At 43.8% G+C, this 115,343-nt stretch carries 96 protein-coding genes, 6 tRNA genes, 3 rRNA genes, 12 pseudogenes and 1 riboswitch (2 of these 118 only partly in view); of the genes and pseudogenes, 54 read left to right on the top strand and 63 right to left on the bottom strand.

The window, feature by feature from the left end; all coding sequences use genetic code 11:
- Positions 1 to 732, top strand: a pseudogene (locus ITG09_23840) (IS5 family transposase); it begins 88 nt to the left of the window's first position.
- A gap of 123 nt (positions 733 to 855) precedes the next feature.
- Here the strand turns inward: ITG09_23840 and ITG09_23835 are convergent.
- The gene (locus ITG09_23835; protein UPR54379.1) at positions 856 to 2,340 is read right to left on the bottom strand and encodes a hypothetical protein; all 1,485 of its coding nucleotides are present in this window, start codon (positions 2,338 to 2,340) and stop codon (positions 856 to 858) included.
- Between the two features lie 677 nt (positions 2,341 to 3,017).
- Between ITG09_23835 and ITG09_23830 the strand changes: the two genes are divergently transcribed.
- Positions 3,018 to 3,926, top strand: a complete 909-nt coding sequence (locus ITG09_23830) for an IS5 family transposase (protein UPR54378.1) — start codon at positions 3,018 to 3,020, stop codon at positions 3,924 to 3,926.
- Between the two features lie 43 nt (positions 3,927 to 3,969).
- Here ITG09_23830 and ITG09_23825 read toward each other — a convergent pair.
- Positions 3,970 to 4,897: pseudogene (locus ITG09_23825) on the bottom strand (IS5 family transposase).
- A 241-nt stretch (positions 4,898 to 5,138) separates the two neighbouring features.
- Complete coding sequence (locus tag ITG09_23820; GenBank protein UPR54377.1) at positions 5,139 to 5,549, bottom strand: hypothetical protein; 411 nt, start codon at positions 5,547 to 5,549, stop codon at positions 5,139 to 5,141.
- 302 nt (positions 5,550 to 5,851) lie between these two features.
- Between ITG09_23820 and ITG09_23815 the strand changes: the two genes are divergently transcribed.
- Positions 5,852 to 6,739, top strand: a complete 888-nt coding sequence (locus ITG09_23815) for an IS5 family transposase (protein ID UPR55251.1) — start codon at positions 5,852 to 5,854, stop codon at positions 6,737 to 6,739.
- 98 nt (positions 6,740 to 6,837) lie between these two features.
- Positions 6,838 to 6,963: pseudogene (locus ITG09_23810) on the top strand (IS110 family transposase).
- Positions 6,964 to 7,045: 82 nt separating this feature from the next.
- Here ITG09_23810 and ITG09_23805 read toward each other — a convergent pair.
- Positions 7,046 to 7,399 (bottom strand): annotated as a pseudogene (locus ITG09_23805) (IS5/IS1182 family transposase).
- Positions 7,400 to 7,450: 51 nt separating this feature from the next.
- Between ITG09_23805 and ITG09_23800 the strand changes: the two are divergent.
- From ITG09_23800 to ITG09_23780, 5 genes and pseudogenes are all read left to right on the top strand, one after another.
- Positions 7,451 to 7,837, top strand: a complete 387-nt coding sequence (locus tag ITG09_23800; GenBank protein UPR54376.1) for a helix-turn-helix domain-containing protein — start codon at positions 7,451 to 7,453, stop codon at positions 7,835 to 7,837.
- A 750-nt stretch (positions 7,838 to 8,587) separates the two neighbouring features.
- Entirely contained in the window at positions 8,588 to 9,994 is a 1,407-nt protein-coding gene (locus tag ITG09_23795) for a hypothetical protein (GenBank protein UPR54375.1), read from the top strand.
- 280 nt (positions 9,995 to 10,274) lie between these two features.
- Positions 10,275 to 10,775: a hypothetical protein gene (locus ITG09_23790; GenBank protein ID UPR54374.1), complete on the top strand. Its 501-nt coding sequence runs from the start codon at positions 10,275 to 10,277 to the stop codon at positions 10,773 to 10,775.
- Between the two features lie 433 nt (positions 10,776 to 11,208).
- The gene (locus tag ITG09_23785) at positions 11,209 to 11,526 is read left to right on the top strand and encodes an IS66 family insertion sequence element accessory protein TnpB (protein UPR54373.1); all 318 of its coding nucleotides are present in this window, start codon (positions 11,209 to 11,211) and stop codon (positions 11,524 to 11,526) included.
- A 156-nt stretch (positions 11,527 to 11,682) separates the two neighbouring features.
- Positions 11,683 to 12,786, top strand: a pseudogene (locus ITG09_23780) (IS66 family transposase).
- 400 nt (positions 12,787 to 13,186) lie between these two features.
- Here the strand turns inward: ITG09_23780 and ITG09_23775 are convergent.
- Both ITG09_23775 and ITG09_23770 read right to left on the bottom strand, forming a co-directional pair.
- The gene (locus ITG09_23775) at positions 13,187 to 13,765 is read right to left on the bottom strand and encodes a porin family protein (GenBank protein UPR54372.1); all 579 of its coding nucleotides are present in this window, start codon (positions 13,763 to 13,765) and stop codon (positions 13,187 to 13,189) included.
- A 90-nt stretch (positions 13,766 to 13,855) separates the two neighbouring features.
- A pseudogene (locus ITG09_23770) lies at positions 13,856 to 14,179 on the bottom strand (alpha/beta hydrolase).
- Positions 14,180 to 14,479: 300 nt separating this feature from the next.
- Between ITG09_23770 and ITG09_23765 the strand changes: the two are divergent.
- The 3 genes and pseudogenes from ITG09_23765 to ITG09_23755 all read left to right on the top strand — a co-directional run bounded on the left by ITG09_23765 (position 14,480) and on the right by ITG09_23755 (position 17,008).
- Positions 14,480 to 15,142, top strand: a pseudogene (locus ITG09_23765) (DNA-binding response regulator).
- A 50-nt stretch (positions 15,143 to 15,192) separates the two neighbouring features.
- Positions 15,193 to 16,512, top strand: coding sequence for a HAMP domain-containing protein (locus tag ITG09_23760; GenBank protein UPR54371.1), 1,320 nt, complete (start codon positions 15,193 to 15,195; stop codon positions 16,510 to 16,512).
- 220 nt (positions 16,513 to 16,732) lie between these two features.
- Positions 16,733 to 17,008 (top strand): hypothetical protein, encoded by a 276-nt coding sequence (locus tag ITG09_23755; protein UPR54370.1) that lies wholly within the window; start codon positions 16,733 to 16,735, stop codon positions 17,006 to 17,008.
- Positions 17,009 to 17,513: 505 nt separating this feature from the next.
- Here the strand turns inward: ITG09_23755 and ITG09_23750 are convergent.
- Together ITG09_23750 and ITG09_23745 are read right to left on the bottom strand one after the other, a co-directional pair.
- A complete protein-coding gene (locus tag ITG09_23750) occupies positions 17,514 to 18,554 on the bottom strand; it encodes an IS481 family transposase (GenBank protein ID UPR54369.1) in 1,041 nt (346 codons plus the stop codon).
- 108 nt (positions 18,555 to 18,662) lie between these two features.
- Positions 18,663 to 18,851: pseudogene (locus ITG09_23745) on the bottom strand (IS5/IS1182 family transposase).
- Positions 18,852 to 19,127: 276 nt separating this feature from the next.
- On the opposite strand from ITG09_23745, the gene nrtS reads away from it, so the two are divergent.
- From nrtS to ITG09_23730, 3 genes are read left to right on the top strand one after another with little or no spacing between them, the layout of a single operon-like run.
- Positions 19,128 to 19,367 (top strand): nitrate/nitrite transporter NrtS, encoded by a 240-nt coding sequence (nrtS, locus tag ITG09_23740; GenBank protein ID UPR54368.1) that lies wholly within the window; start codon positions 19,128 to 19,130, stop codon positions 19,365 to 19,367.
- A 2-nt stretch (positions 19,368 to 19,369) separates the two neighbouring features.
- On the top strand, positions 19,370 to 20,299 hold the full coding sequence (locus tag ITG09_23735) for a chemotaxis protein (GenBank protein UPR54367.1): 930 nt from the start codon (positions 19,370 to 19,372) through the stop codon (positions 20,297 to 20,299).
- Between the two features lie 37 nt (positions 20,300 to 20,336).
- The gene (locus ITG09_23730; GenBank protein UPR54366.1) at positions 20,337 to 21,068 is read left to right on the top strand and encodes an EAL domain-containing protein; all 732 of its coding nucleotides are present in this window, start codon (positions 20,337 to 20,339) and stop codon (positions 21,066 to 21,068) included.
- Positions 21,069 to 21,745: 677 nt separating this feature from the next.
- On the opposite strand, the pseudogene ITG09_23725 reads toward ITG09_23730, so the two are convergent.
- The 3 genes and pseudogenes from ITG09_23725 to ITG09_23715 all read right to left on the bottom strand — a co-directional run bounded on the left by ITG09_23725 (position 21,746) and on the right by ITG09_23715 (position 24,948).
- Positions 21,746 to 22,636 (bottom strand): annotated as a pseudogene (locus tag ITG09_23725) (IS5 family transposase).
- Positions 22,637 to 22,928: 292 nt separating this feature from the next.
- The gene (locus ITG09_23720; GenBank protein UPR54365.1) at positions 22,929 to 23,159 is read right to left on the bottom strand and encodes a hexameric tyrosine-coordinated heme protein; all 231 of its coding nucleotides are present in this window, start codon (positions 23,157 to 23,159) and stop codon (positions 22,929 to 22,931) included.
- A gap of 1,192 nt (positions 23,160 to 24,351) precedes the next feature.
- Positions 24,352 to 24,948, bottom strand: coding sequence for a type IV toxin-antitoxin system AbiEi family antitoxin domain-containing protein (locus ITG09_23715; GenBank protein UPR54364.1), 597 nt, complete (start codon positions 24,946 to 24,948; stop codon positions 24,352 to 24,354).
- A gap of 472 nt (positions 24,949 to 25,420) precedes the next feature.
- Here ITG09_23715 and ITG09_23710 point away from each other — a divergent pair.
- Positions 25,421 to 26,413 (top strand): annotated as a pseudogene (locus tag ITG09_23710) (tyrosine-type recombinase/integrase).
- Between the two features lie 166 nt (positions 26,414 to 26,579).
- Positions 26,580 to 28,208, top strand: a complete 1,629-nt coding sequence (locus tag ITG09_23705; GenBank protein ID UPR54363.1) for a hypothetical protein — start codon at positions 26,580 to 26,582, stop codon at positions 28,206 to 28,208.
- A gap of 85 nt (positions 28,209 to 28,293) precedes the next feature.
- Here ITG09_23705 and ITG09_23700 read toward each other — a convergent pair whose 3' ends face one another.
- The 12 genes from ITG09_23700 to ITG09_23645 all read right to left on the bottom strand — a co-directional run bounded on the left by ITG09_23700 (position 28,294) and on the right by ITG09_23645 (position 37,054).
- On the bottom strand, positions 28,294 to 28,725 hold the full coding sequence (locus tag ITG09_23700; protein ID UPR54362.1) for a hypothetical protein: 432 nt from the start codon (positions 28,723 to 28,725) through the stop codon (positions 28,294 to 28,296).
- Entirely contained in the window at positions 28,718 to 29,986 is a 1,269-nt protein-coding gene (locus ITG09_23695; protein UPR54361.1) for a site-specific integrase, read from the bottom strand. The genes ITG09_23700 and ITG09_23695 overlap by 8 nt, the downstream gene beginning before the upstream one ends.
- A gap of 87 nt (positions 29,987 to 30,073) precedes the next feature.
- Positions 30,074 to 30,164, bottom strand: a tRNA-Ser gene (locus ITG09_23690).
- 85 nt (positions 30,165 to 30,249) lie between these two features.
- A 5S ribosomal RNA gene (gene rrf / locus ITG09_23685) occupies positions 30,250 to 30,365 on the bottom strand.
- Positions 30,366 to 30,549: 184 nt separating this feature from the next.
- A 23S ribosomal RNA gene (locus ITG09_23680) occupies positions 30,550 to 33,439 on the bottom strand.
- A 364-nt stretch (positions 33,440 to 33,803) separates the two neighbouring features.
- A tRNA-Val gene (locus tag ITG09_23675) sits at positions 33,804 to 33,879 on the bottom strand.
- A gap of 32 nt (positions 33,880 to 33,911) precedes the next feature.
- Positions 33,912 to 33,987, bottom strand: a tRNA-Ala gene (locus ITG09_23670).
- Positions 33,988 to 34,012: 25 nt separating this feature from the next.
- Positions 34,013 to 34,088 (bottom strand) — tRNA-Val (locus ITG09_23665).
- A 32-nt stretch (positions 34,089 to 34,120) separates the two neighbouring features.
- Positions 34,121 to 34,196 (bottom strand) — tRNA-Lys (locus ITG09_23660).
- Between the two features lie 2 nt (positions 34,197 to 34,198).
- A tRNA-Glu gene (locus ITG09_23655) sits at positions 34,199 to 34,274 on the bottom strand.
- Between the two features lie 124 nt (positions 34,275 to 34,398).
- Positions 34,399 to 35,952, bottom strand: a 16S ribosomal RNA gene (locus ITG09_23650).
- Together the 16S, 23S and 5S rRNA genes with 6 tRNA genes alongside form the textbook arrangement of a ribosomal RNA operon.
- A 577-nt stretch (positions 35,953 to 36,529) precedes the next feature.
- Entirely contained in the window at positions 36,530 to 37,054 is a 525-nt protein-coding gene (locus ITG09_23645; protein UPR54360.1) for a DUF3087 family protein, read from the bottom strand.
- Between the two features lie 256 nt (positions 37,055 to 37,310).
- On the opposite strand from ITG09_23645, the gene trmY reads away from it, so the two are divergent.
- Positions 37,311 to 37,910, top strand: coding sequence for a tRNA (pseudouridine(54)-N(1))-methyltransferase TrmY (gene trmY / locus ITG09_23640; GenBank protein UPR54359.1), 600 nt, complete (start codon positions 37,311 to 37,313; stop codon positions 37,908 to 37,910).
- 115 nt (positions 37,911 to 38,025) lie between these two features.
- Here the strand turns inward: trmY and ITG09_23635 are convergent, their stop codons facing one another.
- On the bottom strand, positions 38,026 to 38,328 hold the full coding sequence (locus ITG09_23635) for a hypothetical protein (protein UPR54358.1): 303 nt from the start codon (positions 38,326 to 38,328) through the stop codon (positions 38,026 to 38,028).
- A 382-nt stretch (positions 38,329 to 38,710) separates the two neighbouring features.
- On the opposite strand from ITG09_23635, the gene ITG09_23630 reads away from it, so the two are divergent.
- Together ITG09_23630 and ITG09_23625 are read left to right on the top strand one after the other, a co-directional pair.
- Complete coding sequence (locus ITG09_23630) at positions 38,711 to 39,913, top strand: hypothetical protein (GenBank protein ID UPR54357.1); 1,203 nt, start codon at positions 38,711 to 38,713, stop codon at positions 39,911 to 39,913.
- Positions 39,914 to 40,031: 118 nt separating this feature from the next.
- Positions 40,032 to 41,236 (top strand): IS3 family transposase gene (locus tag ITG09_23625; protein UPR54356.1). Its coding sequence is split into 2 segments (ribosomal slippage): positions 40,032 to 40,419 and positions 40,419 to 41,236, totalling 1,206 coding nucleotides; the frame shifts between segments, so codons are not numbered across the junction.
- A 77-nt stretch (positions 41,237 to 41,313) separates the two neighbouring features.
- On the opposite strand, the gene ITG09_23620 is transcribed toward ITG09_23625, so the two are convergent.
- Positions 41,314 to 42,402 (bottom strand): permease, encoded by a 1,089-nt coding sequence (locus tag ITG09_23620; GenBank protein ID UPR54355.1) that lies wholly within the window; start codon positions 42,400 to 42,402, stop codon positions 41,314 to 41,316.
- 233 nt (positions 42,403 to 42,635) lie between these two features.
- Here ITG09_23620 and ITG09_23615 point away from each other — a divergent pair, with 233 nt between their 5' ends.
- Positions 42,636 to 42,932 (top strand): helix-turn-helix transcriptional regulator, encoded by a 297-nt coding sequence (locus ITG09_23615; protein UPR54354.1) that lies wholly within the window; start codon positions 42,636 to 42,638, stop codon positions 42,930 to 42,932.
- Complete coding sequence (sigZ, locus tag ITG09_23610) at positions 42,916 to 43,515, top strand: RNA polymerase sigma factor SigZ (GenBank protein ID UPR54353.1); 600 nt, start codon at positions 42,916 to 42,918, stop codon at positions 43,513 to 43,515. Before ITG09_23615 ends, sigZ begins: the two co-directional genes overlap by 17 nt.
- Before the next feature lie 200 nt (positions 43,516 to 43,715).
- Here sigZ and ITG09_23605 read toward each other — a convergent pair whose 3' ends face one another.
- Together ITG09_23605 and ITG09_23600 are read right to left on the bottom strand one after the other, a co-directional pair.
- Positions 43,716 to 44,330 (bottom strand): YitT family protein, encoded by a 615-nt coding sequence (locus ITG09_23605; protein ID UPR54352.1) that lies wholly within the window; start codon positions 44,328 to 44,330, stop codon positions 43,716 to 43,718.
- A gap of 243 nt (positions 44,331 to 44,573) precedes the next feature.
- A complete protein-coding gene (locus tag ITG09_23600; protein ID UPR54351.1) occupies positions 44,574 to 44,930 on the bottom strand; it encodes a hypothetical protein in 357 nt (118 codons plus the stop codon).
- Positions 44,931 to 45,164: 234 nt separating this feature from the next.
- On the opposite strand from ITG09_23600, the gene ITG09_23595 reads away from it, so the two are divergent.
- The 5 genes from ITG09_23595 (at position 45,165) to ITG09_23575 (ending at position 48,521) form a co-directional block, all read left to right on the top strand.
- Positions 45,165 to 45,467 carry a hypothetical protein gene (locus ITG09_23595; GenBank protein UPR54350.1) on the top strand — a complete coding sequence of 101 codons (303 nt, stop codon included), beginning with the start codon at positions 45,165 to 45,167 and terminating at the stop codon, positions 45,465 to 45,467.
- Between the two features lie 201 nt (positions 45,468 to 45,668).
- A complete protein-coding gene (locus ITG09_23590) occupies positions 45,669 to 45,896 on the top strand; it encodes a hypothetical protein (protein ID UPR54349.1) in 228 nt (75 codons plus the stop codon).
- A gap of 15 nt (positions 45,897 to 45,911) precedes the next feature.
- A complete protein-coding gene (locus ITG09_23585) occupies positions 45,912 to 47,123 on the top strand; it encodes an MFS transporter (protein UPR54348.1) in 1,212 nt (403 codons plus the stop codon).
- A 224-nt stretch (positions 47,124 to 47,347) separates the two neighbouring features.
- Positions 47,348 to 48,073 (top strand): sulfite exporter TauE/SafE family protein, encoded by a 726-nt coding sequence (locus ITG09_23580; protein ID UPR54347.1) that lies wholly within the window; start codon positions 47,348 to 47,350, stop codon positions 48,071 to 48,073.
- Between the two features lie 85 nt (positions 48,074 to 48,158).
- A complete protein-coding gene (locus tag ITG09_23575) occupies positions 48,159 to 48,521 on the top strand; it encodes an MmcQ/YjbR family DNA-binding protein (protein UPR54346.1) in 363 nt (120 codons plus the stop codon).
- 91 nt (positions 48,522 to 48,612) lie between these two features.
- Here the strand turns inward: ITG09_23575 and ITG09_23570 are convergent, their stop codons facing one another.
- Positions 48,613 to 49,356 carry a phosphatase PAP2 family protein gene (locus ITG09_23570; GenBank protein UPR54345.1) on the bottom strand — a complete coding sequence of 248 codons (744 nt, stop codon included), beginning with the start codon at positions 49,354 to 49,356 and terminating at the stop codon, positions 48,613 to 48,615.
- Between the two features lie 374 nt (positions 49,357 to 49,730).
- Positions 49,731 to 49,881: riboswitch (FMN riboswitch) on the top strand.
- A 210-nt stretch (positions 49,882 to 50,091) separates the two neighbouring features.
- Here ITG09_23570 and ITG09_23565 point away from each other — a divergent pair.
- The 3 genes and pseudogenes from ITG09_23565 (at position 50,092) to ITG09_23555 (ending at position 52,303) form a co-directional block, all read left to right on the top strand.
- Complete coding sequence (locus ITG09_23565) at positions 50,092 to 50,748, top strand: 3,4-dihydroxy-2-butanone-4-phosphate synthase (protein UPR54344.1); 657 nt, start codon at positions 50,092 to 50,094, stop codon at positions 50,746 to 50,748.
- A 388-nt stretch (positions 50,749 to 51,136) separates the two neighbouring features.
- Positions 51,137 to 51,985 (top strand): hypothetical protein, encoded by an 849-nt coding sequence (locus ITG09_23560; protein ID UPR54343.1) that lies wholly within the window; start codon positions 51,137 to 51,139, stop codon positions 51,983 to 51,985.
- Positions 51,986 to 52,144: 159 nt separating this feature from the next.
- Positions 52,145 to 52,303: pseudogene (locus ITG09_23555) on the top strand (AraC family transcriptional regulator).
- A 55-nt stretch (positions 52,304 to 52,358) separates the two neighbouring features.
- Here ITG09_23555 and ITG09_23550 read toward each other — a convergent pair.
- Positions 52,359 to 53,012: a cupin domain-containing protein gene (locus ITG09_23550; protein UPR54342.1), complete on the bottom strand. Its 654-nt coding sequence runs from the start codon at positions 53,010 to 53,012 to the stop codon at positions 52,359 to 52,361.
- A gap of 134 nt (positions 53,013 to 53,146) precedes the next feature.
- Complete coding sequence (locus ITG09_23545; GenBank protein ID UPR54341.1) at positions 53,147 to 53,914, bottom strand: SDR family oxidoreductase; 768 nt, start codon at positions 53,912 to 53,914, stop codon at positions 53,147 to 53,149.
- A 105-nt stretch (positions 53,915 to 54,019) separates the two neighbouring features.
- Here ITG09_23545 and ITG09_23540 point away from each other — a divergent pair, with 105 nt between their 5' ends.
- Positions 54,020 to 54,358, top strand: a complete 339-nt coding sequence (locus ITG09_23540) for a helix-turn-helix transcriptional regulator (protein UPR54340.1) — start codon at positions 54,020 to 54,022, stop codon at positions 54,356 to 54,358.
- Between the two features lie 40 nt (positions 54,359 to 54,398).
- Here the strand turns inward: ITG09_23540 and ITG09_23535 are convergent, their stop codons facing one another.
- Positions 54,399 to 55,304, bottom strand: coding sequence for a LysR family transcriptional regulator (locus ITG09_23535; GenBank protein UPR54339.1), 906 nt, complete (start codon positions 55,302 to 55,304; stop codon positions 54,399 to 54,401).
- Between the two features lie 226 nt (positions 55,305 to 55,530).
- Here ITG09_23535 and ITG09_23530 point away from each other — a divergent pair, with 226 nt between their 5' ends.
- The gene (locus tag ITG09_23530) at positions 55,531 to 56,250 is read left to right on the top strand and encodes an SDR family oxidoreductase (GenBank protein ID UPR54338.1); all 720 of its coding nucleotides are present in this window, start codon (positions 55,531 to 55,533) and stop codon (positions 56,248 to 56,250) included.
- A 107-nt stretch (positions 56,251 to 56,357) separates the two neighbouring features.
- Here the strand turns inward: ITG09_23530 and ITG09_23525 are convergent, their stop codons facing one another.
- Both ITG09_23525 and ompW read right to left on the bottom strand, forming a co-directional pair.
- Positions 56,358 to 58,166: a choice-of-anchor I family protein gene (locus ITG09_23525; protein UPR54337.1), complete on the bottom strand. Its 1,809-nt coding sequence runs from the start codon at positions 58,164 to 58,166 to the stop codon at positions 56,358 to 56,360.
- A gap of 181 nt (positions 58,167 to 58,347) precedes the next feature.
- Positions 58,348 to 58,989: an outer membrane protein OmpW gene (ompW, locus tag ITG09_23520; GenBank protein ID UPR54336.1), complete on the bottom strand. Its 642-nt coding sequence runs from the start codon at positions 58,987 to 58,989 to the stop codon at positions 58,348 to 58,350.
- Positions 58,990 to 59,388: 399 nt separating this feature from the next.
- Between ompW and glgC the strand changes: the two genes are divergently transcribed.
- The gene (gene glgC, locus ITG09_23515) at positions 59,389 to 60,612 is read left to right on the top strand and encodes a glucose-1-phosphate adenylyltransferase (protein UPR54335.1); all 1,224 of its coding nucleotides are present in this window, start codon (positions 59,389 to 59,391) and stop codon (positions 60,610 to 60,612) included.
- Between the two features lie 95 nt (positions 60,613 to 60,707).
- Here glgC and ITG09_23510 read toward each other — a convergent pair whose 3' ends face one another.
- A complete protein-coding gene (locus ITG09_23510; GenBank protein UPR54334.1) occupies positions 60,708 to 61,292 on the bottom strand; it encodes a hypothetical protein in 585 nt (194 codons plus the stop codon).
- A 291-nt stretch (positions 61,293 to 61,583) separates the two neighbouring features.
- On the opposite strand from ITG09_23510, the gene ITG09_23505 reads away from it, so the two are divergent.
- The 7 genes from ITG09_23505 to ITG09_23475 all read left to right on the top strand — a co-directional run bounded on the left by ITG09_23505 (position 61,584) and on the right by ITG09_23475 (position 64,943).
- On the top strand, positions 61,584 to 61,931 hold the full coding sequence (locus ITG09_23505; protein UPR54333.1) for a hypothetical protein: 348 nt from the start codon (positions 61,584 to 61,586) through the stop codon (positions 61,929 to 61,931).
- 22 nt (positions 61,932 to 61,953) lie between these two features.
- Complete coding sequence (locus tag ITG09_23500) at positions 61,954 to 62,424, top strand: hypothetical protein (protein UPR54332.1); 471 nt, start codon at positions 61,954 to 61,956, stop codon at positions 62,422 to 62,424.
- A 3-nt stretch (positions 62,425 to 62,427) separates the two neighbouring features.
- Positions 62,428 to 62,922 (top strand): hypothetical protein, encoded by a 495-nt coding sequence (locus ITG09_23495; GenBank protein UPR54331.1) that lies wholly within the window; start codon positions 62,428 to 62,430, stop codon positions 62,920 to 62,922.
- 60 nt (positions 62,923 to 62,982) lie between these two features.
- Positions 62,983 to 63,390 (top strand): hypothetical protein, encoded by a 408-nt coding sequence (locus ITG09_23490; GenBank protein UPR54330.1) that lies wholly within the window; start codon positions 62,983 to 62,985, stop codon positions 63,388 to 63,390.
- A 214-nt stretch (positions 63,391 to 63,604) separates the two neighbouring features.
- A complete protein-coding gene (locus ITG09_23485) occupies positions 63,605 to 63,859 on the top strand; it encodes a hypothetical protein (GenBank protein ID UPR55250.1) in 255 nt (84 codons plus the stop codon).
- A gap of 338 nt (positions 63,860 to 64,197) precedes the next feature.
- A complete protein-coding gene (gene raiA, locus ITG09_23480) occupies positions 64,198 to 64,554 on the top strand; it encodes a ribosome-associated translation inhibitor RaiA (GenBank protein ID UPR54329.1) in 357 nt (118 codons plus the stop codon).
- 233 nt (positions 64,555 to 64,787) lie between these two features.
- Positions 64,788 to 64,943: a DUF3012 domain-containing protein gene (locus ITG09_23475; GenBank protein UPR54328.1), complete on the top strand. Its 156-nt coding sequence runs from the start codon at positions 64,788 to 64,790 to the stop codon at positions 64,941 to 64,943.
- Between the two features lie 116 nt (positions 64,944 to 65,059).
- Here the strand turns inward: ITG09_23475 and phnE (ITG09_23470) are convergent, their stop codons facing one another.
- The 12 genes from phnE (ITG09_23470) to ITG09_23415 all read right to left on the bottom strand — a co-directional run bounded on the left by phnE (ITG09_23470) (position 65,060) and on the right by ITG09_23415 (position 78,595).
- Positions 65,060 to 65,863 carry a phosphonate ABC transporter, permease protein PhnE gene (phnE, locus tag ITG09_23470; GenBank protein UPR54327.1) on the bottom strand — a complete coding sequence of 268 codons (804 nt, stop codon included), beginning with the start codon at positions 65,861 to 65,863 and terminating at the stop codon, positions 65,060 to 65,062.
- Entirely contained in the window at positions 65,863 to 66,705 is an 843-nt protein-coding gene (gene phnE, locus ITG09_23465; protein UPR54326.1) for a phosphonate ABC transporter, permease protein PhnE, read from the bottom strand. Before phnE (ITG09_23465) ends, phnE (ITG09_23470) begins: the two co-directional genes overlap by 1 nt.
- Positions 66,693 to 67,463, bottom strand: a complete 771-nt coding sequence (phnC, locus tag ITG09_23460) for a phosphonate ABC transporter ATP-binding protein (protein UPR54325.1) — start codon at positions 67,461 to 67,463, stop codon at positions 66,693 to 66,695. The genes phnE (ITG09_23465) and phnC overlap by 13 nt, the downstream gene beginning before the upstream one ends.
- A gap of 115 nt (positions 67,464 to 67,578) precedes the next feature.
- Positions 67,579 to 68,619 (bottom strand): phosphate/phosphite/phosphonate ABC transporter substrate-binding protein, encoded by a 1,041-nt coding sequence (gene phnD, locus ITG09_23455; protein UPR54324.1) that lies wholly within the window; start codon positions 68,617 to 68,619, stop codon positions 67,579 to 67,581.
- A gap of 255 nt (positions 68,620 to 68,874) precedes the next feature.
- Positions 68,875 to 70,095 (bottom strand): glycerophosphodiester phosphodiesterase, encoded by a 1,221-nt coding sequence (locus tag ITG09_23450; protein UPR54323.1) that lies wholly within the window; start codon positions 70,093 to 70,095, stop codon positions 68,875 to 68,877.
- A 295-nt stretch (positions 70,096 to 70,390) separates the two neighbouring features.
- A complete protein-coding gene (locus tag ITG09_23445) occupies positions 70,391 to 71,743 on the bottom strand; it encodes a sigma-54-dependent Fis family transcriptional regulator (protein ID UPR54322.1) in 1,353 nt (450 codons plus the stop codon).
- The gene (locus ITG09_23440) at positions 71,740 to 73,713 is read right to left on the bottom strand and encodes a GHKL domain-containing protein (GenBank protein UPR55249.1); all 1,974 of its coding nucleotides are present in this window, start codon (positions 73,711 to 73,713) and stop codon (positions 71,740 to 71,742) included. Before ITG09_23440 ends, ITG09_23445 begins: the two co-directional genes overlap by 4 nt.
- A gap of 299 nt (positions 73,714 to 74,012) precedes the next feature.
- Positions 74,013 to 74,999, bottom strand: a complete 987-nt coding sequence (gene ycjG, locus ITG09_23435; GenBank protein ID UPR54321.1) for an L-Ala-D/L-Glu epimerase — start codon at positions 74,997 to 74,999, stop codon at positions 74,013 to 74,015.
- 57 nt (positions 75,000 to 75,056) lie between these two features.
- Positions 75,057 to 76,064, bottom strand: a complete 1,008-nt coding sequence (locus ITG09_23430; GenBank protein ID UPR54320.1) for a DUF1611 domain-containing protein — start codon at positions 76,062 to 76,064, stop codon at positions 75,057 to 75,059.
- A 91-nt stretch (positions 76,065 to 76,155) separates the two neighbouring features.
- Positions 76,156 to 77,061, bottom strand: a complete 906-nt coding sequence (locus tag ITG09_23425; GenBank protein ID UPR54319.1) for a LysR family transcriptional regulator — start codon at positions 77,059 to 77,061, stop codon at positions 76,156 to 76,158.
- 97 nt (positions 77,062 to 77,158) lie between these two features.
- On the bottom strand, positions 77,159 to 77,995 hold the full coding sequence (locus ITG09_23420) for a lysophospholipase (protein UPR54318.1): 837 nt from the start codon (positions 77,993 to 77,995) through the stop codon (positions 77,159 to 77,161).
- 87 nt (positions 77,996 to 78,082) lie between these two features.
- On the bottom strand, positions 78,083 to 78,595 hold the full coding sequence (locus ITG09_23415) for an RNA methyltransferase (GenBank protein UPR54317.1): 513 nt from the start codon (positions 78,593 to 78,595) through the stop codon (positions 78,083 to 78,085).
- 275 nt (positions 78,596 to 78,870) lie between these two features.
- Between ITG09_23415 and ITG09_23410 the strand changes: the two genes are divergently transcribed.
- Entirely contained in the window at positions 78,871 to 80,532 is a 1,662-nt protein-coding gene (locus ITG09_23410) for a cache domain-containing protein (protein UPR54316.1), read from the top strand.
- Between the two features lie 144 nt (positions 80,533 to 80,676).
- Here the strand turns inward: ITG09_23410 and ITG09_23405 are convergent, their stop codons facing one another.
- Together ITG09_23405 and ITG09_23400 are read right to left on the bottom strand one after the other, a co-directional pair.
- Entirely contained in the window at positions 80,677 to 81,354 is a 678-nt protein-coding gene (locus tag ITG09_23405; protein ID UPR54315.1) for an endonuclease, read from the bottom strand.
- Positions 81,355 to 81,357: 3 nt separating this feature from the next.
- A complete protein-coding gene (locus ITG09_23400; protein ID UPR54314.1) occupies positions 81,358 to 82,227 on the bottom strand; it encodes a LysR family transcriptional regulator in 870 nt (289 codons plus the stop codon).
- Positions 82,228 to 82,449: 222 nt separating this feature from the next.
- Here ITG09_23400 and ITG09_23395 point away from each other — a divergent pair, with 222 nt between their 5' ends.
- The gene (locus ITG09_23395) at positions 82,450 to 82,797 is read left to right on the top strand and encodes a DUF3316 domain-containing protein (GenBank protein UPR54313.1); all 348 of its coding nucleotides are present in this window, start codon (positions 82,450 to 82,452) and stop codon (positions 82,795 to 82,797) included.
- Between the two features lie 153 nt (positions 82,798 to 82,950).
- On the opposite strand, the gene ITG09_23390 is transcribed toward ITG09_23395, so the two are convergent.
- The gene (locus ITG09_23390; protein UPR54312.1) at positions 82,951 to 84,588 is read right to left on the bottom strand and encodes a methyl-accepting chemotaxis protein; all 1,638 of its coding nucleotides are present in this window, start codon (positions 84,586 to 84,588) and stop codon (positions 82,951 to 82,953) included.
- 261 nt (positions 84,589 to 84,849) lie between these two features.
- Here ITG09_23390 and ITG09_23385 point away from each other — a divergent pair, with 261 nt between their 5' ends.
- A complete protein-coding gene (locus tag ITG09_23385; GenBank protein ID UPR55248.1) occupies positions 84,850 to 85,275 on the top strand; it encodes a DUF3010 family protein in 426 nt (141 codons plus the stop codon).
- A gap of 111 nt (positions 85,276 to 85,386) precedes the next feature.
- Here the strand turns inward: ITG09_23385 and ITG09_23380 are convergent, their stop codons facing one another.
- A complete protein-coding gene (locus ITG09_23380) occupies positions 85,387 to 86,286 on the bottom strand; it encodes a DMT family transporter (protein UPR54311.1) in 900 nt (299 codons plus the stop codon).
- Between the two features lie 124 nt (positions 86,287 to 86,410).
- On the opposite strand from ITG09_23380, the gene ITG09_23375 reads away from it, so the two are divergent.
- The gene (locus ITG09_23375; protein ID UPR54310.1) at positions 86,411 to 87,838 is read left to right on the top strand and encodes a PLP-dependent aminotransferase family protein; all 1,428 of its coding nucleotides are present in this window, start codon (positions 86,411 to 86,413) and stop codon (positions 87,836 to 87,838) included.
- A 98-nt stretch (positions 87,839 to 87,936) separates the two neighbouring features.
- Here ITG09_23375 and ITG09_23370 read toward each other — a convergent pair whose 3' ends face one another.
- The 3 genes from ITG09_23370 to ITG09_23360 all read right to left on the bottom strand — a co-directional run bounded on the left by ITG09_23370 (position 87,937) and on the right by ITG09_23360 (position 90,973).
- Positions 87,937 to 88,485 carry a carboxymuconolactone decarboxylase family protein gene (locus ITG09_23370; GenBank protein UPR54309.1) on the bottom strand — a complete coding sequence of 183 codons (549 nt, stop codon included), beginning with the start codon at positions 88,483 to 88,485 and terminating at the stop codon, positions 87,937 to 87,939.
- Positions 88,486 to 88,827: 342 nt separating this feature from the next.
- The gene (gene yidZ, locus ITG09_23365) at positions 88,828 to 89,796 is read right to left on the bottom strand and encodes an HTH-type transcriptional regulator YidZ (GenBank protein UPR54308.1); all 969 of its coding nucleotides are present in this window, start codon (positions 89,794 to 89,796) and stop codon (positions 88,828 to 88,830) included.
- The gene (locus ITG09_23360; protein UPR54307.1) at positions 89,771 to 90,973 is read right to left on the bottom strand and encodes an MFS transporter; all 1,203 of its coding nucleotides are present in this window, start codon (positions 90,971 to 90,973) and stop codon (positions 89,771 to 89,773) included. The genes yidZ and ITG09_23360 overlap by 26 nt, the downstream gene beginning before the upstream one ends.
- A 481-nt stretch (positions 90,974 to 91,454) precedes the next feature.
- On the opposite strand from ITG09_23360, the gene ITG09_23355 reads away from it, so the two are divergent.
- The gene (locus tag ITG09_23355) at positions 91,455 to 92,618 is read left to right on the top strand and encodes a tyrosine transporter (GenBank protein UPR55247.1); all 1,164 of its coding nucleotides are present in this window, start codon (positions 91,455 to 91,457) and stop codon (positions 92,616 to 92,618) included.
- A 152-nt stretch (positions 92,619 to 92,770) separates the two neighbouring features.
- On the opposite strand, the pseudogene ITG09_23350 reads toward ITG09_23355, so the two are convergent.
- A pseudogene (locus tag ITG09_23350) lies at positions 92,771 to 94,749 on the bottom strand (methyl-accepting chemotaxis protein).
- Positions 94,750 to 95,149: 400 nt separating this feature from the next.
- Here ITG09_23350 and ITG09_23345 point away from each other — a divergent pair.
- Positions 95,150 to 95,323: a hypothetical protein gene (locus ITG09_23345; protein ID UPR54306.1), complete on the top strand. Its 174-nt coding sequence runs from the start codon at positions 95,150 to 95,152 to the stop codon at positions 95,321 to 95,323.
- 153 nt (positions 95,324 to 95,476) lie between these two features.
- Positions 95,477 to 96,061 carry a TetR/AcrR family transcriptional regulator gene (locus ITG09_23340; GenBank protein UPR54305.1) on the top strand — a complete coding sequence of 195 codons (585 nt, stop codon included), beginning with the start codon at positions 95,477 to 95,479 and terminating at the stop codon, positions 96,059 to 96,061.
- A 125-nt stretch (positions 96,062 to 96,186) separates the two neighbouring features.
- Here the strand turns inward: ITG09_23340 and ITG09_23335 are convergent, their stop codons facing one another.
- Positions 96,187 to 98,052, bottom strand: a complete 1,866-nt coding sequence (locus ITG09_23335; GenBank protein UPR54304.1) for a PTS sugar transporter subunit IIA — start codon at positions 98,050 to 98,052, stop codon at positions 96,187 to 96,189.
- A gap of 317 nt (positions 98,053 to 98,369) precedes the next feature.
- Between ITG09_23335 and ITG09_23330 the strand changes: the two genes are divergently transcribed.
- On the top strand, positions 98,370 to 98,672 hold the full coding sequence (locus ITG09_23330; GenBank protein UPR54303.1) for a PTS fructose transporter subunit IIB: 303 nt from the start codon (positions 98,370 to 98,372) through the stop codon (positions 98,670 to 98,672).
- A gap of 7 nt (positions 98,673 to 98,679) precedes the next feature.
- Positions 98,680 to 99,453, top strand: coding sequence for a PTS sugar transporter subunit IIA (locus tag ITG09_23325; protein ID UPR55246.1), 774 nt, complete (start codon positions 98,680 to 98,682; stop codon positions 99,451 to 99,453).
- A 205-nt stretch (positions 99,454 to 99,658) separates the two neighbouring features.
- On the opposite strand, the gene ITG09_23320 is transcribed toward ITG09_23325, so the two are convergent.
- Complete coding sequence (locus tag ITG09_23320; protein ID UPR54302.1) at positions 99,659 to 101,437, bottom strand: Na+:solute symporter; 1,779 nt, start codon at positions 101,435 to 101,437, stop codon at positions 99,659 to 99,661.
- 554 nt (positions 101,438 to 101,991) lie between these two features.
- A complete protein-coding gene (locus ITG09_23315; GenBank protein ID UPR54301.1) occupies positions 101,992 to 102,831 on the bottom strand; it encodes a helix-turn-helix transcriptional regulator in 840 nt (279 codons plus the stop codon).
- 379 nt (positions 102,832 to 103,210) lie between these two features.
- Between ITG09_23315 and ITG09_23310 the strand changes: the two genes are divergently transcribed.
- The 4 genes from ITG09_23310 (at position 103,211) to ITG09_23295 (ending at position 108,577) form a co-directional block, all read left to right on the top strand.
- Positions 103,211 to 105,115, top strand: coding sequence for a PTS sugar transporter subunit IIA (locus ITG09_23310; protein ID UPR54300.1), 1,905 nt, complete (start codon positions 103,211 to 103,213; stop codon positions 105,113 to 105,115).
- A gap of 115 nt (positions 105,116 to 105,230) precedes the next feature.
- Positions 105,231 to 106,448 carry a mannose-6-phosphate isomerase, class I gene (gene manA / locus ITG09_23305; GenBank protein UPR54299.1) on the top strand — a complete coding sequence of 406 codons (1,218 nt, stop codon included), beginning with the start codon at positions 105,231 to 105,233 and terminating at the stop codon, positions 106,446 to 106,448.
- Positions 106,449 to 106,707: 259 nt separating this feature from the next.
- Positions 106,708 to 107,148, top strand: a complete 441-nt coding sequence (locus ITG09_23300) for a PTS sugar transporter subunit IIA (GenBank protein ID UPR54298.1) — start codon at positions 106,708 to 106,710, stop codon at positions 107,146 to 107,148.
- A 13-nt stretch (positions 107,149 to 107,161) separates the two neighbouring features.
- Positions 107,162 to 108,577 (top strand): PTS fructose transporter subunit IIC, encoded by a 1,416-nt coding sequence (locus ITG09_23295; protein UPR54297.1) that lies wholly within the window; start codon positions 107,162 to 107,164, stop codon positions 108,575 to 108,577.
- Positions 108,578 to 108,652: 75 nt separating this feature from the next.
- Here ITG09_23295 and ITG09_23290 read toward each other — a convergent pair whose 3' ends face one another.
- Positions 108,653 to 109,429, bottom strand: coding sequence for a transporter substrate-binding domain-containing protein (locus ITG09_23290; protein UPR54296.1), 777 nt, complete (start codon positions 109,427 to 109,429; stop codon positions 108,653 to 108,655).
- Positions 109,430 to 109,553: 124 nt separating this feature from the next.
- Here ITG09_23290 and ITG09_23285 point away from each other — a divergent pair, with 124 nt between their 5' ends.
- Positions 109,554 to 110,294, top strand: a complete 741-nt coding sequence (locus ITG09_23285) for an amino acid ABC transporter permease (protein ID UPR54295.1) — start codon at positions 109,554 to 109,556, stop codon at positions 110,292 to 110,294.
- Positions 110,295 to 110,440: 146 nt separating this feature from the next.
- Here ITG09_23285 and ugpC read toward each other — a convergent pair whose 3' ends face one another.
- From ugpC to ITG09_23260, 5 genes are all read right to left on the bottom strand, one after another.
- Positions 110,441 to 111,571, bottom strand: a complete 1,131-nt coding sequence (gene ugpC / locus ITG09_23280) for a sn-glycerol-3-phosphate ABC transporter ATP-binding protein UgpC (GenBank protein UPR54294.1) — start codon at positions 111,569 to 111,571, stop codon at positions 110,441 to 110,443.
- A 105-nt stretch (positions 111,572 to 111,676) separates the two neighbouring features.
- Positions 111,677 to 112,402 carry an HAD family hydrolase gene (locus tag ITG09_23275; protein UPR55245.1) on the bottom strand — a complete coding sequence of 242 codons (726 nt, stop codon included), beginning with the start codon at positions 112,400 to 112,402 and terminating at the stop codon, positions 111,677 to 111,679.
- Positions 112,392 to 113,888 carry a PHP domain-containing protein gene (locus ITG09_23270; GenBank protein UPR54293.1) on the bottom strand — a complete coding sequence of 499 codons (1,497 nt, stop codon included), beginning with the start codon at positions 113,886 to 113,888 and terminating at the stop codon, positions 112,392 to 112,394. The genes ITG09_23275 and ITG09_23270 overlap by 11 nt, the downstream gene beginning before the upstream one ends.
- 103 nt (positions 113,889 to 113,991) lie before the next feature.
- Positions 113,992 to 115,272, bottom strand: coding sequence for an extracellular solute-binding protein (locus ITG09_23265; protein ID UPR54292.1), 1,281 nt, complete (start codon positions 115,270 to 115,272; stop codon positions 113,992 to 113,994).
- Between the two features lie 7 nt (positions 115,273 to 115,279).
- Positions 115,280 to 115,343, bottom strand: partial view of a carbohydrate ABC transporter permease gene (locus ITG09_23260; protein UPR54291.1) — the 3' end only. Its footprint extends 884 nt past the window's final position; the window shows 64 of its 948 coding nt (coding positions 885-948); its start codon lies beyond the right edge, outside the window; it ends in the stop codon at positions 115,280 to 115,282.

Genomic DNA, 115,343 nt, shown 5'->3' with positions numbered 1-115,343 from the left:
GCGCAAAGCAAACAGAATAAGCGCGGGAGGCCGCGTCGGTTCAGTGATTTAGCTATCACGACAGCACTCATGGTGAAACGGATTTCTCTATGCCACTGAGAGCGCTGCAAGGATTTATCGACTCGATATTTAGGTTAGTCCATGTACCGTTAAGTTGACCGCATTACACCTGCGTTAGTCGTAGAGCCAAGCAAGTTGAGGTCTCATTTAAGGCTAAAACGAGAGGGGCGATACAGTACCTAGCCATTGATTCTACTGGCCTTAAAGTTTATGGCGAAGGTGAATGGAAAGTCAAAAAACACGGGACAGATGTCAAGCGTAGAGTCTGGCGAAAACTTCATATTGCCGTCGATACAAGCACTTATGAGATCATTGCCGCCGAGCTTAGTTTATCAACGGTTACAACAGATAGAGAAGTCTTCCCGAACTTACTGAAACAAACACGCCGAAGTATCTTTGAGGTGTCTGGTGATGGCGCTTACTACACGGGAGCGTGGTCACCCTCGAAATCTCGCCGTGGGTTGCCAGAAATTATACGGCTCAAAGAAGTATTGGAAAGAGCGGTATGGATACCACAGACGTTCACTCTCAGAACCGGCGATGTATCAAGTTAAACAGTTGCTAGGAGGAATATTGAGCTTAAGAAATTACAATGCAAAGGTGGGTGAAACTTACGCGATGATAAAAGCGTTGGACAAGCTTACTGGGTTAGGCGCACCATTAACTTTATAGGATGAGTCTATTCTGATTAACTACGCTCTATCTGGGCTAGCAGAAATCTAGCCCAGATTTAAGCTGACAAGTACCAAATTTAAAAGCGTAGCTATCAATTCAGAACAGGATTAGCACAAATTATCATTTAAAATCTTGAGCCCAAAATGACTGAATACCTGCTTTAGCAGAGGGCTTAGCGTCTCTAGAGGCAATACCCACTATAGTATGACCTGCTCCCATAACGTTTTGACAATGCCCTTCGTGTCCAGCCCAACTGCTATGGCCTGCATTATTTTTGTTGCCGTCAGTTCTAGGCTCGGTGTAACCAATAATTGGAATAATTGCTGATTTAGATTCTAATACGAATGCGTTTTGCGCATTACGGTATCCCCAATGACCTTGAGCATTTCGGTTATATTGTTCATCTGAGGTGATTTGCGCATCAGTTTTCAAACTATCATCCCAAGCGACTGGTGAAACGGCTGGGTAGACACCAGCTGGATCTTTCCCGTGCGCATCGCAATAACGTGGTGTAGAGCGCGCGCAGTTTGTTGCTATCACCGTTTGATACTTAAGAGCACTACTTGTTACACCCTTAGGAATATTAACGATCTTACACCAGTTTACACTAGCCACATTACCACCTGGATTGCCCCCAAACACTGTACCATCAAGTATTTGACTGCCTGTCAGTGCCTTAAAATCATAAACGTCAGTATTCACACTACTGCCTACGGATAATGTAACCAATCCATGATTATCCACATTAAACAACGCATCGCCGGTGTTCTTCGCAGCCGCTAAGATATGTGGCCCTTGAATAGATAACCATGCAGGTCCAAAACTATCTTCAAGTTGATCACCATAAGCTTTTGCTAAGAATTCATATGTATATAGTGCGTTCTTAGATCCAGATGAATCAATAGAAAAGGTTGTTCCAGCTTGTGTCAGCTTTAACTTTGCGTCCATTTTTGCATTTTTGAATTCATATGAAGCAACCAAGTGTGTACCACATTGTTGAGCAATATAATCATACGCATACTCTGCAATATCCCCATCAACGGTAAGAACATTAGCATCACGTTGAGCAGATAATTGCGTCGATTTATAACAATGCCAATCTTTACCATTTTGAATGATGATGGTCGCTTTTGCGGGACCTCCTTTAGCAGGAAACGGTGATGTCGACAATTGTATGTGTGTGTTAACGATATCTGCCCCCCCAAACAAAGGCACATTATTTGACACTGTTATATTGTCATAATGTTTGACAATACTGTTCTGCGAAACATCCGCCTTTTCGAGCAAACCATTAATTACAGTAAAGATATTACCTTTAGGCGCAGGTTGTACCGCATTGTTGATCCCACCAACCTTACTTGTAACCGGCCCTAACCCGCCGATTTGATTTTTTAACTGTGTTATTTGTTGACTGGTTAATGCACCTTTCGGCTGATTTAATAACGTCTGTATCTGTTGATTTGTCAATGTACTTACAGGTTGTTGCATTAAATTTGAAATCTGCTTAGGTGTTAAGTTTTGTGTATGAGTATTTGTTCCATCAGAAGATGAATTACAAGCGGCAAGTAATACTGGAGCTAATAAAATAAAAAAACGTGAATACATAGAACAAGTCCTCAGGATGATTATACGAAATACGAACGATGAAGTAATAATTGCACGCGATGTTCAATTAAAACAATTACATAAAAATCAATTGGATAGCAATACAGCCCCATATTGACGCTCAAAAAACAGAGGAGATAATGCCCTAAATTATATTTATTTATAATAGTTAAAATCAATATAACCTTGAAGTTCTCAAATATGAGACAAAGTTTTTCTATGTATAAATCAAGAGTAAGCATTTAAATTTAAATTTAAATAATGTAATCAATAAATTAGACCACAAAAGCAGAATAAAATAAAAAACAGTGTACATAATTGATTTATTTTGATACGTGACAGGTGAGAAATCGCTAAGTAATGTTAGGGATTATATAATTTTAGATGAACATTGAGTGTAAACCCTACTCAATATGAAGGATTTATCATAAATGAAATACAAAGAACCTTGTAGATTTACATTTAAATAATAACAAAATATTCCTTTTTAAATATAAAAATGAATATATGTGAAGAGTTGTGTAAATTCGTAATGGCTTTGCTGCGTAATTAAATTTAGAGATAGAGCCACCCCGTTTCGCGTATTTCTTAGTCAATACGGCGTTGTTGCCTAAATCAGTTGAACCTTTTTCGAGTCCTGCGATCTGATCCTTTATGATGGTTAGAGCGGTGACAACATGGGTAAGGCGAAAAAGAAGATAACTAACTGGGCGGAGTACAATAAGGCTTTGTGCAAACGGGGCTCGGTTACGTTCTGGATAGATGATACAGCCGTAGATGCATGGCGATGCAAAACCCATCATGGTAAGCGTGGTAGAGGCTTTCAGTACTCTGATACAGCGATTGAAACTGCCTTGATGATAAAAGGAGTATTCTCATTACCATTGCGTGCTCTTCAAGGTTTTATCGACTCTATCTTTGAGTTATTGGATGTTCCACTGACGTCCCCAGACTACACCTGTATCAGTAAACGCTCGAAGACAGTCCAGGTGAAATACCGTAATAAATCTAAAGGGGCTATTCGTCATATAGCCATTGACTCGACTGGTCTCAAAGTCTTTGGCGAGGGGGAATGGAAGGTGAAGAAGCACGGTGCCGAAAAACGTAGAACATGGCGCAAGCTGCACTTAGCCGTTGATGTAGATACCCATGAAGCCATTAGTGCCGAGGTCAGCCTGGTAAATGTTGGTGATAGCGAAGTGCTGCCAACGTTACTCAACCCTTTACGTAGAAAGATCGATGCTGTATCTGCCGATGGAGCATATGACACAAAAAGTTGCCACAATACTCTGAAGAATAAAGGTTGTACTCCGTTGATACCACCTCGAAAGAATGCAGCGTTTTGGGAAGATGGGCATCCCAGAAATGAAGCTGTAGAGGCTCTGAAAAACGGAACAATAGCGGAGTGGAAATCCGAGTCTGGTTATCACTATCGCTCAATATCTGAGACCGCAATGTCTCGATATAAAGAACTAACCAGCGGTAAATTGAGCTTGAGGTGTTACAACGCTCAAGTGGGTGAAATCATGGCGAATGTCAAAGCCATAAACAAAGTCATAGGACTAGGCATGCCTGTTCGAAGCTAACGGTGAGTCACATATGGCGTCGTTGACCTTCAAGCTGATTTGATCAACAACGCCAGTCAATACGACAAGTTTCAGGCATACCTAACCCAGTAAGCTTGTCCAACGCTTTTATCATCGCGTAAGTTTCACCCACCTGTGCATTGTAATTTCTTAAGCTCAATCGTCCTCCTAGCAACTGTTTAACTCGATACATCGCCGTTTCTGAGAGTGAACGTCTGTGGTATCCATACCGCTCTTTCCAGTACTTATTTGAGCCGTATAATTTCTGGCAACCCACGGTGAGATTTCGAGGGTGAGCACGCTCCCAGAAGGCTGCCCCTTCTCTTGGGGGAACAAGCGCAGTGGCTCCCTTAATCTGAATCGCAGCGTGACACGCTCCCGTGTCGTAAGCGCCATCACCAGACACCTCAAAGATACTTCGGCGTGTTTGTTTCAGTAAGTTCGGGAAGACTTCTCCATCTGTAACCGTTGATAAACTAAGCTCGGCGGCAATGATCTCATAATTGCTTGTATCGACGGCAATATGAAGTTTTCGCCAGACTCTACGCTTGCTGTCTGTTCCGTACTTTTTGACTTTCCATTCACCTTCTCCATAAACCTTAAGGCCAGTAGAATCAATGGCTAGGTGCTGTATTGACCTTCTCGTTTTAGCCTTAAATGAGACCTCAACTTGCTTGGCTCTACGGCTGATGCAGGTGTAATGCGGTCAACTTAACGGTACATGGACCAACCTAAATATCGAGTCGATAAATCCTTGCAGCGCTCTCAGTGGCATAGAGAAATCCGTTTCACCATGAGTGCTGTCGTGATAGTTAAATCACTGAACCGACGCGGCCTCCCGCGCTTATTCTGTTTGCTTTGCGCCCACCCGCTTATTGCCTCTTCATCAATCAAAAAGTCAGAGAGCCACGGTTAATGAGTGATTGGTTGTATTGCTTCCAGTTGGTTGTTTTGTAACGAGGTTTAGGCATAGGGCTAAGAGAGAGTGGACGTAGCTCATCAGATCGTAGGTTCTTGCTTTAGTTCCATTGAATTACGCGACAAAGCCCGTGTTTTGCTCAGCTTAAGGCTGATATTGTAATATTTAACAAATCGAGCTTATCTCTGGTATTAACATATTCTAATACGTATTACTTTTTTCTTAATTTGATTCAGTAACATATAGTTAATATATTAATCACAATACTAGGTAGCGCCTTTAAAATAACAATCTTAATTTATGGTGAGGCTGTGCGAATTGTCGTAACGTAAGACGTTGTAATAAAATGCGGCAACCAATGAGGTTCCCAAGCAACTTATCGCCGTAAAATCCGACGCAAAAAAACGAAGAATTAATGCCATTGGAAAACTAAAAACGATGCACCAACCCACCGTATACAACACGTTAGAGAATACGCCACTGGCTTTATAAGGTCTATTGTAACGATCAATGATAAAACAGAGCGCCGCTAAAGTTAAAAATATCGCCATGACAAAATTAATGCTAGAAAGCTCTCCATACCCAGGTAATCCCCCGTCCCACCTCGGCTCCATAGCTCCAAGTTGATTAGAATAGTTAATCACCGAGGAAAGTAGTGAATAGATTAATGTGAACGCTTTCGTTGTTAATTCTTGTAATATCATGATGCTCTCCATTATAAGTCCTTATACTAAAATAAAGATTAGTGGAAATAAGTACAGGCAATAAAACAGTGTATTTTATTATTCTCATTATTGAGAATAATTTAGAGATAAAGTGGAAATTAATGCTCTGTTTATAATAATCTTGTTTCTTATGAAACAATAAATCAGCGTCAGTCGCTGATTTTTAACGTTGTTGTACCAAACGGCGTTATTTACTAAATCAGTTGAACTTTTCCTCAGTCCTGCGATCTGATCCCATGTAGTAGATGCATGGTGGTGTCATGGGTAAGTAGAAGAAGAAGATAACGAACTGGAACAAGTATAATGAAGCCTTATGTAAAAGAGGCTCAGTCACATTTTGGATTGATGACTCAGCCGTTGAAGCGTGGCAATGCAAGAGTCACCATGGCAAACGTGGTAGAGGCTTTCAATTTTCTGATACCGCTATTGAAACTGCTTTGATGATAAAAAGCATATTCTCTCTCCCGTTACGTGCGCTCCAAGGTTTTATCGACTCTATATTTGCATTGATGAGTGTCCCTTTACGTTCCTCTGACTACACCAGTATCAGTAAGCGTTCAAAGACGGTTCAGGAAAAATACAAGAATAAATCCAAAGGCCCAGTTCGCCACATTGCGATTGATTCAACAGGTTTGAAAGTCTTTGGGGAAGGTGAATGGAAAGTTAAAAAGCATGGAGCAGAAAAACGTAGGACTTGGCGTAAATTGCACCTCGCTGTTGATTTCGTTACTCACGATATGATTAGCGCAGAAGTCAGTCTCGTCAATGTTGGTGATAGTGAAGGGCTCCCAACACTATTGAACCCGCTTCGTAGAAAGGTTCATTCTGTCTCTGCTGATGGTGCTTACGACACCAAAAGGTGTCATGAAGTATTACAGAGTAAGGGCTGCAAGCCTCTCATACCTCCCAGAACAAATGCGGGTTACTGGCAGGAGGGGCATCCTCGGAATGATGCGGTCGATGCACTTAAAAACGATATGTTAGCTCAGTGGAAAACTGACTCTGGCTATCACAACCGTTCAATCTCTGAGACCGCAATGTCTCGATATAAAGGACTGACTAGCGGTACATTGAGCTTGAGATGTTATAACGCTCAAGTTGGTGAGGCATTGGCCAATGTGAAAGCAATGAACAAAGTCCTAGGGCTAGGTATCCCTGTTAGAAACTAACAGGTAAACACCGTAGGATAACTGCGTCCTCTACCTGATTTGATCAACAACGCCGTACCAAACTAATAGTACAATCAGTGAGAACAGGAGTAACAAGTATGTCTATTAAAGCTATCGGTATCGATATAGCAAAAAATCTCTTCCAAGTATATGTGTTGAGTACTGATGGACAAATTTTGATAAGCAGAAAGGTAAAGCGAGATAAGTTTCTTGATACTATCCGCGGCTTTGTTGCGTAATTAGATTAAAGATAGAGCAACTCCGTTTCGGGTATTCCTTAGTCAACACGACAAGTTTCAGGCATACCTACCCTGTAAGCTTGTTCAATGCTTTTATCATCACGAAAGCTTCACCCACCTTTGCATTGTCGTTTCTTAAGCTCAGTTACCCTCCTAGCAACTGTTTAATTCGATATATCGCTATTTCTGAGATTGAACGTTTGTGGTATCCATTCCGCTCTTTCCAATACTTATTTAAGCCCTATAAATTCTGGCAACCCACGGCGAGATTTTGCGGGCGACCACGCTCCTAGAAGGCGACCCCTTCTCTTGGGGGAATAAGGGCAATGGCTCTCTTAATCTTAGTAGCAGCGTGGCAAACTCTCGTGTCGTAAGCGCCATCACCAGACACCTCAATGATACTTCGGCGTGTTTGTTTTATACCAATTCCGTTAATTTTATGATCTATTGAGGACTCTTAAAAGGAGTCCTTATGAAGCATGATTTTCCGAGTTTGATTAATTCCACATCCAACGCTCGACTTAAAACACGTTATTTGGCTGTTTCTCATTTTGTTGACAGTAAAAATCACCTTGAAATAGCTAAGTACCTTAAAGTTAGCAGAGTAAGCGTTAATCAATGGGTTAAAGCATATCTCGATAATGGTCTTGAAGGGCTTCAGGAGAAAACATACTCAGGTAGACCTCACCGCCTAACTGACGAACAGAAATCGCAATTCAAAGAATATGTTGTCGAACATGCCATTAATAAGAATGGTGGTCGTCTCCAAGCGAAAGACATTGGGCTTTATATAGAAAGTAATTTCGATACATCATATAAGAGTCAGCCCTCTATCAGTTATTACATGATACCGCTCTGAGTTGGATTACTACTCGCTCTAAATATTCTAAGCAGTCAGTTATGAGTGATACCTTTAAACCAAGCCCTAAAAAGACTCGTCCCCAATAATGTGATAATGCACATGACTCTATAGCCAGCAGGGTATTATCTGGAAGTTGACCGATTGTATGGAGTAATCTGTCTCGATGAACCTTACGGTTTGGCGAGATAGTTCCGTCAATATTCAATACGCATACTTGAAAGAAATCCTTGGCTAAATCGATACCGACAACTTTAATGGACATGGTTGTTACTCCTACTTTTTAATAGCTGTACCTTTAGTGCGGTACAACAACGCTAGAAGGGAAGTGCGCCCATCACATCGAAGCCGCCGCAGGCCGCTAAGACGACAACTTCGTCGGTTCTTAAGACTTTTTTTTTAATCCAACTGCATTTAATAGTGTTTTTTGTTTTAAATCAAAATCTTAAGTTAGGTTAATAATGAGAGCTCCGCATTTCATAAAATAAAATATTGGACTTTATATTTATTTTTTATCTAACCACTCCGTCTCATAATTGAGATTAATTGAATTATGTTCGCCTTTCTCTTTACAGAAAATTAATTTTGTCAGATTATTTCCACCAATTGAACAGTGTTTTATTTTAATTTAGGAAATTTACATCTAAAGCCTACGTTCAAAATTTTGTCCAAAGGACCCGTATTTTTCAAAGTAAATACAACCATCACTTTTGTCATGGTTCGATTTTTCATGAATAAGGATTAGCAAATATGAAATTCACACAGATTACTTCATTAATAATCATGGGATTATCTGTTACCGCTTGCGGTGGTGGAGGTGGGTCATCGAGCCCAAGCTCTTCTGGTTCTACTAAGTTGACAGTGGCAAGCACGCCAACACCTAAAACATCAATGACATCGGTCACGAATACGGCATCGAATGTGACAGTTCCTGCGTTAGTCGGGCAAAGTGCTGATATTATTCCAATGAACAACAATATAATTCATGTTGTTCGTGGTCTTATGTTTGCTCAGGAAGCTCAAAGAGGACAAGTGTTAGCAGACAATACGTGGCTTAATCTCTACTTATCAACCGATCTTGATTTAGCGTATGGCGGTGATATTCCAACGGTAAACATAATGATGTCGCTACCGACTGTTATCCAACAAGGGGCTATTGCACGTTGCTATAGTTCAAATAATCTAACGGTAAAACAGGAAGGTCGGAAGTTATATATTGACGGTGCTATTTCGGAATATGAAACAGTCACAAATCGTCTACCAGGAAACAAATTAGTTAGTCATTGTTTAACCAAAAAAAAGTTGTCAGAATTTACGTTTAATAACTCTGTAGTAAATGAAGCATTATTTGTCGAAGCAATTGATACTGTATCTTATAAAGATTCAAGTACAATAGGGCAAGCGTTTTTACCCACGTACCAATTTACCGCTTTGGTTTATGAACATAATTTAAAAAAATTGCACGGTGATGCCTGGGCTATAATGCAGAACGAATATATTAACGATGCTGCCAAAGAGCTGGGGAATCACCTTTTTAAACAAAGTTTGAATTCAATCGATATTGATATTACCCCCTTAACTAACGAAGCGTTAATTGATTTTGATAGTTTAGATAAATCTCAATTGCTAATCGGTAGTATTTGGGGATCGCCAGGTGCCGGCACTGCGGACAAACGTTGGTGCAAGATTGTCAATTTCCCTGAAAATTCACATGCAGATACGATAAAATATCAAACAGTGATTGCGGTCAACTGTGCTCGTTCGACAAAGCGTTGGTGTGGTACCAAATATTACAATAAAGCTTTAGACGCCGTAGCACCAATCGCTTGGAGTGATTCGGCAGCTCGAACAGCTAAGCTAACAGCGTACGCAGAGAAACTGAGAGCGACCATTACAAAATCTCAATCTAACCTGCCTAACGTATCACCGGTAAGATCACATTCTGCTATAAAACCTTTGTTTGGTGACGGTTATCCACAAACCAATACCATACTGAATCAAAGTAATAACGCAGGTTCTGCCTCTCAAACTGGGCGTACAATTTCATGCCAAGACATCATGAATCCAAGTCATACTGAAATCGGAATCGGATATAGCAACTCCCCTGCTAGTACAACCAATACTATGCATGATTTCTGGACTCATCAGTTAAATTAGTCGAGCAAAGATATTACAATTGAAACAGTATCAAGCTCAGAATAAGACGATAGCTCATAATGGTTTGCCGAGAAAGTCGTCATTGATGGTAGTAAAATTAGCTACGCAATATGGAATAAGCTGAATTTGTAACTTTGATTAACGAGTTATTCATCTTAGTACTAGTTAAATTTTTGGGTATTAAATACTTGGACTACATCGCCGATCAGAGTTAACACAGGGTCAAAAAAAACGGTAAGCTTCGGGATTAAGGTCAATTAAAGAGTCTCTGTAAGTCGTCATGGTAGGGAAGTGTGGCTGTGTTCAAGCGCAGCTAAAAAAGTTAGGAGGTAAGGCCATTGATTGCTTCTATGCAGCTTTCAAAGAAATAGTGCCTAAAGGCCATACCTGTTACGACACAACAACTATTTTTGGCCATGGCCGTTTTAAGGCTATATACAAGATATTTAGTTATAGGGGAAACAACATGAAAAAGGTAGCATTCTGGCTGATGTTAGTCACGGCTTCACTCGTTATTATGGGGTGTTCTGCTAAACAAGCCTCACGACTGGGTTTTCGCCAAAGCACTGTCACTCGGAATGCACAACAGATGTCCAACATAGAAGTTTGCGAAGTACAACTCTATAGAAGAAGCACAACCCAATCACGGGCAGCTGTAGCTAGTGAGTGGTCTCGCCGTAAACTTTCTCGCTCGTATTGTGATGATGCTTTAAATGAACTGTATATTGCTACATTCACAAAATGGCTAATGAAAGAAAATAAAAGTCCCCCAAATAATTAAATTCTGGCAGGCTTGCTGAGAATTTCTTCGGCTTTGAGCCTGTTGAGTAATTAAGTTTAGAGCGATCCCGTTTCGTATATTTCTTAGTCAGTACGACAGGTTTCACGTATACCTAACCCAGCAAGCTTATTCAACACTTTTATTCTGTGGATACAGAAAACTACAAGTGTACCTGTGGATGAATACCTTTGGAGATGGCACGATGACTAAATGCAATATTACACCTCGTACCACAATGTTTATTACATGAAATGTCACGTAGTTTGGGTAATTAAGTACCGTCGGAAAATCCTGAGTCCTGGTATGTGCAGCTACCTACGGAAAGTTATACCAAAGTTACTGCGAAGTTTACCGTAAGCGCACCATGAAGCCCGCATTCTAATCTTTCAGCACGAAGAATAAGATCAACTCTCCAACCCAAAGGAGAGTTGAAATGGCAAAACGACGCACCAATCTAGAATGGCAAACACTGTTTGAACAATATGAAAGCAGCAATATTACACAGCGTGCTTTTTGCGAACAACATAGACTGAGTTTATCCACGCTCTTCGCCAAGCGGCGTCAACTCCAAACAGCAAACCAATCGGAATCTGTCGGATTTGTTAGAGCCGAAATCGTCGAAAAGACAACGAAGTATCAGGCGCAGATAGCTACGGCTAACATGACACTGCTCGTCAATGATGTGGAGTTGAGCATTCCTCAAGGCACGCCAGCGACCTATCTTGCTGAACTCATTGGAGCGTTGTCATGAAAGGTATGCTTAGCGCTCCAGACATTTATCTTTATCGTGAAAGTGTCGATTTTAGAAAGTCCATCAACGGCCTGGCGGCGATTATCGGAAATGATACGGACTTGCCTCTTGGTAACGGGGGCGCTGTTCCTGTTTACCAACAAACAGCTCGATAAGATTAAGGTGCTGGAATATGTTCGCCCTAAGTACGCTTGCCGCCAGTGCGAAAAAGCAGGCGACAGTAGCCGTATCGTTCAGAAGCCATCCCCTCAGAGCCTCATACCTAAAAGCTTCGCCACAGAAAGCTTGCTGGCCAACATCATTCTTGGCAAATACCAATACGCAATGCCACTTTACCGCCAAGAATCGCTGTTTACCCAGTCAGATATCGAGTTATCACGTACCACGATGGCAAGGTGGGTCATCCAAGTCAGCGAGAAGTTCGCTCCGCTGTATGCGGCCTTGAAAGAGCACCTACTCCAACAAGTGGTGGTGCAGGTGGATGAAACGCCACTCAATGTGCTCAAGGAAGAGAAGATGCGTTATATGTGGCTCTACTGCTCAGGCGCTGACTCGCCCGAAGCGGCATTACCGAATGTGAAAAATATCGTCTTGTACGACTATCAAAACAGTCGCGCGAGGGCGTGCCCTGTTGCCTTTTTAGGCGACTACAACGGTTATCTACAAACCGATAGCTACGCGGCTTATGATGGTCTACATCAGGTCACTAATGTGGGGTGCTTAGCGCATGCTCGTCGTAAGTTCATGGATGCTAAGAAGCTTCAAGGGAAAGGTAAGTCGGGAAAGGTTGATAAGGCGCTGGCTAAAATCCAAAAACTCTACGGAATAGAATCACGCTTAAAAGGTGCGCCTGTCGAAAAGCGGAAAGCAGAGCGTCAAGCGTATTCCAAGCCGGTACTGGATGAACTTTACCAATGGATGACAACCCAGAAGGTGATAGGCTCAAGCCCATTAGGTAAAGCGATAAAATACACGCTCGGCCAATGGCCGAAGCTCATCCGCTACGTCGATGACGGTCACTTATCGATAGAAAATAACCGCGCTGAACGTGCAATTAAACCTCTGGTCATTGGCAGGAAGAACTGGTTGTTCTCGAACACAACAAATGGTGCTGATGCGAGTGCGATGATTTACAGTATCGTCGAGACAGAGGAAGCCAACGGCCTAATCCTCTACGGCTACATGGTCAAGTGCATGAAGGACCAGGCGAAAGCTGAGCCTGATATCAACGCACTCTTACCTTGGAACTTCAAACATTAACAGCATCGCCCCGTGGGTTCATAGGGTGTTTACATCCAAGTTTGCATGGACGAGAAGTGTGGACGATGTTGAAACAAGAGCAGATAGATGTAGAAGGTCAGACGGCCTTTGAACGATTCTATGCACTCACAGCGTAATTGTACCTGTAGGGGGATCTGTCACACCTCTAACTAAATTTGTGACAAAACCGTCTTGTCTTAGAGTGCATAAGAGTTCCATCACCTTCAATTACAGCAATTATAAATAAAGATGGCTTCAGAATTTCAGCTCGTTGTTTGCCGTTTTTATAGATATAGTCTGTCACTTTCGATGTATTGCTGAGAACGAACTGAACAGCAATACATCGCCAAGCCTTAATGACTAGAGTTTAGGGAATCTCTATAATTCAAATATAAAGCCTCTAGAAGTCGTACGAAGCACCTATCATAACGGTACTAAACGCTGTGTCTCTGCTTTTAAGTCTTTTACCGTTATTATCAGTGAATTCGATATTTACGGCATCTGCCTGTGAAATCAGACGTAACGTAAGCCTGTCAATTGGAGTATATTCAACGCCAATTCCGAAATGGAAACCGGCACCAGAATCGTCATCAATTTTGTAATTACTACCCTTACCAGAATTCAGGTCAACATAGCTAAGTCCAGCAACAAAGAAAGGTCGTATTGAATTATCAAATGTGTAACCGACATTAGCCGAAACAGACAATGCTGTTGGAGAGAACACTTTGTCACCAACTTTCGAATCGTAGTCACCATAATCGGTGTAGCCAAGTTCAACACCGATAATGCGGTTAAATTGATAACCACCATAAACGCTATATCCCATGCTTTCAGCATCTAGATTGCCACCACCATCGGTATCTGAATCTTGATGGACACCAAAGCCGGCACCAATGTATGAGCCTCCTTCGATATTCGCAGCAAATGTAGGAAATGAAACCAAACCAACTAGGCCTAATAGAAATGTAGATTTAAGCATGTAAATATCCTTTTAACTTGATGTGTCGTAATGAATTTATATTATAGACCGCTTACTCAAGATGAGTAATGAATTTATATTATAGACCGCTTACTCAAGATGAGTAATGAAATTGTATTTTTCCGAGTCTGCTTTCGTTATCCAGTATTCGCCAACTGCCGGGACAGAATCCAAGATAAAGATATAGAAACCAATCCCTTTTTCTCCCAACATAGTTTTAAAGTAGGTCGCTTGCCTACGATGACTCTCGTCAGTGTATGGGAATTATTTGACCGTTTTATCGTCCTCAGCCCAGCTGTGTACACCTATTTACTTATTCAATTCAATTGCTTTGGTGGCGTCTGCACGTTGTAAAATCCGTGGACTACCGGCTGCGAACAGATCTGTGCCGCCAGAAAACACCGAACCCGTGGGGTTACTATTGTAGTCCATGTCTTTTGCTCTAATGAAATCGTTTTCGATAGGGAGACTTTATTGTTTATCTGCCAAATTATCTGTCATGAGTATGTATGGATATGTATACTTTTTTAGGACGTTATTTTTTGTTTCTTATTCATCCACACCACATAAAATTAGCGTAGAACATATTTAACCAATCAGTTTAGGTATTTTTTGCGAAGTAATTAAACTCAATATGCAATATTTATTAAGCTAAAGATGAAGGTAATTCACGACATTTCATTTAAGTTAACACTCGATTAGGTTTGCGGTTGAATGGCAAACTCTAAAATGGTAACCGTGGAAGGCGATCTGTAACTTCAGAAATATTTCAAGATTACTTTGTCGTTCAACATTATGTGTCCTGCCTATGGCTGTAATGTTGCGCAGACCATCCTCATCGAACAACTTGACATCGTATTGCTGGATTTAATGCTTCCTGTAACCGCTAGACTGACAATGTTCCGACAGACGCATACACTCTATAAAGGTAAAGTATTGATACTCACCACTGGTGATGACGACTTTGATCGTATTGCGGGTAAGAAAGGACTGATGACTCTGCCATCAAGCCAATGAAACCAAGATTTCTGCTGGCCTGAGTTCGTTCACTATTACGCTGCCAAAACTGCTTCAGACGGTGGTTCAAATAACCTTCAATTTGATTAACTCGCTCTGAAAAAACATATAATAAATATGAACTTTCAGGTGCAGTTTATCACTCACAGTTCGCGAGTTTGATCGACTTTATTAGCAAGCAATTCAGATACGCCGTAATCACTTGACTATTTGACGAAGATACTGGTTAGCATTGAGTATGACAGGATCGACCGGACGATTAATAACAAGGTTGTGCGCCTAAGACAAATGCTCGGTGACGACCATGCTCGAGCAAAAATAATTCAGATCATTCACGATAAAGACTACTTATTTTTTTAACCGCTAGGTATTAACTTCGCTCACTACGAGCGTAATAAACGAGAACGATTATGCGACGTATTTATTTGGAGTCTTTATTGGGGCTGTTAGTTTGCTTTTTTATTGGTATTGTCGCCTACGAAGTTTCTGTCTATCAACTCAATACCGACTACGACTATGTGCTGCAAGATTACGAAGCGACAGCCCACCAGCAACTCATAGCAAACATCGCAAAAAATCAAGGCCTTAAAGCGGCTCATCAAGCGATAGATCAATTTGTGGAGGCCTCTCAAAATATACTCGTCACGTTCAGTTCAAATGATGAAATACCGGGGCCAGTTTCGGAGTTTTTTAGTACTCACCCGAATAGCTTTATCTTTCACGATGATGAACGAAATCTTTGGTTTCGTTTAGTAGGCAGTGATAACACCTATCATTACCTACCCGATAATCAAGCATTTGTTCGAGAAAAAATAGAATTGGAAGATAACCTCATTTGGGTATTCTTTTTGGCTAGTTGTATCGTTTACGGCGTAAGTCATCTGTTAATTATTTTCCGCCGTGTTAGAAAGCTTGAGGTTGCCACTTTGCGTTTTTCTGAAGGCGAACTCTCGACACGAGCCGAGACTTCAAGTGGTATTGCGATTGGTTCACTGAACAAATCCTTTAACCTAATGGCCGACCGAATTCATCACTTAATTGAAAGTAACCGCTCACTCACCAAAGCCGTTGCTCATGAATTACGCACGCCAATATTTCGTATTCAATGGCAAACTGAAATACTCAAAGACACGCCGCTTAATGAATCGCAACAACACACCGTTGAAAGTATTATCGAAGATACAGAAGAGATGGAAAAGATGGTGGAAGAACTGTTGTGCTACGCCAAATTTGATCGCATTGACCTCGAAAAGCAACCCCAGTCATTAGAGATAAGAGACGTTCTCGAGCACGCGATGACACGCTGGAACAAAGACACAGAGCTCAACATCGACTTATCACTGCCAGAACAACCTAGCTCAATACTAGCGGATGAAACTCTGCTTATCCGAGCCTTAGATAACCTAGTACGTAACGCAATGAAGTTCGCACGTTCACAGATGTCGATTGAAGCCAGCGTGCATCAAGATCAGCTACAGATTGCGGTACATGACGATGGTGATGGCGTAGCACAAGAACACCAGGCTCGTCTGTTTGAACCCTTTTACGTGGGCGATAAAGCGCGTAATAAAGCTAAGAGTGGCCATGGCTTGGGGCTTTCAATCGTCGATAAGATCTGTGCTCAACACAACGCAACCGTGGAGGTTGGTCAGAGCCCAACCTTAAAAGGTGCGGTATTTACTATTACCATTCAGATATGTAATGACTCAGCTGACAAACCCATACAGTAACTACAAAACATCTCTGGAATAATGTCCAACATCGGTCGGGAGATGCTGTCTCCCAATGAACTTATTGAGTCTAGATAATCATGACACGGTCGTTTATGGCTTGTCATTACAGCACTGCTAATTAGTAGCAAAGTAAACCGTTACTTATTAATTCGTACTTTGTTAGCAGTTGAAGCCATAGGCTTACTATCTAAATTCCCAATTATTCTTAAGGTATTTTATGAAAAAGTTATTGTGTGTTTTAGGCGTTATCTCTCTAGCAGGCTGTTCAGGTATTAGCCATAACGATGAGGTTTACACAGCGCATGCTGAAAGCTTCAATATTATCGGTTTCCAAGTACCTGGTAACACTCAAGATCGTGCAATGGAGTTAGTGCCAGAAGGAGCAACGGTTGAGACAATTCGCTCAACAAACTCTGATACAAGCTCTGCTATGGGGATCATCAATCGTATTATCGGTATCGAATACATTCAAGTCGGTGGTAAAAAGCAATAATTTAATTACTGTTCGTTTAGGTAGCAGCTATGTAGATAAATAGCCTAAGCCAGTGACATTGAAGTGACCCCATAAAGTTGGACATTTTTGTTAAGCGGCTTTCAAGGCCTGAGTTCGATATTCTATCGGAGTCAGGCCTTTTAGTTTCACTTTTATACGTTTGCTGTCTTCTACGACTACACCTTCTATTGTGGCTGTTGAAGGGTGTGCTAGCTGCCATTATTGGGGACGTTTCGCTGAACGGTTTAGTCACGATGTACGAATCATTAACCCAAAGAAAGCTAAAGGCAATCTTGAAGGTCCACAAAACTGACGCGAATGATGCGTTAGCTGTAGCGAATGCCGCATTACCAATTGATCTTAAATGCAGTAAGCCCAAAACAATTGACCAGCAAGGACTCCATTTTCTTGAAACCAGTCGTCAGTTATTAACTCGTTCTATGGTTTTGTACTAATTCAGACCTGATCTGACAGTTACCCACTTTTAGACTCGGTGCCTGTCAGATTATATCTGGGCTAAATTCTTTTCAGCCCAGATTGATTTCCCATCCTCTAATGTTTCTATTGGCGTTCTGCCGCAGCACATTTTTCCTTGATGGGTACGATGATTGTTGTAGTAGTCCATCCATTCGTCCAGATCTGTCTGCAACTCTTCCATCGAGCCATACAGTTTTTTTCTGAATGTTACTTGGTAGAACTCATTCAATATGGTCTTGTGGAAGCGTTCGCAGATACCATTTGTCTGCGGTGACATTGCTTTCGTTTTTGTGTGGTCGATATCATTGATGGCCAGATAGAGTTGATAGTCATGTTGATCAACACGGCCACAGTATTCAGTACCTCGGTCTGTCAAGATTCTCAACATTGGCAGCTCATGATTCTCGAAGAACGGCAGAACCTTGTCATTCAACATATCTGCTGCGGTGATTGGTGTTTTTGTCGTGTAGAGTTTTGCGAAAGCTATTTTGCTGTAGGTATCAACGAACGTCTGCTGATAGATACGCCCAACCCCTTTAAGATTGCCAACATAGAATGTGTCTTGAGAGCCTAGATAGCCTGGGTGTGCGGTCTCTATCTCACCACAAACTTCATCATCATGCTTCTTGCGCTCGAGAGCTGCGACTTGCTCTTCCGTTAGAATGATACCGTTCTCAGCAACTTGTTTTTCTAAGGCAATGAGGCGTTTTTTGAAGTTTTCTAGGTCGTTGCGGAGCCAGATTGAGCGCACGACACTTGGAGAGATAAAGACACCCAGTTTACGTAGTTCATTGCTTGTTCTAACTTGCCCATGAGCAGGAAAGTCGATGGCGTATTTTAGGACGGCTTGTTCAGTTTCACTATCGACTCGATTCTTTAAGTTTGGTGTTCTTCTGCTCTGATTAATCAGAGCATCAATACCGCCAGTTTCAACCAACTCTTGATAGCGATAAAACGTGTCTCGAGAGACACCCATAACCTTACAGGCTCGAGATACATTACCAAGCTCTTCTGCAAGATTGATAAGCCCAGCTTTGTGTTTGATGATTGGATTGCTAGTATGAAGCATGAGAGTTACCTCTTATTGTCTTTGATTGATGACTAAGCACCTTTAATCAAAGTGGGTAACTCTCTTCTTTTCAAATTGAAGTGTCAGATCTACTCTGAATTAGTACACTTTAATCATCACAGCTGTTTCAATAGCAGTATCAGGAAATTGAAAGCCTCTACCACGTTTGCCATGGTGGCTTTTGCATTGCCATGCTTCAACGGCAGAGTCGTCAATCCAAAACGTTACTGAGCCTCTTTTGCACAAGGCTTCATTATATTCACTCCAGTTCGTTATCTTCTTCTTAGATTTACCCAAAACATCACCATGTTTTGACTACATGGGATCAGATCGCACTATTGAGGAAAGGTTCAACTGATTTAGTCAACAACGCCATTGACATTTACTTACATCGAATTACGCAACAAAGCCTCAATGCGAAAGAACACTGCTAAGGCACATAGAACTTTTAGCGATTGAATATACTCAATTAACCTTACGTAAGTTGCAGTTGAACACCACTATTAATTTGAACAATCGTTCAATAATATATATGATTCACCAAAACAATACTCATCTAAACAGAGGTTGCAGATGCCTTTAGCTCAGTTTATTAAAACCGCAGGCGAACCTACGATACTGAAACGCTCACTCAAGGTTTCTCTCATAGTTGGCACCATTCTTATGTTCATTAATCACGGTGACAAATTGCTCTCCAGCAACATTGACATAACGCTGATCATTAAGATCTTGATGACTTACTGCGTACCCTTTTGTGTGTCTACCCAAGCCAGCGTTTCTGCAACTCTTCAATCCCGAAAGAAGGCCGTCTAATAATGATATTTTCGTTTAAAAAACCGTCATCGGATATTGTCGAAGTTCATACTAGCCATCTTACAGAACTGAAGAAAGTCTCTGAAAAGTACTCTCTATTCAAACAGAATGATCCCACCGACTATGCGAAGAAAATTTACGTCAATGCGGCCAATGTCCATAAAGCGTCACGAAGTCGTGCTGAGTCGATTAAACAGAGCTATGAGTTAGTGAATCACTTTATCGAGCAGTCAGAAAGTATTAACAAGCTGTCTTGTGAGAGCCATCAATACTCCAGTCAAACGGCAGAAACTGCGGCTAATACCATCGACAAGCTGGAGGCTTTGGAAGAGCAAGTATTAGTTTCCAAAGAAAAGATCTGCCAGTTTAGCGAACTGCTCGAATCACTGAATGAGATTAACAAGAACGTCACCCAATTGGTGGATTCTATTAAAGGTATCGCTGCACAAACAAACCTGTTGGCGCTTAATGCCGCGATTGAAGCCGCTCGAGCTGGGGAGCACGGCCGCGGTTTTGCAGTAGTCGCAGACGAAGTCCGTCAACTTGCGAACACGGCGAATCAGTCTGCTGAGAACATCGACACTGAAATGGCGTCGATTTCAAAGATATCAGACAGCATTTTCAACAAACAAAAAGAGGTTGAGGACGTCATTATTCTTAGCTCAGAAGTAACCAAAAACACCATGCATAACATGAAGAACTTGATGAACATGTCGCTTGATAGTAAAACAGCTTCTAAAACCATCATGGACGCCATTGAGGCTCAACTGTCCGACTCCAACACGGTTAAGCAAAACATGGAAGCCCTAGTTGAAGACACCAAGCTATCAATAAGCCTCTCGGGCAACAACCATGAACTCGCGGAACAGATCCTCAACTCTTTATCTTATCTGCAACTGAATGATAAAACGGACCAGAAAAGAAATGCTTAACTCCGATAGCGTGTAAGCAAACAAGGAAAATTGCGACATGAACCAAAGCCAAACACCACTTGAAACAGGGACTGCTGTTTCACTGAGTGATATCTTAAGTGAGCGTTCACTATATTCATATGTTCAGTCTATTAGAGATCTTAAACGCCAGACCACTTATGGACATGAGGTTTTAGTTCGTGGTCCTTCAGACTCCTTGTGGCATCGACCCGATCAGTTGTTTATCGCTGCTCAATCACAACAACTCAGCAGGCAATTGGAAATTGTCATCCTCGAAGTTCATCTTGAAAACATTGCCGCCCATACATCTATAGGATGTTACACCGTTAATCTTGCTCCTAACCTGTTGTTAGATAAAACCGTATTTCAGATACTAAACCGCTACGCACTGGCTGAAAGAATTAAGATTGAGCTCACTGAACACTTACCGATACGTGACTGGCAACCAATAAAACAGCGAATGGCTCAATTGAGAAAGCAAGGCTATCAGTTCTGGCTTGACGATGTTGGCTGCGGATTTTTTGATTTGGCGCTGATCGATGAAGTCAAACCAGAGGTAGTCAAACTTTGCATCAAAATCATCAGCAGACTTACGTTTGATCCTACTCTAGTTGATGAAATAAAAGCGGTCGTCAAAGCGGTTCATGACTACGGTGGCGCTGTTTTAGCTGAAGGGATTGAGGAGCACGTACAGCTCGATATGGCGGAGCAACTGAACATCGATCTAGCACAAGGCTATCTTTTTGATAAGCCACAGCCACTTATTTGAGTCACAAAAACCTAGTCCTCAATAAAAATCGTACAGTTGGATTTTGATATCCTTATTGTTCTATATATTGAGATTATAAATATAGCCACATTTATCTAAAAATACCAACAAGTATACTTTGCTTCAAGTAGAACAAATCCACCCAACTGAAGAGGTATACCAAATCTCAAAGTCACTCAACATTATCACTCGCGCATGCTCCGCTCTTTTGATTTTCGCAGTAACGCTACAACCACAGAACACACGCATACAAGATCAAGTATAATTGAAATTACCGCACAAGAGGGACAAAACACTGCTCTTGCTGACTTCCTTTCGGTTGGTGCACAACTCGTTAAGAGCTACGATCCTGACACATTGTTCAATAATTAGGAGGGTAGATATGACTTTTTGTAAAGTTTTGTCCAATAGTGTGCACGACCCTGATCTCGTATGACATTAGGGAATGGGTTCTTCTCCGCTTAAATGAGTCTGTAAATTAACAAAAAATATCCGCCTTCTTAGAAGACGGTTTTGCTTTATAGCCCCCTAGAAGGGGGCGTCCACGCTATCAGTTCTTCAATAACTGAAGTTGTTGTTCATACTCTATGTCCTGTTTATCTTGGTGTAGGACATATCGTCGAGGCTTTGTTGCGTAATTAAGTTGAGAGACAGAGCTAACCCGTTTCGTGTGTTTCTTAGTCAATAAGATAAGTTTCAGGCATATCTAACCCTGTAAGCTTGTTCAACGCTTTTATCGTCGCGTAATTTTCACCTACCTATGCATTGTAATTTCTTAAGTTCAGTTGCCCTCCTAGCAACTGTTTAACTCGTTACATCGCTGTTTCAGAGAGTGGACGTTTGTGATATCCAAACCGCTCTTTCCAATACTTATTCAAGCCGTTTAACTTCTGACAACCCACGGCGAGATTTCGAGGGTGACCACGCTCCCATAAGGCTGCCCCTTCTCTTGGGGGAATAAGCGCAACGGCTCGTTTAATCTTAATAGCAGCGTGGCACGCTCTCGTGTCGTAAGCGCCATCACGAGACAACTCAAAGATACTTCGCCGTGTTTGTTTCAGTAAATTCGGGAGTATTTCTCCAACTGTAACCGTTGATAAACTTAGCTCGACGGCAATATGAAGCTTTCGCCAGACTCTACGTTTGCCATCCGTCCCGTGTTTTTTGACTTTCCATTCACCTTCGCCATAAACCTTAAGGCCTGTAGCATCAATAACTAAGTGCTGTATTGCTCCTCTCTTTTTAGTCTTAAATGAGACCTCAACTTGCTTGGCTCTACGACTGATGCAGGTGTAATGTGGACAGCTTAATGGAATATGGGCAAGTCTAAAGATCGAGTCGATAAACCCTTACAGCGCTCTCAGCAATATAGAAAAAACTCGCTTCACCATGAGCGCTGTCGTGATATCTAGATCACTAAACCGACGAGGCCTCCTGCGCTTATTCTGTTTGCTTTGCGCCCACCCGCTTATCGCCTCTTCATCAATCCAAAAGGTCAGAGAGCCACGGTTAATGAGTGATTGGTTGCATTGCTTCCAGTTGGTTGTTTTGTAACGAGGTTTAGACATGAGACTACGAGAGATAGTGGACGTAGCTGATCAGCTCGTAGGCTCTGGATTTAGTTCCATTGAATTACGCAACAAAGCCGGGGTGTTTACCTCGGTAATAGGTGTCGCTTATCCGACAAAAGTTTGTTCCACACATGCTTGAAGAGCTAGTGCGATGAGTATAATCGCACTAGTTAATAGGCTTGGTTGAGGTGCACACCAAGTGATTATGGTAAATCGACCATGTCATTTTACCTACGCACAACGAGTGTAACGTTAAATGGCCTCTACAATCACAAGGCCTTATGTGAATTTAATTATCTCTCCAATAGTTATTAGCCTGAGATACTGTCTGAAAATGCATTGCAATTGTCTTTGATGATTCAATAAGCAGCGATGCACTTTCTGAGTATTCGGGTCTTAACTTATGTAAAACCTCCATGTCTGGTTGAGTTTTCTTTACTCCCATTCTGCTCAACTTAATCGCCAGTTCAAAACCCTCACTAGGCGTTTCTGTGATTAAACTAGGTAACCATTGCTCCATTATTTATTCCTTGCTTTATTAGATGATGGAGGGAAATTAATACCACATTCAAGCTGATAAAGTTAACTTTAAAATCGAGCTTTTAATAGGGCTGGCTCACGCTTTATTAACAAATTTGTTCTCTATAGCACCAAATCCGTAACTACATAGCTATTTTGAACTTAATTGAGCACAGAATTACCTTCTACTTCTTACACCAAGTAGTAAGTACATAACCCACAATGAATTTAATGCTTATACCACTTGCTCAAAATCCATATCAACTCCCATCACCTCGACAAACACTTCTGATATTTGTTCACCGCACAGACTGATTGAACTTCCGTCATTTCGCAGCTGATTTAGTAATTGAAATAGTATGAACCAGCGGTCATTTATTAGTAAAAACCACGTGACCGAGATTATCGAAGAGGTGATTATTTCGGGCTCAATTGCGCCTGTATTTGCCATTCAGTGGGCGCAGGCAAATAAGGTAAAAGATTTAACCTTCCTGAGCTCCGTAGGTATGTAGTGGGTTTGAAAAATAAGCCACATAGTAAATACGTTAACACGATTTATGGAACCCACTCTCTCAGTTAGTCTATATTTAGCGAAGTGGAACTAACTCTGAGGGCTGCATGGTTAAGACCGTATTGCTTCCATTTGGTTATTTTGAAATGAGGTTTAGGCATAAAGTTGAGAGAGGAAGTGAATGTAGCAGATCTAATCGTAGGTTCTAGATTTAACCCCACGAAATTACACACCCTTGTGAGTTTGTGGCGCTTTTTGAGCGATTTACAGTTCAAAAATCAACATGTTACTTTTATGAAAGAACCGCACAATAATGTCCATTTTCATACTTTGTGAATTTTGAGTTATATGAATTTGCTAAGCAGCTATCGACAGTTAACCTGACATTCGTTAACCAGCAAAACAGAATCAAGGGGTTTAAACTAGGTAATGTCACTGTTGCAGTTTAATCGTCTGTAGTTAGTTGTAAAACTACACAAGTATTCAAGAAACTGTATCAGGAAAACGCTTAAATTCTTTGGCTATATGCTTCACACTGGAGCAATTCCACGCTTTAGAGGTGTGTTATGGTCATTGTCCTGAGAATATAGCCGTCGAAGTAATTGCAGCGCTTTCTACAATATGATCGATGTTCAATCTCGCACTCTATAAAACAAGGTAACAACGTGTTAGAAGTAAGTGACTAACCATTGTAGTTTATTATCTCCATATAGGGCATCATTACATTTGTCATTCTGTAATGCTTTACATACTCCCAGAGCTTCCCTTGCTCTAATCTGTTAGCTCTTTTTGCCTCTGTAAGTGCTTCAATCGCCACATCAATCCCGATCTTGTTGCGGAACTTGAAGCAATCAACAATCGTCCGCTCAACGTCCGTTACTAAAACAGGGATGCCATCAACTTGTGTTGAGATCACCCCCAAATCCGTCACGTCCCTGGTACGAACAATCTTAATGCTTGGGTACTCAATATTGGGAGCTCTATCGTTTTTTTTAATGCTGAGCCATATCTGAAAAGGTGCTTGGGTAGTGAGATTGTGGTAACTGAGTGCTGATAGAAGGCAGATAACCCCTTTTTTCGCTCTGACACTGACCTCAGCAAAAGAGTGCATCTCCGATTCTTCTCTACCTACATACCCGTAGAGTCCTCGCTGTAGTTTTTCTATGTCACCTTTTTCCACAGCGCGAGAAAGGGCGGCACGAGTTACATTGAATTTTGCAGCGTCTGAGGTAGTGAATATGGATAGCTTTTTAAGCTTATCGAGTTGTGATGGATTCATTTTTAATGATACGTTTTGTCATACTTAATTTGTACTATATGCCAAAACGTAACATTTTTCTTTCATTCCTTAGATGGTGTAAACAACACTGCTATTGAGCGGAAATAGCTAAACCCATTAAAAATAGCCAACTTCCTACATATCAAAGTGATTCAGATAAACAAAAAATTATGAATTTCATATTTCAATAGATCATATTTCAAAATATAACCAAATCAACATCATTAACTAATTTTAGTGGTTAATTATGGTGGTTTTTGCTGGTTAAAATTCATTAATAAGTTAAATAGATTGGTTGGTTATATTGTGCGATATCGCTTAATTACTTTTTTAAGCGATTGTTATTTAAGCAATAATGTTGGGGTGTGTATTTATTTTATAGTAAAATCATGCACTTATGATTTACCAGTGTTATTGACGGTTTTTTTGTAAATCTGTAACGTAGATCGCAAATAAAAATGAGGTTTGCATCATGAAATGCAGAGATAAGTTTTTGTTTCGCACGGTAGCAGAAACAATGTTCGAACTTGAAAAAGGAACTTACGCTAACTCAACAATAAAAGCATGGAGATCTAAGTTAAAACGTATCGTAACGTTTTTCGGAGAACCTCGACATACGAGATATCGTACGAAGCTGTATTCTTCGCTACTTACATGTACACAATGATCTTACAAACAAAACACTAAATGAAGACCTGACACTTATCCGAAAAGTATTCACGTTTGCAGTTGGGGATCGGCTTATTACACAATCTCCAGTTGATGGTATCCATAACTTACAAAATGCTCCCATTAGCTGTAATCCATTCACACTGAATGATATAACCGTTTAACTCACCAAGCAGCAGCTTGCTCAAGTGTTAAAAATGGGGTCCTTCTGGCTTGCCATACAGGGCTTCGAAAAAGTGAGTGGTTGGCACTAGTTGTTGATGATTATGACCCAGTAAAAAGAGAGCTTAAAGTCGAGAGAGCTTGCGTCGTTAATCACTTTAAAAGGCCAAAAACTACGGGGTCAAAGCGTAGGATTCAATTGTCTAAGACAGCCCAAAAGATAATTGAAAACCAGTTAAGTTTAATCTTTGGCTTAGAGGATCAAGAAATCCATATCACCGAAAATGATCAAAAGACCCGAACCAAACTTACCGCAAAACCTCTATTCCCTAATCTTGATACAGGGAAGTTTTACCAAAAAGATAAAGCAATAGATCGCACCTTTAAAAACTGGCTCGTTACAGCCAACGTAGCTCATCGAGGTGCGAGTCAGGCCCGTCATACATTCGCATCTCAAGCTATTTTGAGTGGGGCAAATCTTTATTGGATAAGGTCTCAACTAGGGCACAACACTCTAGATATGCTTTATAAGCATTACTCAAAGTGGATTGAAGAAGACGCAAAAGACTACCCCAACCTGATTGATTTGCACTTTCAGAAAGCTGCAAATTCGGTCGACAAACCCATCCTTTAATTTGCCTCATTCCGGTGTCTCGACACCGGCTTTCAAAAAGATAACGACATCGTAACCAAGGACACTTTCGCAACACTTTTACTGCGTAAAAGATGAACGAAAGCTTCTTGGTGGGGGCTACGCACCTTAACCCCAACACAACAACACACAAACCGAGGACTACACAATGAAAAATAAAGCCATCACATGTTTTTTCTCTACGCTTCCGTATTCCGGCACAGCAGAAAAACAGGCCAAGCTTAAGAAGTCAGCAGGACATAGTATCCGAGATGAAAATGCGAAATCTGAAACCATTGAATGGAATCCCGACCTCAGTCACCTCAACGAAGTATATATCAATAACCAATGGACGAAACTTGATGAATTGAGCAATGACGATAAATCCCAGTTTATCGAATCTATAAGACTTCCTCAGAAACCTCAAGAAGGCCTAGCTAAATGTAAACAAAGAAAGAGAGCATATAAGAAGAAACTAAAAGCCGTTTTGCAATCAGAAAAGGGAAATACCGAGGGGTCTAATTTTATCACTAAGATTTTAAGCACCCCTGAACATGTCCCGCTTAAACTAGACTCTTTGCTTAATGAAGCTAGGAATATTGATTTCTCTCGCAAGAAGCAGAGGCTGAACGCTTTTGAGAAGTACATTTCACTTCATAACAAACTGGTTTCGTTCCCTAAAAATTTGAACTCAAACTTGGTAGAAGAGTCGATTTTTGTCATTCCACACCGAAATGAAGTTTCTCAGGATCTTCTTTGTGGTAAAGAAATGGCTGAAGCGTTTATGAACTATTATCGCCGATTCTTCAAAGACTATGAAATATTAGCCGTGTTTGTTCATAGCGATGAAAGAAGTCTCAATGAAGATACTGGGGAGCATGTCCACCTCTTCCTTAACGCGCAAAATAGCCGAACTAAAGAGTGGGATCTTAGAGTCGCCAAAGCAAATCTAGCTCAAAAAATGAAGCTCACCTTGAACCGTTCACACTCGCCAATTCAATACAAAAAAGGAGCATGCTTTACGAGAAAGGAACAATCAGAGCATGGAGCGCTGTTGCAGGAATGTTTTCGGCGGTTTATGAATAAAAACCTCTTCATAGAAAAAGGATTGAGCATGGAGTTCAATCAAGAACTTCAGAAAGATAAACAAAAAGTAAAAGAAATGCGCCGGCAAGGAAAGCAAAAAAAAAGTGAAAGGGATTGTAATTATCACACTAGAATGCTGGAAAAGGAGCAACTGCAAATTGAGCAAAAGATCTCATCGAAGCTAGAGGAGTTGAGCCAATTAAATCAACACATCAACGAAGTTAAAAATCAACAAAAGGAGGAACAAGAAAAAATAAGAAGATTACATGTAGATATAGACTTACTACGATCGGATACAAACGCTGCAACTAATCAACTGGATAAAACCTCTACCGTTCTATCAACAGTCAAAGAACAGCTCAAAACGGCAGAATCAAAAGCTCTACACAGTGAAGAAAAAAATGAACAGTTAGAGAAATCGAACTCATATCTAAAAAAGGTGATCGCTAAACTGACTCATACCGTTGTTGAAACGTTAGCTCCCATCTTTCAAGATCTAATGAAATCATTTGTCTTTGAACAAAGGGATGAGAAAGAACTACTGACTTTATTAGAAAGAAGGATGTCAGCTCACATGAAAAAATTGGATGGAAACCCAATACAGCAGGCACTTGTATGTGGGATGAAAGACGCCCTCCTAGATAATAGGGAAAACCTGAACACTGCTTCCCCCAAAAAACGGAGAATGAGTGCCGTCCGAGAGTTCGATTGATAAGGTCTTCATAATAATTTAAAAGGTAAATCTCGTGAGCTCTAAGGTGTTCACGAGATTTGGTTTTTCAAAATGACATTGAGATTCAGCGCTTTATATTAACTTGAATTTCTACTCCTGACACACGATGTACGAAAGTAAAATGCTCTTGGCTTCTAGTGCTAATAAGAACAATTCCTTTCTTTGACATAATGGTCCAATAAGGTAGAACAAAGGCATCAAAACACTCTACGTGTGACATGGGTGGAGGGCTTACGAGCCCTGCAATTTCTCTCAGTGTTTCAAAGTCACCAAACAGTGCCTGCTGTGTTTGCCAATCTATTCCTAATGCCATTAACGACATAGATGTTGTGCTTGGTTTATCTTCGAGGCGCTCAAAAAGCTGATAGAGGCAGTGGATATCTTGATAGTTATACTGTTTCGATAAAGCAAGCAACGAGGTTTCATCCCCTTCAAAATAGCTTTGCTTGAACGCCTTATAAACCGTGTGCAACTCATCATAGTTGAACTTACTCATGTGAGCCTCCCAGTTGAAGTGAGAACTGGTTAACCGCACTAAGCATAAGTTTCAGTTTTGTTTGCTTACCATATCGGCCAAATGTCATTGAGGGGTGATGATGGCCAACGATATCAGCGACTGTAGACTCAGCCACTTCCTTTTGCTTAAGAACATCAATGAAAGTGTGACGGAGGGAGTACGCAGTAGGGCGTTGCCCTGCTTTCAATCCGATCTTAGATAGGAGTCTGCCGAATTGTTGGCAATATTGTTGGCTCCAGTCCTTGTTGAGACCCAGTGGCTTGTAATCGAATAGACCGGTTTTGCTATTGTTCTTACGAAACTCAACATACTCAAGAAAGCCATGTTTGATTAGACTCTGATGAATGGGGACTTGTCGCAGAGCATAACGATTCTTGATCCGCTGTCCGTGCCCCCCATCTGTTACGTTTAAGTAAGGGACTGGACCGCTAACGACCACGTCTTCTGTACGTAGCTGACACACTTCATTCGGCCTCATACCCATATACGTGAGCAATAAAGTAACCCAGTAGAAACCTTTATCCACTTGCTGAAGCTGCTCAGATGAGAAGAGTGTTGAAAGCTGACTCTCTGACCACCTTGAGCGCTGCTTATCAGCTTTTATAGACTTCTTGAAAGTCGCTTTGATATCTGCAGACACGTTTCTTTCAATCAAAGACATGGTCGCACACCAACGTATAAATTGACTTAACGCCGCGTAATAATCTTTACAGCTTTTCGCTGAAAGACTAGAGCTATTGAGAGTCTTAATGTACTCCATCAGTGTCATCGCAGTTATTGTTGATAAACCAGATAGCGCTGTGCTCTCAAAGAAAAAGGTAATGCGCTGTTTCAACTGATGGACAGTCAATGCACTGACCCTTTGAACCCCTTTGAACTCTAGAAAGTGTTCTAACGCTTCACTCCAATGCTTTTCTTCACTCAAACGCTTAGAAGTATGACTTATAGAAGGTATACAACCTAAATGTAAGCGATCATCCTGCTTCTGTGATTGTAAGTTCAGATGGTGGGACAAGATGCCTTTTAGATGCAACTGAAACTCTGAAAAGCACAGAGAATCTGTAGTACGAAAGGCCTCTTTGACAGCACTGACAAGGCTTAAGCCAATGACTTTAGCTAGCTTAGGGTCTTTTGTTCGAAGGCTAATTTTCAGATCGAATGGGAATCCCAACGCTTTCAACTGTGCTGGAGTACAAATCCGTGCGTAATAGACGCCGTGGGGAGATTTTTTTATATACATTGACTTACCTCGTTGTTTCGAAGCAAATTCAAGTCTTACAGATACAAAAAAAGCCTTTGATAATCAAAGGCTTTTTTTGATGAATAGTGGTGGAGGGATAGGGATTTGAACCCTAGAACCGCTATTAACGGTTGCCGGTTTTCAAGACCGGTGCTTTCGACCACTCAGCCATCCCTCCAACAAATTGTTACTAAAATCAGTCTTATTTTTGTGCTGTCTTTAGCTTTTGTTTTTAGTTTTTTAAAACTGAAAACGTAAATAAAGCCTGGCGATGTCCTACTCTCACATGGGGAAGCCCCACACTACCATCGGCGCTATTGTGTTTCACTTCTGAGTTCGGCATGGAATCAGGTGGGTCCACAATGCTATGGTCGCCAAGCAAATTTTGCTTTTACTTTCAGTTTTTTAAAAACTGAAGGCAAAATAATCTGGAAAGCTGCTTCTCTATTTAATAGAGCTATAAAAGTTTCTCACAAACTCATTCAAGCGTTTGTAGTTTTGCTTCTGCTTTTTTAAAAGCGGAAACAAACAGTTTTGAGTCCACAAAACCCCTTGGGTGTTGTATGGTTAAGCCTCACGGGCAATTAGTACAGGTTAGCTCAATGCCTCGCAGCACTTACACACCCTGCCTATCAACGTCGTAGTCTACGACAACCCTTTAGGACACTTATAGTGCCAGGGAAAACTCATCTCAAGGCTCGCTTCCCGCTTAGATGCTTTCAGCGGTTATCGATTCCGAACTTAGCTACCGGGCAATGCCATTGGCATGACAACCCGAACACCAGAGGTTCGTCCACTCCGGTCCTCTCGTACTAGGAGCAGCCCCTTTCAATTTTCCAACGCCCACGGCAGATAGGGACCGAACTGTCTCACGACGTTCTAAACCCAGCTCGCGTACCACTTTAAATGGCGAACAGCCATACCCTTGGGACCGACTTCAGCCCCAGGATGTGATGAGCCGACATCGAGGTGCCAAACACCGCCGTCGATATGAACTCTTGGGCGGTATCAGCCTGTTATCCCCGGAGTACCTTTTATCCGTTGAGCGATGGCCCTTCCATTCAGAACCACCGGATCACTATGACCTGCTTTCGCACCTGCTCGAATTGTCATTCTCGCAGTCAAGCGGGCTTATGCCATTGCACTAACCACACGATGTCCAACCGTGTTTAGCCCACCTTCGTGCTCCTCCGTTACTCTTTGGGAGGAGACCGCCCCAGTCAAACTACCCACCAGGCACTGTCCGTAATCCCGATTCAGGGACCAACGTTAGAACATCAAAACTACAAGGGTGGTATTTCAAGGACGACTCCACCACATCTAGCGACGCGGTTTCATAGTCTCCCACCTATCCTACACATGTAGGTTCAATGTTCAGTGCCAAGCTGTAGTAAAGGTTCACGGGGTCTTTCCGTCTAGCCGCGGGTACACTGCATCTTCACAGCGATTTCAATTTCACTGAGTCTCGGGTGGAGACAGCGTGGCCATCATTACGCCATTCGTGCAGGTCGGAACTTACCCGACAAGGAATTTCGCTACCTTAGGACCGTTATAGTTACGGCCGCCGTTTACCGGGGCTTCGATCAAGAGCTTCGACCGAAGTCTAACCCCATCAATTAACCTTCCGGCACCGGGCAGGCGTCACACCGTATACGTCATCTTACGATTTTGCACAGTGCTGTGTTTTTAATAAACAGTTGCAGCCACCTGGTATCTGCGACTCTCGTCTGCTCCATCCGCAAGGGACTTCACTGATAAGAGCGTACCTTCTCCCGAAGTTACGGTACCATTTTGCCTAGTTCCTTCACCCGAGTTCTCTCAAGCGCCTTGGTATTCTCTACCCGACCACCTGTGTCGGTTTGGGGTACGATTCCTTACAATCTGAAGCTTAGAGGCTTTTCCTGGAAGCATGGCATCAATGACTTCACTACCGTAGTAGCTCGACATCGTATCTCAGCGTTAAGAAAGTCCGGATTTACCTAAACTTTCCGCCTACATACTTGAACCTGGACAACCGTCGCCAGGCCCACCTAGCCTTCTCCGTCCCCCCATCGCAATTGTAAGAAGTACGGGAATATTAACCCGTTTCCCATCGACTACGCCTTTCGGCCTCGCCTTAGGAGTCGACTTACCCTGCCCCGATTAACGTTGGACAGGAACCCTTGGTCTTCCGGCGAGGGAGTTTTTCACTCCCTTTATCGTTACTCATGTCAGCATTCGCACTTCTGATACCTCCAGCAGCCCTTACAGACCACCTTCAACGGCTTACAGAACGCTCCCCTACCCCACATACCCTAAGGTACGTAGCCGCAGCTTCGGTGTATAGCTTAGCCCCGTTACATCTTCCGCGCAGGCCGACTCGACCAGTGAGCTATTACGCTTTCTTTAAATGATGGCTGCTTCTAAGCCAACATCCTGGCTGTCTGAGCCTTCCCACATCGTTTCCCACTTAGCTATACTTTGGGACCTTAGCTGGCGGTCTGGGTTGTTTCCCTCTCCACGACGGACGTTAGCACCCGCCGTGTGTCTCCCGGATAGTACTTACTGGTATTCGGGTTTGCAAAGGGTTGGTAAGTCGGGATGACCCCCTAGCCTTAACAGTGCTCTACCCCCAGTAGTATTCGTCCGAGGCGCTACCTAAATAGCTTTCGGGGAGAACCAGCTATCTCCAGGTTTGATTGGCCTTTCACCCCTAGCCACAAGTCATCCGCTAATTTTTCAACATTAGTCGGTTCGGTCCTCCAGTTGATGTTACTCAACCTTCAACCTGCCCATGGCTAGATCACCTGGTTTCGGGTCTAATCCTAGCAACTGTACGCCCAGTTAAGACTCGGTTTCCCTACGGCTCCCCTAAACGGTTAACCTTGCTACTAAAATTAAGTCGCTGACCCATTATACAAAAGGTACGCAGTCACACCACGAAGGTGCTCCTACTGCTTGTACGTACACGGTTTCAGGTTCTATTTCACTCCCCTCACAGGGGTTCTTTTCGCCTTTCCCTCACGGTACTGGTTCACTATCGGTCAGTCAGTAGTATTTAGCCTTGGAGGATGGTCCCCCATATTCAGACAGGATATCACGTGTCCCGCCCTACTCGTTTTCACTGATGATGAGATGTCGATTACGGGGCTATCACCCTTTATTGCGGCACTTTCCAGAGCCTTCATCTGTCTCATTAAAAGCTTAAGGGCTAATCCAATTTCGCTCGCCGCTACTTTCGGAATCTCGGTTGATTTCTCTTCCTCGGGGTACTTAGATGTTTCAGTTCCCCCGGTTTGCCTCCTGTTGCTATGTATTCACAACAGGATACTTACTTATGTAAGTGGGTTTCCCCATTCAGGAATCCCAGACTCAAAGGTTATTACTACCTAATCTGGGCTTATCGCAAGTTATTACGCCTTTCATCGCCTCTGACTGCCAAGGCATCCACCGTGTACGCTTAGTCACTTAACCATACAACCCGAAAGGGTCTTATGTATGGCAACTAACCAAGGTTTTTGGTTGTCATTAAGAAGGGTTAATTCTTAATGACTGTTTGCCGGACTCAATGTGATTCAAACGAATTTGAATCGAATACAAGACACTTGAATGTGTTTGTTGTGTTTATACCGTTCTTATTAAATAAGAGCAGATAAACATTGAGAACTTTTAAATTTGATTAACTTAATCACAGCCTCGAGCTGTTTGATTTCACTTTTTAAAGTAAAAACCAATTAAGTAATCAGTCAGCTTTCCAAATTGTTAAAGAGCAAGAGTTTTTCAAGTTTTAAACTTTCAAAACCATTTTTAAAAACTCTCTGAGGAGAATGCTTAAAGATGGTGGGCGATACCGGGCTCGAACCAGTGACCCCCTGCTTGTAAGGCAGGTGCTCTCCCAACTGAGCTAATCGCCCATGATAGTTTTGATTCCTTCATGGAGAAAGAATGGTGGAGCTATGCGGGATCGAACCGCAGACCTCCTGCGTGCAAGGCAGGCGCTCTCCCAGCTGAGCTATAGCCCCATATTTTTATTTCCTTGGGAGGAAATGGTGGGCGATACCGGGCTCGAACCAGTGACCCCCTGCTTGTAAGGCAGGTGCTCTCCCAACTGAGCTAATCGCCCACGATAGTTTTAATTCCTTCGCGGAGAAAGAATGGTGGGTCGTGCAGGATTCGAACCTGCGACCAATTGATTAAAAGTCAACTGCTCTACCAACTGAGCTAACGACCCAATGGTATCCCGTAGGGGAGTCGAACCCCTGTTACCGCCGTGAAAGGGCGGTGTCCTAGGCCTCTAGACGAACGGGACACTGCTAATTTATCTCCACTTTAAAAAGTAGAAACAAACTTCGAAGAACCTTGGGAGTTCTTCTTCTCTTTGCTTTTCTAAACCTAATCAATCTGTGTGGACACTTATCGTGAATATCTTGGTATAAGGAGGTGATCCAGCCCCAGGTTCCCCTAGGGCTACCTTGTTACGACTTCACCCCAGTCATGAACCACAAAGTGGTGAGCGTCCTCCCCGAAAGGTTAAACTACCCACTTCTTTTGCAGCCCACTCCCATGGTGTGACGGGCGGTGTGTACAAGGCCCGGGAACGTATTCACCGTGACATTCTGATTCACGATTACTAGCGATTCCGACTTCATGGAGTCGAGTTGCAGACTCAATCCGGACTACGACGCACTTTTTGGGATTCGCTCACTATCGCTAGCTTGCTGCCCTCTGTATGCGCCATTGTAGCACGTGTGTAGCCCTACTCGTAAGGGCCATGATGACTTGACGTCGTCCCCACCTTCCTCCGGTTTATCACCGGCAGTCTCCCTGGAGTTCCCGACATTACTCGCTGGCAAACAAGGATAAGGGTTGCGCTCGTTGCGGGACTTAACCCAACATTTCACAACACGAGCTGACGACAGCCATGCAGCACCTGTCTCAGAGCTCCCGAAGGCACACCAGCGTCTCCGCTGGCTTCTCTGGATGTCAAGAGTAGGTAAGGTTCTTCGCGTTGCATCGAATTAAACCACATGCTCCACCGCTTGTGCGGGCCCCCGTCAATTCATTTGAGTTTTAATCTTGCGACCGTACTCCCCAGGCGGTCTACTTAACGCGTTAGCTCCGAAAGCCACGGCTCAAGGCCACAACCTCCAAGTAGACATCGTTTACGGCGTGGACTACCAGGGTATCTAATCCTGTTTGCTCCCCACGCTTTCGCATCTGAGTGTCAGTGTCTGTCCAGGGGGCCGCCTTCGCCACTGGTATTCCTTCAGATCTCTACGCATTTCACCGCTACACCTGAAATTCTACCCCCCTCTACAGCACTCTAGTTCACCAGTTTCAAATGCAGTTCCGAGGTTGAGCCCCGGGCTTTCACATCTGACTTAATGAACCACCTGCATGCGCTTTACGCCCAGTAATTCCGATTAACGCTCGCACCCTCCGTATTACCGCGGCTGCTGGCACGGAGTTAGCCGGTGCTTCTTCTGTTGCTAACGTCAAGAGATAACGCTATTAACGTTACCCCCTTCCTCACAACTGAAAGTACTTTACAACCCGAAGGCCTTCTTCATACACGCGGCATGGCTGCATCAGGCTTTCGCCCATTGTGCAATATTCCCCACTGCTGCCTCCCGTAGGAGTCTGGACCGTGTCTCAGTTCCAGTGTGGCTGATCATCCTCTCAGACCAGCTAGGGATCGTCGCCTTGGTGAGCCATTACCTCACCAACTAGCTAATCCCACCTAGGCATATCTTGACGCGAGAGGCCCGAAGGTCCCCCTCTTTGGCCCGTAGGCATTATGCGGTATTAGCCATCGTTTCCAATGGTTATCCCCCACATCAAGGCAATTTCCTAGGCATTACTCACCCGTCCGCCGCTCGACGCCCATTAACGCACCCGAAGGATTGTTAGTGTCGTTTCCGCTCGACTTGCATGTGTTAGGCCTGCCGCCAGCGTTCAATCTGAGCCATGATCAAACTCTTCAATTTAAGATTTTGTGACTCAACGAATACTGACTTCAAAACTAATATTCATGTAAACATGAACATGTAATTCTAAAGCTATTACCCCTCTCTTCTTAAATAAATAGGAACAGAATGGTAATGAATTGACTGTGCCAAAATTAAGTAAACTTAATTTTGTATTGGTCACTCAGTTCATTGAAATCAATTTTGATTCCGAAGAATCTGTTTTATCTAACGATAAAACGTTTTGATATTCATCAACGAGTGCCCACACAGATTGATAGGTTTAAATTGTTAAAGAGCTTTGCTTGTCGAAACTTTCTTTTTACAAAGAAACCCTTGAAAGCGGACGTGAATTCTAGCGATTTAATCTTAAGTGTCAAACACTTTTTAAAATTAATTTCTTTCGAACTTTCCGTCTTACTGATTACCGCTGAAGCCTTGTGGCGTCTGCCGTGTCAGTGAGGCGGCATTATAGAGATCATCGAAAACATGGCAACCCCTTTTTTGATAAAAATTCAAAAAAACTTGCTTAAGTGGCTACTTTTACGTCAAAAGGTTCTTTCGTCGTTCAAAACTCATACAATAATGGGCATATTACTTAAAACTTTGCGATTAGATCTTTCGAAAAAGCCTCTATATCTAGCTCAATGCTCCATTTCTCACTCAATTCTAGGATGTTATCTAGCGATTGCTGAACTGTTTTTATCGTCAATGTGTTGTTGTCTAGGTCGTATACCTGTTTTTGCGTGGTGTAATAGAAGTAAAGGACGGTCAGCGCGTCTCGGTCGCCTTGCTCAGCTTTGGGTTGAATACGCTTAAGCTTACGATAGATTTGATTATGGATTTGTTTAAGGTTCCATACATAGAGCGCTTCTTTGAAGTAATCATGCCCTTTCACACGACTCGCAATAAACCCATTCAAGGCAACTGATAAAATAACCCCAAGTACGTTCAAATGAAAGTTTCCTGTCGATTCACCAGTAATAGAAGTAGCCGAGCCAAACAATTCAATCAGAATGGTGCCGAATACAATGGCAAACAATGCAAGTGACCCAACTAATGACACCAACAACAGGTTCATCTTCTTTCTATATTCTTCTTTATTGATCTTTTGTAACTTCACCAACAGTTTCCTTATGTAAGTCACTTTATGATTTTGCGCATACTATCTATGTAAACATTGGTTCGCTTCAACCGTTACCGTCTTGTAATGTGGTCATTCTCTATTTAATACTCAAAGTTCGCTGGTTGGTGCTAAGTGCAACTCCATTTGACTTCATTAATAGAAAAGAGTTACATACCGCCACAATTTTGGTTATTCATCAATTCATGTTGATAAAGCCCGTTTCGCTTTATCACATACTGACAAGGTACATTCCATGCGTTCATTTGTATTACGCGCTCGCGCAGCCCCTACAGAGAGCAAACTTATCTTAGAAGGTGTTGGGCAAGACGCTCATACCGAGATTCTGGCTCATACTCTGATGAACACGATCTTTGTTGCTCAATCTCACCGTGAGAATGTCACCGTACACCTTGTATTAGAAAGTACTAAAGACTTTTCACGTACGATTACATTTGATTCAAATGAGATCACCAACATTGGTGGCTTTCATGAATCGGCATTGTTATCAGCGGTAGTAAGAGCGGTTGATGCTTCTCAAGGTATGACCAAAGAGCAGACTCGTCAGGTTGAACCGGGAATCATCGTTCGCACTATGAGCTTTGAAAAACTAGTCAAAGAACTGGCTGAAGACCACCAGCTATACATGATGGATAAGAAGGGTGACTTTATCCGTGATGCAGAGATTGCTGAAAACCCATGTTTCCTTCTAACTGACCACATCCCTATGCCGAAGAAGAGCTACAACAGCTTGAAGCGTTTAGGGACAGAGAAAATCAGCTTAGGTCCAAACATGCTGTTTGCTTCTCAGTGTGTTGTGTTAATCAACAATGAGCTTGATATTCGCGGTTTCTAACTCGAAAGACACAATCACATTTAACAAAACACAGTGAACAAAGCCCGGTTATGCGCCGGGCTTTTGATTTTTTGGATACAGAGAATCACTTCTAGTTTATCGCTAGCTTGACCCGTCACATCAGATCTCGCATTAACGTCTCATATTGTTCAGACACCAATACCACCAGATGATTAAGCTCTTTTGCATCTTCCTCTGCCAATAAAAGTTGCCAATCTGTCTGTTGACCACTTTCATCTCGTCCAAGCACTTTAGTCTTCCCTTTTTCAGCTTCAAAGGACAAGTGATTAAAGTCGGTATCATGATGTTCATGAGACTCTAAAATCTCAAACTCTAAATTTCCGGTTGGCTTTACTTGAATGTGGGCATGAAAATGTTGCTGATTCTGTAACTCATATTCCCTATGTATTGCGAACATACTCCCTCCTATAAACTTCAATCTAAGCTCGTAAGCGATCTGTTATAAATTACTCGCAATTCAAAGGTTGCCACTGAATAGCAAGTATCTATACAAAGTGTAGGCTTCAGATTTCGGTACTAGAACAAAATCAGCCTGCTGTTTGATACTAGACAAAATAGTGTTGAGTATTGTGACACTTCGATTGATCTTTCTTGACGGGTATAACCGAGCTCAAGAGTCCAATAGAACTGACCAAACAACTAATTTATAAAACTTGCGCTTCGTTCCATTTCTACTGCCTGTTGGTCTGACCTTTGCGAATAAATAGACATTTCTCTCCAACCTTTTGATTCGACAGTTATACTTCCGATAAATCCGGTGAATTAATTTAAGGGAATGTATGTCAATTTTTACCGTATTCTTCTGTGGAACAGGATCCAACTCAGAAGACAACAATCACAAAAACTATGTGTCTGGCGAATTGATTTCGACGTTAGCAAAAAATGCAACGGGCAGAGACATGATTGACTACATTCAAGTGGATGGGGTTGGTAGTGGGAATCAGAATGAGTGGTTGAAGCAAGGTAAGGACGACACCTATTCTGGAGTTAAGGGAACATTGCTAGGCAAAGGCATCGACAGCAATATGCGCCATGTACTGAATATCTTGCGCGGAAGCCAACAAGATAAGAATGATTACATGAAACGAGCCAAAGGACTGCTCAGTGAATCTCGCCCAGCAAAATCAGCTTGGCCTTTTGCAACCAACCAGAAATATCAGGATTGGTTGAAAGATTCACAAGCTCTAGCTGCAGACTTAAAACAAGGGATCGCTGATCGCCAACAGAACATCGCGATTGAACGCCAAACTAAACCGATTAGCCAAGTTAACATCGTAGGCTGGAGCCGAGGTGGTGTCAGTTGCTTTGAACTGGCGAACCGGATGCTCAAAGACCCCAAACTAAGCCACATCCCAGTAAACATCTTTGCTTGTGATCCCGTACCCGGAGGGATGAACGCATTCAAGGATTACAAATCACTCGGTAAAAACGTTAAACAGATCGTGTGTGTTTTCGCTGAAGACGAACGCTCACTCGCTTTTAAAGCAAGAATGCCCCGCTTGTCCCCTTCAACTAAATACTACACCACCTACATGCCTGGTCGACACGGCACTTTGGTAGGAAATGCCAATACTTCCGGCGGTAGCAAAGGTGCTGGATTACTTACAGGCCCCGGCCTTGTCACACGAGACTTCATGGAAAAGGTATTAACCGGTTGGGGCACGCAGCTTAAACCAAGTACGACATTAAATTTCTCTCGACAACGCATTATCGAACTGTACGAGCAAATGCGCAGGCATGAAGCGTATTTCAATAAAATGCACGGCATGACTTACACTGCGAAAAACCGACTATTATGGACAAGCAAAGATCGAATAGGTCAGCAAAGAGAGCGTCGCTATGGGATTCCAATGTATCGTTTTCAGTTTCCCGGCATAACCAACAACTACGGTGATGCTATTAATCGGCACCACTGCGATGTGTTAGCTATTAATGCTTTCGCTGCGCACGGAACTTCTGCCGCGCTACCAAGCCCAGTCTGATATTCCTACTTGATAAGCCGTTAAACAAAAAAGAGCTCAACTAAGTGAGCTCTTTTTATTATCTATGTACCGTCCTAAATATGGTTGACACATTTCCAACATGAAATTGGAGAGTGTCATGAAAACAACAAGTAGACGTACTCAACGAGATTATTCTCTTGCCTTTAAATTGGCAGTCGTAAGCCAAGTTGAAAAAGGCGAAATGACTTATAAGCAAGCTCAAGAACGTTATGGGATCCAAGGTCGCTCTACCGTTTTAGTTTGGCTTCGCAAACATGGTCAACTAGATTGGTCTAAAGGAATAGAACAATCGAGAGCGTTAGGAGCGACTATGTCAAACTCTTCCTCAACTCAAACCCCAGAGCAACGAATCAAAGAACTCGAGCAGCAATTAGAAGAGACTCAGCTCAAAGCTGAGTTCTTTGAAGCGGTTGTAAAAGTCATGGATCGAGATTTCGGTGTCCGAATCTCAAAGAAGCGCAAGGCCGAGTTATTAAGGAAAAAACGGTCAGAAAGTTGACCGTCACTAAAGCTTGTCACTTCATAGGTATTACACGACAAGCTTTCTACAAGCGCTGTGTTGCAGAAATTCATCAGACAAAGAAAGATGAATCAGTACTCGGTTTTGTGAAGGAGCAAAGGATGATGCACCCTCGTATAGGAACTCGTAAGATCAAGTATTTACTTGCTCAGAACGATATTGAAATAGGGCGAGACCGCTTATTCTCTCTGCTGAGAATGAATCGATTATTAGTGCAGAATCGAAGGGCTTATCATCGAACCACAAACAGTAATCATCGCTTTTACTGCCATCCGAATCGTGTCAAAGAAGGCTTAATACCGGAAAGACCAGAGCAATTATGGGTTGCCGATATTACTTATCTAGCAACGCGGCGTGGTAGTACTTATCTCAGTTTAGTGACGGACGCTTACTCAAGAAAAATCGTGGGCTATCACATAAGTGATGATATGAAAGCTCGCACGGTCAAGCAGGCCTTTTTAAACGCGTTGAAAGAACGGAAGAATACAGGTGAGCTTGTACATCACTCAGATCGAGGTGTTCAGTACTGCTCTGTTGAATACCAAGAGTTGCATCGACAGTATGATGTATCTTGCTCAATGACTGATGGCTATGACTGTTATCAGAATGCGTTGGCAGAGAGGATCAACGGAATACTGAAGATGGAGTATCTGTTGAATAAGCCTAATGATTTAGATGAAGCAAAGAAAATGGTCGCCGAATCAGTAAAAATCTATAATGAATATAGGCCTCACACAGCTCTAAAATACAAAACGCCCGATGAAGTACATCGAGCGTTTTAGTCAATCAAGTGTCAACCCATATCAGGACGGGTCACTATATCTTGTAATCAATTGGGTTATCTAGGAATCAGACCAGATCAGCCAAAGATGAAGCTGTATAGGAAGCCTGCACCCATCGCCATAGTTAGGATAACGAATAGGAATGCTGCAATCATTTGGTTTTTGAAGATTGACTTAAGCAGAATAACTTCAGTCAAACTTGCACCCGCACTACCAATGATCAATGCCATTACCGAACCTAGCGCCATACCTTTTTGTACTAGAGCTGCACTTAGTGGGATTACCGCTTCAGCACGAATGTACAATGGAATACCAATCACAGCCGCTACTGGAATCGCATACCACATACCTTCACCAGCGTACTGTGCAATAAGGTCTGTTGGAATGAAACCGTAGATGAATGAACCAATCGCGATACCCATCATTAGGTAAGGGAAAACCTGTTTGAAGTCTTTCCAAGTTGAGAACCAAATTCTCATCCAACGGCTAGGTTCTTTCTTCTCTACGATTTCAGCAGTTGCGCTTCCATCCATTGAGCAGCATGAAACCGTTACTTGTGGCTCTTCTTTTTTCGAATCGCAGCAAGATGTTTCTTTAGCCATTACAGGTGCAGGTTCACCACATGCACTTGTACCACATGAAGATTCTGCCTTCGCTGGCGCTGCTTTCTTAGGAGCAGAATCACCACAGCTTGAAGCAGAACCTGTCGATTCATACGCTTCAGGTTTTACGTAACGCTCAAAGCCAAGCTTCTCAAGTGCGTAACCTGCCACTACCGATACTGTCATCGCGACTAAGAAGTAGAATACCGCCACTTGCCAGCCGAACGTAATCACGAACAAACCAATGATCACAGGGTTCAATAGTGGGCTACCGAATAGGAACACCATCATTGGACCAAAACCCGCTCGTGCTCGCAGCAATCCTTTTAAGAAAGGAATGGTCGAACATGAACAGAAAGGCGTAATCGCACCCAGTAGCGCTGCAACCACATAACCCTTACCGTTACGCGAGCTCAGAATAGATTGAATCTTCTCTGGTGTAAGAAACTCTTGCAGAATCCCAACAATGTAGCTGATCGCCAAGAAAAGGATGATTAGCTCTACTGCTAAGAAAGCGAACATATCAAGTGCGTCTTTCAGCATTGTTAACATTTCATTGCTCATAATTAACTCCAAACAGGATTGAAGGCCGGACTCTATGAGGAAAGTAACCAACCCTTAATTTCGAATATTCTCGAATTATAGAAATATTTAGTGACAGATCAAGTTTTATTTCGATAAAAATCGAAATAACTTTCGAAAACACAGTTTTTCAATAACTTACACAGCCACCGTTTTTAAATTTGAATTTGGCATACATTTCGACTAACATCGAAATTAAATCTTGAGGAGTTAATATGAACTTAGAAGTCGTTGCGAAAGCACTTAAAGAGTTGGGGCACCCTATCCGCCTGACTATCTATAAAAGTGTCGTTAAAGCTGGCTACCAAGGCATTGCAGTTGGCGGCCTACAAGAAGAACTCGGTATCCCCGGTTCTACCTTGTCTCACCACATTTCAAGCCTAGCGTCGGCAGGACTAATCAGCCAAAGACGTGAGGGAAGAACCTTATTCTGCGTGGCAGAGTATGAATGCCTAGAAGGCGTGATTGATTTCTTACAAGACGAGTGTTGTGTGAATGAACAGTGCAACTAAAGCACCTTTGAATAGGGCTTCTTTGAATTTGGAACAAGTTTGGGCTGAGTATCAGCAAGCGTTAAAGTCATTCTTGCATTCCAAGGTCAACAACACCGCTGATGTAGACGACTTACTGCAAGAGATCTTGATTAAGACGTATCAGAACTTAGATAAGGTGCAAGATGCGAGCAGCGTAAAATCGTGGCTATTCCAATTAGCCAATCACACCATTATCGACTTCTATCGTAAACATGCTCGACAACAACGTGATAGCCAAATTGATGCTGAAGATCTATGGTTCACCGATTTAGACCACAACTCTGAGTTCAAACAGAAGCTTTCATTGTGTATCGAACCCTTTATTCAGGCGCTACCAGAACAAAGTTCATCGTTACTGCTCGCTGTCGACATCAAAGGCAAAAGCCAGAAAGAGATCGCAGAGGCGCAAAACGTCAGCTACTCAACGGTTAAGTCTCGCGTTCAGAAAAGTCGCGGAGATCTTAAGAACCTGTTTGAGGAGTGCTGTAACCTGTCACTTGATCAACAAGGCAATGTGATTGACTGCGAACTCAAGCCAGACAACGATTGCAGCAACTGCTAATAACTAATAACTAATAACTAATAACTAATAACTAATAACTAATAACTAATAACTAATAACTAATAACTAACTCGAACCTGTTATTCAAATACAACAAAGCCAGCAATTGACGCTGGCTTTGTTGTATTCAGAATCTGTAAATCACTCTTTATTTAAGCAAGTCTAGAGCTTAAGCGAATCGAGTGTTTGAGCGAACCGAACTATGCTGCTTCCGCTTTTACCACAGGTTGATAGCGCCCCGGTTTATGGTTCATTGCTAGAATCAAGTTGGTGACTATTGCGCCAAGCACAGACAGAAGAACCAATGACACATCAACAATAAACAATGAAAGCACAACAATCGTGCAGTCTAATGCCATCTGCACCTTGCCCGCGCGAATTTCAAAACGTTCTTGTAAGAACAACGCCAGAATGTTGAAGCCACCTAAGCTCATCTTGTGACGGAAAATCACCAGCATGCCGGTACCAATTAAGCCACCACCAAGTAAAGCTGCATACAATGCATGAATTTCGGCAATTTGAATCACGTGATACAAGTGATCCACAGCGAACGAAACAATCGAAACAGCGATAAACGTATTGATGGTGAAGCGCCAGCCCATACGAGCAACCGACAAAATATAGAAAGGTAAGTTAAGTGCGAAGAATACTTGGCCAAAGCTTAGGTCTGTTACTTTGGTAATGAAGATCGCTAGACCAGCCGTGCCTCCGGTGAGCAAACCGACTTGATTGAAAAAGATAACGCCGAGTGAAACTAGTGCGCTACCTAAGATCAGTGCCAGTAAGTTTTCGCGAAGGTTATGATCTTTATCCATGTGAATGACTCTCCCTGAATCTTTTAACATCGCGTTTCAGTAGTCTTGAAACGATTTATGCCCAAATTTACGATGTTTGACAGATAAGTCGAGTCGACTAGTAATATTACACTCGATTACTATGTATAATATTATTTACACAAGTAGTGTTTATCGATATTTTCAGTATAAAATTGTCAAGTGCCTCGCTTTTTACATTGGGAGGCACTATAAAGTTAACGACTTACGTTAATCATCTATTATTCATGTCTTTTTAAGAAGGTAAGCTAATATAAGCCGATGAAAATACTGCCTAGCACTGATATTCACGCCAAAACCCTGATATTTTTCATTAACTTCAGTAAAGTGACGTTCAATTTTTTTTGTCTTCCTTAATTTAATATTCTTAGAACGTGAGAGTTGTAAATCACCCACATATAGATCCATATTTCCCTCTAGCGCCTTATTAACCAATAGTAGAATTAGTTTTCGATCATCAAGTGTCGATAAAATTGGATCTCGTTGTTTATAGTCGATTAAGTAGCGTTCTAACTGTTCACTTATAGCGATACTGTAATACTCCGCTACAATCCTAGCCTGTCCATCTGCATTTAAATTCATATTTTTTATTTTAATTTGACTCGAAATAACACGTTACATTTTATGTTTATTTCGACTTTACTCAAAATGAATTTTGGATCAGGTTCACATTTTAACAAATTATATTACCAACAAATCAGACCAATGTTGGTCGATGTTATCCATTAATCTCTTTATGTTAGACCAAGTGTATTGCAACAGTTTGAATCCCATTTAAGAATGACCGCGTCTATCTAATGTAAAGGAATAATAAAAATGAAAAAGTTCGTTCTATTCGCAGTATCAGGACTTGTGCTATCTGGTTGTCAAATGACTGGTGGGCAAACTAATATCGCAGATGCCGATTTTGATTCAATGACATGTGAACAAATTCAACAAAGCTTTGCTGACTACCAAACTCAAATCAACGATATTGATACTGGTTCAAGCCTTCTATCGACAGTCGGTTTTGAAGCAGATACAAGCGAGGCAAAATCAGCGATGATTGAAGTTGAAATGCAAGCAAAAAAATTGGCGCGTCCAGCATTAAAAGCAAAGCAGTGTAGCTTCACAATATAAAGCTCTTAGCCTCGTTAACGCGAGGCTATAAATCACTAGTTACTATCGTCAGTCCCCCTCCCCCCTAACATTCACTTATTTTTATCTTATTCATCTATGCATCAAACGCATAGACTAAATCACAAATGGTCATTTGATACATAACCTACTCATCACTATGATGCGCGACTTCTTACAACATTGAGCGCATGTAAACACCTTATGTTTTCACAATCTCTTTTTGCCCAACTGGCCAGAATGACGTTATTCCTCGTCATTAGTTTGGTTATTGTGCATCACAGTCAGCCATTGATTGATCTCTTGGCTCAGCATGCCGTAAGCAGTGGTTGCCATCAGCAATCAGGGCATGATCATTCTGGGCACGAACATCACCATGAAATGACTGACCAACACATGTCAGCGCAAGACCACTCACATCACCACCATTAATTAAAGAGTATTAGAATGAGCATTTTCCGTTTTCCTTTACTGGTATGGCTAGGGATAGGCACACTTATTATCAGTCTAGGGATCAGACAATCATTCGGCATTTTCATGATGCCAATTTCAGAGCATTTCGGTACAGGTCGCGAGTTTTTCAGCTTCGCTATTGCTCTACAAAACCTGCTGTTCGGCGTGTTCCAACCTTTTGTGGGCATGGCGGCTGACAAATGGGGAGCAAGACGCATCATTATCGCAGGAGCAGTTGCTTACGGTTTGGGTTTACTTCTTACCTCAATTTCTACCGAATCGAGCATGCTTTACGTTTCACTGGGTGCACTCGTTGGCCTTGGGTTAAGTGCGACAAGTTATGTGATCGTGCTTGGCGCAGTAGCGAAAGTTGTACCAGCAGAACACGCGGCTAAAGCGTTTGGCTTAACCACGGCTGCAGGTTCGTTTGGTATGTTCGCGGTGATTCCTGGCGCGCAATACATGTTGAATGAATTTGATTGGCAGAGCGCAATGCAAGTGTTTGGCGTACTGTGTTGTTTGATGATCTCTTTTGCCCTGTTCATGCGAGCGCCTAAAGTAGCCTCAAACAAACAAGCGCAAGCAGAAGAGAACCAAACTCTGAAAGAAGCGCTTTCTGAAGCGTTCGCTCATAAAGGTTACTGGTTGATTCACGCGGGCTTCTTCGTGTGTGGTTTCCATGTAATGTTTATCGCAACGCACTTACCTAGCTACTTAGCAGATAAAGACCTACCGGCGAGCAGCGCTGCGATGGCATTGGCTTACGTTGGCATCTTCAACATCTTCGGATCTTACTTCTGGGGTGTAATGGGCGACAAGTTCAGCAAGCGCCACGTTATGTCTGCACTGTACTTAGTGCGTACTGTAGTTATCGGCGCGTTTGTGACTCTGCCAGTAACGGAATCAACCGCAGCTATCTTTGGTGCAGCCATTGGTTTCTGTTGGCTAGGTACGGTTCCACTCACTTCAGGCTTAGTTCGCCAAATCTTTGGTGCTCGTTACCTATCGACTTTGTATGGCTTGGTATTCTTCACTCACCAAATAGGTAGTTTCTTAGGCGCTTGGGTTGGTGGTCGTATTTACGATTACTACGGATCTTACGAGCCAATTTGGTGGTCAACGGTGGTATTGGCATTTGCAGCAGCGCTTATACATTTACCCATCAATGACAAACCGATTGAGCGAATCAAATTGGCAATGGCTTAACATTTAACGCTGACTCCCCCACTAGCGTAAACAACAAGTCGTTCCAATAAAGCGAGTGAGTATTGAAAGGAAGCATCCTGAGATACTCACTCGCTTTTTTGTTGGTCGTTATAATAGAAATTATAACTAGCGAAACTGGCATAAAGCTCACTGAATAATAAGACTATTCTTTTGGTTTTCATTTATAGTATCCACCCGCTCCTTTAGAACTTATTCGCAGGCTTATGGAATACCTAGATCAGACCGCCCTTATCGCGATGGCACTCATTTTTGTCGGCTCGTTTGTACAAACAGCAATCGGCTTTGGCTTGGCTATTGTGGCTGCCCCGTTGTTGTTTTTGGTCTCGCCTGACTATGTACCCGCACCGATCTGTCTTGTTGGTCTGTTCATTTCTGTATTCAACGCATTCAAACACCGAGCAAACATCTCTATCGGCGGATTAAAAATCGCACTATTAGGCCGTATTCCGGGTTCACTGGCTGGCGGGGCTTTGTTGGTCATGGTTTCGACGAGTGTACTGTCACTGTGGTTAGGCTTATTGGTAGTATTCGCCGTGATTGTTAGCTTACTTCCGTTTAGGTTAGAACCAACGCCTGCCAAAATGGGCATCGCTGGATTCTTCTCAGGATTCTTCGGCACCAGTTCTGGTATTGGTGGGCCACCAATGGCATTGTTACTTCAACATCAAGATGCCAATCAGCTTCGTGGTAACCTATCTGCGTTTTTTGTGTTTAGTTCTATCATTTCATTACTGGTACAGATCCCAATTGGCTTCTTCACGATGCACCATTTGATCATCACAATCCCGCTGCTTCCTGCCGCTTGGCTGGGTTACAAGGTGGCGTTATTGACGACGCAAAGCATTCCTAAAGAGAAGATACGTATCGGCTCTTTGTTGCTATGTTCTATCAGCGGCTTTACTGCCATTTGGCAGGGGTTAGCTAGCTAGTGCTCGGCGAACTAAAGACGGAAAGAAGAAAGACATCTTAGAAAACTAATACAGATCAAACACCCAATAGATAAAAGGAAGTTCTATGACTTACGATGAATTCAATACATTCTGCGAGTCACTGCCTGCAACCAGCTATGTGATGCAGTGGAATAACTCTCACGTTTGGAAAGTGGGAGGGAAGGTGTTTGCGATTGGAGGTTGGGGGACGAACGACGAGCCTGCATTTATCTTCAAAGCGTCCGATCAGAATTTCGACTTTCTAAAAGAAGAGCCAGGCTATAAACCCGCGCCCTACTTTGCTTCTCGTGGCATGAAGTGGATTCAGCTTTTTGAGAGCACATCAGAAAGGGATGAGGAACTAAGATACTACCTCACTGAGTCACACCGAATTGTGTCTTTGGGGCTTCCCAAAAAGAAACAAGCAGAACTCGGGCTCAATCAGTAGCTAGAATTTCTACTTGTTAATAGACCACCCAAGACTAGATAACCTTTCAAAACTTAGGCGGCTATTAAAAGCTTAAATCGCTCTTAAAAACTTAGGCATTTCTGAGGAACTTGGGCAATAGAGGTTCTATTTTTTGCGTTGGCACCAGTGGCACCAATAAATAGATTAAACCCGCAAAAGCAATAGACGCCGCTAAGTCTTCAGGACGATGCATACCAAGCCAAACACGGCTATAAGCAACGCCGCCAGCCCAAACCAACATACCACCCACTAAATAAAAGCGCTTCGCCTCTAGGAACAATCCGCCAAAGAATGCCAAACACACACCGACAAAGATCATGTGTCCCGATGGGAAAGAGTAATCCGTTTCGCCATGCCAATGACGCGTTCGCCACTCACTGACCTTATCTTGCACAGATTCAATCGCCACGTTCTTTTCTACCAATGGCAGTTCATAAAACAGCTCTGGCATTTCAACCACTTCTTGCGTAACCAAATACTCAGAATAAGGACGCGGGCTCTCTGTTGAATGCTTTAAGAAGGTTTTCGCTGCAAAGCTAAGCACCAACAAAACGCCTAGTTGCAGACAAAGGCTGACTAGCTTAGCTTTGGAAAACTTCATCGTGAGCACTACTAAAGACAAAACAGCGAGCGTTACCAAGAATCCTTGATTGCCTGCCGAGTAAGTCACGAACGTCATGAAGGCGCCATAGAAAGGCAGAACCGTGCTTCCAAGGTCGAAGTCAGATCCAAATATCAAAAAGGGTACTAGGGAATACAAGCTTAAAACGAGCAGTAATAAACCTTTGGATTTGTTAGAGAACAGAGAAGTCATGGCTAAGATCTTTGAGATAAAGTGGTCGGATGCTATCGCAGCTTAACATCGCCAATATCAATTTTGTGTCAAAACGGTCAGTCAGCCGTCATGGTGTAACAATATTCAATTAATGCGGTGCTTGAGTATTGATTCGGTGAACCCACACTTCACCACCAATAACCTTTACCATCCACCTATACGCATACCGACAGTAAAACCGACCAAAGACCAGCTGTACCTTACTAAACAATGAGGCATTGTGTTCTGCTGATAAAGTGAACACTCACCGGATTACCAGGTCAAAATCTGAAAAACTTTGCTGTCAGTCCTTTAAATCCACTATCGAAAGGATTACCATCTGGCCTGCTTTCAAAGCAAAACAGATTATTAATTTTTATTCTCAGGGCGGGGCGAAATTCCCCACCGGCGGTATGTCCTTAGCAAAATCTAAAGATAAGCCCGCGAGCGCTCGATTCGTCGAGGTCAGCAGATCTGGTGAGATGCCAGAGCCGACGGTTATAGTCCGGATGAGAGAGAATGGAAACACACTCGTTTAAGTTGGAAAGGCGTACCTATTTATTGGGTTCATGCCTCCAACTCGAACGGGTGCATTTCGTTTTGGATAAAACCATAATGAGCTAAAGCCAATCATAGTACGATTGGTACAAGCTACTTGTAATGAGTAGGCTTTGTTGTGCTCGGTTGAGATCCCTCATACAGCCCTGATTCTGGTGATATTTTAGGAGTTAAACCATGAATCAGTCTTCACTACTTTCCGAATTTGGCGAACCAATCACTCGCGTTGAAAACGCATTGCAAGCTCTGCGCGAAGGTCGTGGCGTACTTCTACTTGACGATGAAGATCGTGAGAACGAAGGCGACATCATCTACTCAGTAGAACACCTAACCAATGCTCAAATGGCGCTTATGATCCGCGAATGTAGCGGCATCGTGTGCTTGTGTCTAACTGACGAGCAAGCAAACCAACTTGAACTTCCACCTATGGTTGTTGATAACAACAGCGCAAACCAAACAGCGTTTACCGTAACTATCGAAGCAAAAGTGGGCGTAACAACAGGTGTTTCTGCCGCTGACCGTGTAACAACGATCAAGACAGCTGCAAACCCAACAGCTAAACCTACTGATCTTGCTCGCCCTGGCCACGTATTCCCACTGCGCGCTCGCAAAGGTGGCGTACTTGCTCGCCGCGGCCACACAGAAGGTACAGTGGATCTGATGCAAATGGCTGGTCTTCAATCGGCAGGTGTACTATGTGAAGTAACTAACCCAGACGGCACGATGGCAAAAGCGCCAGAGATCGTTGCTTTTGGCAAACTTCACAACATGCCAGTACTGACCATTGAAGATATGGTGATGTACCGCACTGAGTTCGACCTTAAGCTTGCGTAACGTTTAGCCCTAAATGCTAAACACTTAGCTTTAAGCTAACGAAACTCAGAAATGAATATTGAAAGGCCTCATCCTTACTGCTTTTTATAATTAAAAGCATATAAGGGGTGAGGCCTTTTTAATTTCTGCAGCTTGAAACAACCCAGAGATGGATCGCCAAAGTATCTCTACTTATCGAAACCTCCCCAACCTAATCGTTAGAAAAGCGTAACCTCTCAAAAAATCCTGCAAAACATGAGAAGCATTCACTCGAATGGTGAAGTTATGCACCATAATCGATCATTCATAATTCGAGAGAAATCATAAGGCACTGAAATATAACACTTATTAATTTTGGCACGGTGTCTGCACTACCACTAAGTAGGTATACAAATATTAGGAGTTGAATATGTTTGTAGTTATTTCAGTGGGTTTATCCCTATTAGTACTTGCGGCCCTGTTTCATTTCTCAAGGAAGAGACAAACAGCGTTATCACACAGGTTTGAAACCTTAGTTCTGCTTCGAGAGTTATTGTTGTTATCACGCAAACATCGCGCGGCCACGCATTACGCTCTAGCTTATAAATTGTCTAGCGACTCGATTCGTAAAGTGAACGAGATTTACGACAACATACTTGAGGTATCTGAGCTACTTCAATCTCATGTCTCGTTCGATAGTCGCCCTATGTATCGTATCTTTCACCTCAAGCTCATCGCCATGCACAGTGACTGGCAAAACCGAACTTTGGTACGTAACCAATCAATTCATGGCAAAACAATTCGCCATAGCATGTTCTTGATGGATGAAGTGATGATCATCTGGCTGATTCAGTCTGAGCGTGAAGACATGAGCCGTGAATATCACATGAATTGGCAACAGATCTTAGATTGCATGGAGATATTGACCAAGCTGAGAATGTGTATACCTGATATGGAGAAGCCAGAAGAGTATGCGAGATTCAAATTCTACGCCTCTCAGACACACAGAAAACTTAACCAATTATCGATTATCTGTCCTATAAGCAGTGGGTCACCCATTTGCACACGTGCGATGCATGCACTTACCGAGATCGCATCAAGTACCGAAGCAAATCAACCGGCAGATACCATGTACGAATTGACAAGCGATATATCAACCGTCGTTTCAAAAGTGTACGACCAAGTATTAACGGACATTACCCGAAGCTTGTATCGACCTTTACCTGACATTAACGAAAAGGCGATAGACACCCGATTATCCGTACATCATTACATGTAAAGACTTCGTGAGAGGAGAGCGTGCTGGAACTCTGAATTATTGAGTTCAAATCCGATATCACCATTGATATCGGATTTTTGTATTTTGGGGTTTAAATATCTCTATCAGTATGTCTAATGACCTATGTAACTTGAAACATCCCCGGACTTGATATCGTTAGTCAAAGGTGAATTAGCCAATCACTATTTGGAAAAATCGACACTGTCACTGGGCGATATATCCTTCTTACTGGGATTCAAAGAAGCGAACTCATTTATTCGTGCGTACAGCAATTGGAAAGGAGTATCACCGGGTATCTACAGAGAACAAGTTCATTGATTTATTCCAGACCAAAACAATGGAAACCAAAACAATGGCTCAGTTATGGCGCGAGCTAATCGATCGGCAGGTGTCCAGTTTTGACTAAGATGACCGTATCTTCTTCCACATAAGGGAAATGTTCGCTCATGTGGGGGCTGCGCATCCATGTGTGTTTTGGATACTCGCCATGTTCATCTTTAAAGGTGCCCGACAACACAAAGATCTCTTCACCACCAAAATGACGATGTGGCTGAAAACGTTCGCCAACTGGCCATTTCACCAAGGCCACATTTTCGTGCTCAAAACCATGCAGTGGCATCACTTGTAATCCACCGATGCCCGGAAGCCATTCCGTTTCTAAAGTATTGATACGAACTTGAGTTAAGTCTCTCGCATCAAACTGATTAAGCTTAACCAAGATCGTGCAGCCATTTCTACTTGATGGAGAATGCGCACTGCCCGGGGGATTACGGATATAAGTACCTGCAGGGAAATCTCCGGTTTCATCAGAGAAAACACCCTCTAACACGAAGATCTCTTCACCTTGCGGATGCGGGTGCTCAGAAAACGAAGATTCAGGATCGTACTTTACGACGCTAGTCGTGTGACCCGATTCTTTCTCTTCTCTTTCAAGCGGCTTGCGCCAAACCCCTTTGGCAGGGCTTGCAATCCAGTCTAATGATTCGGTTTCAATAACCAGCTTTTTTGAAAAGTCCATGTTGAACATAGTGGCGACCTTACTCTTGTTATCGTTTTAATTATTCTTATTATCTTTCTAGCTTTTATTCTACGCGAATACTCATCAAGGAGGCCATCTCGCTGTTATTTTCCTGCACGACAGCCACCTAAAAAGAATCCTAATTAATTGCGGCCAGCAATCACACCTCCATCAACATCCCAGATTGCACCCGTTACCCAATCGGCACTGTCTGACAGTAAGAAAGAGATGCTATTGGCAATGTCTTTCGGCAAACCGACTCGACCAATTGGGTGGAACGCGTTGAAGCCTTCTAACGCTTGATCCACTTCTTCTGGTTTAATGAAAGATTCGTAAATCGGCGTTTTAACCACAGCAGGAGACACGGCATTCACACGAATGTTATGCTCAGCCAGTTCCATTGCCATGTGTTGTGTTAATGAGTGCAGGCCAGCTTTAGCCATTGAATAGGCAGAAGATGGCGTCGCTTTTATTGCTTGCTTACCCCACATAGAACCAACGTTAACCACACTGCCACCGCCATTCTTGATCATCAATTTGCTTATCGCTTGAGTGATGAAGAAGGTTGCTTTATTAAGCTGCATGTATTGCTCGTAATCAGATTCTTGGTGCTCAATAAACGCTTTAGGGTTGAAGTAACCTGCAGCATTCACAAGGTAACCAATACCTTCATCTAACGACTCAAGGTGTTCGATAAGACGAGACACACTCGCATCATCATAAAGGTTAGCTTGCCAACCAGAAGCGTGGCCTAATGATTGAAGTTCAGACACCGCTTTATCTAACTTAGTTGGGTTATTGCCAACAACCAAAACATGGATGTTTTGAGCGACTAACTGCTTCGCTGTTTCAAAGCCCATACCACTTGTGCCACCGATTACTACTGCAATACCATTTTTAGTGAAGTTCATTTTGTTATCTCCTAAGTCATGTGAACGTGGTAATCTTAGGCTTTGAACTAACACTATGAATAGTAAGTACAAATCGGTTAGGTAGGTACTTATTGGTACATCTTTATGAAAAATCAGGAAAACTTTTTTTCAAGAAAATCAGCACCAGAGCGTTCCGCTCGCATGGTCGAAACCATCTACGGCTGTAAATGGTCGCTAACGGTTTACCAATTATTGGCAAATGGCATCAATCGCCCCGGTGAAATGGTGCGTTCGGTCGAAGGGTTATCGACCAAGGTACTGAATGAATGTTTGAAGCGAAATGTGGAGTTTGGGATTTTAGACAAGCAAATGTTCAACGAACTCCCACCAAGAGTTGAGTATCAAGTAACACCCTTTGGTGAGAAGTTTTTGCTGATTCTGGACCAACTGGAAAGCCTGCAAAACGAAATCGACGAGATGTAGCCCAAACCAGTCAAACGAATCGCAGACACAGTAAGCACACTTAACTGACTGGCATTTGCTCGAAGCGACCTTTTACAAAATCAATGAAGGTTCGAATTCGGCTCGGTTGATAGCGGTCTCGATGGTAGATCGCTGAAAAGTCGACCTTAGGTACTATCCACTCATCAAACACCTGTTCCAATTGCCCGTCATGGAGCTCTTGTAAGCAATAGATGGTAGGTACACGAATAATCCCGTTGCCCGACTTCGCGCCCTGTACCAACACTCGCCCATTTTTACATTGCAGTCTGCCCGTCACATGCACATCGACCGTTTTCTTGGTGTCATCCAACGCTTGAAAACTCCACTTGCGCACCGACCCCGTTAAACAATCATGGTGGATCAGATCTTTAGGGTGGTTAGGCTTCCCTTTGCGAGCGAAATACTCAGGGCTTGCGAGTGTTCCCATCTCTATGTCCAAAAGCTTTCTTGCGATAAAGCCCGCGTCTTCTAAGCTTCCCATGCGAAAAGCGATATCAAACGCGTCTTCAATCAAGTCGACTCGGTTACTGCTGAAATCAAGGCTAATACTGATGTCTGGGTAGAGTTGCATGAACTCATTCACTAGATCCGCAATGATCACTTCACCAAGATAACCACCGACACAGTTTACTTTTATGTCACCACGTACTTCTTCGACGTCATTCACAGCAGCAATCAGAGCTTGGTCTATATTATCTAAGGCTTGTTCACATCTCGCGTACAGATCTTGCCCTGCGTGCGTCAGCCTTAAAGTTCGAGTAGTACGGATAAACAGGGTCACTCCCATCTGTTTTTCTAAGCTACTCACTTGGCGTGATACGTGGGATCGCGACACGTCAAGCTCCTCCGCTGCTTTAGTGAAGTTACCTAAACGAGCGATAAGCACGAAAGAACGAATATCAGACAGGTTAATTTGATTGAGCATGGCCGCCAACTTACTTGTGAAATTACTAAGATATGAAGCTATAACGTAAACATCTTTATTGTTGCACCACAGCAACAGTGTTTCAAGTAAAGCGCTATATATCAACAATGATATTTTCCTTAATATACCTCCATCGCAACGAAGCAAGGCAACAAACACTTGATTCGAATGCACTTAAACAACACGTCGTAGCCAACCGACGCAATAAAAGTACAGAGGAAATAAAATGAAAAAACTAATCGTAATTACAGGTGCAAGCTCTGGTATTGGTGAAGCAATCGCTCGTCGTCTAAGCGATGAAGGTCACCCTCTGCTACTTTTAGCTCGTCGTATTGATCGCCTTGAAGCACTAAACCTACCAAACTCACTATCAGTGAAAGTAGACGTAACAGATAAAGCGTCTTTTGATGCAGCAATCGCACAGGGTGAAGCGAAATTTGGCCCTGTAGATGCTCTTATCAACAACGCTGGTGCAATGCTGCTTGGTCAAATCGATACTCAAGATGCGCAAGAGTGGAAGACAATGTTCGACGTGAACGTAATTGGTCTTTTAAACGGCATGCAGTCTGTACTTGCTCCGATGATGGAACGCAACACAGGTACTATCATCAACATCAGCTCTATCGCGGGTAAGAAAACATTCCCAAGCCACGCTGCTTACTGTGGTACTAAGTTCGCGGTTCACGCTATTTCTGAGAACGTTCGTGAAGAAGTAGCAGCTTCAAATGTTCGTGTTACGACTATCGCACCAGGTGCTGTAGAAACTGAGCTTCTGTCTCACACTACATCTCAAGAGATCAAAGACGGTTACGATTCTTGGAAAGAAGACATGGGCGGCGTATTGGCAGCTGACGACATTGCACGCGCTGTATCATTCGCTTACCAACAACCACAGAACGTATGTATCCGTGAAATCGCTCTAGCACCAACTAAGCAACAGCCATAGGCCTTTGCTATTGCTACTAAATCAGCGATGAAATAAAAAAGCGCCACGACTTTACAAGTCGTGGCGCTTTTGTTTTGATTCAATCTAATTGCTAGCGATAAGCGAGATTAGAACTCAACGCGATAAACGGATGTGCTACCACTCACTTCGTTGCCAACCGCAATAAAGTGGTTACCAGAGCGAGTGAAATACTTGATTGACTCTGGGCCTAAGTCACCCGCTTTCGAGTTATAGGTATCGTTGTCGCAATCACCGTCTTCATCAACCTTGGTACACACTGGTTGTGTAAAGTCTCGGTTGTTCAAGTAGCTGATGAAACTTGCGTTTTTAGGCTGTGTTACGTCGTAAATTATGATGCCACCTTGGCGCTCAAGACCAATAAAGGCATAGTGCTTACCGTTAATCTCAGCCACTTCGATCGCTTCAGGCTCAACCCCTTTGTCATCACTGCGATCGTCGCCACTTTGGTTGTTATCATTGGTGCTATTGAAGTTTGCAGGATCTTGATCAAGAACGATTCGAGCAAAGTCATCACCGCTATCAAACACTAGCTCACCTGACTCATCCCAGATAGAGAAAGAACGGCTACCGAATGCTTGAACTTTTTGGTCAGCAGCAAGTGTTGCTTGTGGCTTAATCACCTTAAGGCGAGCAAGTTGCTTATTGTCTTTCAATGCACCTGCCAATGGGTGGTTAGCCTCAACATCTAACTTCTTGCCGCGTACTTCATCGACATAAGCGATACAAAAGTCTCTTTCTGTGGTGTAGTTTTCGGTGCCTTTATAGTCATCACCATCCCACTCAAACCCTTTATCATCACACACTTTTTGTGTCGTCTTAATGCCATATTCACGGCCATCACCTTCGTTTGCTGTCACAATGTAGGTGTTACCATCAACACTGTAGCTAGTGATGCTGTCTGGCATGTAAAGGCCTTCCAACATTGGATAATTTTGTAGGTTACCGATGTTTTTGTCTTTGTTTGACGCATCCAACTGAGCAGTATCCCAAGGTTTTCCGCCTAGTCCCAAAATCACATCCACTTCTGCACTCGCCACGTCAATCGCTGCCAATGCATTGTTCTCTTGCAAGGCAACGTAGAGCTTACCGTTATCCGCAAACGTTAGATATTCCGGTTCTAGATCTTGAGCCACAGTCGCATTAGGCGCTGAAATTCGAACCTTGCCAGTCAATTCTTCATGGCGAGGCTGACCTTGATTGAATTCCTTGAAATCAATTTGAGTCACTTTTGCTTGTAAAGGACCATTAGCTAAATCAACCAGCGTCACAGAGCCTTCAGGATCAATGCTGTAATCTGCATTCGGCTCACCTTCGTTTGCTGATGCGATGTAACGGCCGTCTTTCGAGAAGCTCACCATGTCTGGCAATGCGCCAGCAGTGTATGTGGTGATCAGCTCTAACGTGTCTGAACGATAAAGTGCAATGATGCCGTTCTGTTGCTTGTCAGCATTTTCAATCGCGACAGCAACTAATCCTTGGTGAGTCGACACACTGTTCGCTGCACCGATATTAATACCCGAAGCCGCAGCGGCTGATTGAAGGTCGATAGAACCCTCAGATGTTGGGGCGCTGTCAGCGTTCATCGACAACACATCGACTTTCTGCGCTTGAGCGTTCACAACATAAAGCTTGTCGGTACATGAATCGTAGCTGACGATTTCGGCTGCAGAAGTATCAAATGGGGCGTCAGCAATAGCACGACCAACCAGACTAATCCCAGTAACAGCGGCATCTGTCTTGTTCGGTTGTTGAATGGATTGGCATTGAAGGCTAAAAGCATCAAGTGACGTTTGAGATGATGTTGCCGGCTTTGTCGTTGATTGAGAACACCCTACTAGAGCAGAACTAACCGCGATAGGCAGTAATAATGTCAGCTTATTAAATTTACGATTCATATATCCTCCATAATTAGAATCGCGATCATAGGAGCCGAATATGACAGTTGGCTTTCTGTTTTATTAACAATCCATTACGAATGAGGAATATTTTTCATTAATAAAGTTAGCTAGTGAATAAACAAAAAAAGCGCCTAAGCTGGCTGGTGCTTGAGCGCTTTTAGTAAACGGAATCGATAGGTTAGAAGTTGTAACCACCACCGATCATGAATACCCATGGGTCGATATCAACGTCTGTTGAGTACTGTTTTCCACCCGCTTTGTATTTCGCTGTAGTACCTATGTCTGCATACCAAACTGACGCATTCAAGAACCAATCTTCATTGATCATGTAATCCATACCAATGTTTGCCGCAAGTCCCCAAGAGTCATCAAGAGACAAGTCACTCAAGCCTGCATCTTTACCCGTACCATTAAGTTCTTCATCAAAGAAGACTGTGTAGTTAATACCTGCACCCACGTAAGGGCGGAAGTCGCTGTTCGCTTGGCCAAAGTAGTACTGAACCATAAACGTTGGCGGTAGGTGTTTAGTGTCAGCCACTTTACCTAAACCATTAACAGAAATACTGTGTGAGAATGGGCTCGCGGCTAATACTTCAAAACTGATGTTGTCAGTAAACATGTAGCCGAAAGTAAGACCCAGCTGAGTATCTGAATCAACTGAAAACTCTAGGTCTGAATTGTCAAGTACAGCGCCACTGCTGTCGTTTGGAGAGACCGTTGCTGCGCCTGCACGGATGATGAAATCACCTTCTTTATGAGCAAGAACGTTGGCTGACATAAGAGCCGCAATAACCGCAATACCACATACTGTTTTTTTCATTATAATTTCCTTTTGAGGGCTTCATTTTATTGGTGAATGAGTAATCATTTCTTATTTTGCGTGCAAGGTAGCACAGAATAACCCTACTTTATTGATGGAAATCAATTTGTGAAAATTTGTAGTTGTTTATGTAAATTTACATCGACCCGATCACTTTATTCATTCATTTTATTGACAGTTTTGTAATGCAACTTTCCCGTGCGTCATATCGTTAATCCAACCCAATCACTTTGCTCAGATCTCTTTGGATCAAAATAGAGCAAGCCAACACCTCATGCGCATCAATTTAGTGCAACCCAACAAGAAATATCCCCACCTTGCTTAATATTCAATGAGTTACATTTGGCTTAGTGCTTGCAAGTCTATGTTCATAATCATAAATACATTAAGGTTCTGACCATGCAAGACACTCTAACAATCGTTCTGGCCGGCGGTGTTGGCTCTCGGCTTTCTCCCCTCACCGATAACCGCGCAAAACCAGCGGTACCTTTTGGTGGCAAGTATAGAATCATCGATTTCACTCTCGCGAACTGCCTACATTCTGGGCTTCGCCAAATTCTGGTGCTGACTCAGTACAAGTCTCATTCTTTGCAAAAACATTTACGTGATGGTTGGTCGGTGCTTAACCCCGAGCTCGGCGAATACATCACCAATGTTCCCCCACAAATGCGCACCGGTGATAGTTGGTATAGCGGTACTGCCGATGCGATTTATCAAAACTTGTATTTGCTGTCTCGCAGTGAAGCCAAGCATGTGGTGGTGTTATCGGGCGACCATATCTATCGCATGGATTACGCACCAATGCTCAAGCAACACAAACAGAATGAAGCCGACTTAACGGTAGCTTGTATGGAGGTTTCGATTGATGAAGCCAAAGAATTTGGTGTGATGGAGATAGACGAGTCTCTACAAATCAATAACTTTACCGAGAAGCCACGTTACCCAGCATGTGTACCTGGTAGACCGACTCGAAGCATGGCTTCAATGGGGATTTACATCTTTGATAAGGAAGTACTGACTCAAGCACTACTTGCGGATGCAGAAGATCCGAACTCAAGCCACGATTTTGGTAAAGACATCATTCCAAAATTAGTGGGCAACAACAGTGTTCACGCCTACAAATTTGGTGATGAAGAAGGCCGAGTGACCCAAGATGCGTACTGGAGAGATGTTGGTACACTCGACTCTTACTACCAATCCAATATGGACCTATTAAAGCCAGCCTCGCCTATCGATTTATACCAACCGGATTGGGCGATTCGCACCTATGATCAACAACTGCCGCCCGCACGAACCATTGCTTCGGTCGAAGGTAACCAAGGGATATTCATCAACTCGATGATCGCCAATGGCGTAGTCATTGAAGGTGGTTCAGCGCAAAACTCTATCTTCTTCCCTAAGGTAAAAGTCAACAATGCTGCGATTGTGATTGATAGTATTCTGTTTGAAGATGTTGAGATTGGAAAAAATTGCCACATACAAAACTGCATCATCGATAAGAACGTAAAAGTGCCTGACGGAACTCAAATCGGTGTTGATAGCCTTGCCGATGCGAAACGCTTCCACATATCAAAACAAGGCGTGATTGTGGTGCCGTCTTCTTACGAGTTTAGTGGGGCCTAAACTTCAATACTGGTCACTCAACATTCATCCGCAATAGTCCCTTTAGCGACAAAAAGCGCCCGATAAAAACAGGGCGCTTTTCTAAATGAATCAAATTACTTAGGTGCTAATTCGTAGTTTTCTTGCATCTCATGAGGGGCAATCCCGTACTCATAATCCGCTAGGTAGCCATCCTTATAAACCTTCATTCCCTTCTCATCCCAGCTCACTTTGATCATCGCCGTGTTGCCATCTTCACTGCCTAACAACTCAAGCATTTCTGCATCAATCTTAATCGCTTTGATGGTTTTAATACGCTTAAACGGCTTAAATTCAGTGGTCGAGGTTGGCAAAGAACCGTAGCTGCTGATCCACGTCTCTTTAGGTACTAGCCATTGGTTGAAAACATCATCAACAATCGCTTTCGGCATGCTTGCGATAACAACAGAATCTGTCATTACGTTGTTTGTCTCTAGGCTGTAACCGCCCTTTCCATCTGAAACATAAGTAGGAAAATCAATGCCAATTTCAGACTCGGCTGGTAAACGACCTAGGGTGACTGACTTCTTAATGTACAGCTCTGCAATATCAAACTGCTGCATGATCTCTGGAATTTTCTGAAACTCGACAGGCGCAGCAAAAGCATTAAAAGCGAGAGAAAGGGAAGCTGCAATTGCAGCGAATTTAACAGGGATTTTCATGATAACGTGTCCAAATAGAAGATGGCGGTTAGAGTATCCCGTACTAACCAATACCTCAATTAACTGCAGCGTCTTATATTTGTAATTGTGATACTGAGAGGCTAAATCATAAATAGTTACTTTGCCCTCTTCTCCTCAACTCTACCTCCAAGTTTCACTGTTCTTCAGTTTCAACCTAAAACTTTCAACCATTTTTACCGTACTGTCAGCCTTATGTCAGTGGCGCAAAATGGTAAGTCCTGTATTGGAACGAATCTAAAATAAGTCCTCGATCATCATTTTGAGGTTCTCATGAAGGCTATTTACATCATTGCTGCCGCGTTATTGCTGAGCAGTTCTTTGGCAAACGCAAACGTGCACAAGTGGAAAAATACCCAATTTCAGACCTACTCCGACAAAACACAAGTCAGGTTCTTGCTGGTAAATCGTTATACCAAACAAGCGGATTACTACCTGCGAATTGATGACAAAGAGTTTCCCAACAAGATCCAATTGGATGCAAACCAAGAAATTGAGCTGGATATCAATGTGAAGACGCCAGCCGCTCAAACAACCAAGAAGAAGATTTGCACACGCATGGTGACGGATTCCCCGAACAGCTACGAAGTATGCACAAATCTTAAATTCAAACGGTATTAACGACATTCAAGCGGTATCAATTATGCGTAGAACAATCAAAGCGTTAATTAGTGCTTTATTTACTGTCGCTTCATTGGCCATTGCTTCACTGACAAGCCCGGCATTGGCAAACCCAATACCGAGTGTGTCTAACCCATCAGGCACCGACCGAGTTCGAACCTCTGAAGGGGCTTCGTGTGAGCAAGCTATTTCCACAGGTAAAACCGTTCAGTTCGGAACCTACGGATCAACCGGCAATGAAGATAGCGACAGCTATTACAACAATTATTACTACCAAAATCAGGATGAGGCAGGCGTATACGCGGCTGTGACATTTCAATTTGGTGGTGAGGATCGAGTTGACTGTCGTCGACTCTACGAGTTCGAGCTCCGTGAGCGAGAACGTTTAGAAGAGCTGGCTCAAGCGGAGCATGAGTTAAAGCTATTACAAATCGAAGCAGAGAAATATCGTCTGCTGAAGATGAAACAAAGCAATACCACTTTTTCGGAGTAAAAGATGTTTAATAAAAAACCATTACTTGGCCTAGCTGCCATGTCTATTTTTGCAACAACTATTGCACATGCACAACCATCTAGTCTCGATGATAGTAAAACTGGAGATGTTATTTTCTCAGCATCTGTCGAGTCTCAATGTGGTATAGAAGCAACTGAAGACCAAGCCGACTTAGCTTTTGGCGAAAATTACAATGAATCTCACGCAACTGTAAAGTTAGTCAGCAACAGAAACGGCATTAAAGTTCGAGCAGAAGAGATCAAAATCGAATCGTTTGACGGACAAATTCAAAAGAGCGATGTGTTTTTCCAGTCAACCGGTACAACAGAGCTAGACCAATCGGCAGTTAGCTGGGAATCTGGTGTAGACATCACTCGAGACCAAATTCGTGAAGATAACAATATGAATCTTTTCGCTCGTGTTGCGGTTGATGAAAGCAATCTCGATGCTAGTGATGATTACGAAGTAAAAACAAAATGGAAGATTGAATGTAACTAACCCATCATCTCTCCCACGGTAAGCCCTTTAAACAAGAGGGCTTACTGACCCAGAGGCACTATGAAAACTCTAGTTTTATTCTTGGCGATATTGTTTATCGCGCCCTATGCCATGAGCACAGGATTTGATAGGAAAGAAGTCGAACAGTTCAATCAAATGTGTGTTGATGGTTCAGACAACCACCAACGCCGAATCTTTGATGCGTTGTCGAATTCCGAATACATCGATTGGTCGAGTATCGAGTTAATCGACACCGAAAGTCGTGTTAACTACACAGATACCACAGTCGCAGCGAAGCAAAATGATCGTGTCACGTGCGATCTTATTGTCGAATACAAATATCATCATGCCGACATTGTGCTGAGCTCAAGCTATCAGGTCTCTCTCAAAGATAAGCAAACCATCAGTAATGTGGCTGTTACTGAACAAGCGGTCACGGACTTTATTGTCCGCGTTATGGTGAACTAACATGCTACGATTTATTGTCGCGTTCACTTTAATCAGCTTATCCAGCTGTACATTGGCATCCAATAATCACTCTACATTGAGCTTTAAAAAGCATGTGCGGGAGCGCTGTGGGCTAGAAGTGATCAATAACCAAGGTGAAATGAGCTTTGGCCAAGACTACGATGGCCGAGCCATCACGCTTAAGCTTGAGTCCAATCGAAAGGATTCGCGATTGTTGCTCAAACTGCAACATATTGACCTAGGCTCAATTGATGAATCTCGCATTTCAGAACTTGTGCGATTCAAAGTTGAAACACCCGTTCGCTATGAAGGTGACATTAATTATTGGCGTCAGGGAGTCGAGTTTCCTAGCGAGCAACTCGCATCGAATAAAGAAATCGCAATTCAAGCACGTATTACTATACCAGAGTCACAACTCACGGCTGGAGAGTTTCACTTCAATATGGAGTGGGCGATTGAGTGTCTATAAATGAGTAACTTAAGGCGATTTTTTAATCAAACAAGAAAAAAGTGAGTGAGCTGAGAAAAAAATTACTGAAGTGACAAGTTCGAAATTATAAAACCGATAAAGAGAGATTCACTGGGGATTTGCTGTAGGTTAGAGCAAATTATCAAGGATGGAGTTTTTTTGAACATATCTTTAAAACACGAAACATAATATGCGATCAGTTCATCGGAGTTTCAAGGGAGGAACAAGAGATTATTTGATAACACTGAAGTGAATCACACATGTGTACTTTCTCTATTGGTGAAACTATCCGATGTTTGCTACGTTTAAATGACACAGTCATTGGAAAGGTATGATTTATGAAAATAAATGTTCAAACACATCATGTATCAATTAACGACGAGTCACGCAAAGACATCGAAGGTAAATTCGAGAAGATATCTAACCATTTCCCATCACTGATCAGTTGCGACATCATCATTACTAAAGAGCACGGTCAACATCAGGTTGAAGTATTCACCAACTACGAAGGTGTACGAGTAACAGCAAAATCTACAGACGATGTTATGTACCCAGCTATCGCTGCAGCACTCAAGAAACTTGAAGCAGGCTTAAGTAACCGTAAAGGACAATTGAAAGCAGACCTACACGAGAAGCCTACCAGTACGAAGCCAGAAATCGCTTCAGATATCATCCAAGAGATGAAGTTGGTATAACTCCACAGTAGAAGCGCGCTAACGAATAGCAGCGCACAAGAATTTCAAAGCCAGCACATGTTGCTGGCTTTTTCGATCTTAAAGCGAAGCCCCCTTCCTTGTTTTCCGTCTCTCTAGTTCAGTTCAGACCCACATCATTTTTTACTCCCTTAAGTTCTTAGCAGCTATAACAATCACTTGTGGTATTTGATACAGTTATAAACAGAAACTTAGACCACAACGGAATGTTTAATATGAAGAAAATCGCGTTGATACTTTTCCTAGCCACTCAACTAATGGCTTGTACAGAAGTGGGCAGTGAAGCTTGGTGTGCGGATATGAAAGAAAAACCTAAAGGTGACTGGACGGCTAATGAAGCAGGCGACTTTGCCAAGCACTGTATTTTTTAAGCACTCGTTTCAAAAGACACCGCATAAAAAAACGACCTCTAGGTAGACCGAAGTACCTAGGGTCGTTTGAGCTTCAAAATGCTAGATAAGCTCTCAACTTTCACACAACATACAGTCTATATGAGTTTGTTACGGATGTGGATCACTACAGCTTCAGCAATTATAACCACAGCGAATATACTCACCAACACCATTGATACTTTCTGCCACTCAAAAAGGTTTTGCGCATCGTTTAGCACCACGCCAATACCACCCGCGCCCACCAACCCCAAAACCGCAGACTCACGTACATTGATGTCCCAGCGGAACAGCACGATAGAATAGAACGCAGGCATTACTTGTGGCCAATAACCTTTAAGTAAAACGCTCATCCACGAAGCGCCTGTCGCGCGTAAAGCTTCAATAGGCCCCATGTTCACTTCAGCGATTGCTTCCGCTAACAGCTTCCCTACAAAGCCGATACTACGAATAGCAATTGCCATAATGCCTGCGAGAACACCGGGGCCAAAAAGTGCGATGAACAGCAATGCCCAAACCAATGAGTTCACAGAACGTGAAGACACGAGAAAGAATTGAGCAATCCAATTCAAAGCTTTATTCGGAGTGATATTTGGCGCGTTCATCAGCGCCAAAGGGATAGCAAATACCAAGGTAAACAAGGTACCTAACGTCGCGATATGCAGCGTCTCTATCATCGCCGCGTGAATCGATTCTGGATAGAAACCATAGTCCATTGGCACCATACGCTCGAACATATCAGCAAACTGAGTAGGCGCGTCATAAAGGAACTCAGGAATCACTTCTACCGTCTGCCATGACCACACGATGGCACACACTAGGCTAAGGTAAACGGCAAATCGAGCCACACGCTCATTAGGGGTAAAGCGCTGCCACTCTCTATCGATAGATGCAGTTGTCATTAGAAGATTCTCCTAACAATGTTGGAAAGAAATTCACCCACAAGAATCAGTGCGATGATGGTGATCAAAATAGCGGCAACGAAGTCGTAATCAAAACGTTGGAATGCCGAGAAAAGCGTACCGCCAAGACCACCCGCACCCACGATGCCAACCATGGTTGAGTTACGCAGATTGGAATCAAGCTGGTAACTCGCAAAGCCAATAAAACGAGTAAATACTTGAGGCATCACCGCGTACAGGATGACGCTGATAAAGCTCGCCCCCGTCGCTTTAATCGCTTCAACCGGTTTAAAAGAGATCTCTTCAATCGCTTCTGCAAACAACTTGGCGATGAAACCAATCGATGCGAATACCAAGGTCAGGATCCCAGCAAGGGCACCGAAGCCCACCGCTTTCACAAACAAGATGGCGATGATCACTGGATGGAAAGAACGACACAATGCGATAAAGCCACGAATCGGTGTCGATACAATCGAAGGCATCATGTTTCTCGCGGCCAGTAAGCCTAGAAACAGTGAAATAACGATGCCGAAAAAGCTAGAGATGATCGCAATCTGTAAGCTTTCTGCTAAGCCGCTCAATAAAAGGTTAGTACGTGAAAAATCAGGCGGAAACATTCTTGATAGTAACCGCTCACTTTCACCGAAACCGATGATCAAACGATCAAAGGTCAGCCCCAATGTCGAGAAACTATAAAAAAGATACCCAACAATTGCAGCGATGATTGCACGGTTCGTCCACGAAGTTTTGAACGGATTTTCATGCTTCGAAAATGAACTCGCTGACGAAGACTCGTTTGTTGACGGTACGCTTGTTGAAGAGCTTGGGTTTAATCCAGCCATGACTCACCCCCATAGATAATTTTCAGATCTTCCTCTGAAATACCTTCAGGGCTGCCATCGTAATGCACCTTACCATTACACATACCAATGATTCGCTTGGCATAACGCTTGGCCAAGTTCACATCATGGATGTTAACCAACACGGGAATGTTTTTCTGTTCTGCAAAGGTTTCCATCAACTCCATGATCTCAACCGCTGTTTTTGGGTCGAGTGATGACGTTGGTTCATCCGCCAATAGAATATATGGGTCTTGCATGACTGCGCGAGCGATACCGACACGCTGTCTTTGACCGCCCGATAAACTGTCGGCACGTTGGTTTGCAAAGTCTTGCAGGCCCACAAATTCGAGTAACTCGAACGCTTTTGCTAAATCTTGTGCAGAGTAATTTCGACGCCATGCATCCCAAGCGGTCATGTAACCTAAACGACCACTCAGCACGTTCTCGATAACCGTTAAACGCTCAACTAAGTTATATTCTTGGAAAACCATTCCTATATGACGGCGCTGCCTACGTAACGCTTGTCCTTTTAATTGAGTCAGGTCTGCGCCATCAAAAATGATTTCACCTTGGCTTGGATCGTTGAGTCGGTTGATACAGCGCAGAAGCGTACTTTTACCGGTACCAGATGGACCAATGATCGCGATGATGCCTGGCTCATCGATATCAATATTAATGCCTTTAAGGATTGGCTTGCCTGCCACATATTCGTGGAAAAGGTTGTTTATCTTTATTCCTTCATAGCTTGCTACGGCCATACTGCATTTCCTTGTGCGAATTTTAGAATGATCTATGCCCTACCCGCGAGGGCATAGATTTTAAATAAGCTTACCCAGTGAATAAGCTGAATAGTTAACTAATTAACGGATGGAATTACTGGCTATTGGCTTGTTTTGCTAGCTCAGCGGCTTTTTTCTTTGCACGTTTAGCCGCATCTTTTTCAGCCAATTTCTTCAGGCCAGTTTTGGTGTAAGCCGTACCTGTCGCATGAGCGATATCACGAATCACATCCCACTCTTCTTTGTAGCTGATTGGAGAGAAACGGTCGGCACCTTTAAACGATGCGCTCATCTCTGGAGTAAAGCGGTAGCTAAAGAAAGCTTCGTTGATCTTCTCAACTAGCTCTGGTTTTAGGTTGTAAGCGTAACCAAAAGCAGACGTTGGGAAACGTGGACTACGGTAGATGATCTTCAGTTCAGAATCGTCGACACGACCTGCAGCCACCATACGATCGTAAACATCTGATGCCACAGGCGCCGCATCATAGTCTCCATTGAAAACACCAAGTATAGATTGGTCGTGTTTACCTGAGTAAAGCACTTTGTAATCTTCATCTGGCACTAGACCTTTCGCTGGGAATAACGCACGAGGAGCTAGGTTGCCAGAGTTTGATGATGCAGAAGTATGTGCAACCTTTTTGCCTTTCAAATCAGTCATTGTATTAATACCGCTGTCTTTACGCACAATGGTGATCAGGTTGTAACCTTGGAAACCAGACTCATCGCCTTTAACTGCAATTGGAACGTAACCCGCTAGATTAACTGCGTAGCCTGTTGGGCCCGTAGAGAAACCCGCAACGTGCAGTCGACCAGAACGCATTGCTTCTACTTGCGCAGAGTTCGAGTGAACTGTGTAGTAAATCACTCGCTTACCCGTGATTTTGCTTAGATGAGCTTGGAAGTCGGCAAACGCATCTTTGTATAACGCAGGGTCTTCTACCGGAGTGTAAGTAAACACAAGCGTACTTGGGTCGTTCCACTCATCTGGATTCTTTGGTGAATCGGCGACCAAATCTTGGTTTTCATCACAGTATCGATCGTCTAACACACCACGACTAGAGCAGTCGCTTGCTATAGCCATTGAAGGAAGTAGTAATGAGCTAGCGATTAACAGTCCTTTAACACTGATTTTCATATTCAAACCTTACTTTTACTTATTGTTGAAAGTCACCTTCGCTATTGCAGCCTTTATGCCATATTTTTATTTATTTAATTTCAACAACTTACAATAAAACCTAAACTGACTAATATCTTTTGAGTCATTCGTGTCCAACTCAAAATCAATAATTTGGGTCATTTCTGTCCCATCGATTTCAGTGGTAAAAAAAGAGCCCGAAGGCTCTTTGGTTCACTGTTTTTTCTCTTATTATTCTTTAGCTAGACCGATAACTTAAGCGTCGCTGTCCATGCAGTTTGCATAGTAAGTTACCGTTGCAGGCCAATCACTGAATACGCCCATCACGCCAACATCTTGTGCCAACACATCGAGCATTTTCATCATGTCGCCATCATTGTTGATGCCATCTTTTACGCTCTTGTAGTACCAACCGCCACCTTGCGCAAGTGGGCCTGAACGTTCCAGAGTCCATGCAATGATGTCGAGGTCTGCACCTTTAGCGAGCTTGGCGTAATTAGACGCAACCAGTTCGTTGTTCTCATCTAAATCAACCAACGCAAATAGAGGCGGCGCGATGATGTTTACACCCGCATCGTGCAGCTCTTTCATATTCTCAACAGACGCGACAAAGTCCGCTTGTTCGTAAACACGGTCATCAAGATAAACCGCTTGTTTGCCAAACTTCGGTGCTTCTTTGATCCAGTACTTCACATCATCCAAGTTGAATGACTGTAGGTAAGTCTCCGAAGGCTCAAAGCCCGCCTCTTTCAGCTCATCCACCAGCTTCTGCGCGTACATCTCTTGGCTAAAACCATTAAAAGGCATTTCTACCGCCGCCGATTTCAGCTCAGGAGTCACCTTTACGCCGTGCTCTTGAAACAATGCCGCACTTTCGGCGTGTGTCATCAGTGTGCCACTTTGGCTGTAAAGATCGGTTCTCCAACCAGGTGTGCCGTTCATGTACTCTTCAACTGTGGTGGCTTTCGGGTTAGCACCATCCATTTTGCCTTTTAACGTCTTAAACTCCGCCAGCGTGAAATCAGAGGTACGACACTCAACTTGAGCATCTTCGCCTGTCGCTGGGTTAGCAGCTATAAATGGCACTGAACACTTCTTAGCGAGATCTGGGTGCGCCAAAACATCGGTTGTGGTGTGCAGATCACTTTGCGAGTGACGACATACCAGCGCCTTATCTTTAGTGAAGGTCACATCACACTCGACAACGCCTGCGCCCATTTGAATAGCCGCTAAATAAGACTCCTTAGTGTGCTCAGGAAACTGCATCGCAGCTCCGCGATGCCCAATAGAAAAATCACTACGATGAAAAGGTCCTTCACTGCAACTCAGTAGCTTAGTTTTCAAAGGGCTCTCATCCATATTGTTAACTAAAAAGAGAGGACGAGGTCCTAAGTTTGCTGGCTCTGCTGCGGCCCATGCCGTCATCGAGCTCACACCTAGTATCAGAGCAATCGAACCTTTCAGTATTTGCTTCATGTTTGTATCTCCTTGCAACAAGCAATTATTTTTCTAATTTCCTTTGTTCGATCATTCGGTGTTGGATAGCTGTGATATATAGATAGCTGTCATATGTTTTTTGACTCAACACCGAATAACCTCATGTGGACTGACTCCACAATGTAGGGATTGCACGCTTTGTGCCAAATGTTAAAGCTCTTTTATTACAATCACTTGAAACAGTTAGCCATTCGACTAAAAACCAAATGGGTCATTGTTGTCTTGTGCTTTTTCTTTTGGTTTTTGGCTTTCCATTGAACAAGCAACTAAGCCGTTAAACCTTGAAACTCTCTTTATCCAATTGGTGTTTCTTCATTTTTCGATAAAGCGTTTTGCGTGGCAGATTCAGCTTGCTTGAGACTTCATTGATATTTCCCGCGCTCTCTATCAAGGCTTCGGTTAATACATTTCTCTCGTACTGCTCCATCTGCTTTTCAAAGGCGAAATCTTCCCCGGTTGATTCACAAATTGGCGATTGAAGATCAAAGCCATCGCCGACAATACCGAGTACAAATCGGTCGGCAACATTACGTAACTCACGCACGTTTCCAGGCCATTCGTGTCGACATAGTTGTTGTATCTGCTCGGGGTAAATCGTCGAAGGACGCGTCTTATATTTGTGGCTCGCTTGAATCACAAAATGGCGAAACAACACCTGAATGTCTTCTTTTCGTTGGCGCAGTGCCGGAAGGTTTAAGCTCGCAATGTTCAAGCGATAGAAAAGGTCGGCTCTGAATTCACCGGATTCACTGAGGCTTGCGAGGTCAGCTTTACTGGCTGCCACCACCACAATATCAACAGGTATCAATTCATTACCGCCAACACGCTCAATCATTCGCTCTTGAATCACTCGCAGCAGTTTTATTTGTACCGCAATCGGCATGCTTTCAATTTCATCAAGAAACAGAGTTCCGCCATTGGCTTGTTCTATTTTTCCAATACGTTTCTTGTTGGCACTGGTAAACGAACCCGCTTCATGACCAAACAACTCACTTTCGATAATGCTTTCTGTCATGCCACCACAGTTGATCGCGACAAAGGGCTTCGCCTTACGACGGCTAAATTGATGCAACGCGCGAGCAATCACCTCTTTGCCAGTGCCTGTCTCACCATTAATGATGGTGTCAACGCCAGTATGAGAGAGTGCAAGCACTTGCTTACGTATGGTGTCCATCGCTTGGGATTGACCAATAACCACCGACTCAATTGGTAAGTCGGTTTCCTGATCGTCACCTGATATTTTCGTACTATTGTGCTGACATTGTGCCAACGCGAGATCGAGTTTTTCCACCAACTCGCCAGCATTAAGTGGTTTTTCCAAAAAATCGAAAGCACCCAACTTCATCGCTTCTATCGCCATGGGAATATCGCCATGGCCACTCATCAACAACACAGGAACATTAGCCGCTCGGTATTGAATTGAACTTAATAACGTCAAGCCATCCACTTTCGGCATGCGTACGTCACACAGCACCACTGAATGGCTATTCGCCTTGAGTGATTTAAGGCCAAGGTTAGGGTCGGTAAAAGTGGTGACGCGAAAACCTTCCAGCTCCAACATTTCACTCACGGCTTCAACAACATCGATTTCATCATCGATAAGAACTATGTGTTTTTCTGCAGTCATGAGGCTACGCCTTTTGGTAGAGTGACGATAAAAGTGGCGCCTTGGTGTTCAACTGATTCCACGTGAATCGAGCCGCCAAAGTCTTTAATTATGTTGTATGCGATAGACAAACCGAGGCCGAGTCCTTTGCCTGTGGTCTTGCGGGTATAAAATGGGTCAAACAGATAAGGAATGTCCTCTTCGGGTATCCCTAATCCATTGTCTTTAACTGAGATCTGAATTGTGTGTGTGAGTTCTTGTGTAGATATTCTGAGTTGAGGCTGATCTTTATGTTCGACGGCATCCAAAGCATTGCTGATTAAATTAACCATTACCTGCTCTAAGCGGATGCTGTTGGCTCGAACCATTTGATCACTTTGTGGCGAATAATGAATCAACACCCTACTCTGCCGAGCTTCAAAGAGATCGATCGCATCACCAATCACCTTATCTAGTTCGACGTTATCAATCTTGCCATCGCTCTTACGTGAGAAGGCCTTTAGGTGACGAGTAATCGCTGCGACCTTATCTAACAAGACCTCGATTTTTTTCAGGTTCTCTTCTGCTCTATCTGGCCTCTCTTTGCCTAACCACAGTTGCGCGCTTCGAACATGACTGTTCACCGCCGTTAATGGTTGGTTGATCTCGTGAGTAATGCCTACACTTAATTGCCCTAGCGCAGCCAGTTTTCCGGCTTGGATTAACTCGTCTTGAGTCACTCGTAATTTGGCTTCGGCTAATGTACGTTCTTCAACCTCGGCTTCTAATTTTCGATTGGTTTGCTTAACAACTTTAGCCGTGGTCTGGAATACCTTTAGGTACTTGGCCATTTGCGTCACTTCGTCTTTGCCACGAATCGAAACTTCGGTATCTAAATGACCGGTAGAAATCGCGAACATGTTGTCTTTAAGCTGTAAAAGCCTTTCTAAAATACTCTTACGTACGTAGAACCACGAAATGGCAGCGGCAGCCAACACGCTGAACAGAGAAAGAAAAAGAGAGAGTTGTTGGTTCGATTGTAAAGACAGCTGCGCCTGCTGAATCGATTGGTCAATATTGCTATTCACCTTGCTGGTGTTGCTTTCGATCTGCACGGTTAACTGATTCAAATGCTCACGGCTGTTTTGCAGGAAGTATTGTTCTTGATAGAGATGATCGAGCGCTTTGTTTTTCATCCCATACAAGCTGCTATCACTTGAGGCAAGGTTATAAATTACGGTGAGTTGATGATCTAATTGAGGAAAATCACTTCTTAAATCACCACTGACCCACAGCTTCCACCACTCTTCCCCGACTTGCTCTAGACGGTAGCTGGTGTAATCGAGCTCATTAAAGCTTGAGTCGTTATACAGCTTCTCTACCAAGCCTAATTGGTAATAAAGCAGAGATTTCAACTGGGTATATTGGATTTGATCTTTAGCTGACTCAGGTAAACTATCGAGTGAATCACTGGCTTGTTGCAATAGAGGATAAAAGCCTTCAAGCAAATTACGAAGTTCTTGATTGAGTTGTTCTGACTCAATCTCACTTTGATACAACAGGCTCAGACTATTATTAACTTGGGCGATAAGATCTTTAAAATAGGCGTGATAATCAGGGAACTGAACCATAACGCTATTCATCACTGAAATAGCGTCTTCAATTTTGAGCATCGCTTGTTTACGCTCTAAATTAGATTCAGCGTCACTGAGTTGAGATGAGGTCGTGATAATCACACGCACCATATCATTGAGGCGTGCAGCGTTGTCTAAGGCTGGGATTTCACTCTCTTTTAATTCGACAAGGCGTTGGTTTAAATCGTCAAAGGTGAAGCTAGAGACAACGGAGAGGAAGATGGTGGTCATCGATAACATAGCCAATGCCAACACCAAGCGCAGCTCTATGCCTTTCCAGCCAAACCACTTACGACGCGGAATCTTGATCGGAAATGGACGTTCAAAGCTGTCTTTGTTTTCTATCACCTCGGAGACATGACTACTCACTCGCCCCACCTTATTATCATCAAAAACCAACAGTAAAGGTCAATGATTCAATCAGTTAGGTGGTTAGCCTGACTTAAAGCCACTTCAAATAGTTTTAGTGAAACTATGAAAGCAATAGTAATCATTAACATTTCACATGAGACACCATAACAATTATTTTATAAACCCTAGACTGTCTGTTTTGAGAGAGAAGAAAGTGACCTCACCGACAGAAACGTGATTACTTTATCAATACCAAAAATCGCATAGGCTTTCACCTATGCGATTTCATTGTGGCATGTTCATCTACTAGCTGAGGCTAAACGATCTTAGATAATGATCATCCCATCTCGATAAGTCAGTGCTGGTGCTACATCTTGGCCAAGTAAAACTGGGCCGTCGAGGTCAACGATTTCAGATTGAACGGCAATAGGCAGCGCCGCTCGCATAGCCAATGAGGTGCCTAGCATGCAACCCGACATCAAAGTAAAGCCGAGCCTTTGAGCTTCTTTGGCAAGTGCCAATGCTTCGGTCAAACCACCGGTTTTATCGAGCTTGATGTTGACCATTTCATACTTGCCTATCAAAGATGAAAGTTGCGAAGTGGTATGACAGCTTTCATCCGCACACAGTGGGATCGGGTGATTGATGTGTGCCAATGACGCATCATGTTGTTGCGGCAAAGGTTGCTCGATCATCGCAATATCAAACTCTGTTAGTTGATTAAACAACTCTTCGAGATTCAACCCTGTCCATGCTTCATTGGCATCCAGTACAATTTTTACTCCTGATGCTGCTTCTCGGACAGCGCGTACACGCTCTAGCACTTGTTCGCCATCAAGCTTCACTTTTAGAAGTTTTGCGCCATTCGCCACATAATCATGAGCTTGTGTTGCCATGGCTTTTGGTGTGCCAATCGATACTGTCATTGCGGTAACAATTTGCGCAGGTAGTTCGAACAAGCTATTCGGAAATATCTGCTCGCTCTGCTGCGCTTGATAATCCCAAAGCGCACAATCGATAGCATTACGCGCAGCTCCTCCGGTCAATGAAGACTGAAGATGATCTCGTAATTCTTCAGGATCGGTCATACCACGCTCAAAGGCCATTTCAAGAGAGCTAGACGCTTGTTGGATTTGCGCTAACACAGACTCGGATGACTTACCATAACGGGGGTAAGGCGTGCATTCGCCCTGAGCTCGTTTGCCATCATGTTCAATGTAAACACGAACAACGTGACACTCTGTTCGGCTGCCTCGAGAGATGCGAAAAGGCGTTTGCATCGCGATAGTAATAGGTTCTGCAGTAATCTTCATAATTTCACTCGGTTGATGTTCGCTTTAACAAATGGAAACGTAGAAATGATGAAATCGTTAAAGTGAATGTCGCAAATGATCAGTAATATGTTGTACACCAAATCGCACCGGGTCCGTCACTGGTACTTGATAGTGCTTGGTCCATTCTTGGCACAATATCTCAGCATCTTCAATGCTAATCGCCGATGTGTTTAAACAGATACCCACCAGTTTCACGTCTGGATTGGTCAATCGTGCCGCTTGCAAGTTGGCTTCAATCGTCTGTTCTATCGTTGGCAATTTGGCATGCGGAAGGTTACGAATATGTGCTCGCCCTACTTCATGGCACAACACCAAAGCGTCGGCTTGTGCACCATGCAATAACCCTAAACTCACGCCTGCAAAAGACGGATTGAACAACGAACCTTGGCCTTCAATGATGTCCCAATCGTGGTCAGTAAAATCGGGGCTAATCGCTTCAACCGCGCCGGAAATGAAATCCGCGACTACTGCATCAATCGAAATACCGCTGCCTTCAATCAAGATACCAGTCTGCCCTGTCGCTTTGAATTGAGCAGAGGTTCCTGCTTGTTTAAGCGATTTTTCAATGGCCAACGCCGAGAACATTTTGCCTACTGAGCAATCGGTTCCGACCGTAAGCAGGCGCTTACCTTGACGAAGCTTACCGTTACCAACATTAAGAACACCATCAAAATGTCGTACATCATGAAGCTTAGTCAAACCTTGTTGTTGCATGTCAGAAAGCGGTGAAAATTCACTCAATCGTTGGTGCATGCCAGATGCAATCTCAAATCCCATTTCTGCAGCGGACATAATGGTTGACTGCCAAGAATCAGGAATTACACCACCCGGGTTTGCAGTGCCAATGACTAGGGTTTTCGCCCCCTGTGCTTGAGCCTCTTGCAAGGTCATGTCCGTTAAGCCAAGTGAAACAGTATCGCTCGTTAAACGCAGTTGGCCTAGACAGATTTCTGGTCGCCACTGGTGAATACCACGGGCTGTTTTTGCGGCAAGTGGGTCAGTAACATCCCCAAGAAAAAGAAGATAAGGTTGAGCGATAGACATGAGCTTTCCTAATTAATAAGTCCTTGTATGGGTTTACTTTAATTAAGAACTTAGAAGCTGCCGAATACCTATTTATGGCGAGCCTATAACCTTAAGTTATAGGGTGAGTATGGCTCTTCAATGAAGCGATAAATTGCTTAACGGAAATCGACTGAGGGGTGTGCTCTGCGCAAAGCATCGAAACCGAAAATCGAATACATGGCTGCAGTTCTAACACACAGACCGCATCGTCATTTTGATACTGTTCTGCCGTCCACGGATCCACAATCGCAAACCCAGCTTGGTACTTAACCAGTTCCGCCGCCGCGCTGTATCCGCGTACCGATATCGGATGATGATAATGCTCATCTCGCGCCACAAGGCTTTGATGGAGCAGCAAACCTAATGGGTCACGGCTATCGAGCCCGATGATTGGCAACGGATAATTGATCAGGTCATAAAGGGTTAACTCTGTCGGTAACTGATCAACAGTGTTGGATGGAACCAGAACCTTGAGTGATTCGGTCAATAACATCTCAGCCAATATCGCAGGCGGCGCTTCGTCTCCAAATGCGATCGCAATATCAAGCTCATGCTTTAATAGCCCAGCACACAGTTCGTCGCGATTGGCAGTCAGTAACTCAAAAGAGAGCTCTTGTTTACTGGAATATTGCTCGCGAGACATTTGGGCGATCACCGGAGTCAGCAATTTAGTGGCTAGAATTGGCGGCGCACCAATACGTAAATGCTGATGGCCTTGCTTCACTTTGTTAGTCAAAGATCGAAATTGACCCAGTTGTTGGTAGACCTTCTCCGCTTCTGGTAACAAGGTTTTCGCTTCAACCGTTGGTACCAATCGACCTTTGACACGCTCGAATAAGCCAAACCCGAGTTGTTGCTCGGTGTGCGCCAAAATACGGGTCACATTAGGCTGGGACACATGCAAGCTGCGTGCGGCTCCAGATACGGTTCCGGCCTGCATAATGGCGTAAAAGACTTCCAACTGTCTTAGGTTCAAATTGATGTCCTTATGGTTCACGAAACCAGTTTAGGCTTGGCTTTCTAGTATTGGCTAAGTTGTCTATCTGTTTAATTAGCTAGCTATTTACGTGAGTTTATTTTAATAGCTCTGTTATCGTAGGTTGAAGTATCTCAGCCCAAGCTTGATAAGCCTTAGCATTCAAATGCAAATCATCACAACTGTATTCATTGGATAGTAATTGATTCGGTGCTAGCACACGGTTTACATCCAAAAACTCGATATCATGTTGTTCGCAATAAGCCTGTAGTCTTTTGTTGAGTTCTGAAACTTGAGGATTCAACCCTTGCAGTTTATTGCCTACATGCAGCGTTGATTGAACAAGAATAGTAATACCTTGAGCTCTCCATGTTGTCAGTATCTCAACATAGTTCTGGTAGATATGATCAACGCTGTAACCTTGTGCAAGATCGTTAATTCCCGCCATAAAACATACTAGCTTTGGTTTCACGTTTAACGTGGTATCAATACGGCGCAACATACCGGTTATGGTATCGCCTGCAAGGCCACGGTTGACCATTGAGACATCACGAAAAATATCTGCCCACGGTGCCCATTCAGTGATCGAATCACCAAACATGACTAAGTCTGCATTCGGAGAGAAATGGCGATGATTATCTGATGTCATGATGTAGCGGCTCATGCTATGGCCTCGCTGTTGAATCTCAGATTGAAGTGCAATCGATTCGAGGATTTCACGATCTGGTGTAGTACTATCAAACTGAGCAAGTAACCCTTCGATGTGAGGCTTGAAAGGGCTAAGACGAGTACTTAGTTGGTGCTGTTCTTTAAGGGAAGATAACCGCTCTAACAAAGCATATAGAGATTGATTTTGACCGACTTCTTGGAATAATTGATATAAATCGAGGACAGGATGTTGTTGCAGTGCGGCAAGTAATTGCTTGTCTTCCATGGTGTTATCTAACCCTTCAATTATCTGATGATGAACTCAAGATAATATCCGATTGCGTACGGGATAGATAACACTAGAAGCCGAGAGTTACTTTTCTTTTACTAATAAGTGATTGCGGTTATCACGGCTTTTCTTGATCAGCTCGTTGCTCTCGTCCATTTCATCTGACTTAGCAAGGCGATCATAAAGCAGCACGTTAACCGTTGCAGCCAAGTTCATGCAACCCACCGTTGGTACGTACACGACGTGATCCGCTCTATCGGCGACATCTTGAGAAATAGAACCGTCTTCAGGGCCAAAGATATAGATAGCGTTTTCTGGATGTTTAAAACGCGGTAGTGGTGTTGCGCCCTCAGCGAGCTCTACACAAACGATCTTGGTTTCTGGATCAAGGTTATCCAAAAACGACTCGACACCCGTCAGTGGGATAGTACGCGCAGCACTCTTGGTATCGGTGTGAAATTTAGCGGCTTTTTCGTAGCGTTGCCCTGTGTATTTAACTTCGTCGACTTGGTAACAACCAGCCGCACGCATAACAGCACCAACGTTTGTCGGGCTCTTTGGATTAGTTAAACCAATAGTCACATGGCTTTTGTTCATGAATCTTCTCACTTAACGAATAGACATAGCAGGGTGCTACAAAGCGTCGCATTCTAACAAAGCAATGCCGAATGCAAAAGCACATAAACGCACCAGATAACGACGTGCACTGCCCTTGATTACATAGGCCTGTGAGCAAGAAAACAGAACCACCTTCATATTTACCAAACAAATGCTATTTGGGATAACAATTAAACAACAAGTCCATTTACATTTTTAAATCACATTAATAATCTGTTGAAAACTGCATTGGACAATCGCACAGGAACCGTGACATGACCCTAACCATCAAAAACCGCCTTTATATTCTCTCTTTCATTCCGTTGCTACTAATGGCAATTGGCATGATGAGCGTAACGTATATGAAGAGCACCGAGCTAACCGCACAGCAAGTAGAATCGACGCGTAGCAATATGATGGCGATGAAAGAGAAGGAACTCAAAGCGTACCTACAAATGGCCTACTCTGCGATCAGTCCATTTTTGGACAGAGGCGCAACGCTAGAAGAAGCTTTACCAACATTGAGAACATTAGAATATGGCGAATCTGGTTATATTTTTGGTTATGACTCGAAAGGTGTCCGAGTTGTGGTTGGGCAAAGTAACGATGGCATCGGTAAAAACTACTATGACCTTCAAGACAAGCAAGGCAACTACTTAATCCGCGACCTGATCAAGAATGCTAAATTAGGGGAGTTCACGACTTACTATTTCCCGAAGCCGGGCCAATCTGTCGCGCTACCAAAACTCAGTTACTCAGTATTTGTTCCGCAGTGGGATTTGATGCTGGGCACGGGTTTCTATACTGACGACATCGATGCAGTCATCGAAGAGATGAAAGAGAGTTCAAATGCTGCGTTACAAGGCTCATTGACGGCCATCGCAATTTTCTGTGGCTTTATTGCCCTTGTTGTTGCGATATTTGCTGTCGCGGTGAATCGCACTATCATGCAACCACTCGAGCAATTTGACCGTTCAATCAGCGCATTCGCGAGTGGCGAGGCCGATTTGACCGCTCGAATGGAAACATTCAAAGCGCCCGAGTTCACTAAGCTCAGCGAAAACTTCAATGCCTTTGTTGCAAGCCTGCAAACCATCATTCGCAGCGTAAGTGATGTGGGGCAGCAAGTAGTAGCCGAAACATCTAGCATGTCTTCTCGCGCTGCACAGGTCGACGAGATTGCTACTGGGCAACGTGAAGAAACAGAACAAGTTGCAACAGCGATGACTGAGATGACCACAACCGCGCAAGAGATCTCAAGCAACGCAAGTCAAGCGGCGGATTCAGCGAAACTGGCAGAAGGCAACGCAAAAGAAGCGCAACAAATAGTAAACGCAGCTGCCGATTCGGTGGCAGGCCTTGCTAGCGAAGTGTCAGAAGCGAATACTGTGGTATCGCGTTTAGAAGGTGATGTTCAGAACATTTCATCTTCATTAGCGGTCATCCAAGACATTGCCGAGCAAACTAACCTACTTGCATTAAATGCCGCAATTGAAGCGGCTCGTGCTGGTGAACAAGGACGTGGTTTTGCAGTCGTTGCAGATGAGGTTCGTAAACTGGCAAGCCGAACTCAAGAGAGCACGGGCGACATTCACAAAATGATTGAGCAGCTAAAAGCTGCTTCAGATGCCGCAGTAAAAGCCATGGATTCAAGCCAAAACCGCAGTGCTCAAACGGTGGAAGAAGCAAACGCTGCGGCCGCTGCTCTTGCGAAGATCCAAACATCGATCGATACCATCATGGACATGAACTCGCTTATTGCGACGGCAACTGAACAACAAAACATTGTCGGCCAAGAGATATCTCAACGCATTGTGGTGATTTCAGATCAAAGCTCGCAGTCAGCCGCACTAGCAAATCAAAACCGTACAGGTAGCCAAAACCTCAACAGTCGTGCGAATGAGCTTTACCACCTAGTGGATCGTTTCACTGTCTAATACATTTACGTTCAATTAAACAACAAGTAAACGCGACAAAACGTTAAGATTTCTCGCACTACAAAAAAACGGGCTTCAGAATCTCTACTCTGCAGCCCGTTTTTATTTGAATGACATATTGATACAACAAGCACGCAAGTCGAACTAAGATCCTACTCCAGCCTTAACACAATCTTGATGTAGCGGACAATCTTGACACTTGGGTTTAGGGTTACAGAACTGCTGACCATGTTCGACTAACAAACCATGATAATAGCCGTACCTTTTTGCATCCAGAGGGATTGTACTTTCCATTAAGGCTCGAAATTTTTCATACGATTTAGGTGCATCGAGTCCATTGCGAGTGAAGATCCTTCTTGCGTAAGCATCAATCACAAAAGACGGTTTACCTATCGCGTAAACCAAAATCGCGTCAGCTGTTTCACCACCGATCCCTTTGACTTCTAATAGCTCTCTTCGCAGCTGTTCTTTATCCTGCTCACGAACCTCTGAAATGTTGTATCTGTATTTCGAAAACCACTCAGTCACAGCCTTTAACTTAATGGCTTTTTGATTATAGTAACCACTCGAACGAATCTTTTGGGCAAGCTCATCAAGCTCTATCTCGGCAACCGACCTTGGGTTGCATTGCTCACCTAAGTTAATAAGTGCTTTCTCTGCGTTCTTCCAGTTGGTGTTCTGAACCAGAATAGCGCCTAAAATGATCTCGTAAGGGTCATCCCTTTGCCACCAATCAAAATAGCCATAGTGCTGCTCAAGGGTATTAAATACATTCAGTATCAGCTCACTCTGGTTAGTAAGTTCCTGACGGCCGACTGTCATTCTCTAATCCAATTGATCAGAAAGGAAGTCCACCAGCAGGCGAACTTTCGAAGATAAGTTGCGGTTCTGCGGATAAAGCGCCCATATACCTTCCTTGTCGTCGCGATAATCAGACAACACCTCAACCAACTCACCAGAATCAAGGTCTTCACTCACATAGTATTCAGGTAACTGCACCAAGCCAATGCTCTGTTTTGCAGCATCTAATAGCGCTAAACCACTGTTGCATTTAATTCGCCCATTAACGCGAACCGAACGAGGACGACCATTTTCTTTAAAACGCCAGTGCTCAAAGCCACCGACCAGGCATTGGTGACGGCTTAATTCAGAAAGCGTGTGCGGCTCGCCATAACGTTCAATATATTCAGGGCTTGCACATACATAGAGTTGGCGTTGAGAGAGCTTCTTTGCCACAAGGCTTGAGTCTTCTAAGCGGCCAAGACGAATCGCCACATCGACACCAGAATCGATGAGATCGAGCTTTTGGTTGGTCAGCATCAGCTCAAGTTCTACTTGTGGGTGAAGCTTTAAGAATTGATGAAGTATTGGGGCGAGTTGACGCTCGCCATAAGTCACAGGTGCAGTCACCTTCAACAAACCTTTCGGTGTCGATTGCATCTGCGTGACGGCTAATTCTGCAATTTCTAAGCCTTCGACCAGCAACTTACATTGTTGGTAATAGAGTTGCCCGGCTTCGGTAAGAGAAACCTTACGAGTCGTTCGATTAAGTAGTTTCACTGCGAGGCGCTCTTCGAGGTTTGCCACTCTGCGACTGATTTGAGCCACCGATGTAGTAAGCTTCTGCGCCGCACCAGTAAAGCTTTCACGCTCTGCCACTGCAACAAACTCACTTACCCCTTCCCAATTGGCCATACCTTTACCTTATGCTGAACTTTGGTTACCCATACAGTGTATTGAAGTTACAAATTGCTGTCACCTTGCTTGATATGCTCTGCGCATAAATCTTCACCACCTCCGTTTCTATTATCCAACACCTTACAGAAACACATTTTTGTCCTAACATTAACCCAATCACGTAGTGGTAAGTTGAGATAGTCTGAATTATTGGTTTCAATAAAAAAGTAAGGTACTCCTATGAAAAAATTAATCATACTTGCATCAACTCTTGTACTCAGCACAACAGCGTTTGCAGCAACCAAAACAACGATTCAAGAAACAACGCTAAAATCTGATACATTTATTACTGAAGCGGAAGCATACGATGCAGGCACAAACCTTATGGATGAGTTAAGCGCAAAAACACCTTTTGAGCTTTCAAGAGAACTGCCACAGTTCCAACAAACAACCAAATACGATTCGTTCAAGATCGATGATGCGAATATGGAAGTGAAAAAAATCACTAACATGAACGGCGACATCCACTACCAAGCGAACGTAAAAGTTGACTACCGTTACACGTACAAAGACGGTCGTAGCAGCTAACACTGAATGATTGGTTAGGTCTAAAACCGATCACGCATCCAAAAGAAAGCCCGCACTCATAGAGTACGGGCTTTCTTGTCATTCAGCGCTGATTAATAGAATTCAAAACAAGCAACCATTATCAGCTCATATTCGTCAGTCTAGTTTTAAAGATTAAACTTCAAACTGAGACACAAGACTATCTAGCGCCTCACATTGATCGGCCAACGCCATACATGCGTTTTCTGCACTGCTCGCCATTTCCACCATTTGCATAGTGCTTTCCGCGATACGTTGAACGTTCTGGTTCACTTCTTCCGATACTTGAGATTGCTGAGAAGCCGCAGTTGCGATTTGCGTGTTCATCTCATTCATCATACCGATAGAGTTGCGAATTTCACTCAAGGACGACGCAGCTGTACTCGCTTGAACAATGGTTTTCTCGCCGCTAACTTTACTTTCGTTCATCACGCTAACCGCTTGTTTAGCGCCAACTTCTAAGCGTTCAATCATCGACTGAATTTCACCTGTACTGTCTTGAGTTTTACTTGCTAAGGCTCTAACTTCATCAGCAACAACAGCGAAGCCACGACCTTGTTCACCGGCACGTGCCGCTTCAATCGCTGCGTTCAATGCAAGTAAGTTAGTTTGTTCGGCAATGCCTCTAATCACACCAAGAATAGAAGCAATGTTCTTAACATCACTGTCTAGTTCATGAACAACACCACTCGCGTTTTCGATATCATGCGCCAAGCGCTCAATCGAACTCACCGTTAAGCCTAGTGTTTTATCTGCAGATTCCACTTCACGATTTGCCGTATTGCTTGCAGAAGCCGCTTCTAACGCATTGCCACTTACGGCAACGCTGGTTGCTTGCATCTCATGAACTGCAGCAGCAACTACTTCACTTTCTTTCTGTTGATTCGAAGAAAATTGAGCCACACCTTGAGTCAGTGATTTGATGTTTTCCATCTCCGAACGTACAGCGTTAGAAGTGGTAATAACCTGTTCGATAGTCACATGAATTTTGCCAACAAACTGGTTGAAAGCAGAGCTAAGACGAGCGATTTCATCACTCCCCTCAACGCTCAAACGTTGAGAAAGATCACCATCACCAGAAGCAATTTCAACCATCGCCTTCTCAACATCTTGAATCGGTTTAACGATAAAACGATTCGACAACCATAACGCGAAAGCAGCAGCCAGAATCGCCACACCCATGCCGACTTCAATGATAACCTTGCTTGATTCAATAGATTCATCGGCTTGTTGACGAAGTTCTTTCTGCTTCAATTCAATCAAGGTTCTGATGTCACGAAGTTGATCTCGAATGATCGCAAACTCAGCATCTAACTCAGGAGAGTAATCAATGTTGTATTGGTCTGCGTTTGCCGGATCAGCGAACATTTGCTCGTGCAATGCCACCCACTTGCTCATCGCGTTAACAAGCTTTGATAATTCACCACGAGAAGATGGATCCAACACCCCTGCTTGATACAAGGTTTCGACACTTTGAAAACGAGGAACCGCTTTGTAAGCATTGTCTTTAAATTCAAACTTTTGGTACTCAATCGCCGCTTGGTCTTTAGCAAGCAACAGACCTTGCGCCGAAGCGATAACTTGGTAAATATCACGATAGCCATCTTCCAAATTATCTAACACTGGCTGAACCACATTATTCAACTCATGGTTGATTGCAGCTTGAGCGTTAGATTTAAGGACATTAAGCACAGTAACAGTAGAGAAAACGATCACAATAACCATTAATGGGATCGCAATTTTACTCTTAATTGAAAGGTTGTTGATACTCATAAGGGGGTTTATAACCACACAATAAATAGGGACGCGCGCATAATATACAGTATCAATTTAAAAGCTAGCTAAAAGTTTGTGAACCTAGTCGCATAGCAAACGTTACCCTTGAATCGACTGTCTATTATTCAACCAAAGGTCAACGTTAAAAAGTAGAGCCAAAGAAATTTTTGCACTTATTTACCACAGACATGCTCAAATACTGGAGAAGTCATAGAAATAGCACCATAATGTACGGCTCAAAAGTAAATAGGTATGAACATGAAAATTTGTGGTGTTGAAATCAAAGGTAACGATGCAGTCATCTGTCTTCTTTCTCTGTCAGATGGTGTATTTAATATCCCTGATTGCCGAGTTTCTAAAGTTGCAATTAGCGACGCAAACGACACGCAGAATATGAAAGACTTTCAATTCTCTTTTGCAAAGTTGATGGAAGATTACCAAGTAGATAAAGTTGTAATTCGTCAACGCCAAACAAAAGGCAAATTTGCTGGCGGTGGCTTTGGCTTCAAACTAGAAGCAGCAATTCAACTGATCGACGGCCTAGACGTAACGGTTGTATCTCCTGCTGACATCAAAGAGAGCCTAAAGCGCAACCCTCTTATGATGAAATTCAAAGAGACTGGCCTTAAGCAATACCAAGAAGCACCGTTTACAACGGCTTACGCTTGCTTGATGCAGCGCTAATCAAAAGTCGCTAGCCAATATTGGATACAGAAAGAGCCTGAATATTGAATATTCAGGCTCTTTTTTGTTTCTAGTCATCGACTTTAAGTAGAATGAGTTTTGGTATACAAACTATCGCTCCAAGGCTGTTCGCCTGCGAGCCTTAATCCATTCTGGCTTCCTCACCACCAAATAAACCGCAGCGGCAGACAAGGCAAAGCCCATCGCACCGTAGATGTCGAACGACTCACCGAAAATAAGCCACGCTTGGATTGCTGTCGTCGGTGGTACTAAGTAAAACACCGATGCAACACTTGAAGATGCGCCATGCTCAACCATGTAAAGAAGCAATAGAATAGCAACACAAGACAGAACAACCACCAGCCAGATTAGAGTCAATGTAAATTCTACAGTCCAGTTCACCTGCATCGTTTCGTAACGCATTGCGAACGGCAGAAACAGCGCCGCCGAAGCCAAGTATTGCACCATCGCACCGCCGACCATATCTGTCCCCTGACAAAAGCGCTTCTGATACAGAGTGCCGCAGGTAATACCCACCAAAGAAACCAAACACAATAACGTTGCCAAGCCTTTTTGGTCGTCTGACTGCCATTCAATATTGCCCATCAACACCAAACTGATACCGGCAAAACCAAGCGCTAAGCCCAGCCACTGCGCGAAATTAAAACGCTGTGAGGTACAGCTGATCATAATCAAAGCAGTCAGAATCGGTTGTAAGCCAACAAGTAGAGAACTCAACCCGGCAGGCATACCCATATCAATCGCCAGATAAGTGCCACCAAGGTAGAAACCATGAATCAAGATGCCAACCACACTAGCGTGGAAGAATGCTCGACCACGAGGAATACGACGCTTAAGGATTGCAATCAAAACCAAGAACAGCGCCACGTTGGCTACCATCCTCAGAGAAAGTAATGTTGCGGGTTCCGCGTATTCCACACCAAGACGTGCACCGACAAAACCTGACGACCACAATATTACAAACACAAACGGAATCATTTTAATCAGCATTACAAACCTCTGGTCAACTCTTCATCAATGCTGTTACCTTAATTGGGTACAGATAACTAATAAAGATACAGATATAACACTTTAAATGGTTACAGATTGAGAGTGAGCAACGAGGGAGAAAAACGTGGAAGCAGAACTCAGCGGCAATAAATACCTTGCTACCGAACAACATATTAAGGCTCAGATCGATAAGGGACTCTTTCATCCAGACGATCGCCTTCCCTCAATCCGTCAACTAAGCGAACAGCTTGGCGTGAGTAAAAATACCGTGATTCGTGCCTACCAAGAACTGGAAGCGACAGGCTGGGTTTATTCAGTACCTAAATCTGGCTATCGCGTGAAAGCACCCAACACCACTAACTGGGATGCATCAAGCCAACCTCAAAAAGTCGATCTGTTGTCTGTCACCAAATCGGTACTCTCTCGTCCAAAAGGTCGCTTGAAATTGTTGGCAGGCTCGGCCCACCCGAATATCAACAACCCTGCGATTCGAAGCTTGTATGCCGAAATCGGTCGCCATAGCCGTTTGCAAACTCAACTGCCCGGTTATTACCAACTTCCCCCCGGCGACGAGCAATTAGTAAAGCAATTGTTAAAGATCACCCATGATCTTGGTGTACCTGCGGGATCGAAAGAGATTGCGATTACTCACGGTGCTCAACAGGCGATAAGTTTGGCTCTGCGGGCATTAACCAAACCGGGTGACATCGTCGCTGTTGAGTCACCGTGTTATTTCGGTAACTTACTACTACTTGAATCACTTGGGTTACAGGCTCTTGAAATACCAAGCAGTGTTAGCCACGGAATCGACATTCCTTCGCTACATAGTGCGTTGGACAAATGGGAAGTGAAAACCTTACTGCTAACGCCAAACTTTACTAACCCAACCGGCTCAAGAATGCCATTGGCGAATCGAAAAGCATTACTGGAGATCACGGGATCTTTACCAATTATCGAAGACGATGTGTTCGGTAGCTTGGCATTTGACACACCCATTGCCAGCCTCAAAGAGCTTGATGACCAAGATCGAGTCATTTACGTCAACTCGCTATCTAAAACCTTAGACTCTCGCCTGCGAATCGGTTGGTTACTATCGGGTCGCTACCAAGCTCAAGTCGAAAAGTACCTTTTATGCGACAATATGGGGAGCTCAAACCTGATGCAATCCGCGGTGGGTCAATTCCTCACTACCGGTAAATATCGCAGCCATTTGTCTAAGATGAAGCGGCTCTACCAAACCAATCAAAAGCAATTTCAAAGCCTTTTAATACAAGCACTAGATAGCTACCCACACCTTGTTGGACACTACCACCTATCCAAACCGGAAGGGTCTTTTTTAAACTGGATAACACTGCCTGAATCGGTCGATAGCTACGCGGTCTATCGAGACTGTTTAAAGCATAAGTTGGGGATTTTACCCGGTACAGTATTTGGAACCAACGACCAATATAAACACTGCTTGCGCTTCACTGTCGCCAATATTGAAGAGAGCAAGGAATGGAAAGAAGGGGTTGTGACACTAGCCAAGATAATCGCTAAACACGTACGTTAATTTACCTTTCTAATTCCCCATTCACTCCAAACAACAAAGCCCCACTCAACTGAGTGGGGCTTTCATCACTGTCATATTGTTGGGTTAATTAAATGCGATTAACCTTGCCAAGCGAACTGCTCAAATACTTTATCTACTGGCGTTTCAGCAACGTGGTTTACGTAGTTACTGATCACTTTCTGAGATAGGCCAAGAATCACTTCTAAAACTTGCTGTTGCCCGTAACCCGCAGCGAAGAATGCTTCCATTTCGTTTGCTGGCACATTGCCACGATTACGAACCATGCTCAGTGTGAAGTTGTGCAAAGCTTGCAGCTTTTCTGTTGGTATTGCGGTGCGATTACGCAGTGCTTCAGTGATAGCAGGATCAACCTTCATTGAATGTGCAATGCCTGTGTGAGCAGGTACGCAGTAGTGGCATTCGTGTTCAACGTTGATGGTTTGCCAAACAACCGTTAGCTCTTCAGCATCGAAAGATGAGTCACTAAACGCCTGATGAAGCTGAGTGTAAGCCTTAAGCGTGTTTGGAGATTCAGCCAAAACCCCGAAAAGACCAGGCACTCTACCCATCTGCTTTTTAGCGCCTTCAAGAATAGGTTGGCTTTGTTCTGGCGCGGATTCTACTGAGTGAATTTTGAAATTGCTCATGTTCTATTCCTTTCGATTCTTTATCTTAATTAGGTTCACAATCGGAGCTATATGAGACTGTTCTCCGTTGGCGTGAAGACAATATAGAACAAACCAGAACGATCGTTCAAGTGTTATTTTGAACATTCGTTCAAATGGGCTGTATTTGTCGAATCAACAATTATGGAATAACCGTATTCATTTGAGCAGTTCTGACCCTACCTGCATGATTTAAAATGAAAAACCCATCAGCTAACACCTGATGGGTTCTGTTCTAAGTCTGAATTCTTATTTAAATCAACGTTCCAATATTAACGGCACAAGCCTTCAGGTCATCTAATCACATTTAATCTCATCACAAGGTTAGACACTTTCACCTTCAAACTGGTAAAGATCTCTAAGCGTATCTTTTAACCATAGAACGATCGGATTGTAGGCGTTGCGTTTATGCCAAATCATAGTAAATGGGATCAGCAACTTATTGGCATTTTCTTCATCTAGAGGGATAGGTAAGCAGGTAAGATTGGGGTGAAGCTGCTCTACGTAACGTCGGCAGTAATTTGGTGCAACGGTAGTCATGGTGTGATTTGACTGGGCAGTCATAAATAACGATTGTTCGAAGCCCGCTAATGTCAGTGCGATATTGCGGTCGAGCTGTAGGTCGGTAAGCACTTCATCCAGCGCCCATGTTTCGCTTTTCTCCCACACAATATTGATATGAGGGTATTTAAGGAAAGCCTCAAGGTTCCACTCTTCTTGCAAGGCAGGATGGTCTTTTCTCAGATACACGACAGGCAAGTCGTGGAACAGAACCTCGAAGTCGATGAAGTATGGCAACGCGTCTAGAGATTCTTTCGAACGCGGGTGGCTTTCTCGCCCAGAAAACCCAATATCAGATTCGCCACGAACGATGGAATCTATAGAGTCATAATCCCAATTACGCATTTTGATTTTTGCATCTGGATAGCGTTGGTACACGCTTTGCGTCAGCTCATTGAGCATGATTAGCGACAGAGGAGATTCCGCCTCGAGATTCAAGCGCAGATCTTTAGGCGCATCGTCGCCACGAGTCGTCAATATTTGGCTACCGATCTGCAACCAGTCTTGAAGATGTTTCACCATGCTCAGCGCAAGTGGTGTTGGCGTTAAACCTCTTGGTGTCTTTACAAATAGAGGATCATCGAACCAGTCTCGAAGTTTAGTAAGTGATTTGCTCACCGTTGAAGGCGTGACGTTGAGCTTTTTGGCAGCTTTCGAAACACTCTGCTCTTGCAACAGCAATTGCAGAGTAAACAACAAATTCAGATCAAGACGGGCTAGTGGCTTCTTCATAATCACTTTTAACTTGGGAAGGACCTACCCATAGTATTAGAGCAATACTGATAACTCCACCAGCAGCCAGTATAAATACCAACATATTCAATACACTGAGTCCGATAGCGCCCATCAACCAGATAAACAGTGCCGAAGTACACACCTGAGAAACGCCCAGTATCGAACTTGCCACACCTGCTCGCTGTGAGTAACAACTCAATGCTTGACTCATCGCAACACCGAAACCTAGTGAGAAACCGCCGCACACGAAAGCAAAACCCAACAACGTGACGTAATGACCTAAGCCGCCGTCAATCGACGCGAGCAACAAAATAGCTGCAATAACGAAGCACGCTTGTGAAGTTAGCATGAGGTTCTTTTGTTTAAAAACATTCAAAGCAAACGGGGCTGAGAAAGACACCAACATACTCACCAAAGCCGTGAGTGCCATGGTGTAAGAGTACTGACCTCGGTCGAAGCCAAGCTCTGTCATGATCAGCATTGGAGACACATTCACGTAAGTCAGAATCGCCGTCACGCCTAAGCTGGTTATGATCACACGGCTGATAAACAAGGGGGCTTTGAACGTTTCGGTTGAAGTGGAGTGAGACACAGAAGCTTTGGTCACTTCAGAATCTTGACCATTCGGCTTGGTTTCTTTTAGCACTAACACCGACAACAAACACACCACCACACCCATGCTCGCCATGGTCGTGAACAAGCTCGGCCACGGGTAAACCGTCATGATTAAGTGGCCAATCACAGGCGCAAGCACTGGAACGATGCAGGTAATGCCATTCATCATCGACAACACCTTAGCGCGTTTTTGATCGTCTAACACATCTCGCAATATGGCGAATGCCACTACATAACAAGACCCCGCACCAACACCTTGGAAAAAGCGTACCGCTAGAAACGGTTCTGCGCTGGTGACGACTCCGCCTAGCATCGAAGAGAGCGCAAAGACAATCGCACCGAAAATTGCGACAGGTTTTCTACCCACACTGTCGGCAAATTTACCCGCAAACAACATCGTAATTGCCATGCCCGCTAGATAGATGGAGAACGCGACATGAAGCTGCGCCTCAGAGGCATTTAAGTCCGCGGCAATTTGAGGCAAGCCAACCAGATATAAGTCAATCGCCATTGGATACAAGAGAACAAGCGTAAAACTACAAAATAGAAAACGATACATAAAACCCCCACATAATTGGTGTGAGGATAATAAGAGTGAAACGCCAAACTACCGAGTGGCTTCTGCGACAACGGATCTTTCCATTTACGACAAACCCTCATGCTACAACTGGATAGCCTCTTAATTGAGGAGATCCAATTAGTACTCATAAAATAAGGGAATCCGGCAGGAAGTCATCAAATAAACAAGGTTTTGACTTGGTTTCACTGAGATTAAGACATCCGTTAATCAGCCGTATAGAACGAATGATTAAACGGCTGTTAATGTTCATAAGTTATCAGAAAGATAAAACAACTCACAAGATGAATACAAAAAACAACCAGCCATATACAGTGCAAATCTCTTCGTGAATTTTTTAGAAAAATTCAAAATTTATTAGAAATTAACCCCTAACTTTACTGAGTATTTTGTTAGTCTTGGAAACAATTATTTACAATCCAAACAAAAATTAATTGGATCGCTTGAGGTTGTTTTCTTGAATATGAAATTATTCGGCAGTTCTCTAATCCTTTCGGGAACTGCACTAGGGGCTGGCATGTTGGCTATCCCTATGGTTTTAGCTCAATTTGGCTTCATGATCAGCTCAGTGCTGATGCTACTTATCTTTATTGGCACCACCTACTCTGCCCTTCTGCTCGCAGAGGCGTGTACAAAAACGAAAGACAATAGTGGCATGAGCAGCGTTGCTTACTTAACGCTAGGCAGCAAAGGTAAACACTTTATCAATGCACTCTTTTACTTGCTGCTGGTATGCATGCTGATCGCTTATATCTTGGGTGTTGGCGATATCATTCATAAGCTATTGCTCGATGTGGGAATAGACATCTCTGCATCCGCTGCGTATACCGTTTTCAGCTTATTTATGGGTGTCGTTGTTGTGTCTGGTAAGTCCTATATCGATAAACTGAATCGAGGGCTATTCATCTTAATGGTCGTGATGTTACTTATCGTTATCGCGTCATTATTCAGCAACATTCGCCTTGATTACCTAACTCAAACCAGCCATTACACGGCCAACGATGTGGTGCAATACAGTGCGGTTATCTTTACTAGCTTTGCCTCTATGGTGGTGATCCCGTCACTGGTGATCTACAACCGTGAAGCGACTCAAAAGCAGATCCGCAATATGATTCTGCTTGGCTCAGTGATTCCACTAATCTGCTACCTAACTTGGTTATTCGCGATTATCGGTAACCTTGGTACGGACGCTATCAGCCAATTCCATAACATTTCAGAACTGATCTCGGCGTTTAGCGGACAGTCTTCTTGGCTGAAAGTAGTGATTGCGCTGTTCTCAGTATTGGCATTGGTAACCTCTTTCCTTGGTGTGTCTATGGCGCTGTACGACCAAAACAAAGATGCAGTCACCAGCAACAAAGCATTGGCTTATGCCCTAACCTTCGTTCTACCTTTGGTATTAGCTGAGTCATTCGCTAGCCAGTTTGTAAGCATGCTCGACTATGCAGGCATGGTGCTGGTGTTCTTAGCTATCTGGGGACCACTTGCGATGGTAGTTAAAGTTCGTAGGCCTGACTTTCCTCACCTACAAACTCAGGGTAGCTATACCGCAGCCGGCGGCGACACGGCACTTATCGCAACATTCGGTTTTGGTGCTCTGATCTTTATATCTTGGTTCATGAGTTAGTTCTAAATACAGCATCAACCCTTGTCGCAATGATATTTCCATGTTTGTAAGTGAAGATTAACTTAACAAACCCTTTATTAAAAAACCGAGAATTTTGAGATTCTCGGTTTTTAGTTTTTACATAGACGACTAATTCCTAACTACCGTTGTTACTAACTCTTAAACGTATTCGAAAGCTCTTTTAGTGATGTTGCCAATTCTGCTTGTTCTTTCGCTGTCGCCGCAATTTGAGTCGCGCCCGTCGTAGATTCTGTCGACTTCTGCTCTACCGCCACCACGTTCTGAGCAATGTCTTGCGTAACGACCGCTTGCTCTTCAGTTGCCGTTGCAATCTGTTCGGTCATGCTGAATATCTCGCTCACCGCACCTGAGATATCTTGTAGGGTCTGTTCAACCTCTCGCGAATCTTCAACCGCTCTTGATGACATTTTTTTACTGTTATCAATCACATTGAACGCTGTTTGAACATCAGACTGTAGCGAACTAATGAAGCCTTCAATTTCCAACGTCGACTCTTGAGTTCGCTGCGCCAATGTACGAACTTCATCAGCAACCACCGCAAAACCACGACCCTGCTCACCCGCACGAGCCGCTTCAATTGCCGCATTCAATGCCAATAAGTTAGTTTGATCTGCTACCGACTTAATCACATCGATTACGCTGTTAATATTATTGCTGCTTTCGTGTAGGTGGGTAATTTTCTCAGCTAAGCCGTTAATCTCAGACGCTAAGATTTCAATCGATTCATAAGAGTGTTGGACCGTGCTCAAGCCCTCTTGTGACTGTTGATCCACCATTTTCGCCGAAGTCGCCGTTTGCTGCGTTTTAGCCGCAACTTCATTCACTGTTGCCGAAAGCTCCTCAGTTGCCGTTGCAATCAGCCCAATTTGGTCTTGTTGCTCAACCAAGGTATTGGAGTTGTATTGGCAAGTTTGCGCAGTCTCTTCTGCTGCCGAAGCGAGTGTTAAGCTCGATTGAGACAAGTTATCGATCACCTGGGAGAACTTCTCTAAAGTTTCGTTAAGCGATGAAGATATCTGACCAAGCTCACTGTTACCTACGTAAGTCGCACGAACTGTCAAATCATTATCATCACGAACTTTTGAAAGCACTAAAGTAAGGTCTTTCACTCGTGTGGTTAGATCGGTAATGGCCTTGAAGCTAACAAAAGTTGCAAACAACGTAATCACAACAAACATCGCGATACTGCCCATCATCGCTGATTGAGCTTGCTGAGTTTTCTGATCGGTCAATGCAATAAGAGAATCTGCCAGCTGGTTCTCTGTTTTATTCAACTGAACAATACGCGCCGTTGATTGTGTAAACCAGTACACAGGGTCGACATCAAAGCCGCTCATCTTAGATTCAGCCAAACTACGAAGCTTTTCGACTTCTGCCACAGAGCGGTCATTTAACTGTTGCTCAAAGAAACGAACGTTAGCTGGGTTGCTCAATATTTCAAAGTTCGAGAAATAGGTATTTTGCTCTGTCACCAAAGAGATGAATTTTACCAGCATACCCGGGCCAAATTCATTTTTAGAAAAGGTGTTATTTAAGACAGCACGTTCAATACCTGCACGCTCTTTACCTTGCAAGAAGTTGTAGTAAGCGATGGTTTCTGTAGTGATGGTGGCATCAGAGCTCAACTCTGCAATCAATGCCGATACGCTCAATAGCTTTGCATTCAGTTGAGTGTAGTAACCTAACGCCTCAGAGAGTGGAATTGATTGAGAATCCACTCGATTACGAATAGAAGTGATCTGATTGAGGCTTCGGCTGATTTCTGTATTCAACTTTGTGATTTGCGGTAAATTGATGTCAGCAGACTGCCAATATTCGTTTCTCCGGTCACGTCGAGTATCCGCACTTGTTCTTTGTGAACGTAGTTCACTGACAAACTGAGTACCCTGTGAGCCGATAAAACCGGCAGTCATTCCACGCTCTTTCTGCAACTCATGCACTAATTCACTGTATACAACAGACAAACGCGTCAGTTGGTTTAATGATGCCATTTCACTGGTGGTCTCTACGCCTTTTGATATCGCAGAAACACTAAGCCATAAGAAGCCTAAGATCGGCAAAATAAGCAAAGCGATAATTTTTGCTTAAAAGACATATCAGTTAATTTCATTTTTATTCCCTAGCAGCTAACAAATTTCTTTCTGTTTGTAATTAGACACACTTCTAAACCGGTATACCCTTGTTGAGATCATATAATTATTCAGTTTTAGTAATTACCATTCCCTATCGGCGGCAATCGATAAACCTAACACTTAACCTTATAGAACTCATTGACTTGTTTATAAAACTGTTAGCTATGCAACTTAAGCGGAAAACAAATACGCTCTTCAACATTTTTCCGGCGCAAGTGACTGAAAATTGACAGGTTTTACATAACCACAAAGTGGTAGGTCACACTAACTGTACAAGCCTTATCAAGCTATGTCCCCACGACCATCTATATATTCAACATCAACTATGTATAATGCCGAGCTCGTAAAAATAACGTAGATGCATAATTAGAGGTTTTTATGGATTGTCCTGCTTGCGAAGAAAACATTGGATGGGAATGGGTAGAAGAGGCAGCAATTGAACCCAACGAAGAATTCAACTGCCCAGAATGTGATGAAATTTTAATGTATACCATTGATGAAGGCACCTATTACGGTGCGCAACATAAAACCGTAGAAGTTGTTGACGCATAAATTGCAGCCTGCAGCTACACACTAGCCATTTTGTTTCAATCATTTAGCAAATAACTAGACTAAGCAGCCTGTTTTCTTACTGGTGTGGCTTTACTAGAACGAGCGTTCAGCATAAAATATTGAGTATGTGTTCAGTTTAATGAAGTAGATGTTATGGCTAAAACGGCAAAGTTCGATAGACAAGATGTAGTAGACAAAGCAACTAACCTGTATTGGGAAAAAGGCTTTCACGCAACATCTATGCGTAACCTACAGGACGTGATTGATATGCGCCCGGGAAGCATCTACGCGACTTTTGGCAGTAAAGAAGGACTGTTTAAGGAAACTCTTGCTCGCTATACCGAACTTGGCATCCTTAATCTGAACCGCTTCCGCAGTGAAACCGAATCGCCTATCAAAGCGCTTGAAAACTTCGTAAAACGTGCAGTTATCGAATCTAAACAGAGCGCACCAAACGGCATGTGTATGTTAGCGAAAACAGTTGCCGAGCTGACTGATGAGCACGCGGAACTATTAGCAGAAGCTAAGAAGTCACTGAAGATTATGGAAGGTGAATTCGCCAAGCTGATAGCAGAAGCGCAAGAATTGGGTGAGATAAGCAAAGAGCGTGAACCGACTCAACTTGCTCGTCATGTTCAAGTTCAAATCGCAGGCCTGCGTACATACGCGAAAACCTGTGACGATATCGATCTACTTAACTCTATGGTTGAAGACGTATTTAAGTACCACCCTTTTTAGGTGTGAGCTTATCTACTAGAAAGCCATACAAAAAGACTCCACTTTCACCTTATCAGGTCTAGAGCGGAGTCTTTTTAGTTTTGATCTAGTTAACTTTATAGATGATTAATTTTGCGGTCTAAGGATTACACCTTTCTCATGATCAACGCCTGCGCATTAAGCATCGCCTCTTTGGTGCTGACGTCCAAAGTTTTCACGTTCGCAAAGCGCTCGACCTCTTTAATCGCCACATCGTGAGCAAAGATCACTAGCCTCGCCCTTTCAATGTCTTTCTGAGTGATGCGATTGCCTATCCCGTTAGCACCTTGTGTTTCAACCTTTATCCGAACCCCAAGATGATGCGCCGCCTTTTCCAGAGACTTCGCTGCTAGGAAAGTATGGGCGACCCCCGACGGGCAAGACGTAATTGCGAGTACATCCGCTTGCCCTTCTTCTGTTACCGAGCCACCCGTGGACTGATTAGAATTCGCTTCGCCTTCGACCACATTCTTTTTCAGTAGTATCACAATCAGAGCCGTCGTTAGAGCACCTGCTAGTGTCCCGACAATATAGCCAATCTTGCCATCAACCACTGGCAGCACAATCCAACCACCCCATGGTGCATGGTTGACCACATGGAACATAAAGCCGACCACGTTACCGACAATACCACCAGCAACAACCGCAGGCAGAACGCGCGCAGGATCGGCGGCAGCAAATGGGATCGCGCCTTCACTGATGCCGATCATTCCCATGATGCCCGCAGCTTTACCCGCTTCACGCTCGTCTCTTTTGAATTTCTTCGGCGATAAGAAAGTCGCCAGTGCCATGCCGAGTGGTGGTGTACAAATCGCAATCCCTACACCGCCCATCAACCATGGTTGAGTATTCACTTGAGTTTGCGCAAACAGCGTTGCGACCTTATTGATTGGGCCCCCCATATCAAAGGCCGTCATCGCGCCTAAAATACTGCCCAACACCACTTTTCCTGAGCCTGCCATGCCAGTCAGCATTTGGTTCATCTCAAGCATCACCTGCGCAATGGGGGCACCAATCACCCACATCACAGCCCCACAGGTAACAAACGTGCCGACAAGCGGATAGATGAAGATAGAGCTCAGCGAGATCATGCTGTCTGGCAGTTTGATCTTCTTAAGTAGATTAACCACAAAGCCCGCGAAAAAGCCGACCACAATCGCCCCAAGAAAGCCGGTGTTGTATTGATTGACCGCGACCCAAGAACCAATCATTCCGGGCGCTAAACCCGGTTTGTCGGCCATCGAATACGCGATGTAACCACCGAGTACCGCAGTAAACAGGGTTAGCCCCGCTATGCCCATTTGTGCGATATCAGCCAGAACGCCGCTCTCAGGCACAGCACCATGACCAGACATCATCACCGATAAAGACAAAAGCACACCACCCGCGACCACGAATGGGATCATGTGCGAAGTACCGTACAACAGGTGTTCTTTGAGGCGATTAAGAGATTGAGCCCAAGGGCTTAGTGGCTCAACATACACTTCATGATGGCTAGAGGCGTAACTATCGAACGATTCAGAATTGGCTTCAAGAAACAGCTCTTGAGCCTCCTCAACCGATTCCACCGCCTTTAATTTTGTAACAAAGCCATCTTCGATAAGTCTGGTCGAAATCTGAGCTAGCACCTCGATATGGTGGTCGTCGTTGTTGTCAGGTGAAGCAAGCATAAAGAACACATCCGACAGTTCGCCGCCGTCTGCGCCATAATCGATACCAGAGCGGCTGATACCCACAGCAACGGCAGGCTTTGCAACCGCGGTGCTTTTTGCGTGTGGAATGGCGATACCATCGTCAAAGCCCGTGTTACCTATGGCTTCACGCTTCCAGATGTCATCAAGGAATTCACGTTTATTGGAGAGCTTACCGGCACGGTCGAGCAGTTCTACAAGCTCTTCAAATACCGCCTGTTTTGAGTCGGCTTGTAAATCTAAGCAGATGATCTCGGGCTCGATAATGTTAGTGATATCCATATGCTGCTCTGCCTCGCCTGATTTCAGACTGAAGTAATTACGTAAGTGATAAGGTTAATAAGATGAAAAGATTAACGGTGTGAAGGCACTCAATATATAGGACGAAAGGTGCATTAACTGGATTATTGTAACCAAGAACTCAGAGTGTGACTTTCACCTTGGAATAAAAAACGCCAATCCATAAAATCCACAGAACCCATAACAATATCGCCCCTCCCCTATGCGAACTTTCCATACTGGTTTCCCATGCAAGGTAGCTTCTGTCTGAAAGGTAGCTTATGTAAGGTAACAGGGACGAGATTAAGCCGAGAATAATAATGAGAATTGTAGCGGTAACTGCGTGCCCTACAGGCATCGCACATACTTATATGGCAGCTGATGCTCTAAATAAAACAGCCCCTAAGTTCAACGTTTCAATCAAAGTTGAGACGCAAGGCGCTATGGGTATTGAAAACTTACTGACAGCCCAAGATATTACCCTCGCAGACAAAGTGTTGATCGTCTCTGATATAGACATCGAACAACCAGGCCGATTTGACCCAGCTAAAACCGTATTTGTTCCAATGGAAGAGGTGTTGTTGAGTGTCGATAAAGTCTTTATTAAGCACTGTCGAACTTAAACTTTTGATGAACGAATACCAGATCACCTTCTTCGTTAACGATCCTGCCGCGAACTCACATGTCGCGCAGCCGCTGACTCGCTTAGCGAAGAAGTTCAAAAGTACCATTCGCATTATCAACATCACTCAAAATCGAACCGCTGATCTCTCCAAATCCGTCGCGATGCTGCAAGTAGGTTTACTTCGTGGTGATTTATGTCAGATCACCGCGGTCGGTATTGATGCAGAACTGGCCTGTTTCGTTCTTAAAGATGTCATTGCCGAGCACTACGCGATGGTTGGGTCGCAAGTGAACCATGAGTTTTCGAACGATCTAATCCAGCGTATGCCTCAGATATGCCCACCTTGTGATATCAAATGGCACCACGCCAAGGCGCAAACTCAACTGACTAAATTTGAGTGCTTGAAAGGCCTCGCTCACCTTGTTTATCCAGAAGATCCAGATGAATTGATTCTGGCATTTATTAAACGAGAAGAACGCTCCTCTACATGTGTATCACCAGGGATCGCTCTGCCCCATGTGATGTTTGAATCGACCCAAGATCTCTCGATTGCGGTCATCGTCAGTGACGACCCGATTGACTGGGCCTCACGCATTGGTGAAGTACACGTTGCTATCGCTTTGGTATTGCCAACCAAACCACAGCGTGAGCATATTGTGGCGGCGACCAACCTAACTAGAAACCTACTTCACGATCAGGTCAATGAGCGTTTGCAAAAGACCCGAAGCAGTGTCGACCTACAGGCTCTGTTGATGTACATCTCGTCTCGCCTTATCTAATTTCTCTTCTAATTCACCCCATCTAATTCAACTATTCTGGTTAAGCTCAAAGAATCCATTTATCTCCTGTTATGACACTTATCCAATCCTTCTATACTCATTTGCTCATTTGCTCATTTGCTCATTTGCTCACAAAATAAAAAACGGCTGAGCATTAGAGCTCAACCGTTTTATGTTTAATTACTTGTGTAACTGGTTAGCGAACTTAGGCAGTTTTCTTCGCTTGTTTCGCATCCTCAACTGAGTCGTCTACGGCTTTCACTAACAGCAGACCAACGATGAACACGATACCGCCACACAGTACGAACATCATTCTTCCCCAGAATGGGTTCGGCAGAGCAAACATCGCCATCACGGCTACACCAGACACTGCGATCAGAGAACCCAGCATGTGACGTTGTTTGTTATCCAGTTTCTTCTGTGCTGTTGACTCAGAAACCAATGGTGTCGCTAAGTTGTTGAAGAAGGTATCGACATCTTTCTGACGAGACGCTTCCAGTGGTTTGTAGAACAGAGTCGAAAGAATGAAGAAGCCAGCAGTAAAGGTTAAGTGTGCAATCAGGCCTACTGCTACTTTTAAGTCAGACCATTCGCGGCCTGTTAGAGGCTCTAGGTTGAACCAGTTCTGTAGCATCTCAGCGGTAATCACGAAACCAACGATGTAAGACACAATCGCACCGACCACTAGCGTACCCCAACCTGCCCAGTCCGGAGTCTTCTTAAGGAAGAAGCCACAGAATGCTGGAATGGTCATTGGGAAGCCGATTAATGCACCCACGTACATCATGGTGTCGAACAGACTTAAGCCTTTTAGCGAGTTGATGAACAGCGCGATAAGGATGATGGCAAGACCAAAGAAAGTAGACATCAACTTAGACACAATCATCAGCTCTTTCTCTGTCGCGTTTGGACGAAGAATCGGTTGGTAGAAGTTGATTACAAAGATACCAGAGTTACGGTTTAAGCCTGAGTCCATAGAAGACATAGTTGCCGCAAACATCGCTGCGATTAGAAGCCCCACCATACCCGCTGGCATGTATTGCTCTACGAAGTAAAGGTAAGCGAAGTCGCCTGCTTTAGAACCTGCATCTGGGTAATGTGCAGCAAGATCAATGCCTTGCCCTGCCACGAACCAAGGTGGCATGAACCAAATGATTGGACCGATTGTCATCAGAATACACGCCAACAGTGCCGCTTTCTTCGCGTTCTTGGAGTCTTTTGCCGCTAGGTAACGGTAAGAGTTCAACATGTTGTTGGTGATACTGAACTGCTTGAAGAAGATGAAGAATGCCCAGATTCCGAAGATGCTTACGTAGTTCAGGTTGTTACCAGAAACGAATGATGCACCTTCTTCTACAGGGAAGTCGTTAATGATCTCAGTAACGCCGCCACCTTGCACGATAGCAACAGCTGCACACGTTACGGTTACTGCCATGATGATAACCATCTGCATGAAGTCAGATGCGATAACCGCCCAAGAGCCGCCAGTCACCGACATGACTAATACTACAAGACCCGTCAGAATGATGGTTGTTGTCATATCAAAGCCAAAGATGCCCGATGCGATAATCGCCAAACCGTTCAGCCAGATCCCCGCAGAAACAATACTGTTCGGCATGCCAGACCAAGTAAATACTTGCTCGTTAAAGCTACCAAAACGCATACGAATCGCATCAATAGGAGTTACTACTCTCAATTGACGGAATTTCGGAGCGAAGTAAAGGTAGTTCATCAGGTAACCAAATGCGTTCGCTAGGAAGATAATTGCTACCGCCAAACCATCAGCATAAGCTTTACCTGCCGCACCAGTGAAGGTCCAAGCACTGAACTGAGTCATAAACGCAGTTGCGCCAACCATCCACCAAAGCATGTTACCGCCCCCGCGGAAATAGTCACTGGTTGTACTGGTGAACGTTCTAAACATCCAACCTATTGCGATAAGGAAAAGGAAATAAATTCCTACGATCAGAGTATTGAGTTCCATGTATAAGTCTTCTTTATGATGAATATCTGGAGAGCATATTATCTATAGAATTTTTAATTTGTAGTATTATAAGTCAAGGTTGTGATAGAGCGTATAAACCTGAATATTTGATTTCGAGGTATGAATTACTCGCTAATAAATAAAGAATAAACCGACGCAAAGTAAACATTTAAAATCAACAACTTAAAAACACTTCAATCAATAAACCAGACGACAATAATGAGATTTTATCGTCTCGATAAGTGGTTTTTAATTTACTTAACATTCATTAAATGCATCGCGTTGATACATCAACTTTCACACGTTTAATTCAATTAATAGAGAGCAAAAAATAATAAGCAACTCGCAAAACTAACCCTTAATATTATTAATTGGAGTTACTTAGTGAAACACGGTAAATAGAAAAACTAAGCTTAGGTATGAAGCGTAGGAATAAACGGAAGAGGAGAACACAAAGCAAATGGATCACCACAGCTCGGAGTCAGCAATGATGATCTAGTCATACAAATTTCGGTCGTATAAGATCTGGTCAGAAAAGGTAATTTGAAGGGATATTAGATTGAGCCACGATATTCAGTCGGCGTTCTTCCGGTGCGATTCTTAAATACTCGACAGAAGTAGTTCACATCCTTAAAGCCGCAACGTAATGCCACTTCATTGAGCTTGAAGTTGTACTTTTTGAGCATGAACTTAGCGCGGTCGACTCGCACGCGGGTGATGTATTCTGCCAGTGTCATGTGACCTTGTTGACGGAACATTCGCGACAAGTGATTGGATGAAATGCTAAAGCGTGAGGCAATGCTGTCTCGGGTGATTTGGCGGTGGAAGTTCTCTTGAATGTAGATACAAATCCCCTGATACACATCCTGTACTCGGCTATGAGATTTTTCTACGGGCGCTTCCAGCATGGTTTTACTGTATTGCAGTAGAGCTTGCAGCAATAACTCATCCATCGGCTGCTTGTTACTTTCCCTCGCGAGTGAACTGAGCGCTTCAAGAATGTTATCAATCGCAAACCCAGAGCGAGTCTGAATACTGTGCTTTTGAATATCGTAAAAGCTCTCTTCACCTTTGCGCTTACTCACCAAACTTAAACCAAGCTGACGACGCCCAAACAACATGCTCAACACCGAACAGTCAGTATCCCAGTTCGGCTTATTCCAACAGTTGGGTGGGATGAAAATCGCGTCTCCGGCTTTGGCAATAACGTTGGTTATTTTGCGATCATGACTCTCCATTTCATTAATATACTCTCCGTCTAGCACCAACTCTAAGCGCGGAAAATTCACCTGATAACTGCACGCTGGAGGCGTATGAAAATCTCCAGCAAACCAGATGTTGTGAAACGGTTCTCGCTCATTTAATACCGACGAGATTAGGTCATGAAATATCATTTATTCGAACTCTTATAAGCAGCAATAAGGCTACGGGAATAGATATACTCCTTAGTGAAACATAGTGCTATTGAGCAAAATCACAATTTGAGATCTAGGTTACAAAAATCCAGTTTTAGAAATAAATTTCCAGTGCGGAAATTGATGAAGCACGTTGTTTCCTGGATAACGAAATACGCCGAAGCCCTTATAAATAAAAGCCTCAAAACATCTTGAACTCTGTCAACACAAGCCTAAAAACGACCACTCGACCGATCAAAATCACACTCCATTTATAACGCAACAATCATCCAGTAAATGCATTTTTTCTTCACTACAGAAGCTAAGCCATAGATTCCAAAATACCCCTAACAAAATAAAAATAGAGTAGGGGTTCATTATGATCACAACATTGATCAATCAAGATTTGATTAAGCTTTCGCTTAGCGCTGATTCAAAAGAAGACGTATTTAAAGAGCTGATAGACGTACTTTATGCGCAAGGTCGAATTTCAGACAAAGCACAGTTTCTTGCCGACATTAAGGCGCGTGAAGAACAAGGCAACACAGGGTTTGAAGAAGGCATCGCCCTGCCACATGCGAAAAGCGCTGCGGTGATCAAACCCGCGGTTGTTATCGGCGTCCATAAACAGGGCATCGAGTACGGCGCCGATGATGGTCAGCCTTCAAAACTGTTCTTCATGATTGCTTCTCCCGATGGTGGCGATAATCACCACATCGAAGTACTGGCAGAGCTTTCTTCAAAACTGATTGAAGAAGGTTTCATCGAAAACTTCATGAATGCCCACTCTGAACAAGCGGCGTTAGAGCTACTTCTTACCAAACCTGAGCCTTCAGAAACGGAAACCAATATTGAGAAACAAGGCTTCATCATTGGTGTAACAGGTTGCCCAGCAGGCGTCGCACACACCTATTTGGCAGCAGAAGCGCTAGAGAAAGGCGCGGCGGCTCTTGGCTACGACATCAAGGTCGAAACTAACGGTTCTATTGGTGTTAAAAACAGCCCGACTCAAGAAGAGATCGAACGCGCCGACGCGATTGTCGTGGCTTGTGATAAACAGGTCGACATGGCTCGCTTTGCCGGAAAACGCGTCATCAGCACCAACGTAAAAGCACCAATCAAAGACGCACAAGGCTTGATTAAGCAAGCGCTCAACGCACCTAGTTACCAAGCTGAACAAACGCCGACCAACCAATCTGTTGCAGAAAAAGCCTCACAAGCACGTTCAGACCTTTACCGTTACTTGATGAACGGCGTATCTCACATGATCCCATTCGTCGTGACTGGCGGCCTATTGATTGCCCTTGCACTGGCGATTGGCGGCGAGCCAAGTGAATCTGGCATGGCGATTCCTGCTGGCAGCATGTGGAACCAAATCCTAGAAGTGGGCGTGGTTGCCTTCACATTGATGATCCCAATCTTGGCTGGCTACATTGCTTACGCGATTGCTGACCGCCCCGCTCTAACCCCAGGCTTGATTGGCGGTTGGATTGCGAACAACGGTTCTTTCTATGGCGCTGACGCAGGTACTGGCTTCATTGGCGCAATCATCGCAGGTCTATTAGTGGGTTACTTCGTTAAGTGGATTACCTCGTTTAACTACCACAAGTTCGTTCAACCGCTTGTGCCTATCATGATCGCTCCGATCACGGGTTCTCTATTCATCGCGGGTCTGTTCATCTTTGTTATCGGCGCGCCAATCGCTGGGCTGATGGATGCGCTTACTGCACTACTAACTAGCATGAGCACAGGCAACGTGGTTCTGCTTGGCATCGTCCTTGGTGGCATGGCCGGTTTCGATATGGGCGGCCCATTCAACAAGGTGGCATTCCTATTCTCGGTCGGCATGATTGCCAGCGGTCAAACTCAATTCATGGGTGCTATGGCGTGTGCAATCCCTGTGGCTCCACTGGGTATGGCTATCGCTACCAGACTTGGCCGTAAGTTCGACCTATTCGAATCTTCTGAAATCGAAGCAGGTAAGGCAGCAGGTGCAATGGGCTTGGTAGGTATCTCTGAAGGTGCGATTCCTTTCGCAGCTCAAGATCCGATGTCGGTTATCCCGGCCAACGTACTAGGTTCAATGACGGCCGCCGTTATGGCGTTCTCATTCGGCATCACCAACAGCGTTGCTCACGGTGGTCCAGTTGTTGCCCTGTTAGGCGCAATGAACTACCCAATGCTGGCGCTTCTGTGCATGGCATCAGGTGCGGGTGTAACTGCGGTTACTTGTATCGCGCTTAAAAACCTACGCAAAGCCAAGCTAACGACAGCAGCGGCTTAAGCCATTTCAATTCCAATGGCTTGAGCCCTTCGACTCTCCTTTTTTAGTAGCTGACACTTTAGTTGCAAATAGGCCGAATAGAGCTCAAGCCATGTTTCCCTTCATGGTGATTTCGATGTCTGATTTTTCTTTAGCGAACGACTCGTTCGTACAACGCTTTTTCTACCCTATGACCAACGTAATTCAAAACTACGCATGGGGTAGCCCTTCTTCGTTCAACCAACTGTTTGGTATTGATAACCAGTCTGGTGAGCCACAAGCGGAGATTTGGATGGGCGCACACCCCAATGGTTGCTCAATGGTGACTGATAACGGGCAGCAGACCACATTGTCGAGCTTGATTTCCAAGAACCTAAACCTGTATCTAAGTGAGAAAGTCGCAAGCCGTTTTGGTGAACTTCCGTATCTGTTTAAGGTGTTAGCTGCGGAGAAAGCGCTCTCGGTTCAAGTTCACCCGAACAAGCAACAAGCCGAATCTGGCTATGCTCTAGAAGAGCAGCAAGGCATTCCGATGACGGCTGGCAATCGCAACTACAAGGATCCTAATCATAAGCCGGAGCTAGTGTATGCATTAACCGACTACACCGCGATGAATGGCTTTAGGTCGATTAGCGAGATCCTTGAGCACTTCCATTACCTCGATATTCCAGAGCTGCATTCGATGGTCAACGAACTCGTGGGCGATCAAACTCCCAATGGATTAGCGAGCTTCTTCGCGAGCTTATTGTCGTTGCAAGGTGAACAAAAAGGCATGGCGCTGACCATGCTGCTGATGAAGGCGAAGCTTTCGGATACACCTGTGTTCCAGTTGATTTCAGAACTGGAAGATCAATACCCAGGTGATGTCGGCTTGTTCGCCCCGCTGCTATTGAACGTGATTACCCTAAAACCGGGGCAAGCCATGTATCTTGATGCCGAAACACCCCACGCTTACATCAAAGGCACGGGCTTAGAAATTATGGCGAACTCAGACAATGTGCTTCGCGCAGGGTTAACGCCTAAGTATATGGACATTAATGAGCTGGTCTCTTGTACTCGATTTAATGAGAAACCTGCAGATAGGTTGCTACTAAGCCCGATTGAGCAAGGTGATGTGATGGAATACCAAATTCCAGTCGAAGATTTTAAGTTTTCTATCGTGCAAAATTCGCATGAGCGACAGATCACTACCGAAGGTGCCGAGATCCTATTGCCGCTCGACGAATCCATGATACTCACTCATCAATGTGGCGAAACCTGCGTGATAGAGAAAGGCCAGTCGGTTTTCATTCCCGCTTACGCTGAGAGCTACAAACTGGATTGTGCTGGACGTGTCGCGCGCGCTTACAGCTAGCTCCCTTAGAACTCAGTACAAAGTCTTACTGCCCTGCTCATGCGGGGCATTTTTGTTTCTGAGGAGGTCGCTCGGCGTGTCAAAAACCTAATCAAAAACGCCATCGAATATGACCCATCTCACACTGCATTAATGATGTAAATCACACTTAATTTTGCTGGATACAAATGTACAGTGAAGGGCTTTTATTTGCTATTTCGCGAATCGGGTTAATCCATTAATTTTAATTCAAGAACTTCAATAGTGAATGAGTTAATAAATGATCACACAGCTAACCAACGTCAACTTAATTAATAACAACCTTCAAGCAAATAATAAAAAAGAACTGTTTGAAGAATTGGCAGGCATGTTATTTGAGAACAACCGCATCAATAATAAAGAAGCCTTCTTGGCAGACATTGAAATTCGTGAATCTCAAAGCATTACCTCAATGGACGGCATCGCTTACCCACACTCAAAAAGCAAGGTGGTAACTGAGCCTGCCATTGCTGTCGGTGTTAAGCGAGAAGGCATTGAGTATGGCGATGAAGACGGCATCAATCCAACCGTATTTTTTATGATTGCCTCACCCGATAACGGTGCTGACCATCATATTTATGTACTACAAGAACTATTTGGAAAATTCAGTGATGAATTTATTCAAGATATCCATAACGCAAAAGACGAACAACAAATCCTTAATATTTTAATTAATTCATAAGGCGTAGAAAATTATGAGCACCCTAACAACTCAAGCTACGAATACCAATAATAAAAACAGTAGTAGCGACTTTAAAAAAATCCTTAGTACCATGAAAGGCCATCTGCTTTTCGGAACCTCACACATGCTACCTTTCATCGTAGCCGGTGGTGTTCTGCTGGCTTTAGCGGTCATGGCATCAGGCAAAGGTGCGGTTCCAGCCGACGGTTTGCTGGCAGACATCTCTAACATCGGTATCAAAGGCCTTGTTCTTTTCCCAATCATTCTTGGCGGCTTTATTGGTTACTCAATTGCAGATAAACCAGCACTAGCGCCAGCAATGATCTCATCAGGCATCATGGCTGACATGGGCGGCGGCTTCCTTGGCTGTATCGTGGCTGGCTTTATCGCCGGTGGCGTGGTGTTCCAACTTAAGAAGATCCCGCTTTCTGCAAACATGACCGCGCTAGGTGCTTACTTCATCTACCCGCTTCTAGGCACGTTAATCTCTGCAGGTATCGTACTGTGGGGCATCGGTGAACCAATCAAACTGTTCATGTCTTCAATGAACGAGTTCCTAGCTTCAATGGCTGGCGCGTCTAAGATGGTTCTGGGCACAATCCTTGGCGGTATGACTGCGTTTGATATGGGCGGTCCTATCAACAAAGTGGCAACCCTATTCGCTCAAACTCAAGTAGACACGCAACCTTGGCTTATGGGTGGCGTAGGCATCGCGATTTGTACTCCACCTCTAGGTATGGCTCTGGCAACGTTCCTATTCAAAAACAAGTTCTCTAAGCAAGAGCAAGAAGCAGGTAAAGCAGCAGCAATCATGGGCTCTATCGGTATCTCTGAAGGTGCTATCCCATTCGCAGCAAATGACCCAATGCGCGTTCTTCCTTCAATCGTAGCCGGTGGTATCGTTGGTTGTGTGTTTGGCTTCATGACAGACGTTCTACTGCACGCACCATGGGGCGGCCTAATCACTGCGCCAGTATCAAGCAACATTCCAATGTACGTCGTCGGTATTGCACTTGGCTCGCTAACTACGGCGGTTATCGTTGGCTTCTGGAAACCAGTCGCGTTTGAAACAGAAGAAGACATGCTTGAAGCAGCGCCAGTACAAGCTCAAACAGCTCCAGTAGCAGGCGAAGGCGAGTACGACATCGTAGCAGTAACATGTTGCCCTTCTGGTGTTGCACACACCTTCATGGCGGCAAAAGCACTAGAGAAAGCAGGCTTAGCAGCAGGCCTTAAGATTAAGGTAGAAACTCAAGGTCAAAACGGTATTCAGAACCGCATCACCGACCTAGATGTAGCAAACGCGAAACTGGTTATCTTGGCTCACGATATTCAAGTGAAAGACGCTCACCGCTTTGCCAATGCGAACGTGATTGAGTGTTCTACTAAGGAAGCGATGAAGAAAGCCGCAACACTGGTCGTCGCATAACCCAACTTCAAGTTAGCTCCTAACTCTAGAGCCCTACCCCCTAAGGGCTCTATTTTTCTCTTCTTTATGAGCTCGTTACATGCTCTTCAGTCCCCACTTCTCAGCGGTTTGCTTGAAGAAACCTTGCGTCTTTTTCAATTCAACCCAGTGGTTAATGTAGTTAATCCAAACCTGATCATCTTGTGGTAGTAGCATCGCAATTGGAGTTGGTTTACGTGGCTCTTTCACCGGAACTATCGCGAGTTGTTTAAACTTCTCTACTAAGGTTGCAGCCTCTACGTTTGAAGTCACAGAGACATCAGCGCGGCGAGCCAAAAGCTCTTGAAAATCCCGTGCTGGCGCTTCAATCACGATGTGTTGTGCCGATGGGAAGAAGTCCTTCACCATTTTTTCTTGTACTGTGCCGAGTGTGGCGGCAACTTTGATTTCTGCTTTGTCAAAGTCACTCCAATCGGAGAACTTCTCTAGGTCTTTCTTTTGAACAACAGGGACAAAAGCCAAATAGAAGTAGGGTTGGCTGTACCCAGCGACTTTTGCACGAGACATGTTGAGCGATGCGCTGCCAGTCACGTCGTATTTGTTGGCAGTGATGCCATTCACCAAGGTTTTCCAGTCTGTTGCGACGTATTCCACTTTAACGCCGAGGTCTTTAGCCAATTCAGTCGTGACATCGATATCAAAGCCGCGGTAGCTATTGGTCGCTGGATCCTTCATTGTCATTGGGTTCCAATCCCCCGTTGTACCAACGCGAAGAACTCCGGCATCCAGTATCTCCTGCAAACGACTTTGTGCATGTGCAATTTGTGTAAAAGCAAGTAAGCACATTCCTAATGCAATTAAGCTTTTCTTCATTTTATATTCCTTCAAAGAATGCTGATTTCTAAGTGATGAATGTAGATATTCTTCTTAATTATTAACCATTAAACAGATTTGGTTGTTAACATGGCAATAACAAATGGAGTTTTTGGGAGTAAATGTGAACTATCGTCACTTATCGCTAGTTTCTCTGCTGTTTCTGACAGGATGTTCAGACTACCAATGGGGATGGTATGTACTCGACCCGTCGACGGAGCAGGGGCGAACTAACATTCAGTTTTTGATAGCTGGTTTTAGCGAGACTATTAAGGTTTCGTTGCTAAGCATGTTTTTTGCTATGGCTCTGGGTCTATTGGTCGCCTTTCCAGCGCTTTCCAATTCTCCAATACTCAAGGGGATTAATCGACTTTACGTAGAGGTGATGCGTTCTATCCCTGTGTTGGTGTTGCTATTGTGGGTGTATTACGGAATGCCGACATTACTCGATGTATCTTTGAACCACTTCTGGGCAGGGGTAATATCATTGACCATTGCCGAGAGCGCCTTTATGGCAGAAGTGTTCCGTGGGGGGATTCAAGCGATTAATCGTGGCCAACATGAAGCGGCCGAATCCTTGGGATTGACCTATTGGCAAAAAATGCGATTGGTTATCCTACCGCAGGCATTCCGTCAGATACTGCCGCCCTTGGGCAATCAGTTTGTTTATATCCTCAAGATGAGTTCTCTAGTGAGTGTGATTGGTTTGAGTGATTTAACAAGGCGAGCAAATGAGCTGGTGGTGAACGAATATTTACCTTTAGAGATCTATACGTTTCTGGTTTTGGAGTACCTTGTTCTTATTTTGGTCGTATCGCAAGCGGTTCGTTGGCTAGAAAAAAGGATTGCGATTCCGAGCCATTAAATGGTTCTAGCCCTCAAGAGCGTTTAGCTATCTCCAACAAAAAAGCCTCGAGCACAGTCCCGAGCTCCTGTTGATACTCCCCCCTAAGAAAAATCCCCACTCATCTGAGCGGGGATTTCTTTATTTCGAATACGCAACATGTCGACTTATTCAGTCAGTGCCTCTTCTGTCTCTAGGTCAAACAGATGGCACTGTGAGGTATTGAAATGCAGCACTGTCTCTTCGCCACTATTTGCCGTGCGATCGGCATCGAAAGGCACGCGAGCCACCAGCTTATCTGCACCCAATTTGAAGTAGAGATACAACTCATTACCCATCGACTCGACAACATCTAACCTGTGCGTTTGAGTATTCACTTCCGACAGCGGCGCATCGTGATTAGCGAGTTGAATATGTTCAGGGCGAACACCAAACCACAACCACTCTCCTACTTTTTCACGAGCGATAGCTTGCTTGTCTTGTGGCAGCGTCCAGCGTGCACCACTTTCCGACACCACGTTCATTACACCGTCAATCTCGTCCACTCTAACCTTGATAAGGTTCATGGCTGGCGAACCAATAAAGCCTGCGACAAACTTATTGGCTGGGTACTGATATAGATTCATTGGCGTGTCGACTTGCATGATCTCACCTTGATTCAGCACACAGATGCGGTCGCCAAGAGTCATCGCTTCCACCTGATCGTGTGTCACGTAGATCATGGTGGCATTCTGCCCTTCTTGCTTCAGGTTATCATGTAGCTGCGCAATGCTGACTCGCGTTGAAACTCGCAGCTTGGCGTCTAAGTTAGACAGTGGCTCGTCAAACAGAAATACATCCGGCTTACGAACCATCGCACGACCTAAAGCAACACGCTGCCTTTGACCGCCGGACATTTCACCCGGTTTGTTGTTCAGCAGATGCTCGATATCGAGAGTCTTGGCTGCATCTTCAATCCGTTCATTGATTTCATGCTTTGGCAGCTTCTGTTGTTTAAGGCCAAAAGCCATGTTGTCGTACACCGACATGTGCGGGTAAAGTGCGTAGTTCTGAAACACCATTGAGATGCCACGATCTTTAGGTGGCAGTTCGTTCACACGCTTATCGCCAATGTAAACATCGCCTTCTGAGATATCTTCAAGGCCCGCAATCATACGAAGTGTCGTGGATTTTGCGCAGCCAGACGGCCCAACAAACACCATAAACTCGCCTTCGCGAATATTAAGATCGACACCATGCACGGCCTTAAAACCATTTGGGTAAGTTTTCTCTACCCCTCTCAGTGTGACTTCAGCCATAACCTGTCCTTAAATCAATTCGTTAAATACTGTTCTTAGACACTTTTACCAAGTGCTTCTTTTTAGTGCTTTTGCTAAGTACGCTTCTTAAATACATTAGCTTCGTTATTGCAGTTGATTTAGCTCAAAATGGGCGACCGATGCGATAACCAGATCCGCCACAGGCTCTAATTCGCTGTGTTGCGCCGTGCCAGTCAGCACGCCAACATTGCTTGCGCCTGCATTACGGCCAAATTCCATATCCGAAACCGTGTCACCAAACATGATCACTTCATGTGGCTCAATACCGCATTGCTCACAGAAGGCATTGAGCAGTGCTGGCGCAGGTTTAGGTTCGATATCACCATCGGAATAACCAACATAATCGAACATCTCGCTCAAACCCGATTGCTCTAGCGTGTAGATCGTTGAGTCTTTGGTGTCTGCGGTCGCGATGCCTAAAATCATGCCTTGCTGCTTAAACAGACCGAGCTTTTCAGTCACACCCGGTAGGGCTTCAATCCAACTTGGGTTCTCTTCCACTTCGTCATTGAAAGCGGCTTTGGTCACCTTAGTGAACTCAGCGAGTGAGACATTAGGTTGCAGCATGTTGAACCACGCTGTGGCGGTATCTTCCACTGGATTTGAGGCTAATAGTCCATAGTTATCAACCACATCACCTTCAACACCGATGGCCAAGAGTAACTCAGCAGGTGTGACAATTTGATTACCTTGATGCTGATCACTGTAAGATTTCACACGCTCACAGGCACCACGAGAAACGTTAAGCCACATCTTGTGGAACTCTAACAATGTGCCGTCTTTATCAAATAACATCGCCTTAAACTTCATCACGGCTCATTCGCTCCATTAGTTCTCCCCAAGTACGCACTAGGGGTTGGTTAAATTCTGGTTGTTTGCCGTCGAATACGGCGTTGATGCAGCCTTCAAACTCACGCTCGTCAGATGCAGATTGAGTGCTGTTGATTAATGCTGAAGAAAGCGCTCCGCGACGAATATCGACACGACACCAACGGTAGCCTTCATCAATATGGATACTTTGTAGTTCATCACTCAAAGCGATTCGGTCAACAATCTCGCCATCCACCATGCACTCTGCGTAGTAAGGGTTTTCTGAATCAGAGACGGCAATTCGGTATGTTAGTGGTTGGCCTTGAGAGTCGTTGCCCGGTAGCAAATCACCTAAGTTGATATCAAACTTCAAGCCGCAACGGCGCTCTAAATACACCTGACCATTACGCAAACCAGACAAGATGCCTTCGCCACTCAAACCATGGCTGTAAACGAATGTTGATGGGTCACCGTAGATAGAAGGCTCGTCCGATTTAGGATTACGTTCATGGGGCTCAAGGTGTGAATCGCTGCCGCCAATCGCCGTAATACGCTGGCCACAATTCCACATTTCATTGAGAACCAATAACGCCTCTTCGGTCGCTTGTGGTGAAGTTGACCAAGTTGGGTCACAGCACACTTCAAACGTAGACACTTGGCTGAGATCGACTTGATCGTAATGCCAGTGCCACGGCTTCATCATCGGGTGATTAATGCCAAGGGAGCTGTGTCCACTTTTCGCTAAACCCAATCCCGCTTCCATGGTTGCTTGGCTGTTATGTTCAACGTCTCTAAGGTCCAAAGACTTTACTGGGCCATGTACATTAAAGTGCCCGAGATCGGTCGTGACTTCTAACGCCGGTAAGAACAAACACTGTTTTGAAACAGGTAGCTTCGGCTGACAGATGTTGTGCTCAGTGAAGAAGAAGAAATCGAGCCCTTGTGATTCCACAATGTCTTTAGCCGCTGCCAAGGTATTGTGGCCATCAGAAAGCTGAGTGTGAGCGTGTAAGTCGCCTCCATACCAGCGAGAATCAGAGCTCAGCATGTGGCTGTAATCAAACTCGATATCGTGATCAGTTGTGACCGTTGGGTTCAGTTCTAGCTCACTCTCAATTCCGTCAGTACCTAGCTCATTAGAATGATTAACTAACTCATCAGAGCAAAGCACATCGACTTGATACTGCATCGCACGCTCGGTACGGAACTCACCTTCAAGGTTGTAAAGTTCTAAGAACCACTCGCCCGATGGAATCTCGCCATCAATCGCGCCTAGGCCTGAGTTTTCCAGTTGGATAGTAAGTGACTTGTGTGCCTTTTCAAATAGCACTTTGCCACGAAATGCTTGGTTGGCATCGTAGGCTGCCGCGTATAAAAACCCTTTTTTCACCGTCGTACCAGTAATCGTTACGCTGTAAGAACCTGCTGGCACATCAAAGGGGATACGTACTCTGCCAAACGGCAGCTCACCTTGAAATTGGGTCATTGTCTTCACCAAATTCGTCCTAATTGAAGAACTGGGTTAAAAAGAGGCCCACCCGAATAGATGGGCCTTGATGCATGCAAAGATAGTTTTAATAACTTACAGATTAAGAACGATTCGCTCGGTCTAGTGCACGTTGTGCTTTCTTCGCCGCTTGTTTTAGCGCTTTGTCAGCTGGCACGTTTTGGATTTGAATCTGGTCTGCTGCCACTTTCAGCGCATCCATGATCTTACCGTTGGTAGGATCTAGGAAATCTTTGGTTGCCGTGTTCGCTTGCTTCAGCGGGATCAGAGCTTGTGGGTTATCTTTAGTGAACGCTTGGTATTCTGGAACTTCAGAAACGCTGTTACGCACTGGGATGTAACCCGTAAACATTGACCATGCCGCCGTGTTTTTCGCGTTGGTGTAGAACTCAACAAACTCGAACGCGCCTTTAGCCGCAGCTTCGTCTGTGCCTTTTGGCATTACATAAACCAACGCACCCGCTTGTGGTGCTGAAGGGTTTGAGCCCCAACCTGGTTGTGTGGTTGCCGAAAGCTTAGTGAAGTCCAAGTCACCTTGGTCACCCGATGAACCGGTATAACCAAGAGCGTTGTCTTTCATCACGTCATCAATGGTTTTGTACCAGTATTCCCAGCCTTGACCACCGTAGTGAATACGCATGATTTGATCATCGTGGATCCACTTACGGAAGCTGTCCCATACCTCAACCCATTCAGCAGAGTCAATTAGCACTTTCTTACCGTCATCACTGATGATCTGTGCGCCATTAGAGAAAGCCGCGTCAATCATGTTGTCTTGACCCCACATCGGCTCCCAGCCGTAGAAGGTCACGTTACCTTTCTCATCACGTTGTGTGACTTTCTCAGCAACCTTAGCCACGCCTTGCCATGTGTTTAGGTCTTGCTCTGTAAAGCCGTTGTCTGCTAACACTTGCTTGTTGTAGTAGAACACTTGAGTTGTACCGTAAGCAGGTAGGCCGATGATGGTGCCATCGTCTGCGGTCACTTGGTCTTTAAACGCGCCAATGAAATCAGAGAAGTTGAACTCTTCATCCATGAACGGCGTTAAGTCACGGCTCAAACCACGCCCATGCATCGCTTCCGCACGGCCTGAATCTAGCAGCACAAGTTCAGGTGCCGTTCTAGACGCTAGGCCTGCTTGCAGCTTCTGGTAGGTTTCTGTGTAGTTACCTTGCAATGCTGGCTTTACCACATACTCATCTTGACTCGCGTTGAACTCTTCGATGAGCTTAGTCATCATTTGCTGTGGCTTAGTACCACCGGAATACCAAAAGTTAACTTCGGTTGCGGCAAGAACACTGCTAGAGAACATAGACACGCTTGCTGCGCCAGCACACACTAGTGCGAGAGTTTTTAGTTTCATTTCCGTTTTACTCTTTTACGCCGTTATCGGCGATACCTGAAAGAATCGTCTTTTGACAAATGACGAATAGA

The sequence above is a fragment of the Vibrio cyclitrophicus genome (genome assembly GCA_023206055.1).
GTDB classification, from domain to species: Bacteria; Pseudomonadota; Gammaproteobacteria; order Enterobacterales; family Vibrionaceae; genus Vibrio; species Vibrio cyclitrophicus_A.
Note: the sequence above shows the minus strand (reverse complement) of the source record. Positions and strands in the feature narration are given on the sequence as shown.

Bases quoted from the DNA above. Each gene is read 5' to 3' on its own strand.
- nrtS (UPR54368.1), top strand. From the start codon at position 19,128: ATGCCTTTAGCTCAGTTTATTAAAACCGCAGGCGAACCTACGATACTG.
- yidZ (UPR54308.1), bottom strand. From the start codon at position 89,796: ATGAAGAAGCCACTAGCCCGTCTTGATCTGAATTTGTTGTTTACTCTG.
- manA (UPR54299.1), top strand. From the start codon at position 105,231: ATGTCTGATTTTTCTTTAGCGAACGACTCGTTCGTACAACGCTTTTTC.
- ITG09_23510 (UPR54334.1), bottom strand. From the start codon at position 61,292: ATGAAAATCCCTGTTAAATTCGCTGCAATTGCAGCTTCCCTTTCTCTC.
- ITG09_23575 (UPR54346.1), top strand. From the start codon at position 48,159: ATGACTTACGATGAATTCAATACATTCTGCGAGTCACTGCCTGCAACC.
- ITG09_23635 (UPR54358.1), bottom strand. From the start codon at position 38,328: ATGTTCGCAATACATAGGGAATATGAGTTACAGAATCAGCAACATTTT.
- ITG09_23340 (UPR54305.1), top strand. From the start codon at position 95,477: ATGGCTAAAACGGCAAAGTTCGATAGACAAGATGTAGTAGACAAAGCA.
- ITG09_23800 (UPR54376.1), top strand. From the start codon at position 7,451: ATGAAGCATGATTTTCCGAGTTTGATTAATTCCACATCCAACGCTCGA.
- ITG09_23430 (UPR54320.1), bottom strand. From the start codon at position 76,064: ATGTCTATCGCTCAACCTTATCTTCTTTTTCTTGGGGATGTTACTGAC.
- ITG09_23695 (UPR54361.1), bottom strand. From the start codon at position 29,986: ATGTATATAAAAAAATCTCCCCACGGCGTCTATTACGCACGGATTTGT.
- ITG09_23410 (UPR54316.1), top strand. From the start codon at position 78,871: ATGACCCTAACCATCAAAAACCGCCTTTATATTCTCTCTTTCATTCCG.
- ITG09_23550 (UPR54342.1), bottom strand. From the start codon at position 53,012: ATGTTCAACATGGACTTTTCAAAAAAGCTGGTTATTGAAACCGAATCA.
- ITG09_23835 (UPR54379.1), bottom strand. From the start codon at position 2,340: ATGTATTCACGTTTTTTTATTTTATTAGCTCCAGTATTACTTGCCGCT.
- ITG09_23370 (UPR54309.1), bottom strand. From the start codon at position 88,485: ATGAGCAATTTCAAAATTCACTCAGTAGAATCCGCGCCAGAACAAAGC.
- ITG09_23475 (UPR54328.1), top strand. From the start codon at position 64,788: ATGAAGAAAATCGCGTTGATACTTTTCCTAGCCACTCAACTAATGGCT.
- ITG09_23390 (UPR54312.1), bottom strand. From the start codon at position 84,588: ATGAGTATCAACAACCTTTCAATTAAGAGTAAAATTGCGATCCCATTA.
- ITG09_23535 (UPR54339.1), bottom strand. From the start codon at position 55,304: ATGCTCAATCAAATTAACCTGTCTGATATTCGTTCTTTCGTGCTTATC.
- ITG09_23290 (UPR54296.1), bottom strand. From the start codon at position 109,429: ATGAAGAAAAGCTTAATTGCATTAGGAATGTGCTTACTTGCTTTTACA.
- ITG09_23590 (UPR54349.1), top strand. From the start codon at position 45,669: ATGTTTTCACAATCTCTTTTTGCCCAACTGGCCAGAATGACGTTATTC.
- ITG09_23585 (UPR54348.1), top strand. From the start codon at position 45,912: ATGAGCATTTTCCGTTTTCCTTTACTGGTATGGCTAGGGATAGGCACA.
- ITG09_23295 (UPR54297.1), top strand. From the start codon at position 107,162: ATGAGCACCCTAACAACTCAAGCTACGAATACCAATAATAAAAACAGT.
- ITG09_23730 (UPR54366.1), top strand. From the start codon at position 20,337: ATGAACCAAAGCCAAACACCACTTGAAACAGGGACTGCTGTTTCACTG.
- ITG09_23325 (UPR55246.1), top strand. From the start codon at position 98,680: ATGAACGAATACCAGATCACCTTCTTCGTTAACGATCCTGCCGCGAAC.
- ITG09_23400 (UPR54314.1), bottom strand. From the start codon at position 82,227: ATGGCCAATTGGGAAGGGGTAAGTGAGTTTGTTGCAGTGGCAGAGCGT.
- ITG09_23330 (UPR54303.1), top strand. From the start codon at position 98,370: ATGAGAATTGTAGCGGTAACTGCGTGCCCTACAGGCATCGCACATACT.
- ITG09_23820 (UPR54377.1), bottom strand. From the start codon at position 5,549: ATGATATTACAAGAATTAACAACGAAAGCGTTCACATTAATCTATTCA.
- ITG09_23335 (UPR54304.1), bottom strand. From the start codon at position 98,052: ATGGATATCACTAACATTATCGAGCCCGAGATCATCTGCTTAGATTTA.
- ITG09_23525 (UPR54337.1), bottom strand. From the start codon at position 58,166: ATGAATCGTAAATTTAATAAGCTGACATTATTACTGCCTATCGCGGTT.
- ITG09_23790 (UPR54374.1), top strand. From the start codon at position 10,275: ATGGTAGGGAAGTGTGGCTGTGTTCAAGCGCAGCTAAAAAAGTTAGGA.
- ITG09_23580 (UPR54347.1), top strand. From the start codon at position 47,348: ATGGAATACCTAGATCAGACCGCCCTTATCGCGATGGCACTCATTTTT.
- ITG09_23570 (UPR54345.1), bottom strand. From the start codon at position 49,356: ATGACTTCTCTGTTCTCTAACAAATCCAAAGGTTTATTACTGCTCGTT.
- ompW (UPR54336.1), bottom strand. From the start codon at position 58,989: ATGAAAAAAACAGTATGTGGTATTGCGGTTATTGCGGCTCTTATGTCA.
- ITG09_23500 (UPR54332.1), top strand. From the start codon at position 61,954: ATGCGTAGAACAATCAAAGCGTTAATTAGTGCTTTATTTACTGTCGCT.
- ITG09_23270 (UPR54293.1), bottom strand. From the start codon at position 113,888: ATGACCCAATTTCAAGGTGAGCTGCCGTTTGGCAGAGTACGTATCCCC.
- ITG09_23760 (UPR54371.1), top strand. From the start codon at position 15,193: ATGCGACGTATTTATTTGGAGTCTTTATTGGGGCTGTTAGTTTGCTTT.
- ITG09_23715 (UPR54364.1), bottom strand. From the start codon at position 24,948: ATGAATCCATCACAACTCGATAAGCTTAAAAAGCTATCCATATTCACT.
- ITG09_23300 (UPR54298.1), top strand. From the start codon at position 106,708: ATGATCACACAGCTAACCAACGTCAACTTAATTAATAACAACCTTCAA.
- ITG09_23310 (UPR54300.1), top strand. From the start codon at position 103,211: ATGATCACAACATTGATCAATCAAGATTTGATTAAGCTTTCGCTTAGC.
- raiA (UPR54329.1), top strand. From the start codon at position 64,198: ATGAAAATAAATGTTCAAACACATCATGTATCAATTAACGACGAGTCA.
- ITG09_23785 (UPR54373.1), top strand. From the start codon at position 11,209: ATGGCAAAACGACGCACCAATCTAGAATGGCAAACACTGTTTGAACAA.
- ITG09_23605 (UPR54352.1), bottom strand. From the start codon at position 44,330: ATGGATAAAGATCATAACCTTCGCGAAAACTTACTGGCACTGATCTTA.
- ITG09_23360 (UPR54307.1), bottom strand. From the start codon at position 90,973: ATGTATCGTTTTCTATTTTGTAGTTTTACGCTTGTTCTCTTGTATCCA.
- ITG09_23755 (UPR54370.1), top strand. From the start codon at position 16,733: ATGAAAAAGTTATTGTGTGTTTTAGGCGTTATCTCTCTAGCAGGCTGT.
- ITG09_23615 (UPR54354.1), top strand. From the start codon at position 42,636: ATGAACTTAGAAGTCGTTGCGAAAGCACTTAAAGAGTTGGGGCACCCT.
- ITG09_23540 (UPR54340.1), top strand. From the start codon at position 54,020: ATGAAAAATCAGGAAAACTTTTTTTCAAGAAAATCAGCACCAGAGCGT.
- ITG09_23415 (UPR54317.1), bottom strand. From the start codon at position 78,595: ATGAACAAAAGCCATGTGACTATTGGTTTAACTAATCCAAAGAGCCCG.
- ITG09_23450 (UPR54323.1), bottom strand. From the start codon at position 70,095: ATGAAGCAAATACTGAAAGGTTCGATTGCTCTGATACTAGGTGTGAGC.
- ITG09_23600 (UPR54351.1), bottom strand. From the start codon at position 44,930: ATGAATTTAAATGCAGATGGACAGGCTAGGATTGTAGCGGAGTATTAC.
- ITG09_23630 (UPR54357.1), top strand. From the start codon at position 38,711: ATGTCAATTTTTACCGTATTCTTCTGTGGAACAGGATCCAACTCAGAA.
- ITG09_23735 (UPR54367.1), top strand. From the start codon at position 19,370: ATGATATTTTCGTTTAAAAAACCGTCATCGGATATTGTCGAAGTTCAT.
- ITG09_23565 (UPR54344.1), top strand. From the start codon at position 50,092: ATGAATCAGTCTTCACTACTTTCCGAATTTGGCGAACCAATCACTCGC.
- ITG09_23775 (UPR54372.1), bottom strand. From the start codon at position 13,765: ATGCTTAAATCTACATTTCTATTAGGCCTAGTTGGTTTGGTTTCATTT.
- ITG09_23560 (UPR54343.1), top strand. From the start codon at position 51,137: ATGTTTGTAGTTATTTCAGTGGGTTTATCCCTATTAGTACTTGCGGCC.
- ITG09_23750 (UPR54369.1), bottom strand. From the start codon at position 18,554: ATGCTTCATACTAGCAATCCAATCATCAAACACAAAGCTGGGCTTATC.
- ITG09_23395 (UPR54313.1), top strand. From the start codon at position 82,450: ATGAAAAAATTAATCATACTTGCATCAACTCTTGTACTCAGCACAACA.
- ITG09_23385 (UPR55248.1), top strand. From the start codon at position 84,850: ATGAAAATTTGTGGTGTTGAAATCAAAGGTAACGATGCAGTCATCTGT.
- ITG09_23345 (UPR54306.1), top strand. From the start codon at position 95,150: ATGGATTGTCCTGCTTGCGAAGAAAACATTGGATGGGAATGGGTAGAA.
- ITG09_23420 (UPR54318.1), bottom strand. From the start codon at position 77,995: ATGGAAGACAAGCAATTACTTGCCGCACTGCAACAACATCCTGTCCTC.
- ITG09_23720 (UPR54365.1), bottom strand. From the start codon at position 23,159: ATGGAGCAATGGTTACCTAGTTTAATCACAGAAACGCCTAGTGAGGGT.
- ITG09_23530 (UPR54338.1), top strand. From the start codon at position 55,531: ATGAAAAAACTAATCGTAATTACAGGTGCAAGCTCTGGTATTGGTGAA.
- ycjG (UPR54321.1), bottom strand. From the start codon at position 74,999: ATGAAGATTACTGCAGAACCTATTACTATCGCGATGCAAACGCCTTTT.
- trmY (UPR54359.1), top strand. From the start codon at position 37,311: ATGCGTTCATTTGTATTACGCGCTCGCGCAGCCCCTACAGAGAGCAAA.
- glgC (UPR54335.1), top strand. From the start codon at position 59,389: ATGCAAGACACTCTAACAATCGTTCTGGCCGGCGGTGTTGGCTCTCGG.
- ITG09_23620 (UPR54355.1), bottom strand. From the start codon at position 42,402: ATGAGCAATGAAATGTTAACAATGCTGAAAGACGCACTTGATATGTTC.
- ITG09_23265 (UPR54292.1), bottom strand. From the start codon at position 115,272: ATGAAACTAAAAACTCTCGCACTAGTGTGTGCTGGCGCAGCAAGCGTG.
- ITG09_23700 (UPR54362.1), bottom strand. From the start codon at position 28,725: ATGAGTAAGTTCAACTATGATGAGTTGCACACGGTTTATAAGGCGTTC.
- phnC (UPR54325.1), bottom strand. From the start codon at position 67,463: ATGGCCGTAGCAAGCTATGAAGGAATAAAGATAAACAACCTTTTCCAC.
- ITG09_23445 (UPR54322.1), bottom strand. From the start codon at position 71,743: ATGACTGCAGAAAAACACATAGTTCTTATCGATGATGAAATCGATGTT.
- phnE (UPR54326.1), bottom strand. From the start codon at position 66,705: ATGGCTGGATTAAACCCAAGCTCTTCAACAAGCGTACCGTCAACAAAC.
- ITG09_23795 (UPR54375.1), top strand. From the start codon at position 8,588: ATGAAATTCACACAGATTACTTCATTAATAATCATGGGATTATCTGTT.
- ITG09_23355 (UPR55247.1), top strand. From the start codon at position 91,455: ATGAAATTATTCGGCAGTTCTCTAATCCTTTCGGGAACTGCACTAGGG.
- ITG09_23830 (UPR54378.1), top strand. From the start codon at position 3,018: ATGGGTAAGGCGAAAAAGAAGATAACTAACTGGGCGGAGTACAATAAG.
- ITG09_23320 (UPR54302.1), bottom strand. From the start codon at position 101,437: ATGGAACTCAATACTCTGATCGTAGGAATTTATTTCCTTTTCCTTATC.
- ITG09_23505 (UPR54333.1), top strand. From the start codon at position 61,584: ATGAAGGCTATTTACATCATTGCTGCCGCGTTATTGCTGAGCAGTTCT.
- ITG09_23545 (UPR54341.1), bottom strand. From the start codon at position 53,914: ATGAACTTCACTAAAAATGGTATTGCAGTAGTAATCGGTGGCACAAGT.
- ITG09_23595 (UPR54350.1), top strand. From the start codon at position 45,165: ATGAAAAAGTTCGTTCTATTCGCAGTATCAGGACTTGTGCTATCTGGT.
- ITG09_23380 (UPR54311.1), bottom strand. From the start codon at position 86,286: ATGCTGATTAAAATGATTCCGTTTGTGTTTGTAATATTGTGGTCGTCA.
- sigZ (UPR54353.1), top strand. From the start codon at position 42,916: ATGAACAGTGCAACTAAAGCACCTTTGAATAGGGCTTCTTTGAATTTG.
- ITG09_23705 (UPR54363.1), top strand. From the start codon at position 26,580: ATGAAAAATAAAGCCATCACATGTTTTTTCTCTACGCTTCCGTATTCC.
- ITG09_23405 (UPR54315.1), bottom strand. From the start codon at position 81,354: ATGACAGTCGGCCGTCAGGAACTTACTAACCAGAGTGAGCTGATACTG.
- ITG09_23495 (UPR54331.1), top strand. From the start codon at position 62,428: ATGTTTAATAAAAAACCATTACTTGGCCTAGCTGCCATGTCTATTTTT.
- ITG09_23490 (UPR54330.1), top strand. From the start codon at position 62,983: ATGAAAACTCTAGTTTTATTCTTGGCGATATTGTTTATCGCGCCCTAT.
- phnD (UPR54324.1), bottom strand. From the start codon at position 68,619: ATGAAAATCAGTGTTAAAGGACTGTTAATCGCTAGCTCATTACTACTT.
- ITG09_23275 (UPR55245.1), bottom strand. From the start codon at position 112,402: ATGAAGTTTAAGGCGATGTTATTTGATAAAGACGGCACATTGTTAGAG.
- phnE (UPR54327.1), bottom strand. From the start codon at position 65,863: ATGACAACTGCATCTATCGATAGAGAGTGGCAGCGCTTTACCCCTAAT.
- ITG09_23315 (UPR54301.1), bottom strand. From the start codon at position 102,831: ATGATATTTCATGACCTAATCTCGTCGGTATTAAATGAGCGAGAACCG.
- ugpC (UPR54294.1), bottom strand. From the start codon at position 111,571: ATGGCTGAAGTCACACTGAGAGGGGTAGAGAAAACTTACCCAAATGGT.